The sequence below is a fragment of the Bradyrhizobium sp. SZCCHNS2022 genome (assembly GCF_032377575.1).
GTDB lineage: Bacteria > Pseudomonadota > Alphaproteobacteria > Rhizobiales > Xanthobacteraceae > Bradyrhizobium > Bradyrhizobium aeschynomenes.
In genome coordinates, this window is sequence record NZ_JAUHHZ010000001.1 from 2,788,621 (window position 1) to 2,903,963 (window position 115,343).

A 115,343-nucleotide genomic window follows, 5' to 3' on the forward strand; every position below is an offset into this window, starting at 1 on the left:
CGGTCGGGCCTGCTCGGCACGCGCGACGGCGCCTGGCTGCTGCGGCTGGAGCGCCGCGGCGCCGACGTGCTGCTGGAACGGCTTCCCTGGACCCTGCAATGGCTGCGATTGCCATGGATGCAGGCGGCGATGCGGGTGGAATGGTGAGCGCGCTGGAGCAGAACGCGGTCGATCTGGACGCCGAGCTGGGCTGGCTCGCGCAGCTGATTGACGCACGCTTCAAGCTGTATTTCAACCTCGACGGCGCCGAGCCGGCGGCGCCCTTGGCGCCACCCGACCTGTCGCAGTCGCCGTCGCCCTACGCGAGCTTCCTGCGCGAGCACGCTTGCGATTTCGCCGAGCGGGTCGCGCTGGTGCTGGCCCTGGCGCCGCATCTGCGGCCGCAGCTGCTCGATGTCTTCTTCACCCGCAACCAGACCTTCGACCGTCGCTTCGCCGAGTTCGGCGGCGTGCGCAAGGAGCCCGACGGCGATTTCTGGCCGACCGGCGAGACGCTCGCCTTCATCATCGGCGGCACCGACCTCGCCACCCGCTTCCGCCTGCAGGCGCTGTTCGAGCCGGATCATCCGTTCGCCCGTCGCGGGCTGTTGCGGGCCGCGTCCGGCAACGACGAGCCGGTGATGAAGGCGCGGCTCGTTCTGTCCGAGGATGCGCTGGCGCTGTTCACGCGCGGCGAGCAGCGCCGGCCGAGCTTCGGCGCGCACTTCCCCGCGCAGCTGATCGAGACAGCGCTGGACTGGAGCGACCTCGTGCTGCATCCGGCCACGCGCCAGGGTCTCGGCCAGATCGAATCCTGGATCGCGCATGGCCACACCTTGATGCACGACTGGCGCATGGCCGCCAAGCTGCGTCCTGGCTATCGCAGCCTGTTCTACGGCCCGCCCGGCACCGGCAAGACCATGACGGCGTGCCTGCTCGGCAAGTCCACGGGACGCCACGTCTACCGCGTCGACCTGTCGATGGTCGTGTCGAAATTCATCGGCGAGACCGAGAAGAACCTTGCCGCCGTGTTCAACCAGGCGGAGGGCCGCAACTGGATCCTGCTGTTCGACGAGGCCGATGCCTTGTTCGGCAAGCGCAGCGAGACGCGCGATGCACATGACCGCTACGCCAACCAGGAAATCGCCTTCCTGCTGCAGCGGATCGAGAGCTTCGACGGCATCGCCATCCTCGCCTCCAACCTGCGCGACAACATCGACGACGCCTTCGCACGCCGCTTCGAATCCGTGATCTACTTCCCGGTGCCGCGTCCCGAGGAGCGCGAGCAGCTGTGGCGGCAGGGCTTCTCGCCCAAGGCGCAGTTCGCCGGCGATCTCGACCTTTCGAAGATCGCGCGCGACTATACGCTGTCTGGCGGCTCGATCATGAACGTGATCCGCCTCGCCTCGCTGCAATCGCTGAAGGACAATGGCCGCCCGATCGGCCGCGACGATCTCGTCGCCGCGATCAAGAGCGAGATGATCAAGGAAGGGAGGGCGGCATGAAGCAGACGGCCACGCGCGCCGCGCCCCAGGCGGCGCAGAGCCAGAGCGCGCGATCGAACCGCGGTGTCGCGCTGTCCCCGCCCCTCACCTTTCCTTCGGTCGCGATGCTGCAGCCGCGGCTCGAGATCGGTCCGGTCGACGATCCGCTGGAGCGCGAGGCCGATGCGATGGCCAGCCGCGTCGTCGACGGTCCTGCAAGCCATGCCATGCCCGCATCACTGGGCGCCGTCTCCGCGGGCCCGCCGCGCATGCAACGGCAGTGCGCCTGCGGCGGCACCTGCCCCGACTGCCGCAAGGACCTCATGCAGCGCAAGGACGCCTCCGGCAGCACGGCGGCGCTGAGCGCCGCCATCGCGCCGCCGGTCGTGCACGACGTGCTGCGCTCGCCTGGCCAACCGCTGGATGCCGCGACGCGCGCCGATCTGGAGCCGCGCTTCGGCCGGAGCTTCGCGGCGGTCCGCATCCACACCGATGCAAATGCCGCCGCCTCGGCGCGCGCGGTCGGCGCGCAGGCCTACACGGTCGGTCACAACGTCGTATTCGGCAACGGCCACTACGCGCCGCAATCTCCGGCCGGCCGCCGGCTGCTGGCGCATGAGCTGACTCACGTCGTGCAGCAGGGGCGCGGCGCGCCGCTGCGGCTGGCGCGCAAGCCCGGCGGACCCGGCGGGACGGGACTGACGAGCGGGATCGGTCAACCTGCCGGCGGCTGCGGCGTGTGTCAGCTGCCGATGCATGCCGGCACCGCCGCGCACAACTGGATCGGCGGGCATTTCGTCGCCAGCGGGCTTGGCAGGAAGGAAGTGCGCGTCTTCCGCGGCTGGGGCAAGGGCAATAGCGGCCGCCTCGATCTCGCAATGATCGATCTGAAGCGGCACGCGATCTACACCGGCGAGGTCAAGCCGGACAGCGCGGGCGGCCGCGCCGCCGGCGTTCGCGATCAGCTGTTCTACCGCGCCATCGTCGCGGCCGACAAATGGTACCAATCGTTCAACCATTATCATCTCACGGCGAAGCAGTGGAATCCGTCCGGCGCTCCGGTCGGCTGGCTCGTCACCAAGGGCCTGCCAAAGAACTGCGGACAACTGATCTTCGTCAATCCGGCGAGCCACGGCCTCTATCTCTATCATTGCGAGCCGCGAGCCACGCTCCAGCAGCTGCGCCCGGAATGCGCCTGCGATCAGATCCCCAAGTCCGACAAGAAGAAGGACAAGGACAAAGAAAAGGAAAAAGACAAGGAGAAGGAAAAGGAGAAAGACAAAGAGAAGGACAAGGAGAAAGGCGGCGAGAAGGCCGGCGCCGCCAATGTCGGCTTCGGCATCTCCCTGTTCGGCTCGAGCGTCGGTGGCGGCAATGCCGGCGTCGGCGTCTCGGTCGGCTCCAACAGCGCCTCGGTCGGCACCGCGGGTGCAGGCTTCAGCTGGTTCTCCGACAGCGCAGCGGCCGGTGCCGCCGGCGCCGGCGTCTCCGCCAACGACACCGGCGCGACCGCGCTCTCGGCCGGCGCCGGCATGAGCTCGGATTCGCTCGGCGGTTCGGTGGCGACTGCGGGCGCGGGCAAATCCTCCGACAACACGAGCGTGGCCGCTGCCACCGCAGGTGCGGGCAAGAGCGAAGGCAATCTGTCGGCGTCGGCGGCCACCGCCGGCAAGGGCGAAGCCAAGAACAACGTCGTTGCCGTCGCCAAGAGCACAGGAAGCGGCAAGGCCGAGAACGCGATCGGCGCCGGCGTCGGCTCGCCGCAGAAGGGCGCACCGGCCACGCCCGTGGCGGGGTCGCCGCAAGGGCAGACCTCGACCGGCACGACCACGCCGGGCGCAACGACACAGCGCACGCCGGGCCAGACGACCGCCGGCCCGAGCGCGCCGCAGGGACAAGCGACCACGCAAGGCAAAGGCACCGGTACGGGCAGTGCCGACAAGCCCGGAGCGACCGGAAGCGGCAGCGGCAAGACTCCGGGGTCGGGGGTGAGCGGCTCCGGCACCCAGACCCCGGGCACCAAGACCGGCGATGCTCCGACGGGCCAGAGCACCGGCGCGCAAACACCGGGCGGAAAGCCCGGCGGCGCGCAGCAGACCGGCACGCCGCAAACCACCGGCGACGCCGGCAAGGGCACGGCCGGGCCGACTGCGGGAGCGGTGCCCGGCACCTCCTCGACCGCAACGCCGGGCAATGCGGCGACCGGCGCGACGCCTGTGCCGGGCGGCATGGTCATTCCCCTGACCTCGCCGAATGCGACCGAGGCCGAGCAGCGCCTGGCGCAGCAGGAGGCCACCAAGGTCGCGCTGATGCTGAGCAAGGCCTCGTCCGGTCAGATCGCGCTGATGCAGCATTTGATCGACTCCTCATCGGACAAGCAGTTCCGCGTGCCGACCGCGCAATGGGTGGAGACGATGATGCAGGTCACCGCCGACATCACGCCGGACGATCTGGCTCTGCTCAAGACGCTCAACTGGAAGCCGGGCCATCTCTCGCCCGACGAGCTGCGCAAGCAGATCGTCGAGGCCCTGAAGAAGCGCCGCCAGAGCTCCGGCGGCGCCACGGCCGCGCCCGCGCCGTCGAACGCGGGACAGAAGGACGGCGGCAAGTCGGGTGCTCCCGGGGCGGAAGGCAAGGGAGATAAGGGATCGGCATCGGGCGACAAGGCGCCGCCGGCCCCCAGGGGCAAGCAGACCGAGCCGTCATTCGGCAAATCCGGCGGCTACACGCTGGCGCGCGCCTTCACCGGCGATCGCAGCAAGACGAGCGAGCGCGACTACAGCTTCGTGACCAACGCGCCGATCACGACGGCGACCAAGGCCGGCGATCGCGTGCTGATGACGCTGACCTGGATCGGCGACGACGGCAAGAACTACTATCATCAGCTGACCTACGAGGTCGTGGGATCGCCGACGACGGAGACCGATGCGAAATACAAGGGCAAGACGCTGCTGCGATTTGCCTTGAAGACGACCAATGCCGACCTCATCAACATCGCGCCGGACGGACAGGAGCCGTTCCTGATCAGCCCCGGCCGCTCTGCCACCTACCGCATCTTCACCAACTGAGAGCAGCGATGAAGACGGCCGCAGCGAGAACCGCCACCGCTCCCACGTCCGCATCAACGCAGCGGGCGGGCGCCGGCGCGGCGCTCCAGCCGCCCTCCCCGCTGCTGCAGCCCCTCCAGGCGCGACTCGAGATCGGCGCGGTCGACGATCCCGCGGAGCGCGAGGCCGAGGCGGTTGCGCGCGCCATCGGCGGCGGGCCTGCGTCTTCGGCACAGATCGGCGCAGCGAAACGGGCGCCTGCGCTGCAGCGCCAATGCGAATGCGGCGGCACCTGCTCTTCCTGCAAGGAGGACAAGCTGCGGCGCCAGGCCACGCAAGGCGGCAACGATGCGCAGGCGGGCGTTGCGCCGCCGATCGTGCACGAGGTGCTGCGCGGGCCCGGCCAGCCGCTCGACCGCCCGGCGCGCACGGCCATGGAAGGCCGCTTCGGCCGAAGCTTTGCCGCCGTGCGCATTCATACCGATGCCCGCGCCGCAGCCTCGGCGCGCGCAGTCGGCGCGCAGGCCTACACGGTCGGCCACAACGTCGTGTTCGGCGCCGGCCGCTACGCGCCGCACTCCAGCGCAGGACAGCGCCTGCTCGCCCACGAGCTGACCCATGTGGTGCAGCAGCGCGGCGAACACACCGTGCTGCGGCGTGCGCCGGACTACGACAAGATGTCGATCAATCAGCTGCGCAAGCTGGTCAGCAGCGGCGACAAGGCCGCGGTCGAGGTGCTGCAGAATCGCTATGCGGCGATGAGCGACGGCCAGCTCGCGCAATATGCCAAGGGCACTGACGAACTGGCTGCCCACGAATATGCCCGCCGCGTGATCAAGCCGGTCGACGCAGCCGGGCAAGGCCGCTTCTCGCAGAACGGCATGCAGGACGTGCTGACGAAGGACATCAAGGCCAATCGCGCCGCCAGCGGCATCACGCGTGTCGAGCCCCACGCCGTCGCACCGGACATCGAGGTTCAGGGCGGCACCGTCGGCGCGGCCCGCACCGACATTCCCGGCCTGGAGAACCGCAGCTTCGTCGGCCAGTCCAAGCTGGCGGGCGGCCCGGGCTACAATCCGCAATCCAACTTCCCGCCGCACACCAGCCCCGAGACGCTGCCGCACACGCATGGCCATGCCGAGCAGCACATCGCCGATCAACTCGAGGAGGCGCTCGCGAAGATTCCACGCGACCAGCTCAAGGGCCGCCGCGTCTGGATGCTGATCGAGCAGGAGGTGTGTGCGACCTGCGGCCAGGGCGCCACCAACGCCGAGACCGCCGCGGGCGTCTTGAAGAAGCTCAGCCTGAAATATCCGGAGCTGACCTTCGAGATCAAGAACCTGCAGAGCAGCAGCCTGACCGTTCTGAAGGGCTCCGAGACGGCTGTCGCCGCCGCGGAAGGCGCACAGGCCCTGCCCGGTGCGTCGGCGGGCAACCAGACGACCTCGGTGCAGGTCGAGACCAAGGTCGAGGTCGTCAACTCCGTCCGCAATCCGAATGGGACCACGGTGTCGGAGGTCCGCTACAGCTTCGGCAACAACCTCGAACAGGTCAACGGTTCGGCGCCGGCGGGCGCCAAGGTGCCCGCGCAGATCACGATCAGGATCACGCAGAACGCCGATGGCAGCGTCGCCGCCGTCGAGGCCTTGTCGGGTGAGCCGCAGGCGCTGGTCGAGGCGCTGGCGCAGAAAACGCTCGCGGGCGCGAGCGGCGAAGCCGGCGCCCTGGAAGGCGCCGCCGAGGGCACGGCAGCCGCCGCCAACGCCGGGCGCCGGATGGCGTTGCTGTTCAAGGGCCTCAAGATCGGCGGCATCGCCGCCTTCACCATCATCACCGGCTATCAGCTCTATACGGCAACGCCGAAGCAGCGCCCCCGTGTGCTGGCCGGCGCGGTCGGCGGCTTCGCGGGCAGCGCAGTCGGAGGCTACGTCGTCTGCAATCTCATATTCGGCATCGAGACGTTGGGATGGAGCCTCCTGTTCTGCGGTCTCGCCGCCGGCGGCGCTGGCGGCTATCTGGGTAGCAAGGGGGGCGAGGCTGCCTACGACGCTGCCACCGAGACCGAGCTCGACCGCGCCTACAAGCGGCTCGACGGCAAGCGGCCGAACGAGATCGCCGTCTACAACATCCTGATCGGCCGGATGCGGTCGGACGGCTGTGTCAACGCAGCCTTCGTCACCGAGTTCATGCGGATCTTCCCCGAAGGCGCCACCGACGCCGAGACGGTGCTGATCGCGGCGCAGCTCGCCGACGCCGAGATCCAGGGCGTCCCCCCTGGCGCACGCCCGGCGGCGTCCCCGGCGACATACGGCATGGATGACGTCTGCCCATCGTGTCACGGGCGGCAGCCGAAGGATCTGCCCGGACCGAAGATGACGCCGGCCGAGGTCGAGGCGCTGAACAGAATCCCGACCTGCACCAGCGTCACCGCACAGGCGCTCACCGCGCTGCGGTCTGCGGTCAAGAACCTGCCGCAGAAGCCGCTGAGCCTGCCGGCAAGGGCGCAGCCGCAACCGATTCAGCAACGCGATCCGAACGCCCACGCCAGCCCGCCCGGCTACACGCCGCCCGATCCCAACCGCAATGCATTCCCGACGGTGCAGGAGCAGCTCGGCACGGTGTGCCCGAACTGCCATGCGCAGAGCCGCGGCAAGGAGATGTGGAAGGACTACGGCTCCGGCAAGGAGATGTGGGAGGATTTCGGCTTCGGCAAGGACCCGAAGAACGACGAGGCGACGCGCAAATTCCTGCAGGACTGGCTGTCGAAATGACGCGGCCAGCCGGCCGATCCACTATCATAGGCGTGCAACGACCGATTGATGCGCAAGGAAGATTGCCCGGAGGACATCATGACGCTCTCATCAGGTGAACTGGCTCAGATCGTCTGGGCGGAGACCAAGACGTTGGGCACCGCGCCCGCCGACGGCAGCGGCAGCGTCAACGGCGTCAGGCGGCTGGTTGCCCAGCTGGCCGCAGCGATGGACGGCGCCGGCTTCGAGCGGCGCGATCAGCTGCCGTCGGTCCAGGACCGCGAGCTCGGCGGCACCGTGCGCGCGATCCTGTCGATTGCGGAGGACGCGCGCAGCGCGACCGCACCACAGAGCCGGATCATCATCTGGGAGGCCGACAGCAACACCCTGCAGCTCAACACCAGGACGAGCCCGCCGCCGCCAGCGCCATGGGCCGATCTCGCAGCCGACAAGATCACGCATCAGCTGCATCAGACGCTCGTCAACGGCCAGACGGTGGACGTCTTCACGCGCGACGCCGCAACCGATGCGGGCTCCAGCGGCGCTGCGGTCTTCATCAATGCCATCACCGGCACCGGAATGCCGGGCGGCACCGCCCCGATGGCCGAGCCGCGGGCGACGTCGAAAGCGATGCCGAAAACTGGCCTTTTGCTGTTCGTCGTCGCGCTGGCGCTGTTCGTGGTGTCGGCCCTCGGATCCTACGGCATGGGCGTCGGGGCGCGCCTGTCGCTCGGCCAGTTCGTGCAGAACGCCCGCATCGCGACCGGCAGCACCGGCGCAGGGCTGGATTGCACGGTGGCGACCGCCGAGAAGCCGACCGTGCTCGACAGCGTCAAATGGCGGCCAAACGCCAACAAGGACCAGGATTGCCGCACGCAGTTCATGGCCGCGCAATCCATCGTCGCGTCGGCGCAATATCCCGATCCCGATGCCAAGCCCGGCAGCAAAGCCAGCCGCCAGACCACCTGGCCGGAATGGTTCGCCAGCCAGGCGCTGGCATGGTCGAGCGTCGTCAACGGCACGATGTCGCTCGTGATCCCGTTCTGGCTGGCCCTGCTGTCGCTGCTGATGCTGTTCATTTCCTGCGGCTTCGGCGTCACCGGGCGCGCGCTCGGACCGATCATCGACGAGCGCAACCGCATGAGCCTGACGCTGGCCCAGCTCGCGATCTGGTCGATCATCCTGCTGTCGGGACTGCTGGTGTGCGGGCTCTTCAACTACGGCTTCGGCGGACTGCTGATCACCGAGCTGCAGCAGCAGGCGGCAGCGGCCACGGCCGCCAAGGAAACGCCCAACAACGCAAAGATCGCGCTCGACGCCTACAATCTGTTCCCGAGCATCCCGTTCTATCTCGCCCTGGTCGGCGGCTTCGCCGTCGCGACGCCGTTCCTGTCGCGCCTGATCTCGAACTCGACCATCGTCGGCACGCAGGACCAGACCGCGCCGGACGCCGCCTCGCCGACGCAGGCACCGAAATATCTCGCCGACAAGGCCGGCCCGGAGAGGGCCGCGCTGGCCGACATGGTGCTGCAGGAGGTGAAGGGACGCAGCGACATGGTCGATATCAACCGGGTCCAGCACGTCGCCATCACCGGCATCCTCAGCATCAGCTACCTGCTGGTGCTGTTCGATGTCGTCTCCAACATCGACGCCGTCCGCATCGTCTTCGCCGCCGCGCAGAATGCCTCGGTGCTGACCTCGATGCCGCAGATCGACGGCACCTTCACCTCGCTGCTGTTCGTCAGCCACGCCGCCCTGCTCGGCAGCAAGGTCTACGACAAGATGGTGCCGGCCAAGCGTGAGGGATGAGGACGCTCGCCAATACTGCCGCCGTTCCGGCACGATCACCCGCGGCATCGGCGCATGACTGAAGGCAACCTTCATGGTTGCTCCGCCTAGGGCTCGCAACATGTGCGGGGACAATGCGCAACGCCGTTCAGCCCGACGCCACCGTCGCGACCCGGCTCTTGCCATTCCGAGCCGGGCGCATGCGACGCAGTTGACGAACGGAGCAATCAGGACATCCACATCATCTCCTAGGCAGGATCTCATTTGCACGAACGAAGCCCGGACATCCGGGCTCAACTATCAATACGAATGGCCGGGCAGCTCCCCGCCCGTAATAATCACTCGCAACCTCACGCTGCTGCGCGGCCCGGACAACCAGGAGATGCGCCACTCAGGGCTGAGCTGGTTCCCCGGGTGGTGGAACAACGTCGGCCCCACCGCCGATCTGAGCCGGACGAACTGCTACCCGTCGGGCGACTCACCTCGCGACGACGAGACGTCCGTTCGGCCCCCGGCCTGCAATCGCATCGGGCCCCGCCCTTCCGAAACGCTCATTTCACAAGCCGCTCCAAGAGGATCGCAGCCGGCACCGCGCCATGCGCGATTTTTTCGTTTCTTTTTTTCGGAATTTGTGGTTGAGTGCGCCCGTCCCGCCCCGGCAAAAGGGGCGTATCGCGATCGTCACGACACGCGGGGTGGGATGCGGTGGCCGCGATCATGCTGCAGCGTGCTCTGATGCGCGCGGACGAACAGCTGGTGGCGGACGTGAAGACGCGTGGTCCTGGCGCCCCGATGCTGGCGCCAAGCCTCTGGGGTGATGATGATCCCCTCAGGCGACGGTGGCTAACGAGCCGGTACACCGAGGAGAGCGCGAGATAAGCGTGAAGACCATCGCGCGGGGAATGCCGGGATGCCTCGGCTGAACCTGTGGTGACTGCCGCCTGCTTTTTTTCTGCAGGCGGGCCATGGGTGCGGCCAGCGCCCGGCATTCCCCGCGCCCTCTTCTTTCAAGAGGGCGGAACGGACTGGAGCCGCCCGGGCGCATCTGCGCCGCGGGAACGGTTCATGACGTCCCGCTCCCGCGCATTCCGTCGATACGCTGTTTGACCCCGTGAACGCCTCTTTGTCCGGCTCGCGCCTATCAGGCGGTGCGGCGTCCGTTGCGGCTGATCTTCGCCGCAACGAAGTAGGACAGCGGCATCGCGACGATGAAGCCGGCCAGCGCTGCCAGCGGCAGGTCCTTCATCGGGCTCGCCACCAGCCCCTGCACCGTCAACAACGCCGTGACCGCACTACCTGCCAGCACGGTGCCCAGCATGACCCAGATGAGAACTGCGACCTTGAACATCTGTCATTCTCCGTCATTCGGAACAACATCGATCCCTTGACATGACGATGCTCTGCCTGCCGTGCGCGCGCATCATTGATCTGAAACAACCGGACTCGACAAATGAAAAGAGGGAGGAGCGGCTGCCCCTCCCTCTTTGGCATCAGCTAACGACGTCGCCGGCGCAACGGCCCTGCCGCGGTGACCCGCGCGGTGGCCGTGCTATCGCGCCGGCGGTACGAAATGATCATGCTTGCTCACCGACGTGCCGGTGGCCGGATCGGTGATCTTGATCTCGATGTCGACCGGCGTGGCGGGGAGATCGGCTCCCTTGGCCTCGATCGACATGCGAATTTCGCGGGTCTGATCCTGACCGACGTCGATGATCATGCGGCCATCCTGCTCGCGCGTCTCGCCGGCCACCGTCACCTTGGCGTTCGGCAGGCCGACGACGTCGAGGACGAAGTCCCGCGCACCACGCTTGTTGAGCAGGCGGACCGTGTAGTCGTTGCGCACGCCGCCATCCGACAGCTGCACGAACAACGGATTGCGCTCATGCAGGACGTTGATGCCCATCGTGCCCCGCGTCGCCAGCGAGTACAGCATGATGCCGCCGACGATGGCGATGAAGCTCGCATAGATGATCGTGCGCGGCCGGATGATCCGGTAGATTTCGGGCTTGCCCTCTTTCCGGCGCTGGACGTTGATGTCGGTGTCGTAGCCGATCAGGCCGGTCGGCCGGCCGATCTGGGTCATGACGCTGTCGCAGGCGTCGATGCACAGGCTGCACTGGATGCAGCCGAGCTGGATGCCGTGGCGGATGTCGACGCCGGTCGGGCAGACGTTGACGCATTGGTGGCAATCGACGCAGTCGCCGGCCGGTGCCCCCTGCAACCGCGCCGCCTCAGCCTTCTTGACCGACATCCGCGGCTCGCCGCGGTCGCCCTTGTAGGTGACATTGAGCGCCCATTCGTCGGTCAGCGCCGCCTGGATCCGTGGCCACGGGCACATGTAGATGCAGACCTGCTCGCGGGCGTGGCCGGCGAACAAATAGGTCGTCGCGGTCAGGATGCCGATCCAGAGATAGGCCGTGAACGGCGCCTGGAAGGTGGCGAGGTCCTTCACCAGGGTCGGCGCATCGTCGAAATACAGCACCCAGGCGCCGCCGGTCCACCAGCCGATCATGATCCAGAGGAAGTGCTTGAGCGCGACCTGACGAATGTGGGTGAAGGTCCAGCCGCGCTTGTCGCTGAGCATGCGCTCGCGCCGGTCGCCCTCGACCCAGCGCTCGACGGCGTAGAACAAATCGGTCCACACCGTCTGCGGACAGAGATAGCCGCACCACAGCCGGCCGGCCACCGCGTTCATCAGGAACAGGGCGACCGCCGCAATGATCAGGAGGCCGGTGAAGTAATAGACCTCCTGCGGCCACAGCTCGATGAAGAAGAAATAGAACCGACGGTGCGGGAAATCGACCAGCACCGCCTGGTTCGGCATGCCGGGACCGCGGTCCCAGCGCACGAAGGGCAGCAGATAGTAGATGCCGAGCGTGATGCAGAGGATCGTCCATTTGATGCGGCGAAAGCGGCCGTGCACGGCTGCCGGATAGACCTTGTCGCGCGCCTTGTAGAGCGGACCGACGATGTAGGTTTCGTCCGAGTCAGCCATGAGATCCTCGCTTCATCTTCATCTCGCCCATCCTTCGTCCGACCGGTTCAGGAGAACGCGTTGCCGCTGCGCAGCCCCAGCTTCTTGAACACGATGGCCGCCGGACAGAAGCCGGTGAACGAGGCCTGGATCATGTTCACGCCCGCAAAGGCGGCAAGCAGGAACCAATACGGACTGACGTACCAGCCGAGCGCGAGGCTGAGAAGGACGACGAATCCTGCGAAGGTGAGAACTGCTTTGTCGACGTTCATGGCATAGTCCCTCATGGTTGCATTTGAGCGTAATCAAGCCGGCGCCACGGCATCACTGCCGCAGGCCGGATCGTGTCCAGGCGACGATTCGTTGCGAGTCCATCGCACCCGAAATTCGCTGGAGCTCCCGTCCCTTCTGCAGCAGCAGAAGAGTGGGAATTCCGGAGATGCCGAACTTCGCCGAGACGTCCGGCGCCTCGTCGGAGTTCAGCTTGAGAAGCTGCACGTGCGGCTCCAACTCTTGCGCAGCGCGCGCAAACATCGGCGCCATCGCGCGGCAGGGGCCGCACCACGGCGCCCAGACGTCGACCAGCAGCGGCAGATCGCTATGCGCCACATGGCGTTCGAACGCAGCCTGGTCGACCTCGATCGGGTGACCGGAGAACAGCGGTGCGTGGCATTTGCCGCATTTGCCCTGGGTCGGCGCCCGGCCCGCGGGCAGTCGGTTGATCTGCCCGCACTGGCCGCACACCAGCTGAAAGGTCTCGCTCATGTGCCCGTCCTGACTTCCTTGATCTTTGCGATGTTGAGCCGGTCGAGCAGGAATTTCTCGTAGAACGGCTCAGGCGTGCCGCGCCTCATCTTGCGCAGGAAATACTTCTCGAAGGCGACCTTGGCGTAATGCACCCACTCGCCCTTCGACGACCAGTTGACGTTGCGCGGCGGAATCTGCGGCTGCGCCAGGAACGCGACGCCGGAATCGCCGAAGTCCGCAAGGCAGATCGCATTCCAGGTCGGCTGCGTCTTGGGCTCCTGCCCGCGCAGCAGCGCGCCGATGTTCATGGCAGTCGCGGTGACCATCGACTCGATCATGAAGCCGGTCTTGGGCACGCCGACCGGCACCGGCGTCGGCCCGATCGGCGGGATCGCGACGCAGACGCCGATGGCGAAGACGTTGGGATAGGCCGGGTTGCGCTGATGCTTGTCGACGACGACGAAGCCGCGCGGATTGGTGAGCTTGTCGATGCCCCTGACGGCGCCGACGCCGCGGAACGCCGGCAGCATCATCGAATAGGCGAACGGCAGCTCATGCGTCTTGCGGACAGAGCCGTCGTCGGCCACCTCCTCCACGAACATCCGCCCGTCCTCGACCTTGGTGACGCGCGCGCTGGTGATCCACTTGACGTGCTTCTCGCGCATCTCGCTTTCGAGCAGCCCCTTGGTGTCGCCCACGCCGTCGAGGCCGAGATGGCCGATATAGGGCTCGGAGGTCACGAAGGTCATCGGCACCTGGTCGCGCATCTTGCGGCGGCGCAGTTCGGTCTCGAGAATGAAGAGGAATTCATAGGCCGGCCCGAAGCAGGACGCGCCCTGCACCGCGCCGACGATGACCGGCCCCGGCTTCTCGGCCAGCTTGTCGAACGCCGCCTTGGCATGCGCGGCGTGATCGACGTGGCACACCGACTGGGTATGGCCGTCCGGGCCGAGACCTGGAATCTCGTCGAAGGCGAGCTCGGGCCCGGTGGCGACCACAAGATAATCATAGGCGACCATGGTGCCGTCCGTCAGCTCGACCTGGTTGTCGTCCGGGTGCACGCGCTTGGCGCCCTGGGTCAGCAGGCGGATGCCCTTGCGCTGCATGACGTCGACCAGATCGATCTCGATCTCGTCGCGCTTGCGCCAGCCCACGGCAACCCACGGGTTGGAGGGCACGAAATGATACGAGGACCCCTGCGAGATGACGGTCACACGATCCTCCTTTCGCATCTGGGGCAGCAATTCATAAGCCATCAGGGAGCCGCTCAGCCCCGCTCCGATCACGACAACGTCCGCCATTTGGGTCCTCCATCGCCTTGCTTCGTTCTTGTTTCGCTTGAGCCGCAACCTCCCGGGCCGGCCTTGACTATATATTCGAATATCTGTATATACGCAACTATGAAATTTGATGCTGACATCATGGAAGTGGCGGCCGACCAGGCCAGTGACCTCCTGAAGGCGCTGTCGAACCGGCATCGGCTCCTGATCATCTGCCAGCTGGTCGACAATGAACGGTCGGTCGGCGAACTGGCGGCATTCCTCGGCCTGCGCGACTCGACCGTCTCGCAGCACCTCGCTTTGCTGCGCAAGGACGGTCTGGTCACCGCCCGGCGCGACGGGCAGACCATCTACTACTCGATCGCCAGCGAGCCGGCCCGCGAGGTCCTGAAGACGCTCTATCAGGTCTATTGCGCAACGCCGCCGCCGAAACCTGTACCGAGACTATGACGGCGCCCAACCGCCGACTTGACCAGCATCAAGTGGGAACCCGCATCCCGGTGGGATGTCTGGACCGCCCGTTTCGCCCGACCACACGATTTGACTCAAAACGAACAGGATGAGGCTGATGCGCAGATTATCGCTCCTGACCTTGATCGCCGCGATGGCCTGCCAGCTGAGCTCGCAGGCCACGCCGGCCCTTGCCGAAACGCTGACGGTGACCCCGCGTCAGGTCGCCGACGAGAAGGCGGTGTTCGCGACCGTGGAAAGCGTCAGCGTGGTCCCGGCGCGCGGCCGCATCGGCGGCACGATCGCTCAGCTCTCGGTGCGCGAAGGCGACCCGGTCAAGCGTGGCCAGCCGATCGCGCTGATCGGCGACGAGAAGCTCGCACTTCAGCTCAAGTCGCTCGACGCCCAGATCGAGGCGCTGCAGGCGCAGGCCAACCAGGCGCAGATCGACTTCACCCGGACGGAAGGCCTCGTCGAGCGCGGCACCCTGCCCCGGGTCAAGCTCGACGAGACGCGCACTGCGCTGAACGTCGCCGAGAATTCGCTGCGCGCCAAGACCGCCGAGCGCGCCGTGGTGAACCAGCAGATGAGTGAAGGCCAGGTGCTGGCGCCCGATGACGGCCGCGTGCTGAAGAAGCTCGTGACCGTCGGTTCGGTGGTCCTGCCCGGCGATCCCGTGGTGACGGTGGCCCAGCAGAATTTCAAGCTGCGGCTCCGCGTGCCCGAGCGCCACGCGCTGTTCCTGAAGGCAGGCGACAAGGTTCGTGTCGACGGCGCCGAGTTCGGCGAGAGCGGCGACAAATGGGGCGTGATCGACCTCGTCTATCCGCAGATCGAGGAAGGCCGCGTCGTCGCGGACGCGATCGTTCAAGGCCTTGGCCAGTATTTCGTCGGCGACCGGCTGCGGGTGTGGATCTCCGGCGGCCAGCGCGACGCCTATGTGATCCCTGGCCGCTACGTCACCACCCGCTTCGGCATCGACTACGTTCAGCTGCAACAGGGATCGCAGCAAGTCAGCGTTCCGGTGCAGCGCGGCCGCGCCTTGCCGAGCGCCGATCTTCCCGATGGACTTGAAATCCTGTCCGGCCTGCGCGCCGGCGACCAATTGGTGCAGCCGTGAAACTTGGACTCTCAGGCAAGCTGACCCAGGCGACCATCGCCTCGCCGCTCACGCCGCTGTTCCTGCTCGCCTCGCTCGTGGTCGGCCTCATCGCCGTGGTCGTGATCCCGCGCGAGGAGGAACCGCAGATCAGCGTGCCGATGGTCGACATCCGCGTCAACGCCGACGGACTGCGTGCGCCTGATGGCGTCGAGCTCGTCACGAAGCCGCTGGAGACGATCGTCAAGGCGATCGACGGCGTCGAGCACGTCTACAGCCAGACCGAGGACGACCGCGTCATGGTCACCGCGCGGTTCCTGGTCGGCACCAAGTTCGAGGACGCGATCCTGCGCGTCCATGAGAAGCTCCGCGCCAATCTCGACCGCATTCCCGTCGGCATCCCCGAGCCGCTGATCGTCGGCCGCGGCATCAACGATGTCGCCGTGACCGTTCTGACCCTGTCGCCGAAGCCGGAGGCCGCCGAGCGCTGGTCCGACAAGGACCTCTACGAGCTCGCCGATAAGCTGCGGGCCGAGCTGACCAAGGTCGACAATATCGGCCTGACCTACATCTCCGGCGGCGGCGCCCAGCAGATCCGCGTCGAGCCCAGCCCGGAGAAGCTGTCGCTGTTCGGCGTGACCTTGCAGCAGCTCGTCGCCAAGGTGAAGGATGCCAACCGTTCCTTCCTCGCCGGCGACGTCCGCGACGGCGGCATCGTCCGCAACGTGACTGCCGGGCAGACTCTGACGGGCATCCCCGATATCGGGCTCCTGTTGATCTCAACCCGCGACGGCCGCCCGGTCTATGTGCGCGATGTCGCGACCGTCGTGATCGGCCCCAATCTCGCCGAGCACCGCGTCTGGGACGACGCCCGCAGCGACAAGGGCGACTGGCACCGCGTGCCCGCGGTGAGCCTCGCGCTCGCCAAGCGCGCCGGCGCCAACGCGGTCGTGGTGTCGCACGACATCGCGCAACGCCTCGAAGGGCTCAAGACCAGCCTCATTCCGAGTGACGTCGCGGTCACGGTGACGCGCGACTATGGCGAGACCGCCAATGAGAAGGCCAATGAGCTGTTGTTCCATCTCGGTCTCGCGACGATCTCGATCGTCGTCCTGATCGCGATCGCAATCGGCTGGCGCGAGGCGCTCGTCACCTTCGTGGTCATCCCGACCACGATCCTGCTGACGATGTTCGCCGCGAATTTGATGGGCTACACTATCAACCGCGTCAGCCTGTTCGCGCTGATCTTCTCGATCGGCATCCTGGTCGACGACGCCATCGTCGTGGTCGAGAACATCGCCCGCCATTGGGGCATGCGTGACGGCCGTCCGCGCCTGCAGGCGACCATCGAGGCGGTCGCCGAGGTCGGCAACCCGACCATCGTTGCCACCCTGACGGTGGTGGCCGCCCTGCTGCCGATGCTGTTCGTGTCGGGCCTGATGGGCCCTTATATGGCACCGATCCCGGCCAACGCCTCGGCCGCGATGCTGTTCTCGTTCTTCGTCGCGATGGTCGTGGCACCGTGGCTGATGCTGCGCCTCGCGCCGAAGCAGACCGCCGCCGCGGGTGGCGCACAGCACGATCCGAGCCATGACGCACATGGCGAGGGCCGGCTCGGCCGGATCTATCGCAGCGTGGCGCGCCCGATCGTCGCCAGCAAGAGCTCCGCCTGGATCTTCCTGCTCGGCGTCGGCATCGCCACCTTGCTGTCGATGACGCTGTTTGCGACCAAGTCCGTCACCGTCAAGCTGCTGCCGTTCGACAACAAGTCGGAGATCGCGGTGATGGTCGATCTGCCCGAAGGCGCCAGCCTGGAGGATACCGAGCGGACGCTGTTTGCCGCCGCCGACATCGCGCATCAGTTGCCGGAGATTACGAGTGTGCAGAGCTACGCCGGCACGGCGGCGCCGTTCAACTTCAACGGCCTCGTCCGGCACTATTACCTGCGCGAACGGCCTGAGCTCGGCGAGCTCCAGGTCAATCTCGCCGCCCGCGGCGACCGCAAGCGCGCGAGCCATGACATCGCGCTCGACCTGCGGCAGCGGCTGAAGGCGGTCTCGGTGCCCTCGGGCACCAGCATCAAGGTCGTCGAGGTGCCGCCCGGCCCGCCGGTGCTGGCGACCTTGCTCGCCGAGATCTACGGCCCGGATGCCGCGACCCGGCGGGCCGTCACCACCGAGCTGAAGAAGGTGTTCGCCGACGTCCCCTTCATCGTCGACATCGACGACTCCATCGGCCAGCGCCGGCCGCGGCTGCGGCTGTCGATCGACCAGGACAGTCTCGAATTCTTCGGGGTCGAGCAGCGCGACGTCTACGACACCATCCAGACCTTGTTTGGCGGCGTCTCGGTCGGCTACTCGCACCGCGGCGAGGACCGCAATCCGATCGAGATCGCGGTGCGGCTGCCGAAGCGCACCAAGAGCTGGAGCCAGGCTCTGGCTTCGACGCCGGTGCCGGCCAACACCCTGCCCGGCAGCAAGACCGTCGTCGAGCTCGGCCAGGTCGTGAAGGCGACGATGGAAGAGGGATCGCCGATGATCTTTCGCCGCGACGGCCGCTTCGCCGACATGGTGATGGCCGAGCTCGCCGGCCGCTTCGAGGCGCCGCTGTATGGCATGCTTGCGGTCGCCGACCGGATCGACGCGCATGACTGGGGCAAGTTGCCGAAGCCGGCGATCGGCTTCCATGGCCAGCCCAAGGACGAGTCGCGTCCGACCTTGCTGTGGGACGGCGAATGGGAGATCACCTACGTGACCTTCCGCGACATGGGTGCGGCGTTTGGCGCGGCCATCCTCGGCATCTACGTGCTGGTGGTGGCGCAGTTCAAGAGCTTCCGGCTGCCGCTGGTGATCCTGACGCCGATCCCGCTGACCCTGATCGGCATCCTGCTCGGCCATTGGCTGCTCGGCGCGCCGTTCACGGCGACGTCGATGATCGGCTTCATCGCGCTCGCCGGCATCATCGTGCGCAATTCGATCCTGCTGGTCGACTTCATCCGACACAGCGGCGGCGAGGGCAAGACCTTGCGCGACGTCGTGCTGGAGGCCGGCGCGGTGCGCTTCAAGCCGATCCTGCTGACCGCGCTCGCGGCGATGATCGGCGCGGCGACGATCCTGCTCGATCCGATCTTCCAGGGGCTGGCGATCTCGCTGCTGTTCGGCCTCGCGTCGTCCACCCTGCTCACGGTGCTCGTCATCCCCGCGATCTACATCGCGCTGCGCGAGCCCGGAAAACCCACCACGAAGATGTCCTAGGAGATGATGATGACCAAGCTGTACAGCGAGATCTGCAAGGATCTGTCCGGCAATCTGAAGACCTTGCGCAAGGACATCCCCGACGTGATGCAGGGCTTCTCCGCGCTGGCACGGGCGGCCAGCGCGGACGGCGCGCTCGACAAGAAGACCAAGGAGCTGATTGCGCTGGCGATCGGCGTCGCCGTCCGCTGCGACGGCTGCATCGGCTTTCACGCCGAGGCGCTGGTCCGCCTCGGCGCGACACGCCAGGAGGTCGAGGAGACGCTTGGCATGGCCATCTATATGGGCGGTGGGCCCTCGCTGATGTACGCGGCTGATGCGATCGCCGCCTTCGAGGAATTCCAGCAGCAGGCGGCCGCCGCCTGAAGCGCGATCAGCCGCAGATGTCGAGAATGGCGAGCATGTAGATGCGGATCATGTCGAGATAGTCGGGAATATCGACGCGCTCGTCCGGCATCGTGTTGTAGCGACCACCCGGCCCGCAGACGATGCCCTCCATCCTGCCCGAGGCATAGAGATGGCCGGCGTCGGTGCCATAGAAGCAGCTCGGCGCAACCGGCCCGGTCGGCTGCGCCTCGCCGCGCACGACACGATAGGCGTCATTGACGGCCCGGACGATCGGACTGTCCGGCGCGACCTCGAACGGGGGCATCGTCGGGACCCCGGCGCGATCCTCCGACATCAGATGCGCCTTGAGGCCGAGAAACCGAGCCTCCAGCGCATCGAGCTCGCGCCGCATGTCGGCCAGCGCGCCCTGCTCGGTCTGACCGGGCGCGTAGCGGCCTGAGCCCTTGATGCGGACGAAATCCGCTACCTGCGGCGTCCGCCACTCGTGCAGCTCACGGCCGAGCGCGCCATGGACGACGCCGACATGCACCCGGTTGATCGCCTCATGCGCGGGCGACCGAGCGCCGGAGAAGGTCATCGCGTTGAGGCGCGGGATGAGATCGCAGGCCGCGCTGATGGCATCGACCGCCTCCTCGCGCTTGGACAGATGGCGGGTATTGCCGACGAGCTCGATGATGAACATGAATGCTGCCGCGTGCATGGTCATCGCCTTGAGATCGGTCGGCTCTGAATTGATGAAATAGTCCGCGCGCAGCCCCTGCTCGATCAAGGAGTAGGTGCCGACGCCGCCCTGCAGCTCACCGACGACATAGGTGAGGATCACGTCGCCTCTGAGCTTCACGCCGGCCTCGATCAGCGTCTTGACCGCGCAGAAATAGGCGGCGTCGCCCGCCTTCATGTTGGAAACGCCGATGCCATAGATGAACGCGTCATCGACCTTCCCTGCCCAGGGATCGACCGTCCAGCCCTCCGTCACCGGGTTGGTATCGACGTGACCGTTGAAAAGCAGGCTCTTGCCGCCACCCGTACCCTTCCAGCGCCCGACGGCATTCACACGCCCCTCGTCGCCGAACGGCGTGACGGCGGCGTCGAGCCCGATCTCTCGCATGCGCTCGGCCATGAAGTTCGCGAGCTGCTTCTCTCCTTCCGTCTTCGAATAGCTCTTGTGCTGCACCATGCGCGACAGCAGCGCGAGCGCTGCGGGAACGTCGATGCGGGCGAGCAGGTCGTCGCGGTCCATGGGTTGCAATCCTCGCGGTCAGCTGACCGGCACCGGCGAAGCCGCCATCAGCTCGCTCGTATAGGGGTGAACGTCCTCCGCGCCGAAAGCATCGACGGCACGGCTGTCGACCAGCTGGCCCCGGCGCATCACGACGATGCGGTGGGCGATCTGCCGGATCAGATTGAGATCGTGGGTGATGAACAGATAGGCCGCGCCGGTCTCGGCGCGCAGCTTCAGCAGAAGCTCGATGATCTGGGCCTGCACGGAGACGTCGAGCGGCGCGGTGATCTCGTCGCAGACGACGAGTCGTGGACGCGCCGCGAAGGCGCGCGCGATCGCGACGCGCTGCTTCTCGCCGCCCGACAATTGGTGCGGCCAGCGCGCCGCATAAGACGCAGGCAGCCGGACCTGCTCCAGCAGCCGTGGCACCGAAGCGACGTCGCCGCCATAAAGCTTGAGCGGCCGCGACAGGATCTCACCGATGCGATGACGCGGGTTGAGCGAGGAATCGGGGTGCTGAAACACGATCTGAACATCGCGACGATAGGCCGGGCTCATGTCGCCAGCCCCATGCAATGTTCGGCCATCGAAGCGGATGGCGCCATCAAAGCGCGCGAGCCCGGTCAGCGCGCGCGCAACCGATGATTTGCCCGAGCCGGACTCGCCGACCAGGCCCACAATCTCGCCGGCGCGGATGTCGATGTCGACGGCCTTGGTCGCCGGCGGCGGAGCTGCGCGGAATAGCCCCGCCCTCCCGTAATGGACGTCAATGCCCCGCGCCTCGAGCAGCACGGCCTCACCGGGTTTGTCGTGCACGAGCCTCCGCTCCGGCCGCGGCACCGCCGCGATCAGGGACCTCGTGTAGTCGTGCTGCGGACGACGAAAGATCTCGGACGCCTTCGCCTGCTCGACCACCCGGCCGTGCCGGATCACTGCGACGCGATCCGCGACGCGGTTCATCATTCCCAGGTCATGGGAGATGTAGAGCGCTGCCACGCCCGTCTCGGCGCGCAGTCGCGCAAACAGCTCGATGATCCTTGCTCCGGTGATGACGTCGAGCGCCGTCGTCGGCTCGTCGAACAGGATCACGTCAGGCCGGCAGCCGAACGCCGTGGCGATGATCACGCGCTGCTTCTCGCCGCCGGAGATCTCGTGCGGATAGCGCCGCAAGATGGCGGCCGGGTTGCGCAGATCGACATGGCCGAGCAACTCGACCGCGAGATCCCTGGCGGCCCGCGCATTCAGTTCACGGTGGCGCATCAGGGCCTCGGTGATCTGGCGACCGATGGTCAACGTCGGATTCAGCGCCGTCGACGGATCCTGGAACACCATGCCGATGCGTCGACCTCGCAAGGCGCTCAGCTGCTTCGGACCGAGCGCCTGCAGGTCGACGTCACCGAGCCGCAGCGCGCCCGACACCTCGCGCGCATTGGCCGGCAGATGCCGCATCAGCGCCCAGGCCAGCGAGCTCTTGCCCGAGCCGGATTCGCCCACGAGGCCGAGCACCTCGCCGGGCGCAATCTCCAGCGAGATGTCACGCAGCACCGCCACGGCGCCGGCCGCGGTCGCATAGTCCAAACCGTAGTTGGTGATCGTGAGTGCGGCCGTCATCGATCGTCCCGGGGATTGAGAGCGTCGCGCAGGGCATCACCGACGAGATTGAACGCAATGGCCGACAGCGCGATCGCAGCCGACGGCGCGATCAGGATCCACGGTGCGCGGTGCATGTATTGCCGGGCATCGGCGACCATCAAGCCCCATTCCGAGGCGGGTGGCTGCGCGCCGAGGCCGAGAAAGCTGAGGGTCGCGAACAGCATCACCGCGAAGGAGACGCGGATCGTCGCCTCGATCACGATTGGCCCCATCACGTTGGGAAGCATCTCGCGGAAGATGATCTGCGCGGCACCCTCCCCGCGCGCGACCGCGGCCTTGACGAAATCCTGGTTCCGCACGGCGAGCGCGACCGAGCGCGTCACCCGTGCCATGCCCGGCGCAAAGGCGATGGCAATCGCGACGACGGCATTGCTCGCGCCGTTACCGAGCGTGCTGACCAGCAGCAGGGCCATCAGGAGACCGGGAATGGCCATGACCGCGTCGTTGGTCCGCATGATGAGCTCGTCGGTCTTGCCGCCCAGATAGGCTGATGCGACGCCGATGACGGCGCCGATGGCGCTGCCCGCCAAGGTCGCAGTAAGCGCCATCGGGACTGTCGCACGCGCCCCGGACAACAGACGGCTGAGCACGTCGCGGCCGAACTGGTCGGCGCCGAACAGGTTCTGCCAGCCCGGCGCGCGGAAACGGCCGAGGAAGTCCATTTTCTCCGGTCCGTATGGTGCCAGCCACGGTCCGAGGATGCAGATGGCTGCGAGCACGACCAGCAGAACGATGCCGATCGCGCCTTGCGGCTTGCGGATCATCCTGCCGAGCAGCTCAGTCATAGCGGATCCGCCGGTCGAGCAGCGCGTAGACGACGTCCGCGAGCGTATTGGTGATCGCGTAGGTCACCGCCATGATCATCGCTCCGGCCTGGATCGACGGCAGATCGCGGGTGGTGATGGCGATCATCAGCGCGCGACCGATGCCGGGAATGGCGAAGATCTCCTCGATCACGATGATGCCGCCGAGCAGATAGCCGACGTCGAGCGCGACGATGGTGATGACCGGCAGCAGCGCGTTGCGCATCACGTGACGGACCAGCACCGTTCGCTCCGGCAGTCCCCTCAGCCGCGCCGCGCGGACATAGTCGGATTGCAGCACGTCCAGCGTCTCCGAGCGCATCATGCGCATGACGTGCGCGATGAGGATGACCGAAACGGTCAGGATCGGCAACGTCAGGTGACGCAGCGCGAGGCCGGAATCCTCCAGCGGCGAAACGTAGCCGGTTGCGGGCAGCCACGGCAGGATGTCGGTGAGCAGCAGCGCCAGCGCCGTTGCGGTGACGAACTCCGGAAGGGACACGCCAAGATAGGCGATGATGCTCGTCATGGTATCCGCCGCCCTGCCCTGGCGCAGCGCGGCGAAGATCCCCAGCGGGACCGCGATCACGAGGGTCACGACGAGCGCACCGGCGGCGAGCAGCAGCGAACGCGACAGTGCCGTCAGCATTTCGGGCGCGACCGGCAGGCCAGTGCGCATCGAGACGCCAAAATTGCCGGTCGCGGCGCGTGCCACCCAGTGCGCGAATTGCAGCCAGACCGGATCGTTCAGCCCGAGGCGCACGCGCACGGCGGCCAGCGCCTCCGGCGAGGCATTCTCGCCGAGGAGAGTCTGCGCGGCATCGGCCGGCAGCGCCTGCGTGATGGCGAACACCAGCACGCTGACGATGACGACGGTGTAGACCATCAGGAGCAGCCGCCGCAGCAGCCAGGCTAACGACACCGATCAGGTCCCGTCTCAGGCGCGCTTGGGCGCGCCAGCGCCGAGCGAGACGAGATCAAGCCGGAACACCGATCCACGCGGATGCAAGGTGTAGCCCTCGACATAGGCGCGCTGGGCCGCCAGGATGTCGAAGAACACCGGGATGACCGACGGCACCTCCTCGTTCATCATCGCCTGGGCCCGCGCATAGAGCGCGGCGCGGTTGGCATCGTCGGTCTCGCTGCGCGCGGCATTGACGACCTCGTCGAAGCGCGCATTGTTCCAGCGCGTTTCGTTCCAGGCGGCATCCGAGGTGTAGAGCAGCTTGAAGATGGCATCCGCCGTGGGCTGCATGTTGTAGAAGCCGACGTAGAAATTGCCCTTCTTCCAGACCTGGTCGAGATAGGTCGCGTGCGGCATCGTCTGCACATTGATGCGGAAGCCTGCGGGCGCCGCCATTTCCCGGATCGCGACGCCGAGCTGCGTGCGGGTGTCCGGCTTGTCGGAGGCGACCATGGTCAGGTCGATGCCGGAGGGATAGCCCGCCTCGGCCAGCAGCTGCTTCGCCTTGGCGATATCCGGCCTTTTGAGCTTGCTGTCCTTGTAGAACCGGTAGGCCGGGCTGAGCGGCGTGTCGTTGCCGGGCGTGCCGTAGCCGCCGGCGACGAACCCCGCCATGGCCTCACGATCGATGGTCAGCGCCAGGGCCTGACGCACGCGGACATCGTTGAACGGCTTCTGGTCGCAGCCCATGTTGACGTTGAGGAACTGGCCCGAGGGAATCCGCAGCGCCTTGATGCCGGTGGCCTTGCCCAGTCGCTCATACTCGCCGGGCGTGGTCGACAGCATCAGATCGATATCCCCCGAGATCAGCGCGGAGGCTTCGGCGGTGCGATCGGGATAGACCAGGATCTCGACGCGATCGAGCGCCGGCCGCGCCGGATCGTAATAGGCCGGATTGCGCTCGACCACGATCTTGCGGTCCGGCTCGTAGGACACGAGCTTGAACGGCCCCGAGCCATTGGCCTTGGTAGCGAGACTGCCGAGATCGGCGGCGATCACCTTCGCCGGGACGATGCGCGCATTGGTGTAGGCGAGCGCGACCGGGAAATCGGCGAAGGCGACCGTCATTGTGAACTTCACGGTCGCGGCATCGATCGCTGCAACGTCCTTGATCGGGCCGACATTCGTGCGCGCAGGCGAGGCGGTCTTCGGATCGAGGATCGCCTTGAAGGTCGCGACGACGTCCTCGGCCGTCAGCGGCGAGCCGTCATGAAAACTAACGTTCGGACGCAGCTTGAACGTCCACTCCGTCAGGCCCGCGCCGGCTTCCCACGACAGCGCGAGATCGGGCTCCACCGCCATGTCCGGCTTCAACCGGGTGAGGTTGGAATAGAGCAGCTCGGTGACGAGATATTCCGGATTGACGCGCGCGAGCAGCGGATGAATGACCGCCGCGCCCTGATCGACCGAGATCCGCAGCACGCCGCCACGCTTCGGCGCCTCGGCAGCCAGCGAGACACGCGGCAAGGCAAGCGCGACTGCGGTGCCGGCGAGAAAATGGCGACGGGTGACGGACGGCATCAGGCGAAGTCCTTCTTGAGCGTCATGGCTTCGGGAGAGAGTTCGGGACAGAACTCGGCTGAGAGATAAGCAAGCACCGATTTCGCCAATGCGACGATGTCGGTCAGGGTCGTCGATTCGCCCGGCGCATGGATGCGGCTGTCGGGCTTGCCGAGACCGGTGAGCAGCACCTCTTGAAGTCCGGTGGCCTGCTGCACCCAGCCGAAATCGGAGCAGCCGGAAGCGCCCCAGCGTGCGAAGTCATCGGGCGCATAGTCGAATCCGAGCGACAGCGCCTGCTGCCAGCGCGGCCAATGCGGCCCGCCGGGATCGGAGGTCGGCGCCAGATGTCCGGTGAGGATGATCTCGACGTCGAGGGAGCCCGCGGCCTGCTTGATCGCGGTTTCGATCTCGCTGCGCGCGCCAATGAAGTCCTCTTCAGGCGCATAGCGGCGGCACAGCAGAAGCTCGACCAGCGACGGGATCTGTCCGCCGCATCGGCCGCCATGAATGGCGGAAATGTCGAGACTCGCCGTGAGCGGCCCGCTCGCCTGCGGCGCTGGCGGCAGTGCCGACGTGCGCTGGGCAATCACCGGCTTCAAGGCAGCGACGGCATTGAGAATCGGCAGCGCTGCTTCGATTGCGTTGGCGCCGGCGCTGCGCTGCTCGCCCGCATGCGCCGGCTTGCCATGAACGCGCACCGTGAGCGTGAACAGACCGAAGCAGCCGGCCCAGATCCGCGGCATCGCGCTGCCGTTGAAGTTGAGGATGTGCCCTTCGAGACGGCCCTGCTCGGCCAGATAGCGCACGCCGGGATAGAGCCCCGCTTCTTCGTCCGTGCACAACAGCAGCATCGGATCATAAGCAAGCGACAGGCCGGTCTGCTGTGCGGCGCGCAACGCGAGCAGCGCCGCTGCGATCGAACCCTTCATGTCGGCCGCACCGAGGCCGACGAGACGATCACCCTCGCACGTCAGCTGCAGCGGATCGGTGGTCCAGCCGGGAGCAGCGGGCACGGTGTCGACATGAAAATAGAGGCCGAGAACGGGCCTGCCGGAGCGGCGGCGCGCGATCAGATTGGTGCGTCGCCCGCACGCGCCGGGTGCTCGCCACAGCTCCTCCGGAACGATGATGCGCTCGCACTCCAGCGCGAGCGGCGCGGCGAGCCGCTCCATGAGATCGGCAAAATCATCGTAGCCAGCACCGGGCGGAAAGCTGGTGTCGACCGCCACCATCCTCTGCAGATCATGGACGGCGGTCGCGGACAGCCGGTCGATCGCCGCCACGCCGTGGGCCAGGTTGGCCCCGCCCCGATCCGCCCTGTCCTGAGAAATCATTTGCCGCGAGCCAAATCCTATATTCTATATAGAAATAGAATTCACGACGCGGCGTTTGTCAAATCCATGAAAAAGGCAGCTGTGGCCAGCAAAGCGGCAGATGGGGTGGGTGCAGGGAGCGGTGTCCTGCCCGTGCCGCTGTACGAGCATGTCAAGCGGCAGATCGCGGAGGCGATCCTGATCGGCGAGCTTGCGCCCGGCACGGTGCTGCCCGGCGAGGTCGCGCTCGCCCATCAATATGGCGTCGCGGTCGGCACCATTCGCCGCGCGTTGGCCGACCTCACCGCCGGCGGCATGCTGATGCGCCGGCGCAAGACGGGGACCGTCGTCACAGGCCGAGCGTCGCAACATGGCCTCAGCTTCTTCTTTCAATATTTCCGCCTGTTGGGGGCGGATGGCAGCCTGTTGCACTCGGAGGCGGAGGTGCTGTCGGTGACAAAACGGGCCGCCGCGCCCGCCGAAGCCGCGCTGTTCGCCACCGCCGAAACTGAGCCGCTGCTGCATCTTCATCGCATCCGCCGCGTAGCGGGCGCGCCCGTGCTGCATTCGCGCATCGCGATGGTCGCAAGCCGCGTGCCTGAGTTTCCGCGCGAGACGACGAAGGTCCCCGCCCTGATCTATCGCCATTTGCTCGAGACCTACGGCATCCGGATCGCCGCCGTGCGCGAGAAGGTCACCGCGGAGGTCGCAACCAAGGAGGACCGGACGCTTCTCAACCTGTCGGCGCCAGGCGCGGTACTGGTCATCAATGAGGAGGCCTACGACCAGACCGGGGCGCTGGCGATTCTTAGCCAACACCGCGCCACGACGGCCGGCCACTACTACTCGAACGAGATTCGCTGAGACCCGGCGCTGACGATGAACCGCGCGCCGCCCCGGTATCGCTCCTTGGGAGCGTCTAGGGCTTCAGCCCGGCATCAGCGCCACACCGCAGGCGACGCGGTCCTGATCGACAACGAACCGACCCGACAGGCGGGCGACCGCGACCGGCCATCCCGTTTTGAGAACGCGGGCCGCAAAGGTGCCCGATGCCCATTCGATCCCGAGCTCGACGTCCTGAAAATCGAGGAAGCCCCGCGTGATCGGATACTGACACTTATAATATGCTTCCTTGGCGCTGAAGATCAGGATCGGAAGCACCGGCCGAATTGCCCCGGGCTGCGCAGCGATCCATTGCCGCTCCGCCGGCGTGAGCACCAGGTCCTGCAAGCTCGCGTCCAGCTCGCGCACATCCTCCACGTCCAGGCCAAGAGACGTCACGTCGCGGTGCCGTGCCACGACGACGGCGCAGTAGTTGGCGCAGTGGGAAATGCTCCCCGTGAAGCCAGATGGCCAGACCGGCGCCCGATCGGGTCCGGGGACGAGCGGGCCCGGTGGCGTGCCGAATGCTGCAAGCAACCGTCGCGCCAGAATCCTGGCCGTGGTGAACTCTGCCCGCCGTTTGGGCACTGCGGCCTGAATGAAGGCGCGCTCCTCGGGAAACAGCTCGCCATCCGCAGTCGAAAGCGCGGAGGTCTCGACGCCGACAGGGCCGGAAAACAGATCTGCTATCGCCGTCATCAACAACTCTGCATGCGGAGAGCCTCAGCTCGGATGGCCGCGACGCTGTTTGACCAAACACCGCCTCGGGCCGCTTGACCATAGACCGCCTCAGGCCGCGCCGTCCTAAACTCCCATGATTGTACATGCCGATCGGTGCCCCTGCACCGTCAATCTCACGGAGCATCGATCTCAATGTCGGCTGCCGTTGCGTCTTGCGGATCTCGGCATGATTGGTCATCGCAGTGATCCGCGCCAGAGGCAGAAGACCATCAATGCCGATCGCGCACCGTAACGCGTAGACCGGAATCAACTTGCTTAGTTGCGCGGCTGTGCACAACAGCGGGGCGCGCTTGTTCGCCTTTGCACCAAATTATATGGTGCGACTTATGCGATAGTTCACAAGGGTGCGTCTTCTAATCGGATATTCTGTCGTCATGATTCGGTGCGCGGCAACTCCGTCGGACAAATGAGCGCAGCTCTCAAGCTCGATACACGCTTCATTCCGACACTGGCAGGTGCAGCCATCGTCATGTCGCAGCTATCGAATTTCGTTTTTGCTCCGGCGCTGCCGGAGATCGGTCGTTACTTTGAAATTTCAGCTGGCCGCTCGCAGATGCTGATGAGTGTTTTTCTGACCGGCTATGCCTCCGTCCAGATCCTGGTGGGGCCCCTGGCGGATCGTTTCGGACGGCGCCCCGTGCTCATCGGAGGCGTGGCGCTGCTCGCCCTCGGCGCCGTGATCGCAGCGCTGGCGCCGGTCGTGGCAGGCGTCTTCATCGGCATCTTCATTCTGTCGGTTGGCGCGGGCGTCCTCCCGACGGTCGGCCAGGCGATGATCCGCGACAGCCGTGATGCCCAGGCGACGTTGATGATCCTTGCCCGCCTCGGCACCGCGCTGGCGCTCGCCTCGGCGCTGACGCCGATCATCGGCACATCGCTGGTCGGAACGCTGGGCTGGCGCGGCCTGTTCGCGGTGCTCGCGGCCGTCGTGCTCGCGCTCGGCCCCTTTGCCTTTGCCAGCCCGGAGACATTGGCACGACCGGCCGAGGAGGATCGGAGGCGCCCGCATCTGGTCGTGACATTGGAGAGCTACCGCATCGCCTTGGGGCAGCGCCGGCTGGTGCTGTACGCCACGATGATCGGCTGTCTGACCGGCGCGCTCACCATCTTCTTCATCAGCGCGCCGTTCCTGTTCATGCATCAGCTCAAGGTCTCGGTGCATACCTACGGCATTCTCGCCTTCGTGGCCTTCCTCCCCTTCATCATCGGATCGATCGTGGTGCGGGAGTCGCTGCGGCGACAATGGCTCTCGCTGCACGCCAACATCCTCGTCGGCTGCATCCTTGCGGTTCTCGGCGCTGCGATCGGCTGGCTGACCAGCGTGTTCGAACCGTCGGTGATCCTCATTCTGCTCTCGGCCGGCACCTTCACCTTCGGCCTCGGCATGGCGGTCGTGGTCGGCCGGTCGGCGGCGCTCACCGAGGCGACGCGCGACATCGCGACCTCATCGGCGCTGGTCACGTTCTTGATGACGGTGCTGGCGGCGGCGATCTCGGCAGCCGCCGGCTTTGTCGAAACCACGGAGCATGCCCCGATCTTCAGCCTGATGTTCGTGAGTGCGCTGATCGGCTTTGCCGCCGCCTTCGCCGGCAACTCCATCGCGCGTGCGGCTGCCGCCACATGACGTCGCCGTCCGTGCCGCCCGGCAGCATTGCGATCGTCGGCATGGCCGGGCGTTTCCCGGGCGCAGCCGACATCGCCGCGTTCTGGTCGCTGTTGCGGGATGGCCGCAACGGGGTCCGGCGTCTGTCGAGGGAGGAACTGGTCGCAGCCGGTCTCCCCGCCTCGCTCGTGGACCATCCCGACTATGTGCCCGCCAAGGGGGTGATCGACGAGGGCGACTGCTTCGACGCAGACTTCTTCGGCATCCCGCCGCGCGAGGCCGCCTATCTCGATCCGCAGCACCGTTGGTTTCTGCAGAGCTGCTGGCACGCGCTCGAGGATGCCGGCTGCGATCCCGCAACGTTCAAGGGTTGGATCGGCGTGTTCGCGGGCGAGGCCGAGCAGAGCCACCAGGCTGCGCTGCTCGCGCGCGCACGCGATGTCGTCGAAGCCGCCAGGTCGACGCCGATCTTCTTCGGCAACAGCCCCGACTTCCTCGCCACCCGCGTCTCCTACAAGCTCGACCTGCGCGGACCGAGCCTGACGGTGCAGACCGCGTGCTCGACCTCCCTGGTCGCCGTCCATCTCGCCTGCCAGTCGCTGCTGACTTTCGAATCCGACCTGGCGCTGGCCGGCGGCGTGTCGATCAGCACGCCCAATGTCGAGGGCTACACGTTCGCTCACGGCTCGGTGGAATCGCCGGACGGCTGCTGTCGTCCGTTCGATGCCGACGCGGCCGGCACCCTGCCCTCCAATGGCGTCGGCGTCGTCGCGCTGAAGCGGGTCGAGGACGCGCTCGCGGCCGGCGACCGCATCTATGCCTTGATCCGCGGAACCGCCATCAACAATGACGGCGGCCGCAAGGTCGGCTTCACCGCGCCGAGCATCCAGGGCCAGGCCGACGTCGTGACGCTCGCTCGCAAGGTGGCCGGTGTCGATGCCGCCGAGATCGGCTTCATCGAAGCGCACGGCACCGGCACGGTGATGGGCGATCCGATCGAGATCGCTGCGCTCGCCGACGCCTTCGGCCCGGGCGCGCCGGGCGAGGCGCGTTGCTGGATCGGCTCGCTGAAAAGCAATGTCGGACACCTCAAGGCGGCCGCTGGCGTCGCCGGACTGATCAAGACCGCGCTTGCTCTGCATCACCGGGAAATTCCGCCGACGCTGCATTATCGCGCGGCCAATCCCAAGCTGGAGCTGGGCCGCACCCGCTTTGCCGTCAACGACCGTCTGCACGCGTGGACGTCGGACGGCGCGAGACTGGCGGCCGTGAGTTCATTCGGCATCGGCGGCACCAACGCCCATGCCGTGCTGCAAGAGGCACCTGCGTTGGACGTGCCGGCGGCGGCGAACGAACGTCCGTTGATCCTGCCGCTCTCGGCCCATGACGACGAGGTCGCCGACGCCATGGTCCGCCGGCTCGGCGAGGCGCTGCTGGCGCCGCAGCCGCCCGAAATCGCCGACGTCGCCTTCACGCTGCAGACCCGGCGCCGCCATTTCGCGCGTCGGCGCGCGATCGTCGCGACAACAGCCGGCGAAGCGCGTGATGCATGCGCGGGCAGCGGCGCGGTGATCGCCAGCCGCGTCGGGGCAACGAAGCGCCCGCTGTGCTTCATGTTTCCCGGTCAAGGCGCGGAGTTCGCCGGCATGGGAGCCGGCCTGCTTCGGACCGAGCCGTCGTTCAAGGACATCATCGACCGCTGCGCGACAACGCTCCTGCGTCTTACCGGCGTGGATATCCGCAACGTCATCGCCGATGGCGCTGCCGGTGCCGCGGGTCTCGGCGACACCCGCTGGACCCAACCGGCGCTGTTCGTGATCGAATATGCGCTCGCCCGGCTGCTGATGCAGTGGGGGCTGATGCCCGACCGGCTGATCGGCCACAGCATCGGCGAGATCGCCGCCGCCTGTCTCGCCGGCGTGATGACGGAAGACGCTGCACTCGCGCTGGTCGTTGCGCGCGGCGAAGCGATGCAGGCGAGCCCCGAAGGCGCGATGCTCGCGGTTGCGCTGAGCGAAGCTGCCCTCGGCGACCTCGGGCCCGATCTCCGGCTGGCCGCGGTCAACACCGCCGCGCAATGTGTCGTCTCCGGCACGCCGCGAGAAGTCGCCGCGCAGGAGACGCGCTGGACGTCTATGGGGGTCCAGACCCGACGCCTGCCCGCGACCCGCGCCTTCCATTCGCATCTGCTGGCGCCTGCGCTGGGCGCATTCCGCACGGCGCTGGCAAGCACCGCGCTGGCCGCTCCGCGCCTTCCGATCGCCTCGAATGTCCATGGCCGCTGGCTGAGCGCGACGGAGGCTTGCGATCCCGCCTACTGGATCGGCCAGGCGCTGTCCCCGGTGCGTTTCCATGACGGATTGAGCTCGGTGCTGGCGGAGGGCCCGCACATCCTGATCGAGATCGGGCCGGGACGCACCCTCGCCGGCTTCGCCCGTCGCCACCCCGCCCGCACACCCGACACCGAGATCGTGGCGGCGCTGCCGCAGCCGTCGTCGAGCATCGACGACGCATGTGAGACCTACACAGCGGTTGCCGAGCTCTATGTGCAAGGCTGCGAGCTGGATTGGCACGCCTTTAATGCCGGCCGGAAACACCGGCCGGTGGCGCTGCCGCCCTATCCGTTCCGCGCGACGCGCTACGCCATCGACATGATCGCCGACCTCGATGCGGCGGCGCCCCCGCAGGCGACCACAGCCGAGCGGCCGGCGCAGCGCGACGTGCTGTTGCTGCCGGCCTGGGAGCGCCGGCCTCGGCGCGTGCCGAGTCCGCTCAGCGGCACGACCTGGGTCGTCGGCGCGACAACGAGCGGGCTCGACGACGCCCTTGTCGCCGCCGTCGCTCGCGCTGGTGGACGGCTGGTGCGTGTCCCCGCGACTGCCGACCGTGGCGCGCTGGTCGCACGTCTGCACGAAGGGGCTCCCGATCGCATCCTGCATCTTGCCCTCCTGCAACAAAGGGAGGGTCATGCGCGGGAACACGGCTACGAGTCGCTGCTGCGGATTGGAGCCGCGCTCGATGCCGCCAACATCGCTGCGCGCATCGACCTGACCATCGCTGCACGCAATGTGTTCGCGGTCGATAGCGACGACCGCCCCGATCCAGAGGCCGCGCTGATGCTCGGGCCCGCCACCGTGCTCGGCCAGGAGCAGCCGAACGTCACCGTGCGCGTCATCGACGTCGGACATGACGTGACCGATGCAGCGCTGCTTGCAGCCTGCGCCGCACCGGGCCCGGCGGTCTCCGCGCTACGTGGCGGCCGCGTGCTCGAACGCGGCTTCCGCCCGGTCGGCCCGATCGGTGAAGACGCGAGGCTGGACGGGCACTATCTCGTCACCGGCGGTCTCGGCCGGCTCGGCCTGACGGTGGCACGCGAGCTTGCGCGCCGGCATGGCGCACGCTTGTCGCTGCTCGGCCGCTCGCTGCCGGATGACCTCGATCGTCGCCTCCGAGACGTCACCGCCACGGGCGGCGCGGCTCAGGCATTCGCATGCGACGTGACTGATGCGACCGCCCTTGTCGCCGTCGTCGCCCGTGCGGAGGCCAGCTTCGGGCCGCTCGACGGCGTCATTCACATGGCTGCCGAGACTCGTGCCTTCGCGTCGGTCCCGGCGACTGATGACGCCGTGTCCGCGCGCATGCTTGCGGCGAAAGTCGCAGGATTGCAGGCGCTCGAAACGGTGCTCGGACGACGCGAACTGAGCGTTCGTATCCTGATGTCGTCGCTGGCCTCGCTGCTCGGCGGCCTCGGCTTTTCATCCTATGCGGCCGCGAATGCCTGGCTCGACGCGCATGCCGAGCGCGACGGTCGATGGGCGTCGCTGTGCTGGGACGCCTGGGCCGAGGGCCTGGATGCCGGCGACGTTGCATCGGCGCGCTACGCACTTTCGACGCCGCAGGCGATCGAGGCCATTGAGCGCGTCGTCGCCGGAGGGCTGACCGGCCAGGTCGTCGTGTGCGGCGGCGATCTCGACGAACGTCTTGCGCGATGGACATCGCTCGCCGGCAATGCCACGGCCTCCAACGATGGTGTCGTCGATGACGCGACCGACCGCGCGCGCGGCATCCGCGACATCTTCGCCGAGGTGCTCGGACGCGCCAACCTGCCTCATGACGGGGACTTCTTCGATCTCGGCGGCGACTCGCTGCAGGCGATCCAGGTCGTGTCACGGCTGCGGCTGCGCTTCGCGTTGCCGGTCACGCCCGATCTTCTGTTCGAGCACACGACACCGGTCCGGCTCGCCGCCGCGCTCGACCGCCTGGCCACCGCAGCATCGGCCGCGCCCGCGAAAACCAAGGGCGAGCTCGCCCGGCCGGTGAGCGAGGAAGCGCGTCGCATGGTCGAGGTCATGTCGGGCGAAGAGGTCAATCGCCTGCTCGAACGGCTGCTGGCGGAGGGACAACCGACATGACCGCCGCGCGGCCGGCCACCGATCTGGCGACGATGTCGGCCGCCGAGCAGCGCGCGCTGCTGGCGCAGTTGCTCAGCCGCCGTGACGACCAGCCGCACAGCTATCCTCTGTCGTTTGCGCAGCAGCGGCTGTGGTTTCTCGACCGGCTCAATCCCGGCAGCCCGGCCTACAACATCCCTGGCGCGTTCGATCTGTCCGGACCGCTCGACGTCACGGCTCTGACCGAGGCGCTGAACGATCTGCTCGCGCGGCATGCGCCGCTGCGCACGGTCTTCGCCGAGATCGACGGACGCCCCATGCAGACGGTGCGCCCCGCGATGCGCGTCGCGCTGCCGGTCGTCGATGCGGCGGATGAGGACGAGGCCCGCAGGCTGGTCGATGCCGAAGTCGCGTCTCCGTTCGACCTGCGCGCGTCGGTGATCCGCGCCCGGTTGATCCAGCTGGCGCCGCAGCGCCATGTCCTGGTCGTCGTGCTGCACCACATCTGCGCCGACGGCTGGTCGCTTGCGGTGTTCAATCGCGATCTCGCTGCGGCCTATGCCGCGCGCCGGCATGGGCAAGCCCCGAGCTTCGCGCCGCTCGCCACCGACTATGCGAGCTTCAGCTCCGCGCAGCGCGCCGAGCTCAGCGGGACTCGCCTTCAAGACCTGCTCGGTTTCTGGACGACGGCGCTGGGCGGCGTTCCCGCGCTCGACCTGCCGCTCGACCGTCCGCGCCCGGCGCTGGCGCGGCTGCGTGGTGATGCGATCGATCTCAGCCTCGATGCGACGCTGATCGCTGAGGCCCGCGAGCTGGCACGACAGCAATCGACGACGCTGTATTGCGTGCTGCTTGCCGCGTTTCGCGCCGTCCTCGGTCGTCTCGCCGGACAGAGCGACTTTGCGATCGGCACGCCCGTCGCCGGTCGCACCGATCCTGCGCTCGAGAACCTGATCGGCTTCTTCGTCAATACGCTGGCGATCAGGCTCGATCTCGAGGACGCAAAGAGTTTCCGCGATCTCGTTCGACGTACCAGCGAAGCGATGATCCGGGCTCAGGCGCATCAGGATCTGCCGTTCGAGAAGCTCGTCGACGATCTCGATCTGCCGCGCGACACCAGTCGCAATCCGCTGGTGCAGGTGCTGTTCGCATTGCAGAATGCGCCGATGCTGCCGCTTCAGCTGGAGGGACTTTCGACGGCCGCATTCCCCTATCGCCTGCCCGCCTCGCGCTTCGACGTCGAGCTGCATCTGTGGGATGGGCGGCAGAGCTGGACCGGCGCGCGCGACATCGACGCCGGGCTCACCGGCAGCCTGTTCTACAACAGTGACCTGTTCGACCGGGAGACGATGACCGGCCTGGTCGCGATGCTGAAGGTCTGGCTCACAGCCGCGGTGGCAGCGCCGGACCTGCCGCTCGCCGGCCATTCTTTGCTCGATGCGGCAGCGCAGGCCGACATCATCGCTGCCGGCGATGGCGGCCCGGCTTCGGAAGTCGATCTCGGCGCGCTGCTCACGCAGGCGCGCGTCGACTTTGCCGGACAATGCGCCTATCGCGACGAATCCGGTCCGGACCTCACCTATGATCAGCTGTTCGATCGTGCCGACCGGATCGGATCAGCACTGCATGCACGCGGTCTTGCGGCGGGAGACGTGATCGCGTTGCTGCTGCCGCGCGGCCGCGATCTCGTCTGTGCAATGCTGGCTTGCGCCCGCTTCGGCTTCACCTTTGCTCCGATCGATCCGGACTTGCCGCCCTTGCGCCTGGCGCAGCAGATCACCCTGGCTGGTGCAATGCTGGTGTTGTGTGCGAACGAGCACGATGGCAGCGCAGACGTCGGCGCCGAGCGGGCGACCATCGGCGAGCTGATGCCCGACCTGGGCTCCGGGGCGATTCCGCCGCGGGCGACGCGCCGCGATGCGCCGCTCTATATCGTCTTCACCTCAGGATCGACCGGAGTACCTAAGGGCATCCGCATGCCCGCCGGCGCCTTCGCGAACCTGATGGCCGCACAACGCGCCAAACATGCGGAGCCGATGCGGACCCTGCAGTCGTCGGCTGTCGGCTTCGATGTTGCGATCCAGGAGGTGCTGTTCACGCTGCTGACCGGTGGCACGCTGATCCCGGCCACCGCGGCAGAGCGGCGTGATCCGCAGCAATTGGCAAGGCTGATCGCACGGCAGCGGATCGAGCGGGTGTATCTGCCATTCGCCCTGATCGCCCTGCTCGCGCGCGGCGCGACGAGTTCGAACCAACGTCTGGACGGCCTGCGTGAGATCATCACCGCGGGGGAGCAGCCCCAAATGACGGACGAAGTCCGCGCCCTGTTCGTCCGGCATCCCAGCCTCCGGCTGATCAACCAATACGGCCCCGCCGAGACCCATGTCGTAAGCGAAGAGGTGCTCGACGGCGACGCCTTCCGCTGGCCGAATTTGCCTGCGGCCGGACGCGCCCTGCCCGGCAATCGGCTTTACGTGCTCGATGCACAGGACCGGCTGCAACCCTTCGGGATGGCGGGCGAGCTCTGCATTGGCGGCATGCAGGTCGCCGATGGCTATCTCGGCCCGGATGAGCCGTCCGCCGGACGCTTCGTGGCCGATCCGTTCAGCGCGCACGACCGGGCGCGCATGTACCGCACCGGTGATCTCGTCAAGCTGAACCGCGATGGACGACTCTGCTTCCTCGGCCGGCGCGATGGCCAGATCAAGATCCGCGGCTACCGCGTCGAGCCAGGTGAGATCGAGGTCGTGCTGGCAGCCCATCCTGACATCGCCGACTGCGCCGTGACCGCCGAGCCGGATGAAACCGGCCGCGGCCAGCTCGCGGCCTATGTCGTCCCACGGTCGGCCTCTCTGACGCTGCACGCGATGCGCGACTGGCTGCGGCCTCGGCTGCCCGATTACATGATGCCCACCCGCTTCCTGCGGCTCGACATGCTGCCGCTGTCCGGCAACGGCAAAATCGATCGCGCCGCGCTGGCCGTGCTCGGCCGTCCATTCGCGCCGCCGGCGCAGAGCCAATCCGTCCCACGCAGCCCGACCGAACAGGCGATCGCTGCGATCTGGCGCACCGTGCTCCGCCGCGACGATGTCGATTGCGACAGCACCTTCTTCGAGCTCGGCGGCAATTCGCTGCTGGTGGTGCAAGCCTTCGACAGGATGACGAGCCAATTCGCGGTGCCGCTCGCCATCGCCGACCTGTTTCAGTTTCCGACCGTCGCTGCGCTGGCGCGCCATATCAACTCCGCCGCGCAGCCGGCTGGTATCGGTGCCGCAAGCAGCGTTCGCAGTCGGGCCCAGCGCATGCGTGGAGAGGGCCTGCGATGACAGAGAGCCCTTCGACCGAGCGTGAGGCGATCGCAGTCATCGGCATGGCCGGGCGCTTCCCCGGCGCGCCCGACGTCGAGACCTTCTGGCGCAATCTGCAGGCCGGCATCGAATCGGTGCGCGCACTGAGCGACGAGGATCTCTCTAAAGCCGGAGTTCCCGCGTCACTATCCTCCCGGCCCGATTATGTCCGCGCCAAGGCCGTGCTCGAGGACGCCAACTGCTTCGATCACGGCTTCTTCGGCTATTCGCCGCGCGAGGCCATGCTGATGGATCCGCAGCATCGGCTGCTGCTCGAGGTCGGCCATGCCGCGCTCGAGAGCGCCGGCTATCGCAACGGCGGCATCGCCGGGTGGACCGGGGTCTTCGCCGGGGCCGCCCGTGCCGGCTACTGGCTATCGAACCTCACCGACAATCCGCGCGCGGCCGAAGGCGACGACCAGATCTTCATCGGCAACGAGAAGGATTTTCTTGCGACACGGCTGGCATTCAAGCTCGATCTGCACGGCCCCGCGGTCGACGTGCAGACGGGATGCTCGACCTCGCTGGTCGCCGTGCACATGGCCTGCCGCGCCCTGCTCGCGTTCGAATGCGACACCGCGCTGGCGGGCGGCGTGACCGTGAGCCTGCCGCTCACCGGCGGCTATCTGCACCAGGAGGGGTCGGTGCTCTCCGGCGACGGCCATTGCCGTCCGTTTGACGCGGCGGGCGACGGCATTGTGCCCGGCAATGCGGCCGCGATGGTCGTGCTGAAGCGGCTCTCGGAAGCGCTGGCCGACGGCGACGTCATCCATGCCGTCATCCGCGGCAGCGCCATCAACAATGATGGCGGCCGCAAGATGAGCTTTACCGCGCCGAGCGTCGAGGGACAGGCCGAGGCGGTGCTGCTGGCGCAGCAGCTCGCCGGCATCACCGCCGATGAAATCGGACTGATCGAGGCGCACGGCACGGGCACACGGCTCGGCGATCCGATCGAGGTCAGCGCGTTGACGCAGGCGTTCCGCGAGACCACGCAGCGGAATGGCTTCTGCGCGCTGGGCAGCCTCAAGGGCAATGTCGGCCATCTCGACGCCGCCGCCGGCGTCGCCGGATTGATCAAGGCGGTCTGCGCGGTGCGTGACGGCATCATCCCGCCGACCATCAACATCAACACGCCCAACCCGGCGATCAACTTCGCCGCCAGCCCGTTCTATCTCGCGACGGACTCCAAGCCCTGGAGCGACGCAGTCCGTCGCGCCGGTGTCAGCGCCTTCGGCATCGGCGGCACCAACGCTCATGTCGTGGTCGAGAGCTTCACGGCGCAGCGAAACGCCGGACGAGACGGAAGCTGGCGCGTGCTGCCATTCTCCGCGCGCGACGAGGACGGTGTCGAGCGACTGGGCGCGGCGCTCGCCAGTCGCCTGGCCGGCAGTGAGGTCACGCTCGCCGACGCCGCTTATACGCAGCAGGTCGGACGTACGGCTCATGATCAGCGCAGCGCCGTCATCGCGCGTGACGCGGACGAGGCCGCCGCGACGCTATCGGGCCGAAGCGGACGCCGCGTCGGCGCCCGCGCGCTGGCGCGGCCGAAATGCGCGTTCCTGTTTCCAGGCGGCGGCGTTGCCTATCCCGGCATGGCGCGCCGACTGCTCGACCAGGAGCCTGCGTTCCGTGACGCACTGCTCGATGTCGCCGCGCATCTCAGCGCTGCCGGCGTCGATGTGCTGCCGCTGATCCGCGACGCCGCGGACACGCCGGCCGATCGCAGCGCCCGCGTCACGCTGCCCGCGACGTTCGCGGTGTCCTATGCGCTGGGGCGGCTATGGCAAACGCGCGGCGTCACGCCCGACATCATGCTCGGCCACAGTCTCGGCGAATATGCCGCCGCGACGCTCGCTGGCGTGTTCACGCTGGCCGAGGCCGCCCGCATCGTCGCCTTGCGCTCGGCACTCCAGGATGCAAGCGCGGCCGGCGCGATGCTGGCGGTGATGGCTCCGAGCGAGACGGCGATGGCGCTGGCGGGGCCCGAGATCGACCTTGCCGCCATCAATGGCCCGGCCTTGTGCACGCTCTCCGGCCCCGCGGCCGACATCGACCAGTTGGAGCGCAAGCTGGAGGCGCACGGCATTCGCACCCAGCGCCTTGTCCTCAATGTCGGCGGTCACTCGCGCGCGATCGACGGCGTGATGCCCGCCTTCGCCGCCGGCTTTGCCGAGGTGCCGCAGCGCGCACCGTCGTGCCAGATGATCTCGAGTCTCTCGGGCGATTGGCTTCGGCCAGGCGAGCTCACGCCCGACTACTGGATCGCGCATCTGCGCCGCACGGTCCGCTTCGATCGTGCATTGGCCGTGCTGCTGCGCGAGCCTGACCTCGTCCTGATCGAATGCGGCCCGGGCGAAGCCTGCACGATGCTGGCCGCGCAGCATCCCGCCTACGGCGCGAACCACCACCGGGTGACGTCGTTGCGCAAAGCCGGCGTCGATGACGATGACAAGGCCGTGCTGCTGACCGCCGCCGCCCAGCTGTGGTGCGCGGGCGTCGACGTCGATCTCTCCGCAACCGCAGGCGTCCCGGACGGCGTCCGCGTGCCACTGCCGACCTATCCGTTCGCACGCAACCGGCTGTGGATCGACGCGCCCGCGCCTGGCGAGCGCCGCGGCGCGGCAACTGACAAGCCGATCGACGAGTGGTTCTATCTGCCTGCCTGGCGCCGGGCGCTGCCGCCGGCACCGCGACCCGGCGCCGTCTCGGGTGCGGCGCTCGTGTTCGACGACGACAGCGTCATGTCTGCCGACGTGATCACCGGGCTGCGCAAGGCCGGGCACGATCCGGTGCTTTGCGTCACCGCCGGCGACGGCTTTGCGATCGACGATCAGGATCGTTTCCAAATTCGTCCCGGCTCGGCCGAGGACCTCAATCTGCTCCTCGTCGCAGCCGGCGTTGCACCTGCACTCGCCGTTCACCTCTGGAGTGCAGGTGCCGATAGCGGAGCCGACGCCGAGGTGAGCAACGGCTTCATGACGATCGTCGGCTTGATGCAGGCTTGCGCGACCGCGGGACATGCGCCGCCCGCGCGCATCGTGATCGGCGTGCGCGATACCGTGCTCGTCGACCCCCAGGACGAACTGATCGCAGCGCGTCCGACGTTGCTCGGGGTGGCCCAGGTCCTGCCGCAGGAATTCCCGGGCTGCGAAGTCAGCGTCGTCGACCTCGACCGCCGTGGATCGCCACAGACTGCCGTCGATGGCCTGCTACGCGAGATCAGCGCCGTCCGCCTGGAGCCCATCGTGGCCCTGCGCGGGCGCCGACGCTGGCTGAGGGACTACACGCCGGCGCAACTCGGCTCCGATGCAGCGCTGATCCGCAACATCGCTTCCGGCGATCTCGTGGTGATCACGGGCGGCCTCGGCCGTGTCGGCCGGCTGCTCGCGGACCATCTGGCGCGCCAGTTCGGCGCCCGCGTCGCGCTGATCGTGCGGCCCGGATTTCCGGACGAAAGCCGCTGGAGCGCTTGTGATGCCCGGGACGCCGAGCGCATCGCAACGCTGCGCCGGTGGCGTCGCGAAGGCCTCTCCATCGATGTCGTGGCCGCCGACGTCGCCGATCCCGCAGCCATGGCGCAAGCCATGATCGCCCTCGAACGCACGCATGGTCCGGTCGCCGGGATCATCCATGCGGCCGCAGTGACCAGCGGCACCGCCCTGATCAGCCCCATCCTCCAGCTCACGCCGGAGGATGCGGCCGCGCAATTTGCTCCCAAGCTCGCCGGGCTCGATGGCCTCGACGCCGCCGTCGCCGCATGCGCGGAGCCGCCGCGCTTCGTCGTGCTGTTGTCGTCGAACGCCGCCATTCTCGGCGGCCTCGGCTTCGCCGCGTACTCGGCCGCCAACCAGGTGCTGGATGCGGCCGCGGCGCTCCGCAGCCGGCAAGGCACGACGGACTGGGTCAGCACCAATTGGGACCGGTGGTTGACCCGCGACGATGAGCTTGCGGGAGGCGCCGCCACGAGCATGGATGCGTTCGCGATGCGCCCGTCGGAAAGCCTCACCGCGATCCTGCGCATCATCCTGCAGGGCGACGCCGAGCAGTTCGTGGTCACCCGCGGCGACCTCGCGCAGCGCCGCCAGATCTGGATCGCGCGTGATGAGAGCGCCGAGAGGGCGGCTGCGCTACAGCCGCACGCCGCGCAGCGCCGGACCGCCTACCGCGCGCCGGAGGGCGAGATCGAGAGCCGCCTCGCCACGTTGTGGGGCCAGTTGCTCGGGATAGCCAAGGTCGGCGCCGACGACAACTTCTTCGATCTCGGCGGTCATTCGCTGCGCGCGGTGCAACTGCTGGCGCGCGTCACCGATCAGTTCGGCGTCCGCCTGTCGCTGAAGACATTCTTCGCCGCGCCGACCGTCGCAGGCATGGCGCTCCACATGGGCCAAGCCCTGACTGAGACGACCGACACGGCGACCCTGACCAGGCTGCTCGACGGCCTGGATCAGCTCGCGGGCGGCAGCATGCCGGAGGCGCTGGCCTCATGACCGCGGCAGCAGAGATCGCCGAGCGGCTGCGGCAGCTCTCGCCGGCACAACGGGCGGCGCTGAATGCGCAGCTTGCGACTGCGCGCGCTTCCGAAGCAACGCTCTCGCCCATCGGCAAGGTGCTGCCGGCCGCTGGCGGCACCGCGCCGCTGACGGCCGCACAGCGCCGGCTCTGGTTCCTCGACAGGCTGTCGCCGGGCGACTACGCCTATAACTCACCGCTGCCGCTGAGACTCACCGGGCCGCTCGATGCCGAACGCCTGGAGATTGCGCTGCGCGCGCTGGTGGCCCGCCATGCGGTGCTGCGAACCTCGTTCGGCGAACGCGACGGCGAACCGTGCCAACTGATTGCGCCGAGCGTCGATGTCGGGCTCGCACATAGCGACCTGTCGCAGCTGGGCTCTGAGGAACGCGAGGAGCGGCTGAACCTTGCCGTGGTCCGGCACGCCCAGCACCGGTTCGATCTCACCTGCGCGCCGCTCATCGCGGCCGAACTCGTCAAGCTCGGCGAGCGCGACCACGCGCTGCTGCTCAATCTCCATCACATCGTTACCGACGGCTGGAGCGTCGGCGTGCTGCTGCGCGACCTTGATGCGCTCTATCGTGGCGAGAGGCTGCCGCCGCTGGCGATCGATTACGCCGATCTCGCTTATCACGAAGCCGGCGACGACGAACGCCTTGCCGGCGCGCTGGAATGGTGGCGCCAGACGCTGGCCGGCCTGCCGGTCACGGAACTCCCGACCGATTGGCCGCGGCCGCCGCAGCAGAGCCACACGGGCGATGCCGTTGCGGTGACGATCCCGCCGCAGCATGGCCGGCTCGTCGATGCCCTGGCGCGCCAGCACGGCACATCGGCCTTCGTCGTGTTTCTCGCCGCCTTCACCGCCCTGCTCCACCGCTACACCGGCGAACAGGATCTCGCGATCGGCTCGGTCACTGCCAATCGCCAACGTCCCGAGTTGGAGTCCCTGATCGGCTTCTTCGTCAACACGCTGGTGATGCGCCAGCGGCTCGATCCGGAGCGCAGCTTCGCCGAGCTCGTCAAGCAGACGCATCGCACGGCGATGGCCGCGCTCGATCATGCGCTGACCCCGTTCGACCGGCTGGTCGAGGCGCTCAATCCGCCGCGCGATCCCTCGCGCAATCCGCTGGTGCAGGTGGCGCTGTCGGTGCAGCCGGATTTTCCGGCCACGGGCCGGCTCGGCAACAGCGTGGTCACGATCCTGTCGGCTGACTACAAAGCCACGCGTTTCGATCTCGAGCTGCATTTATTTCCCGACGGCGCCGGTGGCTGGCGCGGCGTGCTGACCTACGCGGCGAGCCTGTTCTCACGCGAGAGCATGGAGGCCTTTGCGGAGCGTTTTCGCGCGTTGCTGACGAGCGCCGTGACGCGGCCGGCAACGGCGGTCGCCGACCTCGCTCTGACGACGTCTGCCGAGCGAGAGGCACTCTCGGCGCAGTCCATGGGTGTACCTGCGTCGCCTTATGTGAGCCTCCCCGAGCGCTTCGCACATCATGCGGCGGCGCGTCCGGACCACCCGGCCGTGATCTGCCGCGGCGAGCAGATCGGCTATCGTGAGCTCGGGTCGCGTGTCGAGACGCTCGCTGCCGCGCTCGCCGAGCGCACGCCGGAGGGCACGGTCGTCGCGGTGCTCGGGCCATCCTCCCCGGCGCTGATCATTGCGCTGCTGGCGATCTGGCGCAGCGGTCGCTGCTATCTTCCGCTCGCGCACGATCTGCCGCCGGCGCGCATCGCCGAGCTGATCGCGGACGCGCGGCCGGCGCTGATGCTAACGACTGCATCGGCGGCGCAGCCGCTTGAGGTCGATGTGCCCCAGGCTTCCGTCGCCGAGCTCTTGGCGAACGCCACGCCGCGCTCGCTGCCCCTGCCGGGTACGAACCAACTCGCCTATCTCATCTACACCTCGGGCAGCACCGGGCGTCCGAAAGGCGTCATGGTCGAGCATGGCGGTCTCTCCAACCTCGCCGATGCGCAAGCCGACGACATCATCCCTGATGGCCGGACCGCGCGCGTGCTGCAGTTCGCCGCAATCAGCTTCGATGCCTTCATCTTCGAGGTCGTGATGGCGCTGGGCCATGGCGCCACCCTGCTGCTGCCCGACCGGGGTGACACGGTCGACCGGCTCTCCGTCTCCGCACGCATCCGCGACGGCGGCGCGACGCATGTCACGCTGCCGCCAACGCTGCTCAGTCATCTGCGCCCCGCCGATCATCCGTCCCTTGCCGCGGTCGTGGTCGCGGGTGAGACCTGTCCGGCTGGCCTTGGCGCGTGGGCGAACGCCGTGCAGCTGTTCAACGCCTACGGCCCAACCGAGACGACGGTCTGGAGCACCATCGCGCGCGTCGAGAGCGATGCGGCACCGACGATCGGCCGGCCGATTCGCGGTCATCGCGTGGCGGTGGTCGACGCCAAGGGCGCGGCGCTGCCGAGCGGCATTGCGGGCGAGATTGCGATCGGCGGCGTCGGACTTGCGCGCGGCTATCTCGGCGATGCCCAGGCGACTGCGGCACGCTTCCGCACCGACCTGCGGCTTGCGCCCGGCGAGCGCTTCTATCTCACCGGCGACCGCGGCCGGCTCGAGCACGATGGACGAATTGCCTATCTCGGCCGAGCCGACCAGCAGCTGAAATTGCGCGGTCACCGCGTCGAACCGGCCGAGATCGAGGCTGCGCTCGCACGGCATCCGGACGTCACAGAAGCCGCCGTGACGATGCGTGATGGATGTCTCGTCGCCTTTGCCGCCCCACGTGAGTCCGCAAAGCTCGATGGCGCTGAGCTTGCGGAGTTTCTCCGCCAGCGCCTCCCCGGCTACATGGTTCCGGACCGCATCGTCGCCGTGCCGGCGATGCCGCGCACACGCCACGGCAAGCTCGATCTGTCGGCGCTGGTGGCCCTCTCCGGGGGCAGCTCGGCGCCGCGCCGCGCGGCGCCTGCCGGCGAGGTCGAGATGCAGGTCGCAGGCATCGTGGCCGGCGTGCTCGGGCGCGATGCCGCGCAGGCCGCCGAGCTCGATCGCGACGCCGACTTCTTCACGCTCGGCGGCCACTCGCTGCTGCTGTTGACGTTGCGGGACCGGTTGCAGCGCCTGACCGGCCGCGAGCTGGCTCTGGCGACCCTGTTTGCAGGATCGAGCATCGCGCAGATCGCCCGGGCGCTGACGTCGACCAGCGATGCACCCGGCCTGCCGGATCAGATGCTGCCGTTCCGGCGCGAGGGCAACGCAGCTCCCCTGTTCCTGGTGCATCCGGCGATCGGCACGTCGCTGGGCTACGGCGCGCTGGCCGACGCGTTGCCGCGGGACTGGCCGGTGTTCGGCCTCGAGGCGCCGGCGGCCGAGCAGGCGCAAGACCTCACGCAGCTCGCGGCAAGCTATGTCGCGCTCGTTCGCCAGGTGGCGCCGCGCGGTCCTTATCGCGTCGGCGGCTGGTCGCTCGGCGGCGCCATCGCGTTCGAGATGGCCCGGCAATTGGAGGCCGCGGGTGAGCCTGTGCAGTTGGTGCTGATCGATGCCGGCCTGCCCTGGCGGAGCGCCAGGCGCAGTCCGCTGCGCATCGGCGCCCTGGCCGTCGGGCTCGGCCGCGAACTGCTGCGCAGCATACCGCGATCACCTGCCGACATCACCGATCTGGCGCGGCTCGCCGGCGACCGCAACACCGGCACCGCGCGGGTGGTGATCGGCCTCGCCCGTGAGCTGATGCGACGCTGGCCCTGCTTCACGGCGCTCAGCCGCGCCTGGCTGGACTACGCACCCGGCACCTATGGCGGACCGACGCTGATCGTCCGGGCCAGCACGGACGGCGCCATTGCTGCCGACGATCCGCTGGTCGAAACAATCTGTCCGCATTTGACGCGAGCGCCCGAGATCCGCGTCGTGCGCGCGGCCCATCTGACCCTGCTCGGACGCAAATCAGTTGCAGCCCTTGCTGACGCGATCATGAACGGCCTTGCCACACGCGATGGAGTGCAGCCATGACACATCAGCGCATCCTCGCCATGGACGGCGGCATCAGCGGCTATGTCACGGCCGAGGTGCTGCGGCGCACGGCGGACCGCATCGGCCGCCATGGCGGCCATTTTCTCGACAGCGCCGACATCATTGCCGGCACGTCGGCCGGCGGACTGAACGCGCTGTTCCTCGCGGCCCATGAGGATCCCGATCACGGCATCGAGGGCGCCCTCGGGTTCTGGGAGCATATCCTCGACACCACCTTCACCTTCAAGCCGACCCGCCTCGTCGCCGGCTTCGTCGGCGCCAAGGCGTTCGATGACCGCCAGCGCATGATCGATTTCCTGGTCAGCTATTTCGGTGCCGACACGCGGCTCGGCGACCTCAAGCGCCGCGTCGTCGTACCGGCGTTCCAGCTCCATCACGAGCACGCCGGAGAGCGGCAACGCCAATGGCGACCGCGGCTGTTCCACAACATTCCCGGCATCCTCGACTATTCGCCGGACGAGCGCGTGGTTGACGTCGCTCTGCGCACCAGCAACATTCCCGTGATCAGCCCGATCTTCGCAAGCATCGCCGGCGGCGACATCGGCTATCTCGATGGCGGGCTGGTTGCCAACAATCCGTCGATGTGCGCCGTGTCGGCCGTGTTCGAGCAGCGCCGCGCGGCCGGTCAGCCGATCGACGTCGAGAGCATCAGCGTGCTCTCCGTCGGCTGTGGGCGCAAGCCGCTGTCGGTGAAGCCTGAGATCGTCGACGGCATTGCCGACTGGGGCTATGGCCAATGGCTGCTGTCGCCGAAGGAGCCGATGCTGCTGGTGCGGCTCGCCATCCGCGGCGGCGGTGCCATCATCGAATATCAATGCGCTCAACTACTCGGCACCAATTTCAAGCGCATCGATCCTTATTTCAATGCAGCACCGCATCCGTTCGACGTCGGCCAAACGCGCAAGGTCATCGAGGACGCGCTTGCCCATACCGACGTCGAGGCCGCGGTCGACGAGATCTGCCAATGGCTGCACGTCCAGGGCTGGATCGGCGACGTTCCACCGGGCCCGGAGGGCCGCGACGTGATCACGCCCGCGCTGCAGCCCGATACGACGCTGGAGCCTGGAGCGTGAGCGGGATGCCAGCCACTTCCGGCACTCGGAGCGCGCCGGGCCGCACCTGGATCGGCGGCGATCCCGAGACGACGCGCCGGCTGCGCCTGTTCGCGCTGCCATTCGCCGGCGGCAATGCCGCGAGCTTCGGCGAATGGCCCGCGAGACTGCCGGGCTCGATCGCGTTCTCGCCGGTGCACCTGCCCGGCCGCGAGCGCCGCATCATGGAGCCCGCCATCGACGATGCGCGGATGCTGATCGCGCAGCTCGTTCCCGCCATCGCGCCCTGGCTCGACCGGCCCTATGCGCTGTTCGGGCACAGCATGGGCGCGATGCTCGCCTATGAGCTGGCGCAGGCGCTGCAGCACCGCGGTCTGCCGGGACCGGAGCTGGTGATCATATCTGGCCATGGCTCGCCCAACCTGCCGCGCCGGTTTCCCGTCATCTCTCATCTTGCGGACGCGGATTTTCTGGCCGCCGTCATGGAGCTTGGCGGCCTGCCCGCAGTGCTGCTGGAGGAGCCGGAATTGCTCGCGCTGGTGCTGCCCGCGCTGCGCGCCGATTTCAAGCTGTGCGAGACCTATGATTGGCGTCCTCGTCCGGCACTCGCCTGTCCGATCCTGGCCATCGGCGGCCGCAGCGATCCCATTGCCGGCCTGCCCGAGCTTCAGAGCTGGCAGGCCATGACGTCGCAGCCTCTCACCTGTGAGATGTTCGACGGCAACCACTTCTTCATTCATCACGCGATGCCGGCCGTCGTGGCGTTGATCGCCCGCGCCATCGCGGAACGACTGCGCGACCCATCCTGCGCGCGTGGTCCCACAGCTTCGGAGTTGCGCATTTCATGACGGGGACTGCACCTTCGCGCGCTAAGCCGCGCATCATCATGGTCTCGGGCAAGGGCGGCGTCGGCAAGACCACCGTCGCCGCCGCGACGGCCGTCGCTCTGGCCGCGAGCGGCCGCAAGACCATCGTGATGTCGTTCGATCTCGCGCACAGCCTCGCCGACAGCTTCAACATGAGCGAGGAGCTGTTCAGCACGGCGCGCGGGCAGCCCGTGAAGGTGCGCGACAACCTCGATTTCCAGGAGATCGACGTCCAGGAGGAGATGCAGCGCAACTGGGGTGATGTCTACAAGTACATCGCCTACCTGCTGATGGGGGGCGGGCTCGACGGCATCGTCGCCGAGGAGGCAGCAATCATGCCGGGCATGGAGGACATCATCGCCCTCCTCCACATCAACCAATATGCCCGCGAGGGCACCTATGACGTCATCGTCGTCGATTGCCCGCCGACCAGCGAGTCGCTCCGCTTCGTCTCGATCATCGGCTCGATCGATTGGTATGTGCGCAAGCGGCTGAAGATCGACCGCCGCGTCGCCAGCGTCCTGCGACCGATTGCCAAGAAATTCGGCGGCGAGTCCATGATGCTGCCCGAGGACGGCTATTTCGCCGCGCTGCAGAGCCTGTTCGAGAAGCTCGAGGGTGTCGAGACGATGCTGCACGACCCCACCATCACCTCGCTGCGGCTGGTCACCGTACCCGACCAGATGGTGGTCCGTGAGACGCAGCGGGCCTACATGTACTTCAACCTCTACGGGATCGCCATTGACACCGTCGTCGTTAATCGCATGCTGCCGAAAGGCGACGGCTACTTCTCGCACTGGGTGGAGCGGCAGACCGCAATGATCGAGACGGTGCATAGCTATTTCGATCCGGTGCCGATCGCGACCATTCCGTTTCAGCGGAGCGAGGTGGTCGGGGTCGAACGGCTGGAGGAGTTCGGCGCTCAGCTCTATGGCGATGCCGATCCGGCCGAGGTGCGTGTGGCCACGGCGCCGTTCGGCTTCACCAAGGTCTCCGACAATGAGCACAGGCTGTCGGTGCAGCTGCGGTTCGCACCGAAGGACAAGGTGGAGATCTCCAGGGACAACGAGGATCTCTTCATCCGGATCGGAACGTTCAAGCGCGTCATCCTGCTACCCCGCGCCCTGGTAGCGATGCAGACCGCGGGCGCAAAGATGAACGGCGATGCACTCGAGATCACATTCAGAAAGGATGCGCATTCATGATCAGTCGCGGAAGCTTCCCGTTCCTGAAACGGGCCCTGGAGACGTCGGAAAACCTGAAAGATGAATTGCGCGACGTCGCCGACACGCACAATTCGGCGATGCGAACCTTGCTGGAGCAGGCTCTGAAGGCTCAGGCCGAGCTCTACAAGGGCCAGCTCGCGGTGGTCGAGAACCTGATCGGCAAGTTGCACAAGCCGTCCGCACCGCCGCCGGGGACTCGTGCGCGCGCGGCTGCGGCAACACCGGCCCCTGCTCCGGCCAGCCCGCCGCCGTCGCCGACCACATCCGCCAGCATCAGCCCGGTCCATACCAGCCGCGCGCAGGCGATCGCCACCGCGACGGCAGCAGCCACTGAATCGGCCACGCTGGCCCAGCAGATCAGGCCGACCGTCTCCACGGCGACCGAGCTGCGGACCGCAATGCCGTCCCGTCCCACCCCCTTCCCCACCAAGGATTCTTGAAAGGACCGACCATGACCGAGGCTCATGACAAGGACGACGCCACCGTCGACGCCGCGACGCTCGGACTGAAGGGCATCGACCTGCAGCCGCTGCTGCATTATGCGCAAGCCGCCATCAACCAGGTGCTCGGGCCGCTGCTGGCCGGACGCGCCGAGAGCGTGCAGATCATGCGCAAGCACATCCTGCGCAGCGAGGCCGAGCTGCTGCGCGGCCTGCTCGCCGTGGTCGAGAAGGAAGAGCAGCGCGCCGAGAGCGGCCCGAAGGAGCGCCGTCCGCAACGCGTTCCCGTCGAGTAGGACATGGCCCGGATCGGCGGCTCGCGCATGACCGTGGACCCTGAGCTGTCGCTGGCCCGGCACGACCATCCGGCGCCGGAGCGTGGCACCGTTGGCGAGCTGGTACGCGCGGCGGCCGCAAGGTCGCCGGGAGCACCGGCAGTGATCGGCGCTGCAGGCTGCATGACTTACGCCGAGCTGATCGATCGCGCCGATCAGGTCCGCGCCGCCTTGACCGCGCGCGGCGCGCGGCGCGGCGACCTGATTGCCGTGCTTTCCGGCCGCGACCTCGATCTTCCCGCTCTGCTGCTCGGCGTGCTCGATGCCGGCTGCGGCTACGTCCCGATCGCGCCGCACTATCCCCGGTCTTTCACCGAGACCGTCCTCGCGGCAGCTCAGCCCGCGCTGATTGTTGCCGATGCCCGATCTCCGCTGCAGCTCGGTGCCGAATGGCGGGATCGCCTGATCGGAACCGGCGACATTCGCGGCAAGCCTGCTGTGCCGCCGGTCGCATGCGCATCGGATACGGCCTATGTGATCTTCACCTCGGGCTCGACCGGCCATCCCAAGGGCGTCGTGGTCCGCCATGACAACGTCACGCGGCTGATGGTGTCGCCTTCCTACGCCGCGATCGACAGCAACAGCGTCGCGTTGGCACTTTCGCCACCGAGCTTCGATGCCGCGGTCTTCGACCTCTGGCCGTTCCTCGCGGCCGGCGCCCGCATCGTGCTGCATCCGGATGCGCCTCCGACACCTGACAGCATCGCCGAGCTGGTGCACCGTCACGGCGTCACCACGACGTTCATCACGACCGGCCTGTTCAACCGCATTGCCGAGGATCGTCCCGCGGCTCTTGCCGGCGTCGAGGTCCTGACCGGCGGCGAACGCGGCAGCGCCGAGGCCGCGTGTCGGGTGCTCGATGGCGGCGCCCGCGCGATCGTGCATTGCTACGGACCGACGGAGACGGCGGTCTACACGACGGCCGCCCGCTTCACCGCAGACGCCCGCCCGACTGAGCCTTTCTCGATCGGCGGTCCCATTGCCGGAACGTCCTGCTACGTGCTCGATTCCGATCAGCAGCCGGTTGCGCTCGGCACGGCAGGCGAGCTCTGGATCGGCGGCGAAGCCGTCGCCACCGGCTATCTCGGCGATCCCGAGCTGACGCAGCAACGCTTCCGGCCGGATCCTTTCCGTCCCCAGGGACGCATGTATCGCAGCGGCGACAGCGTCCGCATGCAGCGCGACGGCTCGTTGATCTTCCTTGACCGCCTCGACGCGCAGCTCAAGATCCGCGGCCATCGCGTCGAGCCCGGTGCGGTCGCACGCCATCTCGAGGCCATCGACGGCGTTCGCGGCGCCGTCGTGCTGGCCGCGGAGCTGTCGCCCGGAGACGTCAGACTCCATGCGTTCGTCACGACTTCGGCCAAGTCCAACGGATTCGAATCCCAACTCCGCTCCCGGCTGCAGGCCGAGCTTCCGCCGCCAATGGTGCCGGCGCGGATCGTGATCGTGCCGTCATTTCCGCTGTCGGCCAACGGCAAGGTCGATCGTGATGCATTGCTCGCGCATGTGGCGGCCGCCGCAGGCGGTAGCGTCGAGCCTCGCTACGACGACCGCGATCAGGCGGCGGTCGCCGCCTTGTTCACGTCCGTCCTCAAGCTTGCGCCGGGAAGCCTCGACGACGACTTCTTTGATCTCGGCGGCGACTCGCTGCTGGCCATGCGCCTCCTCGGGCAGTTGCGCACACAGCTCGGCTGGGAGGGCACGCTGCAGGATCTCTACGCCGATGCGACCGTCCGCGGCGTGGCGCGGCGCCTCGCCGACATGGCCGCCCCCTTTGAGGCCGGCGTGCTGTGACCGCAGCCTCGCTTCTCGCCACCCTGAAGAGCCGCGGCATCGCGCTGTTCCTGGACGGCGATCAGCTGCGGTTTCGGGCCCCTCCCGGCGCGCTGACCGCGCAGCTGCGCGACGCGATCGCAGCCGATCACGCCGGCATCATCGCTCACCTGCGCGATGTCTCGCGTCTTTCGAGCGCCGAGAAGCGACTGTGGTTTGCCAACCGGCTCGCACCGGACGAGGCACCTTACAACGTCTCGGCCGCCTACCGCCTGTCGGGCCGGCTCGATGCCGGTGCGCTCGAAGCTGCGGTCAGCGATGTCGTCGCCGGGCATGACGCGCTGCGGACCGGCTTTCGCGAGATCAATGGTGAGCCGGAGCGGTTCATCGCGGCGCCATCTCCGTTCCGGATCACGCAGCTCGACCGTTCGCAGATCGCGCCCGGTGAGCGGGACACTGTCGCGCGCGACCTGGCCTCCCGCCTCTCGCAACGCGCGATCGCGCTCGACCAGCCACCGCTGCTGAGCGCCACTCTGGTCCGCTTCGCGGACGATGATCATCTGCTCATCCACCTCATCCACCACATCGTCACCGACGGCTGGTCGCACGCGCTGTTCTGCCGCGATCTGTCGGCCGCCTATCGCGCGCGTCTGGCTGGGCAGCCGTGGCGCTCTGCGGCACACAAGGCACAATCCGGTCCATCCGCGACGATTGCGCTGGGCCGGCCGCCGGCACTCCCCGACATACCCCCGGCGCCGGTGCCGCACGATGCGGTTCGTCCCCATGGCCGGCCTCACGACGGCCATACGCTGGCGACGCGGCTTCCGGCGGGCCTGCACGCGCGCGTCCGTGCTGTCGCGCGACAGCGCCGCACCAGCATCGCAACCGTCCTGCTGGCGGTGCACACTCTGCTGGTCGCGCGTCTGTCGGCGAGCTCCACGCCCATTGTCGCCGTGCCGGCTGCAGGCCGTCGCGATCCCGAATTGGGCGAGCAGATCGGCTTCCACGTCGATACGCTCCTGGTTACGGCGTCCTGCGGCTCGTCGATGCGCTTTACGGAGCTGCTGAGCCAGGTGCATGACGGGCTCGCCGCTGCGCTCGACGCCGCAGGCGCCGAGTCGTCGAATGATCCTTCGCACTCGGTCCTGCTCGCCGAGCCCGCGCTGACGAGCTTCGCCTATCAGGCCACACCCGACACCCCGCTCCTGCTGGACAATGTCGACGTCGGGATCGTCGGCTTCGAGCGCGGCACCACCCGTTTCGATCTCGAACTGCACGTCTGGCCACTCGCCGGCCACGCCACATCGGCACTGCTGGAGCCTGCGCCGGACAGCGAACTCGCGCTGATCGGGGCGGATGCGGGCGAGCCGGATGGTCTGCGCCTGATGCTTACGGCGCGCAGCGACAGTTTCACACGCGATGGCGCGGCACGATGGCTGCGCCGCTATGTGCACCTGCTCGACGCGTGCATTGCTGCGCCCGACAGCCTCGTCGCCGATCTGCCGCTGGACTCGCCCTCCGACCTGCGGACGCAGCAGCATGTCCTGGAACGGCCGCGTGCGCCGCCCGGCGGCGACACGGGTCTTGCGGCTCGCTTCGAGACCATTGCGGCCGCCCATGGTGAGCGCATCGCAATCGAGAGCAGCGACGGCCGCACGCTGAGCTATGCCGCGCTCGAGGCGGCGAGCCGCGCGCTCGGCGAACGGCTCGTGGCCGCTGGTGTCCGGAACGGCGACATCGTCGGCGTTGTCGCCGAGCGCTCGGTCGAGGCCGTCGTCATGCTGCTCGCCGTGATCCGCGCCGGCGGCGCCTATCTGCCGCTCGATCCCGCGCTCCCCGAGGCGCGGCTTGCGCTGATGCTGCGTCAGGCCGGCGTTCGCCATGTCGTGGCGACCAGTACGATGCGCGACGTCCTGATGCGGATCGACGGCGCGCTCCGCATCGTCGTCGCGGACGAAGTGGGCGAGCTTGCCGATGCAGCGCTGCCCGCGCCGCGGCTGATCGGCGCCGACAGCCCGGCCTATGTCAACTTCACCTCCGGCTCGACCGGCACGCCCAAGGCCATCCTGGTGCCGCAGGGCGCCGTCGCCAATCTCGTGCTCGACACCGACTACGCGGCGCTCACGGCCGACGATCGCATCGCCCAGGCCGCGCCGCTGTCCTTCGATGCCGCCACCTTCGAGATCTGGGGCGCGCTGCTCAATGGCGGCTGCGTCGCGATGCTCGACAAGCAGACCCTGCTCGATCCCGATGCGCTCGCCCGCGATCTGCAGGCGCGCGCCGTCTCGGTCATGTTCCTGACCACCGCGCTGTTCAACCAGGTCGCTCAGTTGAAGCCGGCCGCCTTCGCGCCGCTGCGGCTCGTGCTGTTCGGCGGCGAGGCCGTCAATGCCGACCATGTCCGCAGCGTGCTCGCGGCCGCTCCGCCGGCCCGCCTGCTCCATGTCTACGGCCCGACGGAGACCACGACCTTCGCGACCTTCCATCCGGTCGGCCAGCTCACCGATCGCGCCGCCACGGTGCCGATCGGGCGGCCGCTGCCCGGCGTGATCTGCCGTATCCTCGACACCGATCTGAAGCCGGTGCCGGCCGGCATGCCCGGCGAGCTCTGCATCGGCGGCAGCGGCCTTGCCACGGGCTATCTCGGCGATCCGGTCGCGACCGACGCCCGCTTCGTCACCGCGCCCGACGGCGTCAGGCTGTACCGCAGCGGCGATCTCGTGCGGCTCGATCCGAACGACACCATCGAGTTCGTCGGCCGCCGCGACAACCAGGTCAAGATCCGCGGTCATCGCATCGAGATCGAGGAGATCGAGCTCGCGCTCGCGTTCCATCCCGCCGTCGCCGAGGCTGTCGTGATCGTGCAGGGCGACGATGAGGACAAGTCGCTCCAGGCCTTCGTCACGCTTTCGGATGCAACTCACGAGACCGCGGCGGTGCTGCGCTGGCTTCGCCAGGAGCTGCCGGACTACATGATCCCGGCACGCATCACTCTGGTCGCGCGCATGCCCGTCAGCGAGCATGGCAAGATCGACCGCGTGGCCCTGCGGCTGATGAGGCCCGCGACGGTGCCCGATACCAATGCCGGCTCCGCTGACGATCTCGAAAGCGAGATCATCGCGATCTGGTCGCAGCTGCTGGCGCGGCCGATCGGACGCGACAGCGACTTCTTCGAGAATGGCGGACATTCCCTGCTCGCGACCCGCGTCCTTGCGCAATTGTCGCAGCGCCGCGGCCTCATCGCACCGTTGCGACTGCTGTTCGAGCAGCCGACGCCGCGCCTCCTTGCCGCGGCCATCGCCGATGGTACGCCCGCTGCTCCGGACACCCGCGAGGTCATCGCCGGCAGGGCCGGCACCGGCGCCGCGCCGCTGTCCTTTGCGCAACAGCGGCTCTGGTTCCTGGAGCGGCTCGACCCTGGTACGGCGGGCTACAACGTGCCGGTTGCCTATCAGCTCGACGGGCCGCTCGATGTCGCCAGGCTGCAGGCCGCGCTCGATCACGTCGTCGCTCGTCATGAGCCGCTGCGCAGCCGGATCGGCGAGCGCGATGGCCAGTCCTGGCAGGAGCCGCTGGCGCCGATGCCCTGTCCGCTGCGCACAGTGGATCTGCGCGGCCGGCCCGATGCGCTCACACGGGCACGCGCTGTGGTCGCCGCCGCAGCGCTCGAACCTTTCGATCTGACGCAGCCTCCTCTGCTGCGCGGCACCTTGATCCTGACGACGAATGACCGCGCCGTCCTGGCGCTGACCATGCACCATATCTCGTGCGATGGCTGGTCGCTGACGGTGCTGGCCCGCGAGCTGTCGCTGCTCACGAGCGGCGCCACCTTGCGTCCATTGCCGCTGCGCTACGCCGATTTCGCCGCATGGCAGCGTGACTGGTTCTCCGGCGCTCGCGCACGCGAGCAGCTCGAGGCCTGGTCGGCCCGTCTGGCTGATCTGCCCGAGCTGCGCCTGCCGCTCGACCACCGACGTCCGGCCCGGCAGTCCTATCGCGGCGGCATCGTTCCGATCATGATCGACGCAGCGACCACGGCGCGCGTGAAAGCCCTGTCCGAGCGCTGCAACGCGACGCCGTTCATGGTGCTGCTCGCGGTCTACGGTGCCGTCATCGGACGCGCCGCCGCGCAGGATGATTTTGCGGTGGCCAGCCCGATCGCCAATCGCCAGCATCACGAGACCGAGGAGCTGATCGGCTTCTTCGTCAACACGCTGGCGCTGCGGCTCGACCTCTCCGGCGCGCCCTCGCTGGAAGCGCTGGTGTCGCGCGTGCGCGGCGTCGCGCTGGAGGCCTATCAGAACCAGGACCTGCCGTTCGAGCAGCTCGTGGAGCGCCTGCAGCCCGACCGTGATCCCGCGCGCAATCCGCTGGTGCAGGTCGCATTCGCGCTCCAGAATGCGACCGATGACCGCCTCATTATTCCCGGCATCGAGGCAACGCCGTTCGCGGTCGATATCCGTACCACGCGGTTCGACATCGAGACGCATTTGTTCGAACGCGACGGCGCCATCGCGGGCCTGCTGGTCTACGCCAGCGATCTGTTCACGGAAGCCACGGCGAGCCGACTCGCGGCTCAATTCGTGGCTCTGCTGGCCGCGGCGCTGGATGCGCCGGACACCCCCTTGCCGTCGCTGGTCGTCGCCTCGCCCTCCGACCTGCGGACGCAGCAGCATGTCCTGGAACGGCCGCGTGCGCCGCCCGGTGGCGACACGGGTCTTGCGGCCCGCTTCGAGACCATTGCGGCCACCCATGGTGAGCGCATCGCAATCGAGAGCAGCGACGGCCGCACGCTGAGCTATGCCGCGCTCGAGGCGGCAAGCCGCGCGCTCGGCGAACGGCTCGTGGCCGGTGGTGTCCGGAACGGCGACATCGTCGGTGTTGTCGCCGAGCGCTCGGTCGATGCCGTCGTCATGCTGCTCGCCGTGATCCGCGCCGGCGGCGCCTATCTGCCGCTCGATCCCGCGCTCCCCGAGGCGCGGCTTGCGCTGATGTTGCGTCAGGCCGGCGTTCGCCATGTCGTCGCGAGCCGCGCGATGCGCGACGTCCTGATGCGGATCGACGCCGCGCTCCGCATCGTCGTCGCGGACGAAGTGGGCGAGCTTGCCGGTGCAGCGCTGCCCGCGCCGCAGCTGATCGGCGCCGACAGCCCGGCCTATGTCAATTTCACCTCCGGATCGACCGGCACGCCGAAGGCCATCCTGGTGCCGCAGGGTGCCGTCGCCAATCTCGTGCTCGACACCGACTACGCGACGCTCACGGCCGACGATCGCATCGCCCAGGCCGCGCCGCTGTCCTTCGATGCCGCCACCTTCGAGATCTGGGGCGCGCTGCTCAATGGCGGCTGCGTCGCGATGCTCGACAAGCAGACCCTGCTCGATCCCGATGCGCTCGCCCGCGATCTGCAGGCGCGCGCCGTCTCGGTCATGTTCCTGACCACCGCGCTGTTCAACCAGGTCGCTCAGTTGAAGCCGGCCGCCTTCGCGCCGCTGCGGCTCGTGCTGTTCGGCGGCGAGGCCGTCAATGCCGACCATGTCCGCAGCGTGCTCGCGGCCGCTCCGCCGGCCCGCCTGCTCCATGTCTACGGTCCGACGGAGACCACGACCTTCGCAACCTTCCATCCGATCGGCCAGCTCACCGATCGCGCCGCCACGGTGCCGATCGGACGGCCGCTGCCCGGCGTGATCTGCCGCATCCTCGACGCCGATCTGAGGCCGGTGCCGGCCGGCATGCCCGGCGAACTCTGCATCGGCGGCAGCGGCCTCGCCAAGGGCTATCTCGGCGATCCGGCCGCGACCGACGCCCGCTTCGTCACCGCGCCCGACGGCGTCAGGCTCTATCGCAGCGGCGATCTCGTGCGGCTCGATCCGAACGACGCCATCGAGTTCGTCGGCCGGCGCGACAACCAGGTCAAGATCCGCGGCCATCGCATCGAGATCGAGGAGATCGAGCTCGCGCTCGCGTGCCATCCCGCCGTCGCCGAGGCTGCCGTCGTGGTGCGGACCAAGGACGAGGACAAGTTTCTCGATGCCTACGTCACCTTGAAGCCCGACGTTGCGACTGCGCAGCACCAGCAGCATGGGCAGGCCTTCGTGTCCGACTGGCGTGAGCTGTACGAGATCACCTACGCGCCTGAGTCCGATGCGGCGGATGCCGATCTCGCCGGCTGGCACGACAGCTACACCGGCCGGCCGATCGTGGTGGCCGAGATGCGCGAATGGCAGGCAAGGACGACGGAGGCGCTGCTGGCCTTGGGGCCACGCCGCGTGCTGGAGATCGGCTGCGGCACCGGGCTGCTGCTGCGCGGCCTCGCCGATCGGGTGGAGACCTATCACGGCACCGACTTCTCCCCGCAGGCCGTTGCCGGCACGCGTGAGCTGGCGCGCCAAAGCGGCTGGACCCATGTCACGATCGAGCAGCGCGAGGCCGACAATTTCGACGGTGTGCCGCCCGGCCATTTCGATCTCGTCATTCTCAACTCCATCGTTCAGTACTTCCCGAGCCGTGACTATCTGCGCCGTGTCCTCGACGGCGCGTTCGAATGCCTTGCGCCATCAGGGCGGATCTATCTCGGCGACATCCGGTCGCTGCCGTTGCAGCGCCTGTTCGCGGTCTCCGTGGAGGCCCGGCAGCACGCGCTCGGCGGGCCTGCCGTTCTCGCGCGCGCGGCCAACCGCATCCGCTTCGACAAGGAGCTGGTGCTCGATCCCGCCTACTTCACCCGCATCGCCGCCGAGCACGGCGCCGCGGTTCGGCTCGCCGCGAAGCGCGGCATGGCGGTGAATGAGCTGACCAAGTACCGCTACGAGGTGGTGATCGACACCGCCGCCGCCCCTGGTCTGGGCTCTCCTGCGAGCGTCGCCTGGACGGCCCTCGATGCCGCCGATCCGGTCGCAGCGATGATCGGCGCCGCGCGGGCGCATCCCGCGCTCTGCATCACCGGCGTGCCTGATGGCCGGCTGAGCGAGGATCTGCGGCTGCTTGCCGGCATCGACCCCGAGGTCGCGCCGCCGGCCGAGGCCCCGCATCCCGAGCAGCTCGCGGAGGCCGCGGCCGCCGCCGGCTTCGCGGTCGATTTCGCGCTGTCCGAGCGCGCCGGCGATGGCGTGTTCGACCTGCTGCTTTATCCTCGCGGCGACGTTCGCCCCGTCTCTCCGCTGGAGGCCGCGCGGACGACGAAGCCGTGGGCCGAGCTCTCCAACGATCCCCTGCAGACCGCGCTCGGCCGCAGCATCGGCCCCGAGCTGAAGCTGCATCTGTCCCGGCTGCTGCCGGACTACATGATCCCCGGCCAGATCGCGGTGCTGGAGCGGATGCCGCTGGCCGGCACCGGCAAGATCGACCGCCGCGCCTTGCCGCCCATCGCATCCGCGCCGGAGCAGAGCGAAGCGGCTGCACCTGCCGGCGATGCCGAGCGTGCAGTGCATGGAATGTGGCAGGAGCTGCTGCAACGCGAGCGCATCGACCGCGCCACCAACTTCTTCGACGCCGGTGGCCATTCGCTGCTGCTGGTCCGGCTGCTCCATCGCATCAACACCCATTTCGGCCGCGACCTCGCGCTGATCGATCTGTTCCGCGCCACCACGATTGCGGACCAGGCCAAGCTCGCCACCCACGAGGCGGCCAATGCGGCCGACAGTCCCGAGGTCGGGGACCGCGCCGAGCGCCGCCGCCACGCGCTGGTCGACCGCAGGCGGAGTTTGCGATGAGCAGCCCACACGATCAGCTCGGACCAGACGCCGCGCCGGGTCTCGGCGAGCGGCTGGGCGTGGCGCCAGCCGAATTGAAGTCGCGCGTGATCGACTTCTACAATGGGCTCAACACCTACCTCTCCGACAGCAGCCTCGACGGCTATGTGCAGTTCTTCAACTGGGGCTACCTGCCGGTCGAGGGCCGCCCGGACGACTGGCGCGGCAGCCTGCCGGCAGCGATGCTCGACCGCCATGCCGTGCGGCTGGTGCTGGAGCTGCTCGGGCCGATCAGCGTCGACGGCCTGGACGTGCTCGACGTCGGCTGCGGCCGCGGCGGCACGCTGGCGACGCTGGCCGCGCGCTGCGCGCCGCGCAGCCTGACCGGCGTCGACCTCAATCCCCGCAGCATTGCCCATTGCAAGCAGACGCACGCCGATCCGCACCTGCGCTTCTTCCAGGGCGATGCCGAGGACCTCGCCTTCGGCGACTGCAGCTTCGATCTCGTCACCAACATCGAATCCTCCAACGCCTATCCGGACATCGACCGCTTCTATCGCGAGGTCAATCGCGTGCTCCGGCACGGCGGCCATTTCGCCTACACCGACCTGCTGCAGCCGGGCCAGTTCGGGCATGCGCGCGATTTCCTCACCGCCAATGGCTTCGTGATCGAGGCCGATCGCGACATCACCGCCAACGTGCTGGCTGCAAGGCGCGAGGCCGCGCAGGTGCAGCTGCGTGCCTTCAACGCGGAGCAACCCGGCGCCGCCGACCCGACGCGCGCCGCCTTGATGAGCTACTTCCTTGCTCCCGAGGGCTCGGAGTTCTTCGATCATATCGAGGACGGCCGCTTCGAATATCGCATCCTGCGGCTGCGCAAGGTTGCCGACTGCATCGAGCTGTAACGAGGCGTGACGATGTCCGATGACGACGTCTATGATCTGCCCGACAAGGCCACCGCGCCCGAGGCCTTCAAGTCGCGCATTCAGCGGTTCTACGGCTATTGGAACCGGCGCGTCGACAGCCTGCCGTTCGGCGAGGTCAGCCTGTTCATGAACTGGGGCTACCTGCCGTCCGGCCAGGACGAGGCCGGCATCCTGCCGCGGCCCGATGCGGTCAATGCCAGCTCGGTGCGGCTGATCCTGGAGCTGGTCGGCGACACCGAGCTCGCCGGCCGCGACGTGCTCGACGTCGGCTGCGGCCGCGGCGGCACGGTGCACACGCTGCTGAGCTACTTCCAACCCCGCGAGGTCACCGGCCTCGATCTCACGCCAGAGAACATCGCATTCTGCCGGCGCGCCGTCGATGCGCCGCGCAGCCGCTTCCTCGAAGGCGATGCCGAGCAATTGCCGTTTCCCGACCAGAGCTTCGACGTCGTCACCAATGTCGAGAGCTCGCATTGCTACCCTCACATCACGCGCTTCTTTGCCGAGGTGGCGCGGGTGCTGCGGCCGGGCGGCACGTTCCTCTACACCGACGTGTTCGATCGCGACGAGGTGACGGCGCGCCGGGCCGAGATGAGCGCCTGCGGGCTCGACGTGCTCAGCGATCGCGACATCACGCCGAACGTGATGCTGGCTCGCGCAGCCGAAGGCGACTCGCAGCTCGAAGGCTTCGGCACCGTGTCGCCCGCCGAGGCCTGCGCTGCCACCGAGCAGTCCGACGCGCGCGTGCTCGACCTCGTGATGGCCCGGCCCGGCTCGCAGATGCAGGTCGCGATGACCGAAGGCCACCTGTCCTATCGCATCCTGCGCGCGCGCAAGCGCTCGATGCTGGCGAGCCGGCTGCGTCCTCAGCGCTGATCACCCGTCAGCTGCGCGCCGACCAGACTGGCCAAGGCCAGCGCCGGCGGACGCTCATGCTCCGTGATGCGAACGGACCCGTCGGCAGCGGCGACCAGCAGCTCACCGTCATGCGCCGCCATCACGCGCCCCGCCGGAGCATCCGCGGCGGCGTAGCCGCTCGGCTCGGCCCGCCAGATCAGCAGCGGCGCGTCGTGGCCGGCGACGAAGCACCGTGCGGGCTTGAACGGGCTCAGCGCTCGCAGCCGCCGCAGCACCGCCGCGCGCGGCTGGTGCCAGCACAACACATCGTCATCCGGCTTGAGCTTGCCGAAATAGCGCCGCGGCCCCGTTCCCGGCATCCCGCGCGCGCCGGCGAGCACGGCCTGCACCGCGCCCTGATAGAAGCCGACCGCGCCGTCGCGCAGCCGTTCCTCGACGACGTCGCGATACGGCGCGTCATCGATCGCGATGCGGCGGGTGCGGATGATCGGCCCGTCGTCGAACGCAGCGCTCATCAGATGCGCCGTCTGGGTGATCGCAGGCCAGCCTTCGAGGATCGCCGCGAACACCGGCTCGAGCCCGCGCGCGCCGGGGATCTCGCCGGGATGCAGGTTGAGGACGCCGAGCCGCGGCAGCGCGAGCAGCTCCTCGGCAAAGCGCTCGGGATGACCCCAGTTCACGAACAGGTCGGCGCCGAGCGCCCGCAGCTTCGCCATCGTCGCGGGATCATTGATTGACGGACCGACATCGACCAGCGGCAGCCTGCGCGACGCGGCGCGCCGTTCCACCCCGCTGCCGAGCGTGCCACGCGGCGGCACGATCGCGCAGATATCACATCCGTCGGCGATCAGCGCATCGGCGAGCTCGAAGCTCGGCACCGAGCTGCCGAGAATGGCGATCTGGGCGCGCTCCATCGCAATCTGCTGCCTCCATCTGTGCGCGCCTCGCACGCGCCGTACCGACTTAGCGCAGGGCGCGAGTCGGCGCATCCCGTCTCATGACGCAACTTCACCGGTGTCAAACATCGAAGGCAAGCCATCGCGATCCCGCAGCGACGACGCCCGGGCTTTTGCATCTGGTTCGTCCTCTCCTGCTAAGAAGAGGCGCAGGGAAGGCCGGGAGCCTGCCGCCCCCATGGCCCCCGTGCAGAGAAAAATGCACGGGGTAGGAACCACAGGTTCGGCTGGGACATCCCGGCCTTCCCTGCGCGATGGTTGAGCGGCTTATACGTGCTCTCCTTGGGGACCGGCTTGATTGCCCCCATCGCGAACGGGTCATCATCCCCGTCCACTTGACCTCGGCACCGGGAGGCCAGGACCACACGATTTCGCCGTCGCATCGCTCCGTTCGTCCGCCCGGCCGAAACCAGGCTGCAGACCGACGCGCCCACCGCATCTCGGACCCGACGTTCGTGACGATCGCGAAACGTCCCTCTTGGCGGGCCCGGATGCGCGGAAATGTGGATGTGATTTGCCCGACGACACAAGTGATGAGTCCGCGACAAACTGGCACGACGGGCAGTTGGCGCATGGCCGCGATGCGGAGATTGGCCGTCGGGCAGAGACCAACTCGGCCGGCGCTCACACCGCGCCCGACGGTCCTGCGACAGTATAAGTCGCAAGAATTCGGAACGTACTGTTTCCGATCAACCCGGCAGGCGTGCGCCGGGATGACATTGGCGTGTGCTGGACCAGCGGCCCTGCCCCTTGCACCGGTCGGTTCGTCGCGACTTGAGACGCGCAAGAGCCGCGCGCCTCGGAAGTCTGTCGCCAAGGCCTTAATGCGCCGCGGAGGGCAGTTGCTCCTTGGCGGCCGGCGCGACCGTCGCCTTGTCGCGGGTGAAGAAGCGGATCACCATCACGAAGAACACCGGCACCCAGAACACGGCGAGGAAGGTCGCCGTGATCATGCCGCCGAGCACGCCGGTGCCGAGCGCCTGCTGGCTCGCGCCGCTCGCGCCGGTCGCGATCACCAGCGGCACGACGCCGAGGATGAAGGCCAGCGACGTCATGATGATCGGCCGGAAGCGGAGCTCGCAGGCCGTCACCGTCGCCTCGATCAGCGGCGTGCCACGGGCCCGCAGGTCCTTGGCGAACTCGATGATGAGAATGGCGTTCTTGGCCGACAGGCCGATGATGGTGATGACGCCCACCGTGAAATAGACGTCGTTCGGCAGTCCGCGCAGCCAGGCCGCTGCGACCGATCCGATCAGTCCGAGCGGCACCGCGAGCATCACGGCAAACGGGATCGCCCAGCTTTCATACAACGCGGCAAGGCACAGGAAGACGAACAGGATCGACAGGCCGAGCAGGAAGACGGCTTGCGATCCGGCGAGCTTCTCCTGCAGCGACTGCCCGGTCCAGGCGTAGCCGAATCCCTTCGGCAAGGTGCCCATCAGCCGCTCCATCTCGGCGATCGCGTCGCCCGAGGTATAGCCGGGCTTCGGATTGCCGGTGATGCGCACCGACGGATAGCCGTCGAAGCCCACCACTTGCGTCGGCCCGACCGACCAGGCGATGCGCGAGAACGACGAGAACGGCACCATCTCGCCGGCATTGTTGCGCACGCTATAGGTGAGTAGATGCTCGGGCTTGGTCCGCTTGTCGTCATTGGCCTGAACGATGACGCGCTGCATGCGCCCGAGGTTCAGGAAGTCGTTGATGTAGTTCGAGCCGAGGCTGGTCGACAACGCGCCGTTGATCGCGGCAAAGGTCACGCCGAGCGCGGCGGCCTTGGCGCGGTCGATCTCGAGCCGAACCAGCGGCGCCGGCGGCAAGCCTTCGACGCTGAGCTTGCCGAGCACCGGCGAAGCGGCGGCGGCCGCGAACAACTGGTCCTTCGCCGCCATCAGGGCGTCGTAGCCGCGCTGCGAGCGATCCTGCAAACGGAAGCTGAAGCCCGAGGTGTTGCCGAGATTGTCGATCGGCGGCGGCGCCAGCACCGACACCTCGGCGTCCCTGATCTTCGCCAGCTCCGGATTGAGCCGCGCGATCAAGGCATCGGCGCTCTCGTTGCGGCCGCGCTCCGACCAGTCCTTCAAGGTGACGAAGGCCTGAGCCGTGTTGGAGCCCTGTCCATAGAAGCTGAAGCCGGCGATGAACGATACCGTGTCGATGCCGGACGTTTCGGCAAGCTTCTTCTCGACTGTCTTGATCACATCGAGCGTGCGGTTGGTGCTGGCGTCGGCCGGCGTCAGCACGTCGACCATCACGAAGCCCTGGTCGTCGACCGGCAGGAAGCCGCCCGGCAACCGCCACAACGAATAGCCGAGCCCGGCCAGCAGCAGCACGTAGATGAGCATGAAGCGGCCACCGCGCGCCACGACCCAGCGCGTCGCGCCGGTGTAGCGCTCCGTCACCCGCCCGAACCAGCGGTTGAACCAGCCGAAGAAGCCGCCTTTGGCGTGGCCATGGCCCTTCTCGATCGGCTTGAGCAGGGTCGCGCACAGCGCAGGAGTCAACGACAGGGCCAGGAAGGCGGAGAAGCCGATCGACACCACCATGGACGCCGAGAACTGCTGATACATGATGCCGACCGAGCCGGGAAAAAAGGCCATCGGCACGAATACCGCCATCAGCACCAGGGTGATGCCGATGACGGCGCCGGTGATCTGCTCCATCGCCTTGACGGTCGCCTCAACAGGCGACAGCCCCTCCTCCGCCATGATGCGCTCGACGTTCTCGACGACGACGATCGCGTCGTCGACCAGGATGCCGATCGCGAGCACCATGCCGAACATCGTCAGCACATTGATGGAGAAGCCGAGGCTGAGCAGCACCGCGCAGGTGCCGAGCAGCGCGATCGGCACCACGATGGTCGGGATCAGCGTGTAGCGGATGTTCTGAAGGAACAGGAACATCACCAGGAAGACGAGGATCACCGCCTCGCCCAGGGTCATCAGCACCTTCTTGACCGAGGCGGCGATGACCGGGGTGATGTCGTAGGAGACCTCGTATTTCACTCCGGGCGGGAAGAAGCCCGCGAGCTCGGCCATCCGCGTCTTGACCGCCTTGGCGGTCGCGAGCGCATTGCCGGTCGGCGCCAGCTGCACGGCGACGGCGGCCGCCGGCTTGCCGTCCAGCCAGGACGAGAAGGCGTAGGTCAGGCCGCCGACCTCGATCTTCGCCACGTCGGACAGCTTCACGGTGGAGCCGTTGAGGTTGGCGCGCAGCACGATGTTGCCGAACTCCTCCGGCGATTCCAGCTGTCCCTTGACCAGCACCATGTTCTGGGTGCGCTGGCTCGATGGTGACGGCGGCACGCCGAGGATGCCGGAGGCGACCTGCGAGTTCTGCGCAGCGATCGCGGCGTCGACGTCCTGCGCGGTCAAACCGAGTCCGAGCAGCTTGTCGGGATCGAGCCAGATGCGCATCGCGCGCTCGGTCGCAAACAAGCGGGCGCGGCCGACGCCCGGCAGGCGGCGCAGCTCCGGGAGAACGTAGCGCGTCGCGACGTCGCCGAGACCGATCTCGTCGAGACTGCCGTCGGTCGAGGTCAGCGTGACGAACTGAAGGATGGCGCTCGAGGCCTCGAGAATGACGATGCCCTGCTTGCGCACCGCCTCGGGCAGACGCGGCTCGATGCGCTTGATGCGGTTCTGGACGTCGACGGCCGCGAGCTCGATGTCAGTGCCCGGCTTGAACTGGGCGATGATCTCGACCTCGCCGGTGGTGTCGCTGGTCGATTCGTAGTTCAGAATTCCGGAGGCGCCGTTCAGCTCCTCCTCGATCAGACGCGTGACGCTGTAATAGAGGTTCTCGGTCGATGCGCCGGGATAAGCGGTCGAGATCGAGATCGAGGGCGGCGCGATGATCGGGTATTGCGCGACGGGCAAGAACGGAATCGACAGGATGCCGCCGAGACAGATGAAGATCGCCACGACCCAGGCAAAGATCGGACGTGCGATGAAGAAGCGTGACATGACGGATGGTCTCCGGGCCGTAGCGGCGTTCAGTTCGGAGCGGACGGCTTGTCGGATCCGGAGGCTTTCCACGGTACCGGCGTGACCGCGCTGCCCGGGCCGAACTTCTGGAAGCCGTCGACCACGATCCGCCAGCCCGGCTTGAGGCCGTCCTCGATCAGCATCCCGCCATTGAGCGCGCGCCCGAGCCGCACCGGCTGCAGATTGGCGCGGCCCTCATTGTTGACCACATAGACGGCGCTGCCGCCGGCCGTCGTCCGCTGCACCGCCTGGCTGGGCACGACGATGCCCGCGGCATCGATCGCCTCCTCGATCTGAACGCGGACATACATGCCCGGGAGCAGCTCGCCCTCCGGATTGGGAAACTCGCCGCGCAGGGTGACCTTCGCGGTGCCCGGATCGACGCTGACGTCGGAGAACAGCAGCCGACCTGGATGCTTGTACATCGAGCCGTCATCGAACAGCAGGCGGACCCGCGCCGCCTCGCGCGACACGCTCTTGAGGCGGCCTTCAGCGAGATCGCGCCGCAGCTGGTTCAACTCGTCCACGGACTGGGTGAAGTCGGCATAGACCGGATCGAGCTGCTGGATCGTCGCCAGATGCGTCGTCTCGTTGGGATTGACCAACGCGCCTTCGGTCACCAGCGCGCGGCCGATGCGGCCCGAGATCGGCGCCCGCACCGTCGCCCAGTCGAGATTGAGCTGTGCCTGGGCGAGAGCCGCCTTCTGAGCGGCCACGTCGGCCTGCGCCTGACGCTCCGAGGCCACCGCAAGCTCGTACTGCGCCTGGGTGGTCGCCTCGCCCTTCAAGAGGTTCTTCAGGCGATCCTCCTGGCGGTCCGCCTGATAGAGCACAGCCTCGGCCTTGGCGAGCGCTGCGCGCGCCTTCTCCAACTCGACCTCGAACGGGGCCGGATCGATCCGGTAGAGCACCGCCCCGGCTTCGACCATGGCGCCCTGCTGAAAGCTGCGCTCGATCACGATTCCGCTGACGCGCGGGCGCACCTCCGCGATCCGCATCGAGGTGATCCGCCCCGGCAGGTCCTTCGTCAACGTGACCGGCGCGGATACGAGGTTGACCACACCGACCTCGGGAGCACCGGACACATGCGGCGCAGCCGCGCCGCCCTGATCGCTGCACGCCGCAAGCGTGATGACGGAGACGGCGCAGATCGTCGCGCCGGCGGAACGGATCAACTGCTCTTTCAACATGAAGCCCATCTAATAACGTCGCCGGCGCGCGTCATTTCCCGACGGCCGTCAGACCACTCCGATCGCGTGGGCCTGCCGTCCAGGTCGTCGCTCACAAACTTGGCGCGCCGTATACCACGATCGCGAGCCGACGAATTTTCGTGCGGCGCTTACATAGGTGAGTTGATAGCTCACAGCCACCTACTTTCCTCAACAAAACGGCGACTGCGACAACAACGCAGGGATGCTTCGCCGCGACCGATGCGGCTACGCCTGCGCGCTTTGTCGCGTGCTTCGTTTTGACGCTGTCGATCCGAACAACACATAGTCCCTCAACGTGAAACGACCACCGGTGGAATACGGATCAATACTGCACGACATTATTTCGCAGGCCGGCGCCGGTCATTGTCTTGGAAACGAGCGCGACCAGCAGTCGGCCGGGTTGTCCCCGGGATTCGATGGTCTCGAATACCGTCACGATTGGAGCGAGCCGCTAACGATTGATTTACGATGCGAGGCGCGACGAAGCTCATCAGTCCATCACGACCGGCGTGGCCCATTGCTGACCGCCCTTCTTGTGCCACGCAACTCTCGTGCTCGTGAGCGAATTGAAGAGGCTTGGACTCGTTCTGCAACAAGCGCCGATGGCCTTGCTGGCGCCTCGTGACGACACGGCGGACTCGTCCGCTGCTCGTGCTGCGTCTCCGGCGAAGCCCCGCGCGTTGCAGCAGCGCAATGGATGTCAGGATCTCGTCGAAGCCCGGCCGACCTCTCGCGACGCACCAATCGCCTGCTCGATGCGTTGTCCACCGCTGTCCGCTGGCGCTGCCGGTGCGCTCGTTTGACAGCCTCGCGCCCACTCGTTCTACTTGGCTCCAATGCCGCGCAACAAGCAGCGAGCCGGGAGGATCATCATGAAGCGACACGTGGAAGCGGCGCGTATGGTCTCGACCGCGTGTGAGTCCGTCGGTTTCAGTCGCGCAACGCGCCGTGCCGGCCGGCGCTCCCTTCGCGCCGTCGCCGCTGCTGCCGTCGCAAGCCTTGCGATTGTCGGCGTCGCGCTCACGGGCAACGCGCAGGCGCAGGGCATCTGGAAGGACGTGCCGGCCCGGGTCGAGATGTATCCTATTCCTTCGCTCACCTTGTCCGACCGGCAATTCCTGTCCGGCGACGACGGCGGCAAGCCGGTCACCGTGGTCGGCGAATTGCGGGTCGCGCAGGGCAGCGGCAGGCTGCCGGTGGTCGTCTTGATGCATGGCTCGGGCGGCGTTGGCGCGAACATCGCGGCCTGGAGCCGCACCTTCAACGCGATGGGGATTTCGACCTTCGCGATCGACGGCTTCACCGGGCGCGGCATCACCACCACCAGCACCAACCAGGCCCAGCTCGGCCGGCTCAACCTGATCATGGACATCTACCGCTCGCTCGACGTGCTGGCGAAGCATCCGCGCGTCGATCCGGAGCGGATCGTGCTGATGGGTTTTTCGCGCGGCGGACAGGCGGCGCTCTATGCCAGCCTCGAGCGCTTCCACAAGCGCTGGAATCATTCGGGGGTGCAGTTCGCGGCCTACATTCCGTTCTATCCGGACTGCGCAACGACCTATCTCGGCGATACCGACGTTGCGGCGCGCCCGATCCGCATCTTCCATGGCGGACCGGACGACTACAATCCGGTGCGAACGTGCAAGGCCTATGTCGAACGGCTGAAGGCCGCCGGGCGTGACGTCGAGCTGACCGAATATCCGGACTCGCCGCACGGCTTCGATCTCGGCCTGCTCGGCGCCAATATGCTTGCCGTCGCGACCAAGGCGCAGACCGTGCGCAACTGCCACATCAAGGAAGGCGACGGCGGTGTGCTGATGAACGCCGACACGCAGCAACCGTTCACCTATCAGGATGCCTGTGTCGAGCTGGACCCGCATGTCGGCGGCAATCCGGCCACCGCCGAGGCCGCGCGGCAGGCGGTGACGGATTTTCTCCGGGCGCTGCTCAAGTTGTCGTGAGCAAAAATAGAACGATTTGGATCAATTATTGAGGTGACAGATCGAACGGATCGGGTGTTGTTGCGTTGTCGCTCGCTTTTCGACGATGAAACGGAGCCCGATGATGCGCGCCTCTCGCCTTGCAATCCCGACTTTGCTCACCGCCCTCGCACTGGGCGGCGCAGCCCATGGCGCACCCGCCTCGCCGTTCCGGGCGCTGGAGGGCTCCTGGACCGGCGGCGGCGTGATCAACCTGTCCGACGGCAACCAGGAGCGGCTGCGCTGCCGGGCGGCCTACGACGTCGGCGGCGCCGGGGAGCAGTTGCGCCTCAACATCCGCTGCGCCAGCGACAGCTACAACATCGATCTCTCCAGCGACGTCGCCTATCGCGGCGGCGAGATTTCCGGCCAATGGAGCGAGGCGAGCCACAACGCGTCGGGCACCATCGAGGGCCGCGCCGTCGGCAACCGCATCGAGGCCCAGGCGCGCGGCCAGACCTTCTCGGCCGGCCTTGCGCTGACGACCAGCGGCAAGCGGCAGACGGTGTCGATCCGCCCGGCGGGCACGGACATCCGAGGTGTCGACCTGGAGCTCGCGCGCAGATAAGCGCGCCCGTGGCCTCAACGTTCAAAGCGCGCCGATGTCCTTCAGGCACGCCTGGGCCACCGTCATGCGCGCTTCGACGTGACGTGGCTCGGGGCAATCCATGTTGAGTGCGAACACGGTCGGCTGGTCACCCTTGTCGACCCAGCCGACCATCCAGCCGAGCGCGCCCTGCTCCCTGCCGAGCAATCCCGACTTGTAGTGGATGACGGCGTCGCCGACCTTGGTGACGGGAATGATGTCGCGCGTCAGATCCTGACTGCGCTTGGCCACCGGCAATGCGCCGCGCCGCAGGCGATCGATGAAATCGACCTGCTCGACGGGATCGATCCGCAGCGCGCCCGTCAGCCAGAACTGATCGATGCCGCCGCCGATGTCATGATTGCCGTAGTCGAGCTCCTCGAGATATTTCTGCATCCGCTCGGGCCCGATGCGCCGCGCGATCTCCTGATAGACCGGCACGGCCGACACCGCGATCGCGCTGCGCAGCGTATGGTCCTTGTTCCAGGCCTCGATCGATCTGGTGATGCCGTCCCATTTGAACACGTCCTTGTCGGGGTCGGCGACGACGCCGGTCTCCAGCGCGATCAGCGAATTGGCGATCTTGAACGTCGAGGCCGGCAGCCTCGCCTCGCCGGAGCGCTCGGTGTCGCTGGCGATGATGAGATACTCCTCCACCTTGTAGGCGAGGAACGTGCCCTTGGTGGCGGCCTCGGTGAAGCGCTCGGCGAGCGCGCCGCGGATCTCGTTGCGCGGCGGCGCGACATGCGCGAAGGCGCGCGCGGGCAGCAGGCTGGCGCCGGCCAGCAGGCCAAGCGCATGGCGGCGGCTCATGATGGGCATCGCGTCATCTCTCCGTCGAATTCCACCCCTGCCTATCACAGGGCGACGACCATCGAGGCATGACGGAGATCACAATGCGGCGCGCTCAGCGCATCGGCCGCGACAGATTGAGTACGAACACCAGCACCTCGGCGACGGCCTTGTAGAGCTCCTCGGGAATCTCGTCGCCGAGCTCGACATTGGAGAGCGCGCCGGCCAGCACCTCGTTCTCCTCGATCGGGATGTCGTGCGCCTTGGCAACCTCGATGATCTTGGCGCCGATCGTGCCCTTGCCCTTGGCGACCACGCGCGGCGCGCCCTGGCCCTTGTCGTAATGCAGCGCGACGGCGAGCTGGGTCTTGCTGGCGGCCTTCACGTCGATGCTCATAGCGCGCGATCCAGGAAATGGCCGGCCTTGGGCGGCATCACCGCCGGCGGCGCGCCGTCCTGCACCACGAGATCGCCCGGCGACAGCTCGGCGCGGCTGAGCGCCTGGCCGAGATCGGACAGGCCAGCACGCAGCCGCGCGGCGGTGACCGGGCGCTCGGCCCACATCCGCACGGAGGTCCGCTCGGCGCTGAACGAGATCAGTGCATGCACGGGACCCGCCGGCTCGACGTCGAGCGAGAAGCGCGCGCGCCAGACGCGCTTGGCGGCATCGGGCGCCTGCGTGCCGCCGTCGCGCGAGATCTCGAACTGTGCCATCGCCGTGCCCTGAGGCGTGGCGAAGGGGATCTCGAAATTCCAGCGCGGCGACGAGGAATCGGTGCGCGCGGTCGAGGCATCCGGGCGATCCGGCAGCGAGGCGACCTGCAGCAGCGTCTGCCGCGACAGCGCCTGATCGGTCTCGTCGAGCAGCCGGTGCGCAATTGCCGGCAGCGGCATGTCGGACCCGAGCGTCGGCGTCGCCACGTGCTGCGGCACCGGCGCACCGCCACGGAATGGCGGCGGCGGCGTGTTGGTGCGGGCGACGACGTCGCCGCGGCCATTGGTGTTGCGTCCGGGAACGAGGCCGGCGGCACGCGGGATCTGCTGCTGCGCCTCCTGCAGCACGGCCAGCACCGCGCCGGGGGTCAGCGACTGCGCCTTGGCCCCCGTCAGGGACTCGATCAGCGCCGAACCGGTGAGGCCGGCGGACGCGACATCGGCCCGGCCCATGCCGGTGGCCCAGGGCTGCGGGGGCAGCTCGATGTCGATATCCGGCACCAGCGAGGGCGCCGCATTCTGTTGCTGCGCGGCGGCGGCACGGCCGGCCTCCGACAGCACCGAGGCGTAGGAGGCACCGGGCGACGGCGTCGTCGATCCGGTGGCGCCGGGATCGACGGTCTGCAGCACCGACGCCAGCGTCTGGCGCAGCACGATCAGCGCCGCCTTCAGGTCGGGCCCGCCGGCACCGGCGCTGCCATTGGCGAGCGAGGATTCCAGGAACAGGCCGGAATTGCGCACCGCGCCCTGCACGTCCTCCGCCGTCAGCGCCGGCGACAGCTGCGTCTGCTGCGCCAGCACCTGGGCAACGGCCGCGCGCAACGCCGGCGGAAGATTTGGCGAGTCGGCCACGGCCTGGAGATCGGCGAACAACGGCCCCTGGCTGCCCTGGCGTGTGGCCGCCTCCTCGCTGGCGATCGACACCGCGAGCCGCTCGAGCCCGGTCAGCGGATCGGGAGGCGGTGCCAAGGCCGGCGCGAGGCGGCCGGTGACGTCGACCACGGTGGCGGCCGGCGTCGGCGTGCCGCCCGTGCCCGAAGCGGCGCCCTGCCCGACGATCGCGAGCTGCAGGCCATGCGCGGTCTGCGACACCGCGACCTGCACGGACTGGCCGGCCTGCAGTGGCAGCTCGCTGGCGAGCTCCATCGACAGGTTTCCGATCGCGACCTGGACCAGATTCTCGGCGAGCACCTGCTGCACCCTGGCGCTGAGCAGCGCACCGGCCTGCAGCGTGGTCGCTCCCGCCACCGTGGTTCCGGACGGCGCGTTTCCGACGCCGCGGACGGCGCTCACGGAAGGCGGCGGGGTGACACTCTGGACCATGCGCGTACTCGGGTTACGCGCACAGCCTAGCCCCTCGCCCTAAACCCGGCGTTAACCGGCCTCAGTGCGACGCGGCGAGCTCCCGGAGGATGCGAACCGCAGCCTGATAGTCGATCTGCTTGGCGGCGCGGCGGCTCATCGCCTCCTCGTCGGCCCCCCATTGCGCCACGTTCCAGTCCTCGTCGACATGAGCAGCCGCCCAGACCTGGTCGGCATCGCGCACGCCGTGCACCAGCGCCAGCGCCAGCAGCGCCGAACCGGTCAATGTGGTGACCACATGGGCGGCGGCCACGGCCCAGGGGCCCGTCGGCAGCGCGCTCCGCGCCGCCTGCACCGCCGCATCCGGCTGGCTGACATGCATGATCCCCTCGGACAGGATGAAACGCGCGCCGAGATTGTCGCGCGCCCAATCCAGCACCGGGTCCCAATGCTCGGCCTCGCGGGCCACCAGCGCCTCCGGGTTTGCCGCACGATAGAACAGCAGGTCGGACTGGAGGTATTTGGCGATGTCCTCGCGCACGTCCTCGACGCGATCCACCACCGACTGCACCACGCTGTTGGCGAACCGCGTCAGCGGCATCTGGGTGGGATCGATGCTGTCGCCTTGGGCCAGCCATTCCGCGGCGATGGCTTCCGCGAGCTCCTTCGCAGGGATGACGACGAGCCGGCCCGACGGCGTGCGGATCGGCCGGCCATCGAGCGTCACATGGAAGCCGCCGTCGGCCGCGGCGGTCCCGGCCTCCTTGTAGAAACGCTTGCGCAGCGGCGCGCGCATCGCCTGGCGCGCCGATTCCTGCGGATCGAGCGGCGACCGGCCGGCGACGTCGTCGAACAGTTCACGCATGGAAATTCCGGCCCTCTGATAGGGAAGGATCACACAGGATCCGTGGTTTGCGCGCTAGATAAGCCCTGTCCGCCCGAAATGCGAGCTGCCGATGCGTGCCCCGCTCTTCATCCTGATCCTGCTCGGCAGCGCCGTCCCGGCCGCCGCCGGCTTCGGCACGCCGGAATCGCTGGTGCGCAACGTCTATGCGCACTACGGCCAGGGCGCGCCGGAGCTCTCCGCCGGGCTGCCGCGGACGCCCGAGGCCGCGCGGCAGTTCTTCGACCCGAGCCTCGCCAGGGCCTGGACGGCGCCGCGGCGCGAGCCCTACGACTTCCTGGTGCAGAGCCCGCGCTGGAAGCTCGGCCCGGTCGCGATTGCGATCTTGCGCAGGCAGTTCGACAAGACCTATGTCGCCGCGAGCTTCGACAACCAGGGCCGCCGCGTGACGATGAACTTCATCGTGGTCAAGGGGCCGGACGGCTGGGTCATCCTCGACGTCGAGACCCCGCACGATTCGCTACGGGAGTTTTTGCAGCAGTTCCGGAATTGAGGTCCCGGCGGAGTCGAGTCTCCCTCCCTTTAGACAGAGGGCCTAAGCTCGGAGGATGACCATGACCGTGGCAGAGATCATTCGTCGCGCCATCGCGCTGAGTGAGCCAGATGGCGAGATCACATTTGACGAGCTGAACGACCTGTGCGGTCCGGAGAGGCCGCCTGAGGACGTCGAAGATGTATTCTTGGCACTTCATGACGCGGGTATTCAGCTCGTCGAACGGAGGAGCTGAGCTCCCGCTCACTCCTCCGGCGCGTTCTCGATCGGGTCGAAGCGGTCGTGCTCGAGGCCGAGCAGGTTCCAGGATTGCAGCATGTGCGGCGGCAGCGGCGCGGTGGCGTCGATGAACCCGCCGCGCGGATGCGGAATGACGATGCGGCGCGCCAGCAGATGCAGCCGGTTCTGCAGGCCGCCGGGCAGCGACCAGTTCTCGATGTTGAAATATTTGGGATCGCCGACGATGGGATGGCCGATATGGGCCATGTGCGCACGCAGCTGGTGGGTGCGCCCGGTCACCGGCTTCAGCGACACCCAGGCGAGCTTGTTGGCGGAGGCCTCGACCACGGCGTAATAGGTCACGGCGTGGCTGGCGCCTTCGTCGCCATGGGCGGCGACGCGCATGATGGTGTCGTCCTCGCCCTCGTCCTTGGCGAGATAGGTCGAGATGCGGCCCTGCTTCGGCTTCGGAACACCCGCGACCAGCGCCCAGTAGATCTTGCGCGCCGAGCGGCTGCGGAAGGCGCCGGTCAGATGCGTGGCGGCGAAGCGCGTCTTGGCGATCAGCAGACAGCCGGAGGTCTCGCGGTCGATGCGGTGTACGAGCCGCGGCTTCTGGCCCTTGGCGTCGCGCATCACCTCCAGCATCTGGTCGATGTGCCGCGTCATGCCGGAACCGCCCTGCACCGCGAGCCCGACCGGCTTGTTGAGGACGAGCACGTCGTCATCCTCATACAGCGTCATCGCCTTCAGGCTATCGAGGGTCTTCTGCTCGGCCTCCGACAACACGCCCGAGACCTTCGGCGCATCGAGCTTGAGCGGCGGAATACGGACGGTCTGACCTTCCTCCAGGCGGTCCTTGGAGTCGGCACGCTTGCCGTTGACCCGCAGCTCGCCTTTGCGGACGATGCGCTGGATGTGGGAGAACGACAGGCCGGGAAAGCGCGCCTCGAGGAAACGGTCGACGCGCATGTTGTTCTCGTCGGCGGTGACGACGACGGTCTGGACCTTGGTGGGCAGCACTGCCGTTTCCGGCTCGGGCTTCTTCGGCGGCGGCGCAGCCACTGGTTTGCGCTCGGACCGCTCGGAGCCGAAGCGCGCGGGCTTGGCCGCAGCGGCGCGCTTGCCGCGCGGCTCGAACGTCTCGCGCCGATCCTCGCGCTCGCCGCGGGGTGCGCGGACGCGGTCACCCTTGCCTCGCCCAAACTCGCTGCGCGGCGCGTCACGCTCGCCGGCAAAGCTCTCGCGCCGCGGACGATCGCCATCCGTCCGCTTGCCCGGTTCGCGCTTTGGCGCCCCGCGCTTGGCCGGCGCACCTGCGCTGCGCGCGGCTTCGGCCTTCGGCCGCTCATCTTTGCGGCGATCGGTCGGGCGGTCGGATCGGGTCTGGGTTCGCTTGATGCGGCGGCTCATGGGTGCTGCCTATCGCAAAAGCCCCTGCCAGTCACGGCGAAATCACGGTAAATCGGCCCGGCAAGGCCTCCCCTTGCGCGAATCGGACACGATCGGAGCTGACCCGATGATGCTGACGAGACTGGCCCTGACGATCCTGACGGCCGCGCTGACGCTCGGCGCCGCGCAGGCGCAGCAGAGCCCGATGCCGGACGACATCGCCTGGAAGCTGATCGAGATCGGCCGCGCCATCGACCCGCCGAAGACAGCTGCGATCTACGCGCCGCTGCAGGCGCGGGAACCCTATGTGGGCGTGAAGGTTCAGCGCGACGTCCGCTACGGCACCGCCGAGCGCAACCTGCTCGACGTCTTCACGCCGGAGACCGCGACGGCTGCGCCGCGCCCGATCCTGATCTTCGTGCATGGCGGCGCCTTCATCGGCGGCAACAAGCGCACCACGCCCGACAGCCCGTTCTACGACAACATCATGCTGTGGGCCGTGAAGAACGGCTTCGTCGGCGTCAACATCACCTATCGGCTCGCGCCGAAATTCCCCTGGCCCGCCGGCGTCGAGGATGTCGCAAGCGCGGTGCAGTGGGTCGCGGCCCACGCCGCCGAGAACGGCGGCGATCCCGCACGGATCTTCCTGATGGGCCATTCCGCGGGCGCCGTGCACGTCGCGACCTATGTCGCGCATCCCGAATTCCACAAAGTCGGCGGCGGCGGCCTTGCGGGGGCCATCATGGCCTCCGGGGTCTACGACCTCACGGCGACGCCGCTCGGCGACCAGGAGATGGCCTATTTCGGCACCGACCCCTCCCGCTTCAAGGAGCGGTCGTCGCTGCAGGGCCTGCAGGCCTCGTCATTACCGCTGATGATCGCCTCCGCCGAGCTCGACCCGCCGCGCTTCATCGAGCAGTTCGACCTGTTGAAGCAGGCCGCCTGCAAGCGCTCCTCCGGCTGCGCGCGGAGCGTGATGCTGCCGCAGCATAGTCATATGTCTGAGGTGTATTCGATCAACACGGAGGATGACCGGCTGACACGTGAGATCGCGGAGTTCGTGCAGACAGGGAAGTAGTTCGCGCTCTCTCCTCCGTCATTCCGGGGCGCGCGCCAGCGCGAGCCCGGAATCCATAACCACGAGCGCCGATGATGACGCGAAATGCCCATGGCATGGAGCCTTCGACCAACGACTGCGTGTGGTCATGGATTCCGGGCTCAGTCACGCGCCCCTTCGGACGCGCGACTGCCCCGGAATGACGGCGTAGCGGAGCGTACTCCCTCTCACCGCTGTCATTGCGAGCGCAGCGAAGCAATCCAGGGTGGTGGGCGGGACTCTGGATTGCTTCGCTACGCTCGCAATGACGTGGCGAGGGCATGATGCGACATAAGCAGCGGAGTATGCTGCGACAGCGAGACCGGCATCAGTGCTCCTACCCGCCCCGCTCCTTCCTCAGCTTCGCCCAGTAATCCAGCCGCTTCCGGATCTCACGCTCGAAGCCGCGTTCGGGGGGATCGTAGAACTGCTGGCGGCCGAGCGCTTCTGGGAAGTAATCCTGCCCGGAAAAAGCGTCGGGCGTGTCGTGGTCGTACTGATAGCCCGTGCCATAGCCCTCGCTCTGCATCAGCTTGGTGGGTGCATTGAGGATATGCTTCGGCGGCAGCAATGAGCCACCCTCCTTCGCCACGCGCTTGGCGGCGCCGAAGGCCTTGTAGGCGGCGTTGGATTTCGGTGCAGTCGCGACGTAGATCACGGCCTGCGCGATCGCGAGCTCGCCTTCGGGCGAGCCGAGGAAGTCGTAGGCGTCCTTGGCGGCGTTGGCGATCACCAGCGCCTGGGGATCGGCCAGCCCGATGTCCTCCACCGCCATGCGCACGATGCGGCGGGCGAGAAACAGCGGGTCCTCGCCGGCGTCGAGCATGCGGGCGAAGTAGTACAGCGCGGCATCCGGATCGGAGCCGCGCACTGATTTGTGCATGGCCGAGATCAGGTTGTAGTGGCCGTCGGCCGACTTGTCGTAGATCGGCGCGCGGCGCTGCAGGATCTCCTGCAACTGTACCGCATTGAAGATCTCGCCCTTGCGCGCGGAGCGCCACACTTCCTCGGCGAGCGTCAGCGAGGCCCTGCCGTCGCCGTCGGCCATGCGGATCAGGACATTGCGCGCGTCCTCGTCGAGCGGCAGCTTGCGGCCTTCGACCGCCTCGGCGTGGCTATAGAGCTTCTCGATCGCGGCGGCGTCGAGCGAATGAAACACCAGCACGCGCGAGCGCGACAGCAGAGCGGCGTTGAGCTCGAATGACGGATTCTCCGTGGTGGCGCCCACCAGGACGACGGTGCCGTCCTCCATCACCGGCAGGAAGGAGTCCTGCTGCGCCCGGTTGAAGCGATGCACCTCGTCGACGAACAGCAGCGTGCCCTGCCCGGTCTCGCGTCGCGCGCGCGCGGCGTCGAACACCTTCTTCAGATCGGCGACGCCGGAGAACACCGCCGAGATCTGCTCGAAATGCAGCTCGGTGGCGTCGGCCAGCAGCCGCGCGACCGTCGTCTTGCCGGTGCCCGGCGGGCCCCAGAAGATCAAGGAGCCGAGCGTCCGCGTCTCCAGCATGCGGGTCAGCGCGCCGTCGGGGCCGAGGATGTGATCCTGTCCGACCACATCCGACAGCTGGTGCGGGCGCAGCCGCTCCGGCAGCGGCCGCGGCGCGTCGTGCTCCATCCCCGCGGCAGCGAAGAGGCTCGGCCCTCCCTGCTGGGGACGCTTCGGGCTCATCCGCCGAGCGTGACGTTGATCTGCTGGCCGCCGCGCAGCACGGTGATCCGCCAGAGGCGGGCCTGCTCGCGCGAGGCCTTGTCGAGATCGGTGGTCTTGGCGATCTTCTGGTTGTTGACGGCCATGATCACGTCGCCCTTCTGGAAGCCGACATTGGCCGCCGTGGTGCCGTCGCCCGGTTCGAGAATGACGACGCCTTCGGTGTCGGCATCGAGATGCAGCTCGTCGGCGACGGCCGGCGAGATGTTGGCGACCTTGGCACCCTGGAACGGCGAGCGGCCGTTGATGACCATCTCGTTGCGTCCGGTGTCCGGCGCCGTCTCCAGCGCGACCGCGACCTTCACCGGCTTGCCGCCGCGCTGCACCTCGATGTGCGCGGTCCCGCCGAGCGGACGGGTGGCGAAGCGATAGTCGAAGGCGTTGGGATCGTCCACGGTCTGGCCATCGATCGACACGATCAGATCCGACGACTTGATGCCGGCTTTCGCCGCCGGGCTGTTCGCCACCACCGAGGCGACCAGCGCGCCGGTCGGCGAACGCAGGCCGAGGCTCTCGGCAATCTCCGGCGTCACTGCCTGCAGCCGCGCGCCGAGCCAAGGGCGCTTCACCGCCTTGCCGCCGCTCTTGGCCGAGGCCACGACGACACGCACCATGTTGGCGGGGATCGCGAAGCCAATGCCTTGCGAGCCGCCGGACTTCGAATAGATCGCCGTGTTGATGCCGGCGAGCCGCCCGGTCATGTCGACCAGCGCGCCGCCGGAATTACCGGGATTGATCGCCGCGTCGGTCTGAATGAAGAACTGATAGTCGGTGATGCCAACCTGGGTGCGCGCAAGCGCCGACACGATGCCGTGCGTCACGGTCTGGCCGACGCCGAAGGGATTGCCGATGGCCAGCACGACGTCGCCGACCAGGAGGTCATCTGAATTGGCGAGCTCGAGGGTCGGAAACTGCTCCTTGGTCCCCTTCAGCTTGAGCACCGCGAGATCGGTGCGGCTGTCCTTCAGCACGATCTCCGCCTCGAACTCGCGCTTGTCGGACAGCGACACCTTCACCTCGTCGGCCCCCTCGATGACATGCACGTTGGTGACGACGAGACCGGATGCATCGATCATCACGCCGGAGCCGAGCGAGCGCTGCATCTGCTCCTGTGGTCCGCCTTGCAGGCCGAAGAAGCGGCGGAAGATCGGATCGTCGAGGAAGGGATTGCGGTTCTGCACCACCTTGGCGGCGTAGACGTTGACCACCGCGGGCTGCACGCGCTGTACGATCGGCGCATAGGACAGTCGCAGCTCGGCCGCGGATTGCGGCACGCGCCGGTCCTGCGCCGCGAGCGGTGTGGCGGCCAGCAGCGACAGCAGCAGGGCTACGGTGGAGCGAATCAACGTCATGCGACAAATCCTGGAAAAATGAGGCCCTGGATATAGGCGGAACGGCCGTGATGGCCAAGCTCAGGCGGTCTGATGCGGCGTTTTGATGGTCTCGGCAACGGGGGCACAGGACAGCCGTTCCTGGTGCCGCTCGCCCCACGTCCTGAGCACCTCGATAACCGGCCGCAGGCTCTCGCCGATCTCGGAGAGGCTGTACTCCACGCGCGGCGGCACCTCGGCGTAGACCTTGCGGACCACGAGCCCGTCCTCCTCCAGCGCGCGCAACTGCTTGGTCAGCATGCGCTGCGTCACGCTCGGCATCAGCCGGCGCAGCTCGCCGAAGCGCTGGCTGCCGCCCTGCAGGTGGTAGAGGATCACCCCCTTCCACTTGCCGTCGATCAGATCGAGCGTGGCTTCGACCGCGCAGCCAGGGCGGCGGGCGAAATTCTTCCGTTTCATCGCGTTTTGGCCCAATAGTATCCAAACGGGGACTAGTTCCCTGTTTTTACAGTACTTGCCGAAACGACGCCAGCAGGACAAGTAAATCCCATGGAGAAGCCAGCCAGGAGATTGTGATGAAGGCCGTCGGTTACCAGCAGTCGCTCGCCATCATCGAGGAGCGCGCGCTGTTCGATTTCGAAACCGCCAAGCCCGAGCCGAAAGGGCGCGACATCTGCGTCGCGGTGAAGGCGATCTCGGTCAATCCCGTCGACACCAAAGTGCGCAAGCGTGCCGCGCCGCCGGCCGGCGAGACCAAGATCCTCGGCTATGACGCCGCCGGCGTGGTCGAGGCGGTCGGCCCCGAGGTGACGCTGTTCAAGGCCGGCGACGAGGTCTTCTACGCCGGCTCGATCCTGCGCCAGGGCACCAATGCCGAATTCCATCTCGTCGACGAGCGCATCGTCGGCCGCAAGCCCAAGAGCCTGTCGTTTGCCGAAGCCGCCGCCCTGCCCCTGACCTCGATCACCGCCTGGGAGCTGCTGTTCGACCGGCTCGGCGCTATCCCTGGCAAGAGCCTCGACGATCGCACTCTGCTGATCACCGGCGCGGCCGGCGGCGTTGGCTCGATCCTGATCCAGCTCGCGCGCCGTCTCACCGGCCTGACCGTGCTCGCGACCGCGACGCGGCCGGAATCGCGCGACTGGTGCCTGGCGCTCGGCGCCCACGCCGTCGTCGACCACGCCATACCGATGAAGGAACAGATCGACGCGCTCAAGCTGCCGCCTGTCGCGCTCGTCGCGAGCCTCACCTACAGCGACCAGCACTACAAGGCGATCGCCGAGTTCATGGCGCCGCAAGGCAAGTTCGGCCTGATCGACGATCCCGCCGAGTTTTCGATCGCCGCCTTCAAGGGCAAGGCGATCTCGATCCACTGGGAATCGATGTTCACGCGGTCGTCGTTCACGACGCCTGACATGATCGCCCAGCACAACCTGCTGAACGACGTGTCAGATCTGATCGACAAGGGCGTCATCCGCACCACCCTCGGCGACAACTACGGCACGATCAATGCGGCGAACCTCAAGCGCGCGCATGCGCTGATCGAGAGCAACACCTCACGCGGCAAGATCGTGCTGGAGGGGTGGGGCTAGCTCACCAACGTGGCAACCTCGGAGGTGGGCAAAGCAGTCACCGCAAGGCGGCAGCGTGCCCACCTCCCTCAGCGCGTTCCGCTGCGCAATGGTGGACACGGCGCGACTAACCAACAAACGAGATCTCTCCGTCATTGCGAGCGAAGCGAAGCAATCCAGGGTCATCGCGGGACTCTGGATCGCTTCGTCGCTACGCTCTTCGCAATGACGGCCGCGAGAGCGCGTGTCGCCAGATGAGGACTCGCCGACCACCCCCGATCTGCTCTATCAACACTCGACAAGTCCGCCCCTCGCATCTGGACAAGCGTCCGTGAGCAGCCTCGAACAATGCGCGCAGCGATGCGCTGACGACATTCATCCGCGACGGAGATCGACATCATGACCCACCATGGCGGATGCTTCTGCGGTGCAGTGCGCTTCGCTTGCACGGGCGAGCCGATCAACGTCCGCATCTGCCATTGCCGCAACTGCCAGAAGGCGATGGGCTCGCCCTATTTCGCCCGCGCGCTGTTCTCCCATGAGGCGCTGACGATCCACGGCGAGACCGCGCGCTTCCCCTCGTCCGACGCGCTCGACCGGATGTTCTGCCCGCGCTGCGGCACGCGGCTGTTCTCCTGGCGCAACACCCGCCCCGTCGTCGGCGTGGCGCTGGCCTGCTTCGACGATCCCAATGCGTTCAGGCCGACCGAGCACATCTGGACGTCGGCCAGGATCGGCTGGGTGAGCCTGGACGACGGCCTGCCGCAATTTCCGGAAAATCCCGCGTAGCATCGCGGAACCATCGTGCCTATGTAAGGCGTCAACGCGTCCGGAACCTCGCTCCTTGAACATCTCGCTCTACGGCATCTCGATCTGGATCCTGCCGGTCATCGTCGCCATCACCTTTCACGAGGCCGCCCATGCCTTCGTCGCCTGGCGGTTCGGCGACGACACCGCCAAGCAACTCGGTCGCGTCAGCTTCAACCCGCTCAAGCACATCGATCCGTTCGGCACGATTCTGCTGCCGGGGATGCTGCTGCTGTCGGGCTCGCCGTTCCTGTTCGGCTATGCCAAGCCGGTCCCGGTCAACTTCCGCAACCTGCAGCCACTACGGGCCGGCATGATCATGGTCGCCCTGGCGGGGCCGGCGACCAACATCGTGCTGGCGCTGGCTGCCGGGCTGGCATTCCACGTCCTGCCACTGGTGCCGGCCGAGGGGGCGCGATGGGTTGCCCACAATCTGCTCAATGCCTTCTCGTTCAACATCCTGCTCGCGGTGTTCAACATGCTCCCGATACCGCCGCTCGATGGCGGCCGGGTGGCGGTCGGGCTGCTGCCATCCGTGCTGGCCCGGCCCTTTGCCCGGCTCGAGCCCTACGGCATGCTGATTCTGATCGGATTTTTGATCCTGCTGCCGCTCGCGGGTTCCCAGTTCGGTCTTAATCTTGATTTTGTGTCGGGGCTGCTCCGCGCCATGACCGATTCTCTCAAGCAACTGCTTCTGTTATTGACGGGTAACGCATAGGTCTCCGTATCAGGGACGGTAAACGAGCTCCGAGGCACTCTTGGTCAAAGCCGCTGACATGATGATCGCGCGCCGCGCCGATACGCGCGCCCGCGCCGATTTCGCGACCTGGAAGATGATCGCCAAGCTGAACGGCGCCTCCGGCCTGCCGCCGGCCGCGCAGGAGTTCCTGGCGAGCTACAAGACCCGGCTGGGCGAGATGTCCGAGCACGAGGCGACCGAGGCCACCATCCGCGAGATGTACAAGGCCTACTACGCCGAGATGGGCGGCGGCGGCGCGCCGCCGGAGGTCAAGCAGGCCGCGGCCGAGCCGGTGAGCGACAACGTCACCGCCTTCCGCAAGCTGCCGCCGAAGCCGAAAGCGGCGCAGTCCGGCCCCGCCGCGCAGCGCAAGCTGCCGGTGGCCCTGATCTTCGTCACGCTCTGCGTCGCCTATGTCGGGATCAGGCTGTACTGGCAGTGAGCCGTACGGCCAGGAGGACCAGGCCCTCGGGCCGCGGCGTCAGGTCTTGGTCGCCGGGAATTTCACGACGATGTTGAAGGGTATCTCGTCGTCCGAGATCTGCGCCGGCGGCTTGGGGAACGGATCCGAGCGTCGCACCATCGCCACCGCTTCGTGATCGTAATCCGGGTCGCCGGATGACTGGATCACGTCGACGGAGACCACGTTGCCCCGGCGGTTGAGCTTGAAGGAGATCCGGACGCTTCCGCCCTGGGTCTTGCCGGCGGGATATTTCTGATTCTTCTTCACGATCAGGCTGAGCTTGCGCTGCCAGTTGGCCGTCTGCGGGTCCCTGTCCTTGCCGGTGCCGCTGGGATCGGGCGCCTTGACGCGATCGGCTTCGGGGACCTTGGCATCGAGCGTCTTGCGCGAGCTGTCCACGGCCGCCTCCCGCGCCTCCGACGCGTTGGTCTCGACGGCGGCGACCTTTTCCTCTTCCGTGGGCTTCTTGGCCTCGGTGGGCGACACCTGCTGGTCGGCCTCCTCGGTGGTGGTGGGAATGCCCTTCTGCAGATCCGTCTGCTCGGTCTCCGCCTTCTGCTCCGGGGTGGCGGCCGAGGCCGTATCGGCGACGGAATCCACGCCCATCGGCAAGTCCGAATCCTCGACCTTCGGAGCGGCGATCTCGGCGTCGATGACGTCGGCGGCAGTGCCGAGGCCGCCATCGTCGTCGTCACCATGCGCCGTGGTCAAGGCCACGGCCACGCCGCCGATGTGGAGCGCGACGGCCACCAGCGCCGCCGCGAACCAGGCGACGCGGGAGGTCGAGTGCGAGGTGAGGAGATCGCTCATCTCAGACGGACCGATCAGGGTTGCGGGGCCGGAGCGGCAACCGCTCCCCCGGCAGCCCCGGCCGGCCGCTCCAGCGCCACCAGCTTGAACTTGAAGTGCGCATCGCGGAGCAGCTCCAGAACGTCCATGACCTCGCCATAGGGAGCCCCGCGGTCGCCACGCAGGAAGACCGTCCGATCGGTCTGGTCGGCCATCACCCTGTTCAGCTCGGCGACCAGATCAGCCCGCTTGACCGGGTTCTCGCCGATCGCCAGCGACAGGTCGGGCTTGACCGACACATAGGTCGGCTTCTCCGGCTTCTTCTGTGGCGTCGCGCTCGACGACGGCAGGTCGATCGGCAGGTCGACCGTCGACAACGGCGCGGCCACCATGAAGATGATGAGCAGCACCAGGATGACGTCGATGAACGGCGTCACGTTGATGTCGTGGGTCTCGTCGAAATCGTCGTCGAGATCACCTTCGGAGAGCGAGACGGCCATCGCCTGCTACTCCGCCGCGCGCGCGTGCAGGCCGATCTGGCTGCGATCGAGATCGCGCGACAACAGCCGCCCAGTGGCGCCGGAGGCGCGGTTGACCAGCTCGAGATAGCCCTTCGTGACGCGTGAGAAGTGATTGTAGATGATGACCGCAGGGATCGCGGCGGCCAGGCCGATCGCAGTCGCCAGCAGCGCCTCGGCGATGCCCGGCGCGACCACCGCGAGATTGGTGGTCTGCGATTTGGAGATACCGATGAAGCTGTTCATGATGCCCCAGACGGTGCCGAACAGCCCGACGAAGGGCGAGATGGCACCGACGGTGGCAAGCAGGCCCATGCCGACGCGCACGCGCCGCGCCTCGGCGCGGACGATCTCGGTGAAGCTCGACGCCGCGCGCTCCTTGATGCCCTCGTCGCTGCCGAGCCCGGCCGAGAGCCGCGCCTCCGCGATGGCCGCCTGGAGCAGCACCGTCGCGACGTTCTTGCCATTGCCGAGCGCCAGATGCGCCTCGGCGAGCGACTTCGCACCGCCGAGCTTGCGCAGCGCTGCGACCAAGCGGCGGCGCAGCACCGAGAATTCGATGCTCTTGGCAATCAGGATCGTCCAGCTCGCGACCGAGGCCAGCGCCAGCGCGATCATGACCGATTTGACGATCATGTCGGCCTTGAGGAACATGCCGAGCGGCGACAGCTCGTCGAGCCCGGTGGTCAACGACTTTCCACCGCGTGCGGCGCTCTCGGCGCTGGTCGCGGCCGCCTGTCCCGGGGCCAGCTGTCCCGCCGCCGGAGGCTGAGCCGACAGGTCCGTCGAGATCGCAGGAGCAGCCGGCGCCTGTGGCACGACCTGCTGCGCGCCCGCAGGCGCCACGGCCGAAACGGTCAGAAATGACAGGACGATTGCAAACCTTGCGAGGAACGATGTCATCATATCTCGGCCCACTAAACCTCGGCCCATTGCCGGATCAGATTGTGATAGATGCCGGTCAGCTTGACCGCATCGGGATCGTCCCTCCCGAGGCGTTCCGCCAAGCTCTGGATCGCCGTGTCCAGATCGAAGATCATGCTCCGGACATGGGCATCCCGTATCATGCTCTGCATCCAGAAAAAAGAGGCGACCCGGGCGCCGCGGGTCACCGGCGTGACCATGTGAAGGCTCGATGACGGATACAGCACCGCATGCCCTGCGGGCAACTTGACTTCGTGCGAGCCGTAGGTGTCCTCGATCACAAGCTCGCCACCGTCATACGTGTCCGGCTCGGCCAGGAACAGCGTCATCGACAGGTCGGTGCGGATGCGAAGCCCAGTCAGCGCATCGCCGCGCACGGCATTGTCGACATGAATGCCGAAATGATCGCCGCGCGCAGCGGTGTAGCGGTTGAACAAAGGCGGAAAGATCTGCAGCGGGATCGCCGCCGACAGGAAGCGCGGATTCTTCGTCAACGCCGTGATGATGCGTTGGCCGAGCACCCGCGCCGCCTCACCCTCCGGTGGCAACTGCTCGTTGCGCTTGACCATGGCCGACTGCGCCCCGGCCGTCGAGCGGCCGTCCTCCCACTCCGCCGCATCCATGATGCGGCGGAAGTCGGCGACCTCGTCTTTGGACAGAACGTCCGGGATGCAGATCAGCATGATCAGAACTTCGCAGTTGTCACGATGTAGAAGGCGCGGCCCGGGGCGACGGCGACGAACGGCACCGCGCTCCGATACAGCGTGTCGTAGTACAGCTTGTTGGTCAGGTTCTGCGCATACAGCTTCATGGTCCAGTGCGCATCGAGCTTCTTCTCGACGAAGGCATCGAAGCGCCAGTACGCCGGCAGTTCGTTGCCGGTGTTGGCCGCGAAGGTGCCGCCATAGACCTTGGAGCGGTAGACCGCCTGGCCGCCGATCTCCCAGCCATTGTCGAGCTTGTATTTCGACAGCATGCTGAACGACTGGTGCGCGATGTTGGCGAGCTGCAGGCCGATATTGGAGGCGACGCCGCTCTGGGTGACCTTGGACTGCATTAGCACCAGGCCGCCGAAGATGCTCCAGCGGTCCGTCAGCTTGCCCTCCGCCTCGATATCGATGCCCTGGATGCGGTAGGCCGCGCCCGAGGTGAGGATGCTGTTCACCGTCTCGCGCGCATTGTCCTTGGTGGTCTGGAACAGCGCAGCCGAGACCAGGAGGTGGCGGTCGACCAGCTCCCATTTGGTGCCGAGCTCGGCCGCCTTGTTGCGCTCCGGCCCGAGCAGCACCGTGGTGTTGGCGGGCACGCCGCCATAGTCGGTACCGGTGGCGTCGAGCTCCGAGCCGAACGGATTGGCCGAGGTCGCGTAGGCGGCGTAGATGCTGCCGATCGGCATCGGCTTGTAGACCAGGCCGACATTGTAGTTGACCAGATCGGCGTTCATCTTGAGGTATCTGGTGTTGTTCGACGACCCCATGATGTAGCCGTCATAGCGCACGCCGCCGTTCAGGATGATGGTGTCCCGCCAGTTCGCCGTATCCATCACGTAGACGCTGTTGGTGTTGACGCCATAACGGGTGGGATTGCCGACCAGCGACGGCGTCGTACTGAACGGGATGTTGGTGTATTGCGGCGAGTACAGATTGACGCCGGTAACAGCGCCCGAGCTGGTCGAGCCGCCGCCGAACAGCTCCGACGACAGGCCGGTATAGCGATCGATCGAGATGGTCTCGTTGGAGAACTCGGTGCCGACGACTGCGGTATGCTTGATGCCCCAGGTGTCGAGCTTGAACGTGGCATCGTTCTGGTTGGCCCAGACGTCGACGGTCTGGTAGCGGCTCTGCGCGCTGGCCGTGGTCGTCCACAGCAGCGGGTTGGAGCTGGTCGTGTTCGGGTTCTGCGGCAGCGTGCCGATGTAGTTCAGCTCTGAATGCTCGCCACGGAACTTGCTGGTGAGCGTAATTGCCTCGTTGACCTTGTACTCCATGGTGCCGGTGCCGAAGTCCTGCCGCGCGGCCTGGAAGTCACGGTTGAGGAAGCCGTACCAAGTATTGCGCGGGATGCCGGCCGAAGTCACCGGCACGTTGCCCTGCTTGTAGTAGGGCACGCCGAAATCAGGATAGCCGGAGAGATCGGTGTGGACATAGTTGGTCGTGAATTTGAGGTCCTCGGTCGGCGTCCATTTGGTCGAGAGGAAGGCGCCCCAGCGGTCGTCGGTGACGTAGTTGCGTCCCGCGACGTTGGAGTCCTGAAACACGCCGCCGGTGCGCACCGAGACGGTCGGCGAGACCACCTGGTTGACATCGAGCGTCACGCGCTTCTGCTGATCGGTGCCGAACTCGGTGTCCATCCGCTTGAAGTTGGTGTCGCCGGCCTGCTTGGTGACGATGTTGATCGCGCCGCCGGCGGTGCCGCGCCCCGCATAGGATGAGGCCGGACCACGCAGGATCTCGATCTGCTCGGTGAAGAAGTTCTCGCGGATCGACACCGCGGGGTCGCGGATGCCGTCGATGAAGACGTCGTTGCGGGCATCGAAGCCGCGGATGAAGAAGCGGTCGCCGAAGGCGTTGCCGCCCTCACCCGAGCCCAAGGTGACGCCGGCGGTCGAGCGGCCGATCTCCTTGAGCGCAGTGACGTGCTTGTCCTGCAGCACCTCCTTGCTCATCACCGTGATCGTCTTTGGCGTGTTCAGGAGCGGCTCGGGGAACTTGCCCGAGGCCTGCACGCGGTTGACCTTGTACGGCTCGGCCGCGTCAGCATAGGGGTTGGCGTCGGGCGCGGCCAGCCCGCCCGCGTTCGGGAAAGCTACCGCCCCCTGCTGCCCCGCCTGCTGGCGGGCCGCGCGGCGCAGGGCATTGCGGGCGCGGACCTGCTCGGCGGTCGGCTTGGAGGACGTTGGTTTGGCGCGCGCGACCGGCGCATCGACGTTCACGGGTGGCAGGTCGGAAGCGGGTTGCGCTTCGGCTGACGACACCGACGCCACGGCCATCAGTCCGGCGACCGCCGACACTTTGGTGACGAGAGGCCCCTCTCCTCGTCCCTCGAAAAACTTCATCGCTGCGCCTGCCCGCAGCGAACGCGGTGCTCTCACCTGTCCCATTTTAATTTCACGCGCCCCAGATTTTTCATTGCACATCGCTTCCGCGGATCATTCGCAGTGCGACGATGTGTCGTTGGTATCGGGCGTGTTTCAGGGGGTCAATTTGAGGAGCCCCAATTTGGCCTTGAATAGTTCCAGATCAAAACAATTCTAAAAACGCGCAACTAATAGAAACAGGCGGAACTTGAAATCGTTCTAAACAGCGCGATTTGACTCGCGCTGTTGTCGAATCGGCCCGTGTCTCAGGTCGACGACCCGGCGGTCTCGTCGCTGCTCGGCGGCTTCATCAGCGAGAACAGCTCATCGACGGTCTGCACCGCGATCCGGCGCACGCGCTCGGAATCGTCGATGCCCGCGATCCGCACGCCGTTGACGACAGCCCTGATCTCGTCGCGGAAATCAGTCAGGAAGCGCAGGGGATCGCGCTGCTCGTTGGCGACGCGCGCGATCAGGCCGGTGACCAGGATCTGGCAGGCGAGCATCTTTCCGTTCAATTCTTCCATCGAAGGCTCCACATCTCGTTGTCGTCGCATGGCGCATCGTCGCTTGCCGGACGATGTAGCCCCGCTCAGGTTGAAAACTTGCCGAATGTCCGGGGCACCGCGGCCACCGCCGAAGTCATCCGCTTCTAATCAGCTCTCATCGGGCGCGACAAGACGGCGACAATAGGTCGGAGGACGACTTTTGCGCGACCGGCCGCGGCGTGTCCGGCACAGCGAGGGCGGGCGGAGGCCGCGCCGCCGCGGCCACGCCATTCGCCTCGCGCGCCGTCCAGACATGGTCGATCTGCGCGAGCAGTGACGACAGAAGCCACCCTCTGCGCATTTTCGCACTCAGGGTGCTCTTGTGAAGCATCACAACTCAAGATCGGATCGAGGCACCTCGAGGCGCGGTGTCGGTTATTTGACCGCAACGCCCGACTTGGTTTCGGACAGTGTCTTGATCCGCTCCTTCAGCCCCCGGAGCGTGGCGAGGCTGGCGGCCACCGCGTCGTCCGGGATGTCGTGCAGCACATCGGCAGCGATGGCGTCGCGCAGCTCGTCCAGTTCGTCCACCAGCTGCCGACCGGCGGCCGTGAGGTAGACTCGGTTCGCCCGTCGATCCCTGGGATCATGACGGCGCTCCAGCAGACCCTGCTCCACCAGCCGGTCCAGCAGTCGAACCAGCGAGATCGGCTGCAATTCCAGCACTTCGGCGAGATCGACCTGGGACAACCCTTCCTGCGCGCGCAGCCGAAACAGCACCACCCATTGCGCGCGTGTCGTGCCGCGCTGCTTGGCACGATGATCAATATAGTTGCGCAGAATGCGCGAGCTTTCGACAAGCTGCGTAACGAGCTGCCGTCTTGCGTCCAGCGACATGGCCGTGCGGTCCTCGGGGTCCCTCGAAAGCTTGCGAATTGTTTAGGTTTGTCCACGCCCTCGTGTGTTTACACATTAATTGCGTGCGTACTATATCTGGGCTGCTGGGATTGGTTTTAAAGACCGGTTATCCTGTTCGTCTCAGCATACGGGCCAGCATGAAGACATCACGAACCATTGCATGGATCCTGCTGGTCGCGGCTCTCGGCGGCGCCGGTTATTACGGCTGGCAGCGTTATCAGGACGCTGAGGCAGCGAAGAAGACCGCCGCACAAAAATCGGCCCGGCCGCAAGCGGTTCGGGTCTCGACCGTCCCGGTCGAGAAGGCGGACTTCCCGGTCTTCCTCACCGGCCTCGGCACCGTCCAAGGCTTCAATACCGTCCAGGTTCGCACCCGCGTCGACGGCCAGATCGACAAGATCGCGTTTACCGAGGGGCAGCTCGTCAACCAGGGCGACCTGCTGGTCGAGATCGATCCGCGGCCGTTCCAGGCAGCGCTCGACCAGGCCAAGGCCAAGCGGGCGCAGGACGAGGCCAATCTCAACAATGCCAATCTCGACCTGCAGCGCACCACCAAGCTCGGTGAATTCGCGACGCGGCAGCAGCAGGACACCCAGCGCGCCACGGTCGCACAGCTGACGGCACAGATCGCCGCCGACGACGCCGCGATCGCCAATGCCCAGACCCAGCTCAGCTACACCCAGATCAAGGCGCCGATCTCGGGCGTCGCCGGCCTGCGCCAGGTCGACGTCGGCAACATCGTCAATGCCTCGACCCAGACCGGCATCGTGTCGATCGCGCAGATCGAGCCGATCGCGGTGATCTTCACCGCGCCCGAGGAGCAATTGCCCTACATCAACGAGGCGCAGAAGGCCGCAGCCCTGAAGGTGATCGCCTTCACCACCGACGGCAAGAAGCAGCTCGCCGAGGGCAAGCTGATGGTCGTGAACAACCAGGTCGACACGTCGAGTGGAACGATCCGGCTGAAGGCCGTGTTCGACAACAAGGACCACGTGCTGTGGCCGGGCCAGTCGGTGTCGACCCGCCTGCTGGTGCGGACGCTGAAGGATGCCACCGTGGTTCCGGATGACGCGGTCCAGCATTCGACCAGCGGGCTGTATTCCTACACGGTGAGCCCGGAGAACAAGGCCGAGTTGCGCAAGGTGAAAGTGGGCGCCTCGATCGACGGCCGGACCGTGATCGAGGAGGGTCTCACCCCCGGCCAGCAGGTGATCACCGGCGGCCAGTTCAAAGTGCAGCCCGGCTCGATCGTGACCACTGCGGTGGCCAGCTCGGATCAGGCGCCAGCGAAGGTCCGGCAGGAATGAACGGCGGCGGCATCTCGGCACCCTTCATCAAATACCCCATCGGCACCTCGCTGCTGATGGCGGGCATCCTGTTCATCGGTCTCGTTGCCTATCCCTTGCTGCCGGTCGCGCCGCTGCCGCAGGTCGACTTCCCGACCATCCAGGTCACCGCCAATCTGCCGGGCGCCAGCCCCGAGACCATGGCGACCTCGGTCGCCCAGCCGCTGGAGCGGCAGTTCGCCCAGATCCCCGGCATCGCCCAGATGACCTCGACCAGCTATCTGGGCACCGCATCGGTCACGATCCAGTTCGATCTCAACCGCAGCATCGACGGCGCGGCCAACGACGTCCAGGGCGCGATCAACGCGGCCTCGGGCCAGCTGCCGAAGAGCCTGCCGTCGCCGCCGACCTACCGCAAGGTCAATCCGGCCGACTCCCCGATCCTGCTGCTGTCGGCCACCTCCGAGACGCTGCCGCTGACCACCGTCAGCGATGCCGTCGACGCCGGTCTCGCCCAGCAGATCAGCCAGATCTCCGGCGTTGCCCAGGTGATCATCGGCGGTCAGCAGAAGCCGTCGATCCGCATCCAGATCGACCCGGCCAAGCTCGTGGCCAAGGGTCTGTCGATGGAGGACGTCCGCAGCCAGATTGCCATCACCACCGTCGATGCGCCCAAGGGCAACATCGACGGCGAGCGCCGCGCCTACACGATCTACGCCAACGACCAGCTGACCGACTCGAAGGACTGGAACGACGTCATCATCGCCTACCGCAATGGTGGCCCCTTACGCATCCGCGACATCGGCAAGGCGGTCACCGCGGCCGAGGACGCCAAGCAGGCGGCCTGGGCCAACGGCAAGCGCGGTGTGTTCCTGGTGATCTTCAAGCAGCCGGGCGCCAACGTCATCGAGACCGTCGACCGCATCAAGGGGCTGTTGCCGCGGCTGGTCGCGGCGATCCCGCCGGCGATCAAGATCGACGTCATTTCTGACCGCACCACCACCATCCGCGCCGCCGTCGAGGACGTCCAGTTTACGCTGATCCTGACGATCTTCCTGGTCGTCATGGTGATCTTCATCTTCCTGCGCAGCTTCTGGGCCACGGTGATCCCGACCATCACGGTGCCGCTGGCGCTGCTGGGGGCCTGCGCCATGATGTGGGGCGTCGGCTACACGCTCGACAATCTGTCGCTGATGGCGCTGACGATCGCGGTCGGCTTCGTGGTCGACGATGCCATCGTCATGCTCGAGAACATCTCGCGCTATGTCGAGGAAGGCGAATCGCCGATGGCCGCCGCCTACAAGGGCGCCAAGGAAATCGGCTTCACCATCGTCTCGATCTCGATCTCGCTGGTCGCCGTGCTGATCCCGCTGCTGCTGATGGGCGGCATCATCGGCCGGCTGTTCCGCGAGTTCGCGGTGGTGCTGGCGATGACCATCTTCGTCTCGATGTTCGTTTCGCTGACGCTGACGCCGATGATGGCCTCGCGCTTCCTGCGCAACGAGCACGCCGCCCAGCACGGCAAGTTCTACCAGTGGAGCGAGGCGGCATTCGACGCGATGCTGCGCGCCTACGAGAAGGGCCTGGACCTTGCGCTGCGCTGGCGCTTCGTCACCCTGATGGTGTTCTTCGCCACGCTGGGCCTGTCGGTCTACCTGTTCATCCTGATCCCCAAGGGCTTCTTCCCGCAGCAGGACGTCGGCCTGATCACCGCGACCTCGGAAGCCTCGCAGGACATCTCGTTCAAGGCGATGCAGTCGCGCCAGGAGGCGCTCGCCAAGATCGTGATGGACGATCATGACGTCGCCAGCGTGGCGATGGCGATCGGCGGCTCCGGCCGTGCCGGCAACAACGGCAACATGTTCATCACCCTGAAGCCGCGCGAGGAGCGCAGTGCGACGGCGCAGCAGATCATCGGCCGCCTGCGGCCGCAACTCGAGAAGGTCGAGGGCGCCCGCCTCTACATGCAGGCGGCGCAGGACATTCGTTTGGGTGGCCGTCCCTCGCGCACTCAGTTCGAGTTCACGCTGCAGGATCCGAACCTCACCGAGCTGAACGACTGGGCGCCGAAGATCCTGGAGAAGATGCGCTCGCTGCCGCAGCTGCGCGACGTCGCCACCGACCAGCAGGCCGACGGCACCACCGTTCAGCTGACGATCAACCGCGACACCGCCTCGCGCTACGGCATCTCGCCGCAGCTGATCGACGATACGCTGTACGATGCGTTCGGCCAGCGCCAGGTTGCGCAGTATTTCACCCAGCTCAACTCCTACCGCGTCATCCTGGAGATCCTGCCGGAGTTGCAGGGCAATCTCGACACGCTCAACAAGCTCTACGTGAAGTCGCCGACGACCGGCGACCAGGTGCCGCTGTCGACCTTCGCCAGCTGGACCACCGTTCCCGTCAAGCCGCTGTCGATCAGCCACCAGGGTCAGTTCCCGTCGATCACGATCAGCTTCAACCTCGCCCAGGGCGTGGCGCTCGGCCAGGCCACCGACGCGGTCCAGCGCGCCATGGTCGAGCTCGGCGCGCCCGCGACCCTGAACTCGAGCTTCCAGGGTACGGCGCAGGCATTCCAGCAATCGCTGTCGACCGTGCCGCTGCTGATCCTCGCGGCCCTCGTCGTGGTTTATCTGATCCTCGGCATTCTCTACGAGAGCTACATCCATCCGATCACGATTCTCTCGACGCTGCCCTCGGCCGGCGTCGGCGCGCTCGCGATCCTGATGGCGTTCGGCTACGATTTCAGCCTGATTGCTCTCATCGGTGTCATTCTGCTGATCGGCATCGTGAAGAAGAACGGCATCATGATGGTGGACTTCGCCATTGCCGCCGAGCGCGACCAGCACCTGCCGCCCGAGCAGTCGATCCGTCAGGCCGCCCTGCTCCGCTTCCGTCCGATCATGATGACGACGATGGCCGCGCTGCTCGGCGGCGTGCCCCTGATGCTCGGCAACGGCACCGGCTCGGAGATCCGCCAGCCGCTCGGCTACGCCATGGTCGGCGGCCTGATCGTCAGCCAGATGCTGACGCTGTTCACCACGCCGGTGATCTATCTCTATCTCGACAGGGTCAACAACGCCTTCGCGCGCTGGGGTCGCACCCATATCGACCACGAGACGGAGACCGCCGCGGCAGGCCCGGTCAAGGAAGCGGCGGAGTAGTCGGCCGCCGTTCGTCGCGATCTATTGCCGCGCCATCTCGGCGTTGCCAACGCCCTCGCCGTCCAGGCTCTGCTCGTCCTGCATCGTCACCGTCACGTGCGACAGCCGTCCGGTGAACGCGAACGGCGCGGCGTAGTCCGACACCGGGCTGCCGCGGTCATGGCCGATGTCGAGCCCCGACCAGGAGATCAGCGTGTGAAAGGCGAGCTGCGTCGTCAGCGCGCCGGCCTCCTCGCCGTCGATCAGCAGCGTGTACCGGCTCATGCCGGTGCGCGCGCCCTTGGCGGGCTCGCTCTGCCGCCTGAGGCGCTCGACGCGAAGACCGAGCCGATGCCCGCCGGCCGGCACCGGACGGCTCGACCTGACCACCTCGTGGCGGCCGCCGATGTTGAGATCGTGCACGAGATGGCCGTCCTTGATGTAGAGGCTGTAGCCCGAGGTGGCATCGCCATGGGCGATCAGCACGCCGCACGCGCCGTCATCGATCTCGACATGGGCCTCGATCAGATAGTCGCGGCTGCGCACGTCGGGCGCGACGTCGGTGGGCACATGGCCCATGCCGGCGTGGAAGGTGAAACGCGTCCGCGCGCCATGGAAGCGCGCGGCGTTCTCGGCAAAGCGCGGACCGAAGCGGTCGTCGAGCGGCAGCACCTGATGCGCTTCCGCCTGCTCCCACCACAGCTTGACCAGCGCTGCGAGCCGCTCCGGCTGCTCGGCCGCGAGATCGTGCGTCTCGGAGAAATCCTGCGCGAGGTGGAACAGCTCCCATTTGTCGTTCTCGAACGGGGTGCCGGTGGGATGAAACGCCACCGCCTTCCAGCCGTCGTGCCAGAGACCGCGATGGCCGAACATCTCGAAATATTGCGGCACAGGCTTCGACGGTGCGGTTGCGTTCGTGATCGACGCGGCGAAGCTGACGCCCTCCAGCGGCATCTGCGGCACGCCGGCGATCGTCGCCGGCGCCTCGATGCCGATCAGCTCGAGCAACGTCGGCACGAGATCGCAGGCATGGACGAACTGATGCCGCAGCTCGCCGCGCGCCGCAATCCGCTTCGGCCATGACAGGATGAACGGATCGCGGATGCCGCCGCCATGGGTGTTCTGCTTGTAGCGCCGGAGCGGCGTGTTCGACGTCATCGCCCAGCCATGCGGGAAGTTCGAGTGCGTGTCGGGCCCGCCGATGTCGTCGATGCGCGCGAGCTTCTCGGCGATCGGCTCCGGCTTGAAGTTGAACGGACCCATCGCGTTGACGAAGCCGAGCGGACCGCCCTCCTGGCTGGCGCCATTGTCGGACATCACGATGATCAGCGTGTCGTCGCGCTGGCCGGTCTTGTCGAGGAAAGCGAGCAGCCGCGCCAGATGCTGGTCGGCATGGTCGAGCATGCCGGCAAAGGCCGATTGCAGCCGGGTGAAGACGCGCCGCTCGTCGTCCGAATGCGTCTCCCACGCCTTCACGCCGTCATTGCGCGGCGGCAGATCCGTATTCTCCGGTACCAGCCCCATCGCCTTCTGTCGCGAAAGACGCTGCGCGCGCTCGACGTCCCAGCCATGAGCGAACACCGCGTCATAGCTCTCGATGACGTCGCGCGGCGCCTGATGCGGGGCGTGGCAGGCGCCAAGCGCGAGCCAGGTCAGCCACGGCAACTCGGGCCGGTCGGCAGTGTGATCGGCGATGAAGCGGATGGCCTGATCGACCAGATCGGCAGTCAGATGATAGCCGTCGGCGAAGCTGCCGGGCGGACTGATGGGCGTGTTGTCGAGCACGAGCTCCGGCGCATATTGGTCGGTCTCGGCGTCGAGGAAGCCGTAGAATCGGTCGAAGCCGCGGCCGAGCGGCCAGCCGTCGAACGGCCCGGTCGCGCCGCTCTCGGTCAGCGGCGTGACATGCCACTTGCCGACCATGTAGTTGCGATAGGCATGGGCCCGCAGCATCTCGGCGAGCGTCCCCGCCTCGCGCGCAATCTTGCCGCGATAACCTGGATAGCCCGAGTCGAAATTGGCGAGGCAGCCGACGCCGACCGAATGGTGGTTGCGGCCGGTGAGCAGCGCCGCCCGCGTGGTCGAGCACATCGCCGTGGTGTGGAAGCCGGAATAGCGCAGCCCCTCCGCCGCCAGCGCGTCGATCGCGGGGGTGCGGATCGGCGAACCGTAGCAGCCGAAATCGGAGAAGCCGACGTCGTCGAACAGCACCACCAGGATGTTCGGCGCGCCCTTTGGTGGCTGCCGAGGCGCGGGCCACCACGGTGTGGAGCCGGCGATGGTCCTGCCGATCGTGCCGCCGAATGCGGGCTCGCTCATGACTGGTCCTCCCCTGTCGCTCGCGCCCCGGCCGCTGGCCGGCCGGCCGAGCTCGTTCTTGTTTCTCATTGCATCCGATCCACACCCCCCGTCCGGAGGCGGCACGGCCGCGCTTGCCCCAGATCATAATCATAATTATGGTTATGGTTCTAGATGGAGAAAGCGGCATGGCTGGACCAATTGCGCAGGTCGACCTGCCCGGCGTCACGCCGTCGCGGCAGCAGCGCAGCCGCGAGACGACGCTTGCGTTGCTGACGGCCGGCGCGGAGCTGCTCTGCACGCGCAACCTCGCGGAGCTGTCGATCAGCGACCTCTGCGCGCAGATCGGCGCCACGGTGGGCGCCTTCTACAGCCGGTTCGACAGCAAGGAGGCCTATTTCAACGCCCTGCTCGCGCTCACCCTGGAGGGCGGCCGGCAGGAGCTCCTGAAGCTGTCGCCTGCCGGTTCGGTCCATCCCGGGGACCTCGACGCGCAATGCCATCACCTGGTCCGCGGGATCGTTCTCTGGATGCGCCGTCACAAGGGGGTGCTGCGCGCAGCCCTCGTCCGTGGGGAGCAGGGAGCCAACAACTGGACCGGTTTCAAGGATCTGGCCCAGGCACTCTCACAGCGCGCGGCGCTGCTGCTGCGGCCGGCACCTCACGACAGCAGCGCGGTCCGACGCAAGCCGGCCGCGACGGCGGCGGAGCTGAAGACGGTCGCGTTCGGCGTCCAGGTCGTGCTCGGCACCCTGGTGAATGCCATCCTCAACGATCCCGGCCCGCTCTCGATCGACGACGACGAGATCGCCGAACGGCTGGGCGCATGCCTCGTCCTGCTGCTGCGCGCCGGGCCGGACGGCCCTGCGCCAAAGCCGCGTGGCCGCCCCAGCAAGCGCTAGCGGCTCCGGCCGCCGGCTCCCCCCGGCCAAACACGTTGGAAATCCGTCATCCAGCGGCTTGCCAAAGCCTCGGACATGCGGGTAGAAGGACGCGTCGCCGCCGCCGGCCGTATTCGCGGGCCGGCTCGCAAAACGGTGCCAGACAGTCCGCCAATTGGTTGAAACTGCTCGGCATTCCGTTGGGGAATGGTGTAACGGTAGCACAACAGACTCTGACTCTGTTTGTCTTGGTTCGAATCCAGGTTCCCCAGCCAGCTTCATCTCTGCCGCGACGTCCCTGCGACCTGAAACGATCTGGATCGGTCCGCCGCGAACGCATCGGCGTGCCCTGAATCGCTGCAGCTTCGGCCTGCTTTGGCGCGCGTGACCGCGCGTTAACGTCTGCTCATTGCGAATCGGCGAGAACGGAACAACCATTGCGAGCAATGGACCGTTTTCGTGGAGGGCAGGCACTTGCAAAGCAGCGTCGGCGCGCGCGCCTTTCAAAATGCTCGGCTGCAGAAGCGAGCCAGGAAGCAGGCCGACGCGCTGCTGCCGGCCGCGGTCAAGGCCTATCGCGAGGGCCGGCATCACGAGGCGCAGGCGTTGTGCCAGCAGATCCTGCAGGACCTGCCGCAGCATTTCGGCGCCCTGCATCTGCTCGGCGTGTCCGAACGGGATTGCGGCCGCTCCCACGAGGCCGTGCTCGCCCTCACCCGTGCGGTCGAGCTCGACCCGCGCTCGGCCGACGCCCAGTCGGACCTCGGCGTGACGCTGTCCCGGCTCGGTCGTCACGAGGACGCTCGCGCCCGCTTGGAGCGCGCCATCGCGCTCAAGCCGAACTTTCCGACCGCGCTGACGCATCTCGGCAATGCGCTGATGAGCCTCTTCCGTTTCGAGGAGGCGATCGCGGCGCATGACCGCGCCATTGCGCTGAAGCCCGACCATGCCGAAGCCTACGCCAATCGCGGCATGGCGCTGATGTTCACGAGCCGCCACGCCGAGGCCAGCGAGAACTTCGATCGCGCGCTCTCGCTGCAGCCGCGCTTGCTGACGGCCCTGTTCGGCAAGGGCGTGGCCAGCATGAACCTGCGCGAGTTCGATGCGGCACTGACCGCGCTGAATGCGGCGCTTGCGATCAATCCGAAGGCGGCCGCCGTGCTCGCCCAGCGCGGGCGGGCGTATCAGGAGCTGGGTAAATTCGCCGAGGCGGAAGCCGATTTCGACGCCGCGCTCGCCCTCGAACCGCTGCTGGAAGCCGCACTTTGCGGCAAGGCCGAGATGCTTCTGGTCAACGGCAATATCGCGCTGGCGATCTCGGTCAGCAACAAGGTGCTGGCCCAGAACCCGAACTCGGAGATCGCCTGGACCCTGCTCGGCGTCTGCGCCGCCGCGCAGGGCGACACCGCTGCGGCCATCGAGCATTACGACCGCGCGCTCGCGATCCGACCGAATCATGAGGACGCGATCACCAAGAAGATCTTCGCGCTGGATTTCCTCCCCGACACCGGGTTGGAACGTCTCCAGGCCGCGCGGAGAGACTGGTGGGCGGCGATCGGCTCGCGATTGGAACGCCGAGCGCTCGGCGTGCGCAACATCGATCCCGATCGGCGGCTCGTCGTGGGCTACGTCTCGTCCGATTTCCGCGACCATTCGGCGGCCTTCGCCTTCCTTCCGATCTTGCGCCACCACGACCGCGAGAAGTTTGAAGTCCTCGCCTATTCCTGCTCGCCGATGAAGGACGCCAAGACCGAGCTGTGCCGCTCGCTGGTCGATCGCTTTGTCGACGCCTCGCTGTGGAGCGATGACAAGCTCGCCGATCAGATTCAGGCCGACAAGGTCGACATCCTCGTCGACCTCGCCGGGCATTCCGCCGGCCACCGGCTCACGATGTTCGCGCGCAAGCCTGCGCCGATCCAGGTCTCGGCCGTCGGCAGCGTCACCGGGACGGGCCTGCCCGTCATGGATTATCTGCTGGCCGATCCGGTGACGATCCCACCCGCGGTCCGGCATCTGTTTGCCGAAAAGATCTACGACCTGCCGTCGCTCATCACGATCGAGCCCCCGCCCCCGATTCCGCCATCGCCGCTGCCGATGCTTCGCAACGGCCACGTCACCTTCGGCGCATTCAACCGCATCGACAAGCTGTCCGAGCCTTGCCTTGTGCTCTGGTCGCAACTGATGGCAGCAACGCCCGGCTCGATCATCGTCGTCAAGAACCACTCGATGGGCGATGCCCTGCTCCGCGACCGGTTGATTGCCCGCTTCGTCGCTCACGGCATTGCCGCTGACCGCGTGATCTGTGCAGGAAAGACGACGCGCCAGGAGCATCTTGCGATGTTCGCCGAGATCGACATCTCGCTCGATCCGTTCCCGCAAAATGGCGGCATCTCGACCTGGGAGTCGCTGCAGATGGGGGTGCCCGTGGTCACCAAGCTCGGCAGCGGCCCGGCCGCCCGCGCCGGCGGTGCGATCGTCAAGGCGATCGGTCTCGACGAGTGGGTCGCCGAGGACGACGAGGGCTATCTCGCGATCGCGCTGAAATTCAGCGGCCGGCCTGCCGAGCTTGCCGCGCTTCGCGCCAAGCTGCCGGCCATGGTGTTGAATTCAGCCGCCGGGAACGGCGCGGTGTACACGCGGCATGTGGAATCCGGCTACCGCAAGTTCTGGCGCGATTACAGCCGGCAGGCGCTGATCCGCTAGCGCCGTGCGGACCGCGAGCGCCGGGCGACGGGGAGCGGATCAGGCCCGGCACAGCCGTGCGCCGGTGCGCCGTTCCACCCATGCGAGGTAGTCTTCCGACCGCGCCAACACCTGCGGCCGCGACAATCCGAACTGCTCGAGCGTATAGACATGCCTGAAGCGGCGGCTGATCGATCCCGCCTGCAGGTGCCGCCGCATGCGGCTCTCGAACGCCGCCGTAAAGTCGTAGCCGAACCTCGCGTAGATCGCGCGGACGGTCGAGATCGGGTCATTGGTCAGATCGTCGAACAGAATATCGACATGGCGCTCGGAACTCGCCGCCTCGTCGGCCCGCATCATCCCGGCCATCGACTGTTCGAACAGCTCCAGCATCCGCTGGCCGAGGTCGGCAAAATCGACGCGCGGCGTATAGGCGATCTGCAGCTGCGCGATCAGGCTGGCGAGGGCCGGAATGATCTGGCAGGGATCGCGGTGCAGCCGCACGATCCGCGCGTCGGGAAAGCTCTCGAACAGCACCGGGAGAAAGTGGGCATGGGCCAGCGATTTGCTGAGCCAGTGCCCGCCGCGATGAAACAACTGCAAGTGCTGAACCTGCCGTTTGTAGCCGGCACAGAGCACACCAAGGTCCGACCGGCTCAGGTCTCGAAACCATTGCCAATAGTCCGGCGACCGGAGTCCGAGGATCATGTGCTGCGGGCCATGCCACATCATGAGCTGGCACTCCTCGGGGGCGTCCAGAGCGAGCTCATGGATCTTGTGCAGATCCGGCATCACGGCGGCCCGGAACTCGGATTGCGCGCGCAGCCGGCCGATCCGCGGATCGCTCGCGTAGGTCTCGGGCCGCGGTGGCGGAGACGGCTCCTGCAGCTCCCACAGAAGCGGCGCCCGCGCCTGCGGATCGAGCGCCAGCAGGTGATGCAGGAACGTGCTTCCGGTGCGGCCGAAGCCGACGAGAAACAGCGGTCTTGCGACGGGCACGTCGGCGATCTCGGGGAAATCGGTCAGGTCCCGCGCGAACTGGACGTATCGTTCGATCCAGCCATAGATGTAGTGGCTGGCCATGTAGCGGCCGAGGTCGTCATAATGCGGGTCACGGCCGACGGCGTCCGCGAGGCGCCTGATCCCTTCGAGATGAAGTTCGCTGCCCGCGCCGAGCGGCACCGGACCGACGCGACCTTGCGCGAGGTCGAGCAACTGATCGACGTCCAGCAGTTTCCTGGTGCCGAGCTCGCGATCCAGCGAGAGCATCCGGGTGAGGAGCTGTACCGCCGTCGGCGAGCGCAGCCTGGGAGCGACGACGATGGCTTCGTCGGGCTCGCCCGTCCCGCGACGCATGGCATGCTTCCTCGTTTGTGGCCAAGGCGTTCATGCTAGCGAACGGGGTGTCCGATCACAACAAGGCCCGAACGCAAGGCGCCTGCAACCGGCCCAACGGCTACCGCGCGTGGTCACAACGGAAACTTGTAGAAACAAGACAAGGGCGCCACAGCGTTCAACTTAATCGGCGGAACTATCAGCGGTTGCTGGCGAGGATCCGCCGACCATGCCACGCAGATCAACTTCGAAAGGAGCGAAGGGTGCTGGTTCTGCGTCGGTTGGCTGTCATCGGTGTCTCTGGCCTGCTCGTTCTCGCCGTCGTCGGCCTCGTCATGTTGGCGACGGACAGGGATGCGGATCTGCCGCCATCATGCAGCCGGGGCTCCGCCGATGCGATCATGACCGGCTGCGCACCGGGCCAGCGCTCGTTGTGGTTCGAGGAGGTCATGACGTTTCAGCGGCCGGGCTGGACACCGGCGCGGTCCGACGAGGGCTCGGTCCCGGGCAAACCGGCAGGCGGAGCGCCGCACCCGCCGGATTAACCCGCTGTTCACCACGATCCCGGCCCGGCCGGAACGATGCAATTTGCATCAAATTGTCTGGTCAGGGAGACGGGACATGACCAGGATGCAGAATCTCGAAGACCAGATCGCGCGGGCCGAGCGGCTCGAGCGCAGCATCACCGATATGCTGACGATCGAACGGCTGCGCCAATTTGCGGCAGAGTGCCGCCGCGAGCGCGAGCGGCTGTCGCGGCAGCGCTGCGCGGCGTGACGAGCCGCCGCCCGCTGCTGCAGGCGTGTTTTCCGAAGCGGCGCCGATCGACCTGTGCCCTCAGGAGCAGGTCGTGACCATGTTGGTGCAGAGCTGCCGGGTCCAGCCGATCCCCTTCTTGACGCGGACCTTGGCGAACGTGCCGAAGCAGCCGAGCAGCTCGACGGCCTGATCGCCGCTCGCATGCGAGTCGAGCGTCGCGCTCGCGGTGGCATGGTCGCGGTAGATCACTGCACCGTTCTGCAGCCCGCTGGCCCCGACGACGCTCCGGTGCACGAAGCCGCGGCCCTGGAAAATGACCCGCTCCTTGTCCTGGTCGACATCGATCAGAACGGCGCGGTCGATCTCGAACCAGTCGTCATGCTGCGCGACGAGATGCACGACGATCCAGCCCTCGCTGGTGGGGTTCTTCAGCGCCGTGATCACGCTGCCGCCCGGGCTCGCGCGCACATTGGCGCCGTTCGGATCGCGGTCGGTGATGTCGACGTCGACGTTGCATGCTGCCCGCCCCGGCCCTTGGGCCGAAGCGACGACGGGGACCGCGAGCAGCACGGCGAGCAGCCAAACAATCATGCGCATCATCAAAGCATCCAATCCCGACCAGGATCCGAATTGGTCGCTGCCGCCGCGCCGAAGTTCAACGCCGCCGCCTGCACGCGGGCCGCAAGCGCGGAGACGAAGGCAGTCACCGCTGCCTTTGCTCCTCCCGGCCGAAAACCCGTCGTGACTGACCGGCCGTTCATTGCTATCATGGGTTGCTGACGTCCGATTGCCACCAATCTCATCCGCCGTGAGGCGAGCGTGTTGCGATCCATCTCATGGAGATCGCCGATGCTGCTGACCAGGTTTGCCGTCGCCGCCATTCTCGCGCTCATCGCCGTCTCCGCATGCCATGCGCAGGCCGCGGCCGAGTCGGAGGTTCCGGGAAGCGCGATCGTGAAGGACATCCCGCAACAGACGCGTGACGAATTCTATGCTAGGCGCCGCGACATCAGACGGCAGACCGCGCCGCGGGTTCTGTTCGTTCCGGGCATCCTCGGCTCCAAGATCGCCGAATGCCACGTGGACGGCACCCAGTGCCGGGACATCTGGGGAACGACCGGCGCGATTGCGCGAAGCGATGTCGATTTGAGCATGAAGACGGATCGCCGCTATCGGACAGACGTGGTCGAGACCCTGCTGTTCAGCAACATCTATGGCGGCATCGTCGACCATCTGCGTCTGAAGGCCAGCGCGATCGGCCCCGACGCCGCGGGCGATCCGCTCGTCAGCGTGTTCTCGTATGACTGGCGGCTCTCCAACGCCTACAATGCCACGCTGCTGCGCGACCGCATCTGCGACCTCAGAGCCGGCGCGGCCAAATCGCCGATCGTGATCATCGCCCACAGCATGGGCGGACTGATGACCAAGATCTGGGCCGCGCGCTATGGCAAGCAGCCCTGCAACAACGGCAGCCTCCCCGACGTATCGCAGATCGTGTTCGTTGCGACGCCGCATCTCGGATCACCGAAAGCCATCAAGGCCGTCGTCGACGGCTATAACATCCTGTTCGACGAGCTGACGGGCCTGAAGCGCTACCTCGGCTGGTGGGAACGCAACTATCTGCTCGATTCGATCAATGCAGCAGGCATCTCGTTCCCAAGCCTGTATGAGCTGCTGCCGATCCGCAGCAGCGAATACTGCCTGAAGCAAAAGCCGGCACTGAGCAAGGCGGGGGTGCCGGTCGAGAGCGACGACCAAAAGCCGGTCAACCTGTTCGACGTCGAGACGTGGCGCAAATACGATCTGCTGCAGCGGATCGGCCTGCCCGCGGTTCGAAAGAGCTATTACGACAACGAGCTCGCGCCGATGCTGAAGGGAGCCGAGCAAGTCCTGTGCGAGATCGCCGACTTCGACCCGTCCAGCATTGCCGACGTGTCCTATTTCTTTGGCCGGGAAAAGACGGATCGCACCTACGGCTGGTTCCACCTGCGCAGCGGCAAGACCGACCGGATCGACGACTCGAAGATCGTTCAGGGCGACGGCACCGTCCCGGTCTACAGCGCGCAGAGCATGTTGGTCAGCAGCACGCGCCAGACCATCGAGGTTCAGGAGGACCATACCAAGATCATCAGCAGCAAGCCGGTGCTCAGCATGATCGACGAGCTCTATATTTCGGCGGCGAAGCGCGCCGATCTTCAAACCGCGCGCGCGGAGACGGCCTATGCCTCGTTGCTGGCAGCGGAAACAGCCGCCACCCGATCCTGGATTCCGGTGTCCTCAGATCCCAAGAGCTGGTCGGGCAGCGACGACAAGCTCGCGATCGACATCAACAAGCGGGCTCTCGCTGCCGCGGGCAAAAAGCCATCGGACATCGCGGCGCTCGCCCGCACATCCTTGGATGCAGGAGAAAGGGCCCGGCTCTATTCGGTTGCCGCCGCCACGACGGCCGACAACAAGCAACAGCTGACCTGGATTGCCGACGCGGCCGGCTCATCCTACTCCGCCGGGCAATACCAGGACGCGATTCGCAGTTCGACATTCATCGCGGCCGCCGTGGAGACGGCCGTCCCGCAAAACGACCCCTCCAGGCTCGCGCTGCAGAAATCGGCGGCGGAAATCAAGGGATGGGCTTATCTGCGCAGCGGTGACATCGGCGAATTCAACAAGCTCGCTTCGTCCTATGCGGAGAAGTTCGCCATGGCCAAGGACGACTTCAAGGAGCCGGTGCAGAGGCAGAATTTCCTGGTTCAGTTCGCGACGTCGCCGGAAGGCAGCCCTCTGCTGGTCTACAATCCGGAGAGCGGAGGTGCTTCCGTCGCTTATGATCCTTCCAAGGCGTTTCGGCTCCAGTGGGACGGAATCCAGCAATAGATGTTGAGCCGGAGGGCCAGACGCGCGAGGACGTCCGCATCAACAGCCCCCCCCCCTCGCCAGTCGGGCAGAAAGCGTTCCGATGCGCGCACGTCCCTCCTCCCGCCTGCTCGTTCTCGATCCCCAGGATCGGCTGCTGTTGTTCAAGTTCGTGCATCTGGCCGGCGCGCTGGCGGGACAGCAGTTCTGGGCCACGCCTGGCGGCGGGCTCGATCCGGGCGAGAGCTACGAGGCCGCCGCCTGCCGCGAGATGTTCGAGGAGACGGGCATTCGCATCGATCATCCCGGACCGCAGATCGTGCAGCGAGCCGTCACCTTCACTTTGGTCGACGGCGAGCAGGTCAGCTCGGACGAACGCTACTTCCTCATCAGGGTCGCTCACGACGGCGTTTCGTCGACGCATTGGACCGAGTTGGAGCGCGCAGCCATCACTGCGCAGCGGTGGTGGCGGCGGGAGGAACTCGCAGCGACGTCCGACCAGGTCTTTCCCGAGGACATCACTGACATGCTGAGACGCGCGGACGTCTGGTGAGGCAATCGCCCCGTCAGAGCCGTCCGCCCGTCAGCGCGGCGGCGCGGGGCCGGCCAATATCGTCGATCGCGCTGGGCATCGGCGAGACCGGAAACACCGCGTTGATCTGCCCGGTGCCGGACGACGGGAAGAACGGCGTCACCACCTCGACGCCGCGATCGTAATGGTTCCAGCCGAGGGCGCCGAGCAGCATCGCGGTGTCGTGCATGAAGCCCTCGCCGTGGCCCTTGCTGGCGTATTCCGGCAGCATGTCGCAGAAGTCGGGCCATTCGCCCTGCTCCCACATCTGGATCACCTCGTGATCGAGCCGCTCCAGGAACGGGCTGAACATCTTGTCGCGATATTCGTCGGCCGTGCCGTTCTGGGCGAAGCGATGGCTCAGCGAGCCCGAGGCGAAGAACGCCACCGTGCCATCATAGTGATCCTCGACCGCGCGACGGAACGCCCAGCCGAGCTTGGCGCTGTCGGCAAGATAATGCGAGGTGCACAAAGCCGACACCGACACCACCTTGAAGTGGCGGTCGGGGTTCATGTAGCGCATCGGAACGAGTGTGCCGTATTCGAGCGCCAACGAAGTCGCGTCATGCGCCATGGTCGCCACGCCATGCGCGTTGGCGCCCTTGGCCAGGATATGGCCGAGCTCCGGGTTGCCGTCGTACTCGTAGGTCATGTTGGCGATGAAGTGCGGCAGCTCGTTCGAGGTATAGAGCCCCTCGAAATGCGGCGCGCAGTTGATGTGATAGCCGGCATTGACCAGCCAATGGGTATCGAACACGACGATGGTGTCGACGCCCGCCTCGCGGCAGCGCCGCCCGATCTCGAGATGACCGTCGATCGCCGACTGGCGCTTGCCCTTGGCCGGACCATCGAGCTCGCTGAGATACATCGACGGCACATGCGTGATCTTGGCCGCCAGTGCGAGCTTGCCCATCGTCTCGTCTCCCTTCCGATCGTTCACGGTCCGCTGTCGCGAACCGCTTGCTTGATGGACAGATTAGCCTTCCAGCCTCGCAAACAAAAGGGCCGCGAGCGCGGCCCTTCGTCGACGTCTAGCCCCTGCTGTCCCATGATCATGGGACAGCAGAACCAGGACATGCCGTCATGCCGCCTTGATGTCGATGGTCTTGGCGGCCTTCTGCACCTCCGGCTTCTTCGGCAGGGTCACCTTGAGCACACCCTGCTTGAACACCGCCTCGATCTTGTCGGTGTCGACGCCATCCGGGATCTGGAAAGACCGTTCGAACGAGCCGAAGCTGCGCTCGCGGACGTAATAGTCCTTCTTCTTCTCTTCCTTGTCTTCCTGCTTCTCGCCCTTGATCGAGAGCACGCCGCTCGCGACCTTCACCTCGACGTTCTTCTCGTCGAGCCCGGGCAATTCGGCCGTGACCTCGTAGGCGTTGTCGTGCTCGGCGACATCGACCGCCGGCGCCACGGCGAAGGAGCGTGCCCGCGCCAGGCTCGGCAAGGAATCGAACAGCGACGGGGTGCGCCAGACGCCGCCGTGGAAGTCCTCGAACACGCGATCGATCTCGCGGCGCAGGTTCTCGAACGGACGCCATCCCTGCAAGGACGGCGCATTTGCTTTCTCGGTGTTGACGGGCAGCTTGGTGGGTTCGGCCATGACTTCATCCTCCTGCTTCACGCGAGGATCGGCTCTTCAGCGGTACATGCGCAACCGGTGCGCTCGACGAGACCGGCCGGCATCCGCTCCCTCGCGCTTGACGGGAAGAATATACCGGGCACACCGCGGTTCCAGATTGATCGCGATCAAATCCTTGCGCAGCCGCTCAGCCCGCCTCACCCGCACTTCGTTGGACCCGCAGGCCCCGCAATCGTCCCCTCGATCCAGGCGTGCGCAGAGCTGAGGAAGCCCTTTGAAATGGTAAATCGGGCGTTAAACGAAGCGGCTTGCGCGACGCTTTAGCACAGGCAACAGAAAGCGTTATACCACAATGCGTTACGCCACTTTGAGAAGGCATGCTCCCAACGTCGCGAGGCATGTCCGGACCGCACGGACGGGGGCCGGTGCGCCGACAAATGTGAGCCGTTTAACAAATTCTCCAGTCCCTCCGGCGAAGGTGTCCGCTCAACAATTCACCACAGGTTTCATGACCGTGACATCCTTCGGACGTGTGATCTCGGTGCGAGGCTCCCAGGCCCGCGTCGGCATTCTGTCGACAAAGCAGATGACCGTCTCCGATATCCGCGCGACAGTCGGCCGTTTCATCAGCATTCGCTGCCCGAGCGCCACGATCATCGCGATCATCACCGAGGTCACCAGCGAGGACCTGTCAAAGGCTCACGACTACGTCGCGACGGCGTCCGTGGACCTGCTCGGCGAAATCCTCGGCCCCGCCGAGCGGCCCAAGTTCCAGCGCGGCGTGACCCACTATCCGACCATCGGCGACGCCGTCGAGATGATCACCAGCCAGGAGCTGCGCACGATCTACACGCCGACGGCTGGCGACCACATCGACATCGGGGCGTTGCAGCAGGACACCTCCGTGCGTGCCTGCGTCAATGTCGAGGAGATGCTGTCGAAGCACTTCGCTGTGCTCGGTTCGACCGGCGTCGGCAAATCGACCGGCGTGTCGCTGCTACTCAACGAGATCCTGAAAGCGCGGCCGAACCTGCGCATCTTCCTGCTCGACGTCCACAACGAATATGGCCGCTGCTTCGGCGAGAAGGCGCTGGTGCTCAACCCGCGCAATCTGAAGCTGCCGTTCTGGCTGTTTAATTTCGAGGAAATCGTCGACGTCCTGTTCGGCGGCCGGCCCGGCGTGCCCGAAGAACTCGACATTCTCGCCGAGGTCATCCCGCTGGCGAAGGGCATCTACACCCAGTATCAGAACACGGACCGTATCGGCCTCAAGCGCATCGATCCCAAGACCGTCGGCTATACGGTCGACACCCCGGTGCCCTATCGCCTCGTCGACCTGATCAACCTGATCGACGAGCGCATGGGCAAGCTGGAAAACCGCTCCTCGCGCATCATCTACCACAAGCTGATCTCGCGCATCGAGACCGTGCGCAACGACCCGCGCTACGCGTTCATGTTCGACAACGCCAATGTCGGCGGCGACACCATGGCCGAGGTCATCAGCCACCTGTTCCGCCTGCCCGCCAACGGCCGTCCGATGACCGTGATGCAGCTCGCCGGCTTCCCGGCCGAGGTGGTCGATTCCGTCGTCTCGGTGGTCTGCCGCATGGCATTCGATTTCGGCTTGTGGAGCGACGGCGTGTCGCCGCTTTTGTTCGTCTGCGAGGAAGCGCACCGCTACGCCTCCGCCGACCGCTCGATCGGCTTCGGCCCGACCCGCAAGGCGATCTCCCGCATCGCCAAGGAAGGCCGCAAATACGGTGTCTATCTCGGCCTGATCACCCAGCGGCCAGCCGAGCTCGACGCCACCATCATCTCCCAGTGCAACACGCTGTTCACGATGCGCCTCGCCAACGAACGCGACCAGTCGCTGTTGCGCTCCGCCGTCTCGGATGCGGCCGCCAACCTGCTGTCGTTCGTGCCGTCGCTCGGCACCCGCGAGGTGCTGGCCTTCGGTGAAGGCGTCGCGCTGCCGACCCGGCTGCGCTTCAAGGAGGTGCCGCTGCATCAATTGCCGCGCAGCGAGGCGACGATCGCCACCGTCCGTTCGGTTAATGCCGGGCACGACATGCATTTCGTCAGCGCCGTGCTGGAACGCTGGCGGGGGGCGACCTCGAGCCGGGATGCAGCGAACGGCGACGGCGGCATGAGCAGCGCCGGCGATCGCGCCGGCCTGTCGGCCTCGCTGGATGCGCCGATGCTGCAGCCGTCCATGGGTCTCGACCCCGACCGCTTCTCGCTGTTGAAGAAGCCGCTGCGCTGAGCAGGCGGCGGATTGCAGGGTGATTGCGCGCTCGCCGTGATCGACTATGGTCCGGCATCTGACACGCAAGCCGGATCCCCTTGCCATGACCCAGCCCGCCATCAGCCGCTTCCCCGTCCCCGCAATCGATGCGCTGCCGGATGATATCCGCACGCGGCTGCTGGCAGTGCAGGAGAAGAGCGGCTTCGTGCCCAACGTGTTCCTGACCCTGGCGCATCGGCCCGACGAGTTCCGTGCCTTCTTCGCCTATCACGACGCGCTGATGGAGAAGGATGGCGGGCTGACCAAGGCCGAGCGCGAGATGATCGTGGTGGCGACCTCGAGCGCGAACCAGTGCCAGTATTGCGTGATCGCGCATGGCGCGATCCTGCGCATCCGCGCCAAAAATCCCCTGATCGCCGACCAGATCGCGATCAACTACCGAAAGGCCGACATCACCCCGCGCCAGCGCGCCATGCTCGACTTCGCGATGAAGGTCGCGCTGGAGGCGCAGACCGTCGGCGATGCCGATTTCCAGGCGCTGGCCGGCCACGGCTTCAGCGACGACGACGTCTGGGACATCGCCGCGATCGCGGCGTTCTTCGCGCTGTCGAACCGGATGGCCAACGTCACGGGCATGCGCCCGAATGACGAGTTCTATCTGATGGGCCGGCTGCCGAAGGCGAAGTGAGGCGATCAGTCGTCGGACGCTGGTCCGCACCAGCCGGGCAGATAGACGGCGTCCCGGCTCTTGGCCAGCGCCAGCGCGTGCTCCATGGCGGCGGCAAACCGATCCTCGACCGTCTTGCGCTTGACCTTGCGGCGCAGGAAATCGGCCCACAGGAACTCGCTGAACGGCGTGGTGTCCTTGGCAAAGCCGCCGGCGCGGCGCAGCTCGCCGGCCAGGCTGCGAAACGGATCGTCCTTCAGATCCGCCACCGTCTTCGGCAGATCCTTGAAGCTCCGCCGCTCGCCCCTGGCGTCGTACGGATAGACCCAGCGCTTGTTGTCCATCACGTTCCAGAAGCCGTCGGGATCGACCATCGAGAGATCGCCGATCACGGTGACCAGCACGTCCTTGACGCCCTCGTCGTGGAGCGCACGCGCGAGGTGGTGGTGGTCCACCACGTAGTGCCGCTTGTCCGGACCGAGCACGACCGGGATCATGTGCTTGCCGAGCAGCTCGGCCTGCTTCTTCTTGGATTTGTGCTCGCGCCAGCGCTCGCGCTTGTCCTTCACCTCGCGCATCCCGACCGTCAGCTGCGTCGGGCGCAGCGACAGGATCGGCACGGGGTGCAGCAGCGGCTCGCGGATATTGGCCATGCATGAGCTCCGATGGAATCTGCAGACACGTCCGGCGACATCAGCACCGGTTTGCGGGTTCCATCGTTACCGCAAATGCCGCGGACACGACACACCCGCAGGGCGAGACGCTCCTCTGATGCAGCTCAACTCCTGCAAAGTTTCTTTGTGAGAGGCTGCGCCTGCGTGCTAAGAAAGCACATCGGAGTCGAGGCATGAAGACCCAGCGCCCCATGGCCGCGGAGGAAGAGCATCGCGTGGTGCCGTTCCGGCCCCGCAATGGTCCGGCGCGGCGCGTTACCGAGGCCGGCAGTGCGAACGTGAATCCGCCGGTGCCGCTGCCTCGCCGCGAGCCGGCCCAGCTCGACCTGTCCCGCTACGAGCAGACGCGCGAGGAGCCGGATGACTTCCGCCACCGCATCCTGGCCAACATCGCCGCGATCGCCTTCACCGTCGCGCTGACCGCCATTGGCATCTGGCTGGCAATGAGCATCGCCGATCTTCGCAAAACCCAGGACTGCCTGCTGACCGGCCGGCGCGACTGCGCCCGCATCATCACCGAGACCTACACGCCCTGAGCCTCTCGCCAACGCGGCCGAGCCGCCGTCGCGACACATCACAATCCCGCCACAACCGCCGTCCCCGGCTCCATTGAACTCACCGCGGCGCTCCGATATACGGGCACACGACTCCTGGGCGACGGGGGTAAAAGGGCTCGCATCAGACGCCCCCGGGGGCGCGGTGCTCCTCGTTGCCTTATCCGGATTAGCTCCAATATATCAAAGGCTTAGTGATGTCCTCAACATTCGATCAGGTCGCCACGATCATCGCTGAAACCTGCGACATCCCGCGCGACACGATCACGCCGGATAGCCACGCCATCGACGATCTGGGCATCGACAGCCTCGATTTCCTCGACATCGCGTTCGCGATCGACAAGGCCTTCGGGATCAAGCTGCCGCTCGAGAAGTGGACGCAGGAAGTCAACGACGGCAAAGCCAGCACCGAGCAGTATTTCGTGCTGAAGAATCTGTGCGCCCGCATCGACGAGCTGGTCGCCGCCAAGGGCGCCTGAGCGCCCGCCATGCAGATCGAATACTTCAAGCTCATCGACCGGATTCTCGACCTCAAGGTGGACGAGAAGACGATCACCGTCGAAGCGACGGTTCCCACGCAGAGCACGATCTTCGAGGGGCATTTTCCGGGGCATCCGATCATGCCCGGCGTGCTTCTGATCGAGTCGATGGCACAAACCTCGGGCTGGCTGCTGCTGGCGCTGATGAAGTTCGAGCGCATGCCGTTCCTCGCCGCAGTCAAGGAAGCCAAGATGCGCGGCTTCGTGACGCCGGGCGAGGTGCTGACGGTGGAGGCTCACGTGATCCACGAAGGGTCCGGCTACGCCATGACCGAAGCGAAGGTGAAGGTCGACGGCAAGCTGCGCTCCAACGCGAGCCTCACCTTCAGCCACGTCCCCTTCCCCAATCCGGAATTGCGCGGACACATGGACGCCGAAGCCAAGCGCATCGGCTTTCCGCAACAGGCGCTGCAGCGATGAGTGAGACGACAGCCGTGACCAACGAGCCCGTGGAAGTCTGGATCACCGGCATTGGTCTTGCGACCTCGCTCGGCGAAGGCCTCGATGCGAACTGGGAAGCCCTCAACTCCGGCCAGATGAACGTCGATGAGCAGGGCTTCGCGCCCTACATCGTGCATCCCTGGGCGAAGGTGAATCTGGAAGCGCAGATCCCCAAGAAGGAACAGCGCCAGATGGAGGCGTGGCAGCGCATCGGCACCTACGCCGCGGGCCTCGCGCTGGATTCAGCCGGCCTCAAGGGCAACAAGGACATCCTGTCCCGGATGGACATGATCGTGGCCGCCGGCGGCGGCGAGCGCGACATCTCCGTCGACACCGCCATTCTCAACGCCGAAGCGCAGGGCAATTGCACGCCCGGTTTCCTGAACGACCGGCTGATGAGCGATCTGCGCCCCACGCTGTTCCTGGCGCAGCTGTCGAACCTGCTCGCCGGCAACATCGCGATCTCGCACGGCGTCTGCGGTACCTCGCGCACCTTCATGGGCGAGGAGGTCGCGGGCGTCGACGCGTTCAAGATCGCGCTGGCGCGCATCGCCGGCGGCCAGAGCGACATCGCACTGGTCGGAGGCTCGCACAATGGCGAGCGCAAGGACCTGCTCGTGCTCTACGAGTTCGGCGACTACAATCTGAAGAACGAATTCAAGCCGGTCTGGGCCCGCAAGGACCATCCGGGGTTTGCGCTCGGATCCGCCGGCGCCTTCCTGGTGCTGGAATCCAAGCCGCATGCCGAGGCCCGCGGCGCCAAGCCGCTGGCGCGGCTGAGCAAGGTCGTGGCCGACCGCGCCCGCCGCAAGGAGGCTGGCGCCGTGACCGGAACGCTCGACCGGCTGTGGTCGGCGCTTGACGTTCGGGAAGCGCCGGGCGCCATCATCACCGGCGCCACCGGGGCCGAGCCCGTGACCTCGGAGGAACGCGCGTTCCTCGACCACCACAAATCGTTCGCGGTCAGGTCGAGCGGGACCCGCTTCGGTCATTCGATGGAAGCGCAATTCGCCCTCGGCCTGGCGCTCGCGGCGCTCTCGATCTCGCGGGGAGCGCTGTTCGCTCCGGGCGATTCGTCGGGCATCGAAACCGACATGAAGGAGGCTCCGACCCAAATCGTCGTGGTCGGCGCCGGCCATTACCGCGGCGAAGGCATGGCCTTGGTCGAAGCAGTCAAGTGAACGCGGCACGGCCGACCGAGACGCGACGGGGAACATCATGAGTGCACGCGACAAGTTTGGACGCCCCATCGTGGTCGTGACCGGGATGGGCATCGTCACCTCGCTCGGGGCGGGCAAGTCGGACAATTGGAAAAAGCTCGTTGCCGGCGAGTCCGGCATCCGCACCATCACGCGCTTCCCGATCGACGGCTTGAAGACGACGATGGCCGGCACGGTCGACTTCGTGCCCGTCGCGCCGTTCACGTCAACGGGCCTGTCCGAGCGGCTCGGTCACATGGCCGTCGAGGAAGCCATCGCGCAGGCCGGCATCGGCTCCAAGGGCGACTTCCCCGGCCCGCTGTTTCTTGCCGTCGCGCCGGTCGAGATCGAATGGCCGCAGCGCCTGGAGCTCGCCCATGAGGTGGGCGGCACGCAGTTCACCTATGACGACCTTCTGAAGGTCTGCGGCGGCGGCAAGTTCGTCAACTATCATCATCGCTTCCTGTTCGGCTCGGTGGCGGATTCGCTGTCCGATACGTTCGGCACCAAGGGCTCGCCGATCTCGCTGTCGACCGCCTGCGCCTCCGGCGCCACCGCGATCCAGCTTGGCGTCGAAGCCATCCGGCGCGGCGAGACCGACGTGGCGCTGTGCGCGGCCACCGAAGGCTCGGTCAATCCGGAAGGCCTCGTGCGCTTCTCGCTGCTGTCGGCGCTGTCGACGCAGAACGATCCGCCGCAGGCCGCGTCCAAGCCGTTCTCCAAGAATCGCGATGGCTTCGTGATGGCCGAAGGCGCCGGCGCGCTGGTGCTGGAGAGCTATGATGCGGCCGTGGCGCGTGGCGCGAAAATCCTCGGCGTCGTCGCCGGCTGCGGCGAGCTGACGGACTCGTTCCACCGCACCCGCTCCTCGCCGGACGGCAAGCCGATCATCGGCTGCATCCGCAAGGCGCTGGCCGATGCCGGCATGGCGCCGGAACAGATCGATCACATCAACGCCCACGGCACCGCGACGCCCGAGAACGACAAGATGGAATATGTCGGCGTCTCCGCCGTGTTCGGCGAGCACACCGGCAGGATTCCGGTGTCGTCGAACAAGTCGATGGTCGGCCACACCATCTCGGCGGCCGGCGCGGTCGAGGCGATCATCTCGCTGCTCACGCTCGAGCATCAGCTGATCCCGCCGACCATCAACTACGACATTCCGGATCCCGCGATCCTGTTCGACGTCGTCGGCAACAAGGCGCGCGAGGCGCGCGTCACCACCGTGATGTCGAACTCGTTCGGCTTCGGCGGCCAGAACGCCTCGCTGATCCTGACCCGCGAACCGGCCTGATCCGCCTGTCGTATCGATGAGTCTCATTCCCCTCCGGACCAAGCTCGTCATCCGCCAGAAGGTGAAGTCGTTCGGGTCCTCGGCCG

The 115,343-nt window shown here is 67.1% G+C and carries 85 protein-coding genes and 1 tRNA gene (2 of these 86 only partly in view); 49 read left to right on the top strand and 37 right to left on the bottom strand.

Translation table 11 applies throughout. From position 1 onward, the window contains the following. From QXZ94_RS12485 to QXZ94_RS12505, 5 genes are all read left to right on the top strand, one after another. Positions 1–147: the end of a contractile injection system tape measure protein gene (locus QXZ94_RS12485; protein ID WP_315720653.1), read on the top strand. It extends 1,527 nt beyond the left edge of the window; only the last 147 of its 1,674 coding nucleotides appear in the window; the start codon falls outside the window, past its left edge; it ends in the stop codon at positions 145–147. Further along, positions 99–1,484, top strand: coding sequence for an ATP-binding protein (locus QXZ94_RS12490; protein ID WP_315720654.1), 1,386 nt, complete (start codon positions 99–101; stop codon positions 1,482–1,484). The genes QXZ94_RS12485 and QXZ94_RS12490 overlap by 49 nt, the downstream gene beginning before the upstream one ends. Continuing rightward, positions 1,481–4,531 carry a DUF4157 domain-containing protein gene (locus QXZ94_RS12495; protein WP_315720655.1) on the top strand — a complete coding sequence of 1,017 codons (3,051 nt, stop codon included), beginning with the start codon at positions 1,481–1,483 and terminating at the stop codon, positions 4,529–4,531. Before QXZ94_RS12490 ends, QXZ94_RS12495 begins: the two co-directional genes overlap by 4 nt. An 8-nt stretch (positions 4,532–4,539) precedes the next feature. Next, complete coding sequence (locus tag QXZ94_RS12500) at positions 4,540–7,281, top strand: DUF4157 domain-containing protein (protein ID WP_315720656.1); 2,742 nt, start codon at positions 4,540–4,542, stop codon at positions 7,279–7,281. Positions 7,282–7,359: 78 nt separating this feature from the next. After that, entirely contained in the window at positions 7,360–9,069 is a 1,710-nt protein-coding gene (locus QXZ94_RS12505) for a hypothetical protein (protein WP_315720657.1), read from the top strand. Between the two features lie 1,120 nt (positions 9,070–10,189). Here QXZ94_RS12505 and QXZ94_RS12510 read toward each other — a convergent pair. The 5 genes from QXZ94_RS12510 to QXZ94_RS12530 form a co-directional block, all read right to left on the bottom strand. Then, positions 10,190–10,396 (bottom strand): hypothetical protein, encoded by a 207-nt coding sequence (locus tag QXZ94_RS12510; RefSeq protein WP_172115248.1) that lies wholly within the window; start codon positions 10,394–10,396, stop codon positions 10,190–10,192. Between the two features lie 201 nt (positions 10,397–10,597). Next, a complete protein-coding gene (gene ccoG / locus QXZ94_RS12515) occupies positions 10,598–12,043 on the bottom strand; it encodes a cytochrome c oxidase accessory protein CcoG (protein WP_315720658.1) in 1,446 nt (481 codons plus the stop codon). Between the two features lie 47 nt (positions 12,044–12,090). Further along, on the bottom strand, positions 12,091–12,294 hold the full coding sequence (locus QXZ94_RS12520) for a DUF2892 domain-containing protein (RefSeq protein WP_172183741.1): 204 nt from the start codon (positions 12,292–12,294) through the stop codon (positions 12,091–12,093). A gap of 52 nt (positions 12,295–12,346) precedes the next feature. Further along, a complete protein-coding gene (gene trxC, locus QXZ94_RS12525; RefSeq protein WP_315720659.1) occupies positions 12,347–12,787 on the bottom strand; it encodes a thioredoxin TrxC in 441 nt (146 codons plus the stop codon). Beyond that, entirely contained in the window at positions 12,784–14,070 is a 1,287-nt protein-coding gene (locus tag QXZ94_RS12530; protein ID WP_315720660.1) for an FAD/NAD(P)-binding oxidoreductase, read from the bottom strand. Before QXZ94_RS12530 ends, trxC begins: the two co-directional genes overlap by 4 nt. 120 nt (positions 14,071–14,190) lie before the next feature. On the opposite strand from QXZ94_RS12530, the gene QXZ94_RS12535 reads away from it, so the two are divergent. The 4 genes from QXZ94_RS12535 to QXZ94_RS12550 all read left to right on the top strand — a co-directional run bounded on the left by QXZ94_RS12535 (position 14,191) and on the right by QXZ94_RS12550 (position 19,218). Beyond that, positions 14,191–14,499: a metalloregulator ArsR/SmtB family transcription factor gene (locus QXZ94_RS12535; RefSeq protein ID WP_315720661.1), complete on the top strand. Its 309-nt coding sequence runs from the start codon at positions 14,191–14,193 to the stop codon at positions 14,497–14,499. Between the two features lie 118 nt (positions 14,500–14,617). Beyond that, a complete protein-coding gene (locus QXZ94_RS12540; RefSeq protein WP_315720662.1) occupies positions 14,618–15,619 on the top strand; it encodes an efflux RND transporter periplasmic adaptor subunit in 1,002 nt (333 codons plus the stop codon). Continuing rightward, complete coding sequence (locus QXZ94_RS12545) at positions 15,616–18,852, top strand: efflux RND transporter permease subunit (protein ID WP_315720663.1); 3,237 nt, start codon at positions 15,616–15,618, stop codon at positions 18,850–18,852. The genes QXZ94_RS12540 and QXZ94_RS12545 overlap by 4 nt, the downstream gene beginning before the upstream one ends. Positions 18,853–18,861: 9 nt before the next feature. Beyond that, entirely contained in the window at positions 18,862–19,218 is a 357-nt protein-coding gene (locus QXZ94_RS12550) for a carboxymuconolactone decarboxylase family protein (RefSeq protein ID WP_315720664.1), read from the top strand. A gap of 7 nt (positions 19,219–19,225) precedes the next feature. On the opposite strand, the gene QXZ94_RS12555 is transcribed toward QXZ94_RS12550, so the two are convergent. Genes QXZ94_RS12555 through QXZ94_RS12580 form a run of 6 tightly spaced genes read right to left on the bottom strand, consistent with a single transcriptional unit; the run spans position 19,226 to position 26,679 of the window. Continuing rightward, on the bottom strand, positions 19,226–20,440 hold the full coding sequence (locus QXZ94_RS12555; RefSeq protein ID WP_315720665.1) for a M20 family metallopeptidase: 1,215 nt from the start codon (positions 20,438–20,440) through the stop codon (positions 19,226–19,228). 18 nt (positions 20,441–20,458) lie between these two features. Next, positions 20,459–22,033 (bottom strand): ABC transporter ATP-binding protein, encoded by a 1,575-nt coding sequence (gene nikE / locus QXZ94_RS12560; protein WP_315720666.1) that lies wholly within the window; start codon positions 22,031–22,033, stop codon positions 20,459–20,461. Beyond that, positions 22,030–22,860: an ABC transporter permease gene (locus QXZ94_RS12565; RefSeq protein WP_315720667.1), complete on the bottom strand. Its 831-nt coding sequence runs from the start codon at positions 22,858–22,860 to the stop codon at positions 22,030–22,032. Before QXZ94_RS12565 ends, nikE begins: the two co-directional genes overlap by 4 nt. Further along, positions 22,853–23,800, bottom strand: coding sequence for an ABC transporter permease (locus tag QXZ94_RS12570; protein WP_315720668.1), 948 nt, complete (start codon positions 23,798–23,800; stop codon positions 22,853–22,855). The genes QXZ94_RS12565 and QXZ94_RS12570 overlap by 8 nt, the downstream gene beginning before the upstream one ends. A gap of 15 nt (positions 23,801–23,815) precedes the next feature. After that, positions 23,816–25,363 (bottom strand): ABC transporter substrate-binding protein, encoded by a 1,548-nt coding sequence (locus QXZ94_RS12575; RefSeq protein ID WP_315720669.1) that lies wholly within the window; start codon positions 25,361–25,363, stop codon positions 23,816–23,818. Continuing rightward, entirely contained in the window at positions 25,363–26,679 is a 1,317-nt protein-coding gene (locus QXZ94_RS12580) for a M20 family metallopeptidase (RefSeq protein ID WP_315720670.1), read from the bottom strand. The genes QXZ94_RS12575 and QXZ94_RS12580 overlap by 1 nt, the downstream gene beginning before the upstream one ends. Positions 26,680–26,745: 66 nt before the next feature. Between QXZ94_RS12580 and QXZ94_RS12585 the strand changes: the two genes are divergently transcribed. Continuing rightward, positions 26,746–27,522, top strand: coding sequence for a GntR family transcriptional regulator (locus tag QXZ94_RS12585; protein WP_315726219.1), 777 nt, complete (start codon positions 26,746–26,748; stop codon positions 27,520–27,522). Positions 27,523–27,585: 63 nt separating this feature from the next. On the opposite strand, the gene QXZ94_RS12590 is transcribed toward QXZ94_RS12585, so the two are convergent. Next, positions 27,586–28,239, bottom strand: a complete 654-nt coding sequence (locus QXZ94_RS12590; RefSeq protein ID WP_315726221.1) for a 4'-phosphopantetheinyl transferase — start codon at positions 28,237–28,239, stop codon at positions 27,586–27,588. A gap of 511 nt (positions 28,240–28,750) precedes the next feature. Between QXZ94_RS12590 and QXZ94_RS12595 the strand changes: the two genes are divergently transcribed. The 14 genes from QXZ94_RS12595 to QXZ94_RS12660 are packed head-to-tail and all read left to right on the top strand — an operon-like array spanning position 28,751 to position 61,310. Beyond that, positions 28,751–29,905, top strand: coding sequence for an MFS transporter (locus QXZ94_RS12595; protein ID WP_315726223.1), 1,155 nt, complete (start codon positions 28,751–28,753; stop codon positions 29,903–29,905). Then, a complete protein-coding gene (locus QXZ94_RS12600) occupies positions 29,902–34,296 on the top strand; it encodes a type I polyketide synthase (RefSeq protein WP_315720671.1) in 4,395 nt (1,464 codons plus the stop codon). Before QXZ94_RS12595 ends, QXZ94_RS12600 begins: the two co-directional genes overlap by 4 nt. Further along, the gene (locus tag QXZ94_RS12605; RefSeq protein ID WP_315720672.1) at positions 34,293–37,601 is read left to right on the top strand and encodes an amino acid adenylation domain-containing protein; all 3,309 of its coding nucleotides are present in this window, start codon (positions 34,293–34,295) and stop codon (positions 37,599–37,601) included. The genes QXZ94_RS12600 and QXZ94_RS12605 overlap by 4 nt, the downstream gene beginning before the upstream one ends. Beyond that, the gene (locus QXZ94_RS12610) at positions 37,598–42,109 is read left to right on the top strand and encodes a polyketide synthase (RefSeq protein WP_315720673.1); all 4,512 of its coding nucleotides are present in this window, start codon (positions 37,598–37,600) and stop codon (positions 42,107–42,109) included. Before QXZ94_RS12605 ends, QXZ94_RS12610 begins: the two co-directional genes overlap by 4 nt. After that, the gene (locus QXZ94_RS12615) at positions 42,106–46,104 is read left to right on the top strand and encodes an amino acid adenylation domain-containing protein (protein ID WP_315720674.1); all 3,999 of its coding nucleotides are present in this window, start codon (positions 42,106–42,108) and stop codon (positions 46,102–46,104) included. The genes QXZ94_RS12610 and QXZ94_RS12615 overlap by 4 nt, the downstream gene beginning before the upstream one ends. After that, positions 46,101–47,198, top strand: a complete 1,098-nt coding sequence (locus QXZ94_RS12620) for a patatin-like phospholipase family protein (protein ID WP_315720675.1) — start codon at positions 46,101–46,103, stop codon at positions 47,196–47,198. The genes QXZ94_RS12615 and QXZ94_RS12620 overlap by 4 nt, the downstream gene beginning before the upstream one ends. A 5-nt stretch (positions 47,199–47,203) precedes the next feature. Then, the gene (locus QXZ94_RS12625) at positions 47,204–48,025 is read left to right on the top strand and encodes a thioesterase II family protein (RefSeq protein WP_315720676.1); all 822 of its coding nucleotides are present in this window, start codon (positions 47,204–47,206) and stop codon (positions 48,023–48,025) included. After that, positions 48,022–49,248 carry an ArsA family ATPase gene (locus QXZ94_RS12630; RefSeq protein WP_315720677.1) on the top strand — a complete coding sequence of 409 codons (1,227 nt, stop codon included), beginning with the start codon at positions 48,022–48,024 and terminating at the stop codon, positions 49,246–49,248. The genes QXZ94_RS12625 and QXZ94_RS12630 overlap by 4 nt, the downstream gene beginning before the upstream one ends. Beyond that, positions 49,245–49,709, top strand: a complete 465-nt coding sequence (locus tag QXZ94_RS12635; RefSeq protein WP_315720678.1) for a hypothetical protein — start codon at positions 49,245–49,247, stop codon at positions 49,707–49,709. The genes QXZ94_RS12630 and QXZ94_RS12635 overlap by 4 nt, the downstream gene beginning before the upstream one ends. Positions 49,710–49,720: 11 nt before the next feature. Next, positions 49,721–50,005, top strand: coding sequence for a hypothetical protein (locus QXZ94_RS12640; RefSeq protein WP_315720679.1), 285 nt, complete (start codon positions 49,721–49,723; stop codon positions 50,003–50,005). Between the two features lie 3 nt (positions 50,006–50,008). Beyond that, positions 50,009–51,841 (top strand): amino acid adenylation domain-containing protein, encoded by a 1,833-nt coding sequence (locus tag QXZ94_RS12645; protein ID WP_315720680.1) that lies wholly within the window; start codon positions 50,009–50,011, stop codon positions 51,839–51,841. Beyond that, complete coding sequence (locus tag QXZ94_RS12650; RefSeq protein ID WP_315720681.1) at positions 51,838–59,529, top strand: non-ribosomal peptide synthetase; 7,692 nt, start codon at positions 51,838–51,840, stop codon at positions 59,527–59,529. Before QXZ94_RS12645 ends, QXZ94_RS12650 begins: the two co-directional genes overlap by 4 nt. Next, entirely contained in the window at positions 59,526–60,413 is an 888-nt protein-coding gene (locus tag QXZ94_RS12655) for a class I SAM-dependent methyltransferase (protein WP_315720682.1), read from the top strand. Before QXZ94_RS12650 ends, QXZ94_RS12655 begins: the two co-directional genes overlap by 4 nt. 12 nt (positions 60,414–60,425) lie before the next feature. After that, the gene (locus QXZ94_RS12660) at positions 60,426–61,310 is read left to right on the top strand and encodes a class I SAM-dependent methyltransferase (RefSeq protein WP_315720683.1); all 885 of its coding nucleotides are present in this window, start codon (positions 60,426–60,428) and stop codon (positions 61,308–61,310) included. Here QXZ94_RS12660 and QXZ94_RS12665 read toward each other — a convergent pair. The 3 genes from QXZ94_RS12665 to QXZ94_RS12675 form a co-directional block, all read right to left on the bottom strand. Next, complete coding sequence (locus QXZ94_RS12665) at positions 61,301–62,206, bottom strand: methionyl-tRNA formyltransferase (RefSeq protein WP_315720684.1); 906 nt, start codon at positions 62,204–62,206, stop codon at positions 61,301–61,303. The two genes, QXZ94_RS12660 and QXZ94_RS12665, sit on opposite strands and share 10 nt — an antisense overlap. A gap of 863 nt (positions 62,207–63,069) precedes the next feature. Beyond that, positions 63,070–66,213, bottom strand: a complete 3,144-nt coding sequence (locus QXZ94_RS12670) for an efflux RND transporter permease subunit (RefSeq protein ID WP_315720685.1) — start codon at positions 66,211–66,213, stop codon at positions 63,070–63,072. A gap of 29 nt (positions 66,214–66,242) precedes the next feature. Beyond that, positions 66,243–67,424 carry an efflux RND transporter periplasmic adaptor subunit gene (locus QXZ94_RS12675; RefSeq protein WP_315720686.1) on the bottom strand — a complete coding sequence of 394 codons (1,182 nt, stop codon included), beginning with the start codon at positions 67,422–67,424 and terminating at the stop codon, positions 66,243–66,245. 893 nt (positions 67,425–68,317) lie between these two features. On the opposite strand from QXZ94_RS12675, the gene QXZ94_RS12680 reads away from it, so the two are divergent. Both QXZ94_RS12680 and QXZ94_RS12685 read left to right on the top strand, forming a co-directional pair. Continuing rightward, entirely contained in the window at positions 68,318–69,406 is a 1,089-nt protein-coding gene (locus QXZ94_RS12680; RefSeq protein WP_315720687.1) for a dienelactone hydrolase family protein, read from the top strand. Positions 69,407–69,506: 100 nt separating this feature from the next. Continuing rightward, positions 69,507–69,992 carry a hypothetical protein gene (locus QXZ94_RS12685; RefSeq protein WP_172115566.1) on the top strand — a complete coding sequence of 162 codons (486 nt, stop codon included), beginning with the start codon at positions 69,507–69,509 and terminating at the stop codon, positions 69,990–69,992. A 21-nt stretch (positions 69,993–70,013) separates the two neighbouring features. Here QXZ94_RS12685 and blaOXA read toward each other — a convergent pair whose 3' ends face one another. The 4 genes from blaOXA to QXZ94_RS12705 all read right to left on the bottom strand — a co-directional run bounded on the left by blaOXA (position 70,014) and on the right by QXZ94_RS12705 (position 73,683). Then, positions 70,014–70,832, bottom strand: coding sequence for an OXA-1091 family oxacillin-hydrolyzing class D beta-lactamase (gene blaOXA, locus QXZ94_RS12690; protein WP_315720688.1), 819 nt, complete (start codon positions 70,830–70,832; stop codon positions 70,014–70,016). Positions 70,833–70,917: 85 nt separating this feature from the next. After that, positions 70,918–71,199, bottom strand: coding sequence for an EscU/YscU/HrcU family type III secretion system export apparatus switch protein (locus QXZ94_RS12695; protein ID WP_172115570.1), 282 nt, complete (start codon positions 71,197–71,199; stop codon positions 70,918–70,920). Continuing rightward, positions 71,196–72,839 carry a flagellar hook-length control protein FliK gene (locus QXZ94_RS12700; RefSeq protein WP_315720689.1) on the bottom strand — a complete coding sequence of 548 codons (1,644 nt, stop codon included), beginning with the start codon at positions 72,837–72,839 and terminating at the stop codon, positions 71,196–71,198. Before QXZ94_RS12700 ends, QXZ94_RS12695 begins: the two co-directional genes overlap by 4 nt. A 61-nt stretch (positions 72,840–72,900) precedes the next feature. Next, positions 72,901–73,683 carry an ATP12 family chaperone protein gene (locus QXZ94_RS12705; RefSeq protein ID WP_315720690.1) on the bottom strand — a complete coding sequence of 261 codons (783 nt, stop codon included), beginning with the start codon at positions 73,681–73,683 and terminating at the stop codon, positions 72,901–72,903. 91 nt (positions 73,684–73,774) lie between these two features. Here QXZ94_RS12705 and QXZ94_RS12710 point away from each other — a divergent pair, with 91 nt between their 5' ends. Both QXZ94_RS12710 and QXZ94_RS12715 read left to right on the top strand, forming a co-directional pair. Continuing rightward, positions 73,775–74,215, top strand: coding sequence for a hypothetical protein (locus tag QXZ94_RS12710; RefSeq protein ID WP_315720691.1), 441 nt, complete (start codon positions 73,775–73,777; stop codon positions 74,213–74,215). Positions 74,216–74,276: 61 nt separating this feature from the next. Further along, the gene (locus tag QXZ94_RS12715) at positions 74,277–74,450 is read left to right on the top strand and encodes an RNA polymerase sigma factor region1.1 domain-containing protein (protein ID WP_315720692.1); all 174 of its coding nucleotides are present in this window, start codon (positions 74,277–74,279) and stop codon (positions 74,448–74,450) included. An 8-nt stretch (positions 74,451–74,458) separates the two neighbouring features. Here the strand turns inward: QXZ94_RS12715 and QXZ94_RS12720 are convergent, their stop codons facing one another. Further along, on the bottom strand, positions 74,459–75,847 hold the full coding sequence (locus QXZ94_RS12720; RefSeq protein ID WP_315720693.1) for an RluA family pseudouridine synthase: 1,389 nt from the start codon (positions 75,845–75,847) through the stop codon (positions 74,459–74,461). 106 nt (positions 75,848–75,953) lie between these two features. Between QXZ94_RS12720 and QXZ94_RS12725 the strand changes: the two genes are divergently transcribed. Beyond that, positions 75,954–76,904 carry an alpha/beta hydrolase gene (locus QXZ94_RS12725; protein WP_315720694.1) on the top strand — a complete coding sequence of 317 codons (951 nt, stop codon included), beginning with the start codon at positions 75,954–75,956 and terminating at the stop codon, positions 76,902–76,904. 355 nt (positions 76,905–77,259) lie between these two features. Here the strand turns inward: QXZ94_RS12725 and QXZ94_RS12730 are convergent, their stop codons facing one another. From QXZ94_RS12730 to QXZ94_RS12740, 3 genes are read right to left on the bottom strand one after another with little or no spacing between them, the layout of a single operon-like run. Continuing rightward, a complete protein-coding gene (locus tag QXZ94_RS12730) occupies positions 77,260–78,594 on the bottom strand; it encodes a replication-associated recombination protein A (RefSeq protein ID WP_315720695.1) in 1,335 nt (444 codons plus the stop codon). After that, entirely contained in the window at positions 78,591–79,985 is a 1,395-nt protein-coding gene (locus QXZ94_RS12735) for a DegQ family serine endoprotease (protein ID WP_315720696.1), read from the bottom strand. The genes QXZ94_RS12730 and QXZ94_RS12735 overlap by 4 nt, the downstream gene beginning before the upstream one ends. A 60-nt stretch (positions 79,986–80,045) precedes the next feature. After that, positions 80,046–80,423: a helix-turn-helix domain-containing protein gene (locus QXZ94_RS12740; protein WP_315720697.1), complete on the bottom strand. Its 378-nt coding sequence runs from the start codon at positions 80,421–80,423 to the stop codon at positions 80,046–80,048. A 116-nt stretch (positions 80,424–80,539) separates the two neighbouring features. On the opposite strand from QXZ94_RS12740, the gene QXZ94_RS12745 reads away from it, so the two are divergent. The 4 genes from QXZ94_RS12745 to QXZ94_RS12760 all read left to right on the top strand — a co-directional run bounded on the left by QXZ94_RS12745 (position 80,540) and on the right by QXZ94_RS12760 (position 83,523). After that, on the top strand, positions 80,540–81,556 hold the full coding sequence (locus tag QXZ94_RS12745; protein WP_315720698.1) for a zinc-binding alcohol dehydrogenase family protein: 1,017 nt from the start codon (positions 80,540–80,542) through the stop codon (positions 81,554–81,556). Between the two features lie 378 nt (positions 81,557–81,934). Then, entirely contained in the window at positions 81,935–82,324 is a 390-nt protein-coding gene (locus QXZ94_RS12750; protein WP_315720699.1) for a GFA family protein, read from the top strand. A gap of 55 nt (positions 82,325–82,379) precedes the next feature. Next, positions 82,380–83,060: a site-2 protease family protein gene (locus QXZ94_RS12755; RefSeq protein WP_315720700.1), complete on the top strand. Its 681-nt coding sequence runs from the start codon at positions 82,380–82,382 to the stop codon at positions 83,058–83,060. Between the two features lie 58 nt (positions 83,061–83,118). Beyond that, complete coding sequence (locus QXZ94_RS12760; protein ID WP_315726225.1) at positions 83,119–83,523, top strand: hypothetical protein; 405 nt, start codon at positions 83,119–83,121, stop codon at positions 83,521–83,523. 39 nt (positions 83,524–83,562) lie between these two features. Here the strand turns inward: QXZ94_RS12760 and QXZ94_RS12765 are convergent, their stop codons facing one another. The 7 genes from QXZ94_RS12765 to QXZ94_RS12795 form a co-directional block, all read right to left on the bottom strand. Next, entirely contained in the window at positions 83,563–84,354 is a 792-nt protein-coding gene (locus QXZ94_RS12765; protein WP_315720701.1) for a TonB family protein, read from the bottom strand. Between the two features lie 14 nt (positions 84,355–84,368). Beyond that, entirely contained in the window at positions 84,369–84,833 is a 465-nt protein-coding gene (locus tag QXZ94_RS12770) for a biopolymer transporter ExbD (protein ID WP_172113479.1), read from the bottom strand. A 6-nt stretch (positions 84,834–84,839) separates the two neighbouring features. Beyond that, on the bottom strand, positions 84,840–85,757 hold the full coding sequence (exbB, locus tag QXZ94_RS12775) for a tonB-system energizer ExbB (protein WP_315720702.1): 918 nt from the start codon (positions 85,755–85,757) through the stop codon (positions 84,840–84,842). Between the two features lie 11 nt (positions 85,758–85,768). Next, entirely contained in the window at positions 85,769–86,458 is a 690-nt protein-coding gene (locus QXZ94_RS12780) for a Fe2+-dependent dioxygenase (RefSeq protein ID WP_172113477.1), read from the bottom strand. A 2-nt stretch (positions 86,459–86,460) separates the two neighbouring features. Then, positions 86,461–88,875: a TonB-dependent receptor gene (locus QXZ94_RS12785; RefSeq protein ID WP_315720703.1), complete on the bottom strand. Its 2,415-nt coding sequence runs from the start codon at positions 88,873–88,875 to the stop codon at positions 86,461–86,463. A gap of 242 nt (positions 88,876–89,117) precedes the next feature. Next, the gene (locus tag QXZ94_RS12790) at positions 89,118–89,378 is read right to left on the bottom strand and encodes a hypothetical protein (RefSeq protein ID WP_315720704.1); all 261 of its coding nucleotides are present in this window, start codon (positions 89,376–89,378) and stop codon (positions 89,118–89,120) included. Between the two features lie 396 nt (positions 89,379–89,774). Next, complete coding sequence (locus QXZ94_RS12795) at positions 89,775–90,236, bottom strand: MarR family transcriptional regulator (protein WP_315720705.1); 462 nt, start codon at positions 90,234–90,236, stop codon at positions 89,775–89,777. 158 nt (positions 90,237–90,394) lie between these two features. Between QXZ94_RS12795 and QXZ94_RS12800 the strand changes: the two genes are divergently transcribed. Continuing rightward, the gene (locus tag QXZ94_RS12800; protein ID WP_315720706.1) at positions 90,395–91,564 is read left to right on the top strand and encodes an efflux RND transporter periplasmic adaptor subunit; all 1,170 of its coding nucleotides are present in this window, start codon (positions 90,395–90,397) and stop codon (positions 91,562–91,564) included. Then, positions 91,561–94,707, top strand: a complete 3,147-nt coding sequence (locus QXZ94_RS12805; RefSeq protein WP_315720707.1) for a multidrug efflux RND transporter permease subunit — start codon at positions 91,561–91,563, stop codon at positions 94,705–94,707. Before QXZ94_RS12800 ends, QXZ94_RS12805 begins: the two co-directional genes overlap by 4 nt. Before the next feature lie 21 nt (positions 94,708–94,728). On the opposite strand, the gene QXZ94_RS12810 is transcribed toward QXZ94_RS12805, so the two are convergent. Then, complete coding sequence (locus QXZ94_RS12810) at positions 94,729–97,005, bottom strand: arylsulfatase (RefSeq protein WP_315720708.1); 2,277 nt, start codon at positions 97,003–97,005, stop codon at positions 94,729–94,731. 167 nt (positions 97,006–97,172) lie between these two features. Here QXZ94_RS12810 and QXZ94_RS12815 point away from each other — a divergent pair, with 167 nt between their 5' ends. The 3 genes from QXZ94_RS12815 (at position 97,173) to QXZ94_RS12825 (ending at position 100,568) form a co-directional block, all read left to right on the top strand. After that, a complete protein-coding gene (locus tag QXZ94_RS12815) occupies positions 97,173–97,886 on the top strand; it encodes a TetR/AcrR family transcriptional regulator (protein WP_315720709.1) in 714 nt (237 codons plus the stop codon). 180 nt (positions 97,887–98,066) lie between these two features. Further along, positions 98,067–98,140, top strand: a tRNA-Gln gene (locus tag QXZ94_RS12820). 199 nt (positions 98,141–98,339) lie between these two features. Further along, complete coding sequence (locus QXZ94_RS12825; protein ID WP_315720710.1) at positions 98,340–100,568, top strand: tetratricopeptide repeat protein; 2,229 nt, start codon at positions 98,340–98,342, stop codon at positions 100,566–100,568. A 39-nt stretch (positions 100,569–100,607) separates the two neighbouring features. Here the strand turns inward: QXZ94_RS12825 and QXZ94_RS12830 are convergent, their stop codons facing one another. Further along, on the bottom strand, positions 100,608–101,903 hold the full coding sequence (locus tag QXZ94_RS12830) for a sulfotransferase (RefSeq protein WP_315720711.1): 1,296 nt from the start codon (positions 101,901–101,903) through the stop codon (positions 100,608–100,610). A 600-nt stretch (positions 101,904–102,503) separates the two neighbouring features. On the opposite strand from QXZ94_RS12830, the gene QXZ94_RS12835 reads away from it, so the two are divergent. After that, entirely contained in the window at positions 102,504–102,659 is a 156-nt protein-coding gene (locus tag QXZ94_RS12835) for a hypothetical protein (RefSeq protein WP_315720712.1), read from the top strand. A 60-nt stretch (positions 102,660–102,719) separates the two neighbouring features. On the opposite strand, the gene QXZ94_RS12840 is transcribed toward QXZ94_RS12835, so the two are convergent. Next, positions 102,720–103,238, bottom strand: coding sequence for a hypothetical protein (locus QXZ94_RS12840; protein ID WP_315720713.1), 519 nt, complete (start codon positions 103,236–103,238; stop codon positions 102,720–102,722). A gap of 2 nt (positions 103,239–103,240) precedes the next feature. Beyond that, positions 103,241–103,522, bottom strand: coding sequence for a hypothetical protein (locus QXZ94_RS12845; protein ID WP_315720714.1), 282 nt, complete (start codon positions 103,520–103,522; stop codon positions 103,241–103,243). On the opposite strand from QXZ94_RS12845, the gene QXZ94_RS12850 reads away from it, so the two are divergent. Together QXZ94_RS12850 and QXZ94_RS12855 are read left to right on the top strand one after the other, a co-directional pair. Further along, positions 103,491–105,512: a lipase/acyltransferase domain-containing protein gene (locus tag QXZ94_RS12850; protein ID WP_315720715.1), complete on the top strand. Its 2,022-nt coding sequence runs from the start codon at positions 103,491–103,493 to the stop codon at positions 105,510–105,512. The genes QXZ94_RS12845 and QXZ94_RS12850 overlap by 32 nt on opposite strands. An 82-nt stretch (positions 105,513–105,594) precedes the next feature. After that, positions 105,595–106,044, top strand: coding sequence for an NUDIX hydrolase (locus QXZ94_RS12855; protein ID WP_315720716.1), 450 nt, complete (start codon positions 105,595–105,597; stop codon positions 106,042–106,044). 13 nt (positions 106,045–106,057) lie between these two features. Here QXZ94_RS12855 and hpaD read toward each other — a convergent pair whose 3' ends face one another. Then, complete coding sequence (hpaD, locus tag QXZ94_RS12860; RefSeq protein ID WP_315720717.1) at positions 106,058–106,975, bottom strand: 3,4-dihydroxyphenylacetate 2,3-dioxygenase; 918 nt, start codon at positions 106,973–106,975, stop codon at positions 106,058–106,060. A 168-nt stretch (positions 106,976–107,143) separates the two neighbouring features. Continuing rightward, a complete protein-coding gene (locus tag QXZ94_RS12865; protein WP_315720718.1) occupies positions 107,144–107,665 on the bottom strand; it encodes an Hsp20/alpha crystallin family protein in 522 nt (173 codons plus the stop codon). A gap of 487 nt (positions 107,666–108,152) precedes the next feature. Between QXZ94_RS12865 and QXZ94_RS12870 the strand changes: the two genes are divergently transcribed. Both QXZ94_RS12870 and QXZ94_RS12875 read left to right on the top strand, forming a co-directional pair. Then, a complete protein-coding gene (locus QXZ94_RS12870) occupies positions 108,153–109,907 on the top strand; it encodes an ATP-binding protein (protein WP_315720719.1) in 1,755 nt (584 codons plus the stop codon). A gap of 85 nt (positions 109,908–109,992) precedes the next feature. Beyond that, positions 109,993–110,577: a peroxidase-related enzyme gene (locus QXZ94_RS12875; RefSeq protein WP_315720720.1), complete on the top strand. Its 585-nt coding sequence runs from the start codon at positions 109,993–109,995 to the stop codon at positions 110,575–110,577. A 5-nt stretch (positions 110,578–110,582) separates the two neighbouring features. Here the strand turns inward: QXZ94_RS12875 and QXZ94_RS12880 are convergent, their stop codons facing one another. Beyond that, positions 110,583–111,209, bottom strand: coding sequence for a ParB-like protein (locus tag QXZ94_RS12880; protein WP_315720721.1), 627 nt, complete (start codon positions 111,207–111,209; stop codon positions 110,583–110,585). 194 nt (positions 111,210–111,403) lie between these two features. On the opposite strand from QXZ94_RS12880, the gene QXZ94_RS12885 reads away from it, so the two are divergent. From QXZ94_RS12885 to QXZ94_RS12910, 6 genes are all read left to right on the top strand, one after another. Next, positions 111,404–111,766: a hypothetical protein gene (locus QXZ94_RS12885; RefSeq protein WP_315720722.1), complete on the top strand. Its 363-nt coding sequence runs from the start codon at positions 111,404–111,406 to the stop codon at positions 111,764–111,766. A gap of 215 nt (positions 111,767–111,981) precedes the next feature. Further along, positions 111,982–112,263, top strand: coding sequence for an acyl carrier protein (locus tag QXZ94_RS12890; RefSeq protein ID WP_006609130.1), 282 nt, complete (start codon positions 111,982–111,984; stop codon positions 112,261–112,263). Positions 112,264–112,272: 9 nt separating this feature from the next. After that, positions 112,273–112,743: a 3-hydroxyacyl-ACP dehydratase FabZ family protein gene (locus QXZ94_RS12895; RefSeq protein ID WP_172113458.1), complete on the top strand. Its 471-nt coding sequence runs from the start codon at positions 112,273–112,275 to the stop codon at positions 112,741–112,743. After that, positions 112,740–113,945, top strand: coding sequence for a beta-ketoacyl-ACP synthase (locus tag QXZ94_RS12900; protein ID WP_315720723.1), 1,206 nt, complete (start codon positions 112,740–112,742; stop codon positions 113,943–113,945). The genes QXZ94_RS12895 and QXZ94_RS12900 overlap by 4 nt, the downstream gene beginning before the upstream one ends. A gap of 37 nt (positions 113,946–113,982) precedes the next feature. Next, positions 113,983–115,257 (top strand): beta-ketoacyl-ACP synthase, encoded by a 1,275-nt coding sequence (locus tag QXZ94_RS12905; protein WP_409998744.1) that lies wholly within the window; start codon positions 113,983–113,985, stop codon positions 115,255–115,257. 16 nt (positions 115,258–115,273) lie between these two features. Continuing rightward, a protein-coding gene (locus QXZ94_RS12910) for a lipid A biosynthesis lauroyl acyltransferase (RefSeq protein WP_315720724.1) crosses the window boundary here: on the top strand, positions 115,274–115,343 show its beginning. It continues 863 nt past the right edge of the window; only the first 70 of its 933 coding nucleotides appear in the window; its start codon is at positions 115,274–115,276; the stop codon falls past the right edge of the window.

Bases quoted from the DNA above. Each gene is read 5' to 3' on its own strand.
- QXZ94_RS12535 (WP_315720661.1), top strand. From the start codon at position 14,191: ATGGAAGTGGCGGCCGACCAGGCCAGTGACCTCCTGAAGGCGCTGTCG.
- QXZ94_RS12875 (WP_315720720.1), top strand. From the start codon at position 109,993: ATGACCCAGCCCGCCATCAGCCGCTTCCCCGTCCCCGCAATCGATGCG.
- QXZ94_RS12495 (WP_315720655.1), top strand. From the start codon at position 1,481: ATGAAGCAGACGGCCACGCGCGCCGCGCCCCAGGCGGCGCAGAGCCAG.
- QXZ94_RS12720 (WP_315720693.1), bottom strand. From the start codon at position 75,847: ATGAGCCGCCGCATCAAGCGAACCCAGACCCGATCCGACCGCCCGACC.
- QXZ94_RS12715 (WP_315720692.1), top strand. From the start codon at position 74,277: ATGACCGTGGCAGAGATCATTCGTCGCGCCATCGCGCTGAGTGAGCCA.
- QXZ94_RS12780 (WP_172113477.1), bottom strand. From the start codon at position 86,458: ATGCTGATCTGCATCCCGGACGTTCTGTCCAAAGACGAGGTCGCCGAC.
- QXZ94_RS12710 (WP_315720691.1), top strand. From the start codon at position 73,775: ATGCGTGCCCCGCTCTTCATCCTGATCCTGCTCGGCAGCGCCGTCCCG.
- QXZ94_RS12870 (WP_315720719.1), top strand. From the start codon at position 108,153: ATGACCGTGACATCCTTCGGACGTGTGATCTCGGTGCGAGGCTCCCAG.
- QXZ94_RS12670 (WP_315720685.1), bottom strand. From the start codon at position 66,213: ATGTCACGCTTCTTCATCGCACGTCCGATCTTTGCCTGGGTCGTGGCG.
- QXZ94_RS12585 (WP_315726219.1), top strand. From the start codon at position 26,746: ATGAAAAAGGCAGCTGTGGCCAGCAAAGCGGCAGATGGGGTGGGTGCA.
- QXZ94_RS12810 (WP_315720708.1), bottom strand. From the start codon at position 97,005: ATGAGCGAGCCCGCATTCGGCGGCACGATCGGCAGGACCATCGCCGGC.
- QXZ94_RS12675 (WP_315720686.1), bottom strand. From the start codon at position 67,424: ATGTTGAAAGAGCAGTTGATCCGTTCCGCCGGCGCGACGATCTGCGCC.
- QXZ94_RS12630 (WP_315720677.1), top strand. From the start codon at position 48,022: ATGACGGGGACTGCACCTTCGCGCGCTAAGCCGCGCATCATCATGGTC.
- QXZ94_RS12835 (WP_315720712.1), top strand. From the start codon at position 102,504: ATGACCAGGATGCAGAATCTCGAAGACCAGATCGCGCGGGCCGAGCGG.
- exbB (WP_315720702.1), bottom strand. From the start codon at position 85,757: ATGATGACATCGTTCCTCGCAAGGTTTGCAATCGTCCTGTCATTTCTG.
- QXZ94_RS12520 (WP_172183741.1), bottom strand. From the start codon at position 12,294: ATGAACGTCGACAAAGCAGTTCTCACCTTCGCAGGATTCGTCGTCCTT.
- QXZ94_RS12830 (WP_315720711.1), bottom strand. From the start codon at position 101,903: ATGCGTCGCGGGACGGGCGAGCCCGACGAAGCCATCGTCGTCGCTCCC.
- QXZ94_RS12890 (WP_006609130.1), top strand. From the start codon at position 111,982: ATGTCCTCAACATTCGATCAGGTCGCCACGATCATCGCTGAAACCTGC.
- QXZ94_RS12770 (WP_172113479.1), bottom strand. From the start codon at position 84,833: ATGGCCGTCTCGCTCTCCGAAGGTGATCTCGACGACGATTTCGACGAG.
- QXZ94_RS12765 (WP_315720701.1), bottom strand. From the start codon at position 84,354: ATGAGCGATCTCCTCACCTCGCACTCGACCTCCCGCGTCGCCTGGTTC.
- QXZ94_RS12800 (WP_315720706.1), top strand. From the start codon at position 90,395: ATGAAGACATCACGAACCATTGCATGGATCCTGCTGGTCGCGGCTCTC.
- QXZ94_RS12845 (WP_315720714.1), bottom strand. From the start codon at position 103,522: ATGGCGGCGACGGCAAACCTGGTCAGCAGCATCGGCGATCTCCATGAG.
- QXZ94_RS12685 (WP_172115566.1), top strand. From the start codon at position 69,507: ATGATGCGCGCCTCTCGCCTTGCAATCCCGACTTTGCTCACCGCCCTC.
- QXZ94_RS12785 (WP_315720703.1), bottom strand. From the start codon at position 88,875: ATGGGACAGGTGAGAGCACCGCGTTCGCTGCGGGCAGGCGCAGCGATG.
- QXZ94_RS12905 (WP_409998744.1), top strand. From the start codon at position 113,983: ATGAGTGCACGCGACAAGTTTGGACGCCCCATCGTGGTCGTGACCGGG.
- QXZ94_RS12605 (WP_315720672.1), top strand. From the start codon at position 34,293: ATGACCGCCGCGCGGCCGGCCACCGATCTGGCGACGATGTCGGCCGCC.
- trxC (WP_315720659.1), bottom strand. From the start codon at position 12,787: ATGAGCGAGACCTTTCAGCTGGTGTGCGGCCAGTGCGGGCAGATCAAC.
- QXZ94_RS12895 (WP_172113458.1), top strand. From the start codon at position 112,273: ATGCAGATCGAATACTTCAAGCTCATCGACCGGATTCTCGACCTCAAG.
- QXZ94_RS12500 (WP_315720656.1), top strand. From the start codon at position 4,540: ATGAAGACGGCCGCAGCGAGAACCGCCACCGCTCCCACGTCCGCATCA.
- QXZ94_RS12575 (WP_315720669.1), bottom strand. From the start codon at position 25,363: ATGCCGTCCGTCACCCGTCGCCATTTTCTCGCCGGCACCGCAGTCGCG.
- QXZ94_RS12855 (WP_315720716.1), top strand. From the start codon at position 105,595: ATGCGCGCACGTCCCTCCTCCCGCCTGCTCGTTCTCGATCCCCAGGAT.
- nikE (WP_315720666.1), bottom strand. From the start codon at position 22,033: ATGACGGCCGCACTCACGATCACCAACTACGGTTTGGACTATGCGACC.
- QXZ94_RS12805 (WP_315720707.1), top strand. From the start codon at position 91,561: ATGAACGGCGGCGGCATCTCGGCACCCTTCATCAAATACCCCATCGGC.
- QXZ94_RS12705 (WP_315720690.1), bottom strand. From the start codon at position 73,683: ATGCGTGAACTGTTCGACGACGTCGCCGGCCGGTCGCCGCTCGATCCG.
- QXZ94_RS12655 (WP_315720682.1), top strand. From the start codon at position 59,526: ATGAGCAGCCCACACGATCAGCTCGGACCAGACGCCGCGCCGGGTCTC.
- QXZ94_RS12665 (WP_315720684.1), bottom strand. From the start codon at position 62,206: ATGGAGCGCGCCCAGATCGCCATTCTCGGCAGCTCGGTGCCGAGCTTC.
- QXZ94_RS12595 (WP_315726223.1), top strand. From the start codon at position 28,751: ATGTCGCAGCTATCGAATTTCGTTTTTGCTCCGGCGCTGCCGGAGATC.
- QXZ94_RS12505 (WP_315720657.1), top strand. From the start codon at position 7,360: ATGACGCTCTCATCAGGTGAACTGGCTCAGATCGTCTGGGCGGAGACC.
- QXZ94_RS12625 (WP_315720676.1), top strand. From the start codon at position 47,204: ATGCCAGCCACTTCCGGCACTCGGAGCGCGCCGGGCCGCACCTGGATC.
- hpaD (WP_315720717.1), bottom strand. From the start codon at position 106,975: ATGGGCAAGCTCGCACTGGCGGCCAAGATCACGCATGTGCCGTCGATG.
- QXZ94_RS12530 (WP_315720660.1), bottom strand. From the start codon at position 14,070: ATGGCGGACGTTGTCGTGATCGGAGCGGGGCTGAGCGGCTCCCTGATG.
- QXZ94_RS12600 (WP_315720671.1), top strand. From the start codon at position 29,902: ATGACGTCGCCGTCCGTGCCGCCCGGCAGCATTGCGATCGTCGGCATG.
- QXZ94_RS12565 (WP_315720667.1), bottom strand. From the start codon at position 22,860: ATGACTGAGCTGCTCGGCAGGATGATCCGCAAGCCGCAAGGCGCGATC.
- QXZ94_RS12540 (WP_315720662.1), top strand. From the start codon at position 14,618: ATGCGCAGATTATCGCTCCTGACCTTGATCGCCGCGATGGCCTGCCAG.
- QXZ94_RS12510 (WP_172115248.1), bottom strand. From the start codon at position 10,396: ATGTTCAAGGTCGCAGTTCTCATCTGGGTCATGCTGGGCACCGTGCTG.
- QXZ94_RS12840 (WP_315720713.1), bottom strand. From the start codon at position 103,238: ATGCGCATGATTGTTTGGCTGCTCGCCGTGCTGCTCGCGGTCCCCGTC.
- QXZ94_RS12815 (WP_315720709.1), top strand. From the start codon at position 97,173: ATGGCTGGACCAATTGCGCAGGTCGACCTGCCCGGCGTCACGCCGTCG.
- QXZ94_RS12790 (WP_315720704.1), bottom strand. From the start codon at position 89,378: ATGGAAGAATTGAACGGAAAGATGCTCGCCTGCCAGATCCTGGTCACC.
- QXZ94_RS12750 (WP_315720699.1), top strand. From the start codon at position 81,935: ATGACCCACCATGGCGGATGCTTCTGCGGTGCAGTGCGCTTCGCTTGC.
- QXZ94_RS12620 (WP_315720675.1), top strand. From the start codon at position 46,101: ATGACACATCAGCGCATCCTCGCCATGGACGGCGGCATCAGCGGCTAT.
- QXZ94_RS12885 (WP_315720722.1), top strand. From the start codon at position 111,404: ATGAAGACCCAGCGCCCCATGGCCGCGGAGGAAGAGCATCGCGTGGTG.
- QXZ94_RS12550 (WP_315720664.1), top strand. From the start codon at position 18,862: ATGACCAAGCTGTACAGCGAGATCTGCAAGGATCTGTCCGGCAATCTG.
- ccoG (WP_315720658.1), bottom strand. From the start codon at position 12,043: ATGGCTGACTCGGACGAAACCTACATCGTCGGTCCGCTCTACAAGGCG.
- QXZ94_RS12490 (WP_315720654.1), top strand. From the start codon at position 99: ATGGCTGCGATTGCCATGGATGCAGGCGGCGATGCGGGTGGAATGGTG.
- QXZ94_RS12850 (WP_315720715.1), top strand. From the start codon at position 103,491: ATGCTGCTGACCAGGTTTGCCGTCGCCGCCATTCTCGCGCTCATCGCC.
- QXZ94_RS12865 (WP_315720718.1), bottom strand. From the start codon at position 107,665: ATGGCCGAACCCACCAAGCTGCCCGTCAACACCGAGAAAGCAAATGCG.
- QXZ94_RS12880 (WP_315720721.1), bottom strand. From the start codon at position 111,209: ATGGCCAATATCCGCGAGCCGCTGCTGCACCCCGTGCCGATCCTGTCG.
- QXZ94_RS12725 (WP_315720694.1), top strand. From the start codon at position 75,954: ATGATGCTGACGAGACTGGCCCTGACGATCCTGACGGCCGCGCTGACG.
- QXZ94_RS12680 (WP_315720687.1), top strand. From the start codon at position 68,318: ATGAAGCGACACGTGGAAGCGGCGCGTATGGTCTCGACCGCGTGTGAG.
- QXZ94_RS12900 (WP_315720723.1), top strand. From the start codon at position 112,740: ATGAGTGAGACGACAGCCGTGACCAACGAGCCCGTGGAAGTCTGGATC.
- QXZ94_RS12610 (WP_315720673.1), top strand. From the start codon at position 37,598: ATGACAGAGAGCCCTTCGACCGAGCGTGAGGCGATCGCAGTCATCGGC.
- QXZ94_RS12590 (WP_315726221.1), bottom strand. From the start codon at position 28,239: ATGACGGCGATAGCAGATCTGTTTTCCGGCCCTGTCGGCGTCGAGACC.
- QXZ94_RS12730 (WP_315720695.1), bottom strand. From the start codon at position 78,594: ATGAGCCCGAAGCGTCCCCAGCAGGGAGGGCCGAGCCTCTTCGCTGCC.
- QXZ94_RS12735 (WP_315720696.1), bottom strand. From the start codon at position 79,985: ATGACGTTGATTCGCTCCACCGTAGCCCTGCTGCTGTCGCTGCTGGCC.
- blaOXA (WP_315720688.1), bottom strand. From the start codon at position 70,832: ATGCCCATCATGAGCCGCCGCCATGCGCTTGGCCTGCTGGCCGGCGCC.
- QXZ94_RS12555 (WP_315720665.1), bottom strand. From the start codon at position 20,440: ATGGACCGCGACGACCTGCTCGCCCGCATCGACGTTCCCGCAGCGCTC.
- QXZ94_RS12580 (WP_315720670.1), bottom strand. From the start codon at position 26,679: ATGATTTCTCAGGACAGGGCGGATCGGGGCGGGGCCAACCTGGCCCAC.
- QXZ94_RS12640 (WP_315720679.1), top strand. From the start codon at position 49,721: ATGACCGAGGCTCATGACAAGGACGACGCCACCGTCGACGCCGCGACG.
- QXZ94_RS12695 (WP_172115570.1), bottom strand. From the start codon at position 71,199: ATGAGCATCGACGTGAAGGCCGCCAGCAAGACCCAGCTCGCCGTCGCG.
- QXZ94_RS12740 (WP_315720697.1), bottom strand. From the start codon at position 80,423: ATGAAACGGAAGAATTTCGCCCGCCGCCCTGGCTGCGCGGTCGAAGCC.
- QXZ94_RS12645 (WP_315720680.1), top strand. From the start codon at position 50,009: ATGGCCCGGATCGGCGGCTCGCGCATGACCGTGGACCCTGAGCTGTCG.
- QXZ94_RS12635 (WP_315720678.1), top strand. From the start codon at position 49,245: ATGATCAGTCGCGGAAGCTTCCCGTTCCTGAAACGGGCCCTGGAGACG.
- QXZ94_RS12760 (WP_315726225.1), top strand. From the start codon at position 83,119: ATGATGATCGCGCGCCGCGCCGATACGCGCGCCCGCGCCGATTTCGCG.
- QXZ94_RS12660 (WP_315720683.1), top strand. From the start codon at position 60,426: ATGTCCGATGACGACGTCTATGATCTGCCCGACAAGGCCACCGCGCCC.
- QXZ94_RS12615 (WP_315720674.1), top strand. From the start codon at position 42,106: ATGACCGCGGCAGCAGAGATCGCCGAGCGGCTGCGGCAGCTCTCGCCG.
- QXZ94_RS12745 (WP_315720698.1), top strand. From the start codon at position 80,540: ATGAAGGCCGTCGGTTACCAGCAGTCGCTCGCCATCATCGAGGAGCGC.
- QXZ94_RS12795 (WP_315720705.1), bottom strand. From the start codon at position 90,236: ATGTCGCTGGACGCAAGACGGCAGCTCGTTACGCAGCTTGTCGAAAGC.
- QXZ94_RS12700 (WP_315720689.1), bottom strand. From the start codon at position 72,839: ATGGTCCAGAGTGTCACCCCGCCGCCTTCCGTGAGCGCCGTCCGCGGC.